This is a genomic window from Paracoccus sp. PAR01, from assembly GCF_014851995.1.
GTDB classification, from domain to species: Bacteria; Pseudomonadota; Alphaproteobacteria; order Rhodobacterales; family Rhodobacteraceae; genus Paracoccus; species Paracoccus litorisediminis.
The window spans coordinates 115,344-228,906 of sequence record NZ_JACVAW010000005.1 but is presented as its reverse complement, the minus strand read 5'-3'; the positions used below and the strand labels follow the sequence as shown (position 1 = coordinate 228,906).

The following is a 113,563-nucleotide window of genomic DNA, read 5'->3' as shown; positions in this document are numbered from 1 at the left end:
AGGCCAGAAGCAGATCCTTTTGGCGCTCCGCGATGTCGCCGGAGGGCTTGAGCACCTCCATCTTACAAGCGGAGAGCGCGAGAATAGCGGGGGCAAGCGCGAGAAAGCGCGCCAGTCGGGGGAGTATACGCATGAAAGCCGTAACCTCAGCTGAAGAGGGGGCGTAGGGAGGGGTAGATCGGGCCACCCCCTAATGGTTCGGGTCCGCGACAGACATAGGACAATTTGCCACACCCTGCGCATCTTGAACATCTGCGTTGACCAGAGGAAGAACGCCCCCACTATTGCCTTAAAGTCCCCTCGCCCCCCACGCTGTCGGGTGCCCCTGATAGGTCAGCTAGACATGTGCGCAGCTACGCCCTCCTCTTCCAACCTTCCTCGTGAGGCCGCCGGACATGATGTCCGCCCGTCCGACATCGCGGTCGGCGTGATCATCGGACGTTCGTCCGAGTTCTTCGACTTCTTCGTTTTCGCGATCGCCTCGGTCATCATCTTTCCGCATCGGTATTTTTCCTTTGCGGATCCGTTGACTGCGACGCTTTGGTCCTTCGCGGTCTTCGCGCTGGCCTTCCTTGCCCGCCCGCTGGGCACGGCACTTTTCACCGTGATCGACCGCCGCTACGGCAAAGGCACCAAGCTGACGCTGTCGCTGATGATTCTTGGTACCTCGACCGTCGGCATGGGTCTGATCCCGTCCTACGACCAGATCGGCGCGGCCTCGATCGCGGTGCTCTGCCTGTTGCGAATCGGTCAGGGCATCGCCCTTGGCGGCGCATGGGACGGTCTGCCCTCGCTTCTGAACATGAACGCGCCGGAAGATCGTCGCGGTCTTTATGTCATGGCGCCGCAGCTTGGCGCGCCGGTCGGTCTGATCGTCGCCAGCCTGCTTTTTGCCTATCTCCTGTCGAACATGTCGCAGGAAGACTTCCTGAGCTGGGGCTGGCGCTACCCGTTCTTTGTGGCCTTCGCGATCAACGTCGTGGCGCTGTTCGCCCGTCTGCGCATCGTGGTCACCCCGGAATACGCGCAAGCCTTCGAGGATCATGAGCTTGAGCCGACCAGCTTCCGCGCGGCCATCGCCAATGACGGCCACACGATCCTTGTCGGGGCCTTCGTGCCGCTGGCCAGCTTTGCGCTGTTCCACATGGTCACGGTTTTCCCGCTGTCCTGGATCTATCTCTACACCAACGAGACCCTGTCCAACTTCCTGGTGATCGAGGCGCTTGCCGCGGCCTGCGGCTTCCTTGCCATCATCCTGTCGGGCGTGGTCGCCGACCATATCGGTCACCGCAAGCTGCTGTTCCGCTGCGCGGTCGCCATCGCGATCTTCAGCCTGTTCGCGCCGCTGCTGCTTTCGGGCAACCAGATCGGCGAGGCGGTCTACATGATCATCGGCTTCATCATCCTTGGCCTCAGCTTCGGTCAAAGCTCGGGTGCGGTCGCTTCGCTGTTCGAGCCGCGCCGCCGCTATACCGGCTCGGCCATCGTCTCGGATCTGGCATGGCTGTTCGGCGCGGGCTTCGCTCCGCTGGCGGCACTGGCGCTGTCCTCGTGGCTGGGCCTGCCGGCCGCCGGGCTTTACCTGCTGTCGGGTGCGCTTTGCACCATGGCGGCGCTATGGTTCGCCCGTCAGCTGCGCCTGCGCTAAGCCGGTCCAATCGCAAAAATCAGAACGCCCGGTTCCGCACCGGGCGTTTTTCATTGAAATCACCGCGTCCACGCCCTATCTATCTATCTAGCTAGATAGCTAGCCAGTTGAGGTCGCCATGTGGACGCTTCAGGACGCCAAGAACCGTTTCTCGGCCGTGGTCGAGGCCGCCATGTCCGGCCAGCCGCAACAGGTCACCCGTCGCGGCAAGCCAGCGGTCGTCGTGCTGTCTGCGGCGGAATATGACCGGATGCGGGCGGCAGCGGCGGAAAATCGCGGCTCGTTCATCGCGCATCTGCTGGATTTTCCGGGTGTTGCCCCCGACACCCCGCGCCAGCCCGTCCGGCCGCGCGATGTCCAGTTCTGATTCATGCTGATTCTTGACACCAATGTCCTGTCGGCGTTGCGCCGCCCCGAGCGCAGCCCCGATGTCGCCGCATGGCTGACCCGTCAGGACGAATCGCAGCTTTACCTGTCAGTGGTGACGCTGGGAGAGATCGAGCGCGGCATTGCCCGGCAAGAAGAGGTGAACCCGCCCTTTGCCCGCGACCTGCGGGACTGGCTGACGCGAACGGTGACGCTGTTTGCCGACCGCCTGCTGCCCTTCACCGCGACCGAGGCACAAATCTGGGGCAGGCTTTCCGCCCGGATCGGTCATGATGGTGCCGATCTGCTGATCGCGGCCACCGCCCTGGCCCATGACGCGACGGTGGTGACGGGGAATGTGGCAGATTTCCGCCCCTCGGGTTGCCGGATTTTGGACCCTTTCGTTCCGCATGCGGTCTGAATCGCCGCAATTCGGGCGATCATTTCCCGAAACCCCTGCGGCTTTCGGAACATTGTCATGGCTATCCGCGCCGCAGGGATATGCATATGCTTATTTTCCCGGCCCCCTTAATTCCGCTGGCCGATATGAATACTCCTATGGTCCCGTCCACTGCCGGAGAAGCGTCATGGCGCTCGTATTCATCAACCTGATCGTATTCATCGCCCTGTTATTCGCGATCCATCAGTTGCAGACGCGCGATCTGTCGCTGTCGGTCAGGGTCTTCATCGCCCTTGTCATCGGGACGCTGTTCGGCGTCGCGCTGCAGATGCTGTATGGCTCGGGCTCCCAAACGATCAAGCAGACGATCAGCTGGATCAACATCGTCGGCAACGGCTATGTGCAACTGCTGCAGATGATCGTCATGCCGCTGGTCTTTGTCGCCATCCTGAATGCGGTGTCGAAGTTGCATGACGCATCGGCGCTGGGACGTATCTCGGTGCTGACGCTGGGCACGCTTCTGTTGACCACGGCGATTGCCGCGCTGGTCGGCGTGATCATGGTTCTCAGCTTTGGCCTGACCGCCGAGGGGCTGGCCCATGGCGTGGCGGAAAGCGCCCGGCTTGAGACGCTGAACACCACCTATGCACCCAAGGTCGCCGACCTGACGGTGCCGCAGCTGATCCTGTCCTTCATCCCGAAAAACCCCTTCGCCGATCTGACCGGTGCCAATCCGACCTCGATCATTTCGGTCGTGGTCTTTGCCGCCTTCCTTGGCGCAGCGGCCATCCGGCTGGTCAATCGCGACCCCGAAAAAGGCCATCGCCTGATCGCCTTCATCGACCTGATGCAAAGCTGGATCACCCAGCTGGTGCGGCTGATCATGGCGCTGACCCCCTTCGGCGTCATGGCGCTGATGACCAAGATGGCGGCAACCTCGAATGCGGGGGACATCTTCAACCTCGGCAAGTTCGTGATCGCGTCCTATGTCGGGCTGGGCATCATGTTCGGGGTCCACGCGATCCTGCTGACCCTGACCGGCGTCAACCCGGTGACCTTCTTCAAGAAGGTTCTGCCCGCGCTGACCTTTGCCTTTTCCAGCCGTTCCAGCGCCGCATCGATCCCGCTGAACGTCGAGATCCAGACCCGCCGTCTGGGCGTGCCGCAGACCATCGCGTCTTTTGCCGCGTCCTTCGGGGCGACGATCGGGCAGAATGGCTGTGCCGGGCTTTACCCGGCGATGCTGGCCGTCATGGTCGCGCCGACCGTGGGCATCAACCCGCTGGACCCGACATGGATCGCCACGCTGGTCGCCATCGTCACGCTGAGTTCCGCCGGGGTCGCTGGCGTCGGCGGCGGTGCGACGATGGCCGCGCTGATCGTCCTGCCCGCCATGGGTCTGCCCGTCACGCTGGTCGCGCTGCTGATCTCGGTCGAGCCGCTGATCGACATGGGACGCACCGCGCTGAACGTGAACGGCTCGATGACTGCCGGCACCATCACCTCGCAGATCCTTGGCCAGACCGACCGCGAGATCATGGCAAGCGAGGACCACGGCGAGCTGCAGAACGCCTGATCACGCCTTGCGGCAGGGGATCATCCCCTGCCGTAAAGCGGCATCGTCCGCGGCATGATGGTCAGGAACGGCACCATCACCTCCAGCGGCATCACCGCCAGATCCGCCACCTGACGGGCCAGCAGCCCGACATCCATGCGCGACTCGATCGCCGTCGTGCCATTGGCCTGCGGCACACCCTGAGACATGCGGTCGGTGCGCGCGGTCGCGGCATTGCCGATATCGATCTGGCTGACCGCAATTCCGAAATCCCGGCAATCGAGGATCAGGCTTTTCGTCAGCCCGGTGATCCCGTGTTTCGAGGCGGTATAGGCCAGGCTGTGTGGACGCGGACCGTAGGCCGAGACCGAACCGTTATTGATGATGCGCCCGCCCTGCGGGTCCTGCGCCTTCATCATCGCCACGGCGGCCTGCGCGCAGAAGATCGGCCCAGTCAGGTTGGTGGCGATGACCGTGGCCAGATCCTCGGGTGGCAGGGTCTCGAACGGAACGGCGGGGGTGTTGGTGCCGGCATTGTTGAACAGCAGATCGACCCGACCATATTCGTCCTTGGCGGCGGCAAACAGCGCCGCGACCGAGGCCGGATCGGCCACGTCGGTCGGAACCGCCAGCCCACTCCCGGCCAGACGCGCGGTTTCCTCAAGTGCATCCTGACGGCGACCGGCCAGGACCAAAGACCAGCCGCGCCCTGCCAATTCGACAGCAACTGCCCGCCCGATGCCGCTACCGGCACCGGTGATGACTGCAACTTGCATTCGGATTCTCCTAGTTGACCGGTGTCAGCAAAGGCTGCCCGGCGTAATGCGCGGCCAGATTGTCGACGACCAGCTGGGACATCTTGTCCCGGGTCTCGACCGTGCCGCTGGCATGGTGCGGATACAGAACGACGTTCGAAAGTTTCCCGAAACGCGGATCGGGATTCGGCTCATTCAGGAATACATCCAACCCGGCCGAGCCCAGCCGCCCGCTTTCCAGCGCATCAAGCAGCGCGGGTTCGTCCACCACCGAGCCGCGCGAGATATTGATGAAGCTGCCCTCCGGCCCCAGCGCGTACAGCGCAGCAGCCGAGACCAGATGCGCCGTTTCCGGACCGCCCGAGGCGGCGGCGATAAGCACATCAGACCAGCCCGCCATTTCGACCACGTCACCGAAATACTGGTAGGGCACGCCGGGTTTCGGCGCGCGGCCATAATAGCCGATCTCCATCCCCAGTGCCACGCAGCGCTTGGCGATGGCGGCGCCGATCCGGCCCAGACCGACGATACCGACCTTGCGCCCCGAGGTGGTGCGGGTCAGCGGCAGCATCCCCTTGCGGCCCCAATCGCCCGAGCGAACATAGGCATCGCCCACCACCAGATTGCGGCGCACGGCCAGCATCAGAAGGATCGCGATATCGGCCACGTCATCGGTTAGCACGTCGGGCGTATTGGTGAAGCGAATGCCACGGCGGGTCATCGCGTCCACGTCCAGCGTCTCATACCCAACCGAGGAGCAGGCGGCGATCTGCAGATGCGGCAGCCGCGTCAGGAAGGCGTCATCGGCGGGGAAATGGCCATTGCTGACCATCGCCGTGCAGGTTTCGCCAGCCCTGTCGATCAGGGCCTCGCGCTCGACGCTGTCGGTCAACTTATACAGCGGAAAGACGTTGTAGGTATCTTCGAGGATCGCCAGTTTCTCTGGCCGGATCGGGGTGCAGACAAGAACATTCTGTTTCATGCGGGAACAAGTCCTTCTGACAGGCGGATCGCGCGTCGCGCCGCCTGAACTTCGGGGTCGGGATCAAGCGAGGCGGCCAGCAGCGCCCGCGTATAGGGCTGAAGCGGATGGTCGAAGATCTGGCCGGTCGGGCCTTCCTCGACGATCTCGCCGGATTTCATGACGATGACCCGGTCGGCAAAGTCACGAACCACCGGCAGATCATGGGCAATGAACAGATAGGACAGGCCCAGATCACGGCGCAGCCCGTCCAGCAGCTCGATCACCTGCGCTTGGATCGACACGTCCAACGCGGACACGGCCTCATCACAGATGATCAGCTTGGGTTCCAAGGCCAGTGCACGGGCGATGGCGATGCGCTGCCGCTGCCCGCCCGAGAACTGGTGCGGATACCGCCGCGCCATGTCGGGTTGCAGGCCTACCTGCACCAGCAGTTCCGCGACGCGTTCCTTCCAGCGGGCTTTTGGCAGGATTTCGGGATGGACGACCCATGCTTCCGAGATGATCTGATAGACGGTCATCCGCGGGTTCAAGGATTGCGTCGGGTCCTGAAACACCATCTGGATGTCGCGGCGGATCGCGAAGATTTCCTTCGGCGACATCTGCAACAGGTCGCGGCCCTTCCAGATCACCTTGCCGCCGCTGGGCTCATCCAGCCGCAGGATGGCCCGCGCCATGGTCGACTTGCCCGAGCCGGATTCGCCCACGATCGCCACGGTTTCACCGGGCATGATGGTGAAGCTTGCGCCCTTCAGCGCTTGGAAGCCGCCGTAATGCTGCTGCAGGCGTTCGACGCGCAACAGAGGCTCGCCCTTGCGGTCGCCCTCCTCCCGCGTTTCACCCTTGCCGGGGGCGGCGTCGATCAGGCGCTTGGTGTAAGGATGCTTGGGGTTGCGATAGACCTCGGCGGCATCGCCGCTTTCAACGACCTCACCACGGTTCATCACCACGACGCGGTCGGCGATCTCGGCCACGACGCCCAGATCATGGGTGATCAGCAGCAGGCCCATGCCAGTTTCTTGCTGAAGTTCTTCCAGCAAGGCCAGCACCTGCGCCTGCACCGTCACGTCCAGCGCGGTGGTCGGCTCATCCGCGATCAGAATGTCGGGCTTCAACGCCAGCGCCATCGCGATCATCAGACGTTGCCGCTGCCCGCCCGAGAACTCATGCGGGTATTTGCCCATCGCGGCTTCGGGATCGGTGATGCCGACGCGCTTGAGCAGTTCCAGCGTGCGCGCCCGCGCCTTGTCGGCGGGCACATCATGGACGCGCATGATCTCGCAGATCTGCCAGCCGACGGTATAGACCGGGTTCAGATGGCTCAGCGGGTCCTGAAAGATCATCGCGATGCGCTTGCCGTTCAGGGTGCGGCGCTGCTCATCCGTCATCTTCAGCAGGTCGCGGCCCTCGAACAGGACCTCGCCCGATTTGATCTCGCCCGGCGGCATGTCGATCAGGTTCATGATCGTCGAGGCCGAGACGGATTTGCCCGAACCCGATTCGCCCAAGATTGCCAGCGTCTCGCCCCGGTCCAGATGCCAGCTGACATTGCGGACAGCGCTGACGGTTCCGGCGGCGGTGTGGAAATCGACCGAGAGGTTGCGGACCTCCAGCAGGTGATCAGCCATTCTTGCGGCCTCCCATTTCAAGGCGCCAGCGCTGCACCGGATCAAGCGCGATCCGCATCCAAGCCGACAGAAGGTTCAGCGAAAGCGTGGTCAGGATGATTGCCAGACCCGGCCAGAAGGACAGCCACCATGCGTTCGTCAGGTAAGGACGGCCCTGGCTGACCATCAGGCCCCAGGTGATCTCGGGCGGCTGGATGCCGATACCCAGGAAGGACAGCGAGCTTTCCGCCAGCATGACAAAGGCGAAATCCAGCGTGGCGATGGTGATCAGCGTCGGCAGCACCACGGGCAGGATATGGCGGAAGACGATGCGCATATCCGAGGTGCCCATGACGCGGGCGGCCGAGATGAACATGCGCTCGCGTACTTCCAGCACCTCGGCGCGGGTGGTGCGCAGATAGATCGGGATGCGGGTAATCGCCAGAACCAGCACGATATTCGCGACCGAGGGTTCCAGCATATACAGCACGATCACCGCCAGCAGCAGCGAGGGGAAGGACATGATCACGTCGCCAAGGCGCATGATCGCCTGGCTCCAGCGGCTGCGCGAATAGCCCGCGACCAGCCCCAGCGCCGAGCCGATGATCATCGAGCAGATCACCGCGCCTGCGGCGACCGCCATGGTGTTTTGCGCGGCGACAATGATGCGGGGTAGCAGCGGGCGGCCCAGCTGGTCCGCGCCGAGGATGTAAAGGAAGCCGCGCGCCAGCTCGAACGGGGGCGCATTGCGGCCGCGCAGGTTCTGGCGTGTCGCCTCATCCGACAGCCAGATCGGGCCGAAGATCGCGCAAAGCACGACAACCAGCAGGAACAGCGCGGCGAAGAAGGCGAATTTATCGGCCCAGAGCAGTCGGATGAAGGTTCCGAAGCGTCCGCGCTCTTTCTGGGTGGTCGTTGTGTTGGTTTGGCTCATGGTCATGACTCAATACCGGATGCGAGGATCAAGCATCGCATAGGCGAGGTCGATCAAGAGATTCATGATGAAGATGGCCACGGCCGAGACCATTATCGCGGCAAGGATCACCGCGAAATCGCGTTGCAGGATGGCGTCGATCATCAGCTTGCCGATGCCGGGGAAGCCAAAGATGGTTTCCACGACCACCGCACCGTTCAGGATGCCCGCCGCCTGATCGCCGATCACGGTGATGACCGGCAGCATGGCATTGCGCAACCCGTGGACAAAGATGATCGGGCGCGGCGGCACGCCCTTGGCCTTGGCAGTCTTCACATAGGCCGAGGACAGCGCCGTGATCATCGAGCCGCGCACGACTTGCAGGATCAGCCCGAAGGGGCGGATGAACAGCACCGCGATCGGCAGCACCCAATGCCAGACCGTCCCCGTCCCCGAGGTCGGCAGCCAGCGCAATTGCACCGCAAAGATCACGATGCCGACGATGGCGATCCAGAAATCCGGTGCCGAGGCACCGATCAGAGAAAAGAAGCTGCTGATCCGGTCGAAGACCCCGCCGACCTTGAAGGCGGCAAGCGAGCCAATGACGATGGCCGCGACCGTGACCAGCGTCATGGTGATGACGGCAAGGGTCAGCGTCCAGCGGAAGCCTTCCAGAACGACCTCCATCGCCGGGCGGGCCTGTCGGATCGAGTCGCCGAAATCAAAATGCAGCAGGTCCCAGACATAGCGCCCGAATTGGACGATCAGCGGATCGTTCAGCCCGTGCAGCTCGCGGAATTTGTCACGCATTTCCTGCGTGGCGTCGATCGGCAGATACAGATCGGTGGGATCGCCCGTCAGACGGGACAGAAAGAAGACAAGGATGACAAGGCCAACGAGGGAAATCGCACTCGCGATGGCCCGCTTGCCGATGAAGCTTTTCATATCGGGTTCCTCGACCGGGGGCCTTGCGGCCAGTCGCGTGAGGCAATGGGGGACAGCACCGCCGCCCCCCGTAGTCAGATCACTTGAAGCCGATTTCCGACAGGCGAAGTTCGCTGTTCGTCGAAATCGTCGGCGTGTAGTCCAGACGCGGATTGACGCGGCTGAAGCCAACCATGTGGAACATCTCGACATCGCCGATGAGGTTCTCGTGGATGTCCTTCATCACATCCGACCACAGGGCGGCGCGGTTGTCACCGCTGGCCTCGGTCGCCTTCGAGATCTCGGCGTCGAGTTCCGGATAGACCAGACCCGATTGCAGCCCCTCGGTGCCGTATTTGAAATACATCGAGAAGACCGGGTCGCCCTTGGCATTGTCATGCTGGGCGGCGACCAGTTGCGGACCACGACCTTCGCCGAAGGGGCGGTTGTAGTAGGTATTGTATTCCGCGACTTCGGTCATCTGCAGCTTGGTGTTGAAGCCCACGTCGTTCAGCATCTGCGACATGGCCTCAAGGATCTCGGTGATGTTGGGGAACATCCCCAGACGACCGACAATCAGGATTTCCTGATCCACCGGGACACCGGCGGCCTTGGCTTCCTCCAGCAGTTGCTTGGCGCGCTCGGGATCGAAGGGATAGGGCTTCAGATCCTTGTTGTAGCCCAGCGTCGTCGGCGGGACCACGGCGGTGGCCTTTTGCGCATCCTTGGCGACCAACGTGCCGATGAAGGCGTCGCGGTCAATGGCCAGGTTCATCGCCTCGCGGACGCGGCGGTCGTTCAGCGGCGCGGTGGCGTGATCGACGCGCAGATAGGTGGTTTCCGAGTTCGGATAGGCGAAATCGGTCGCGGCATTGGTCGCGTCGAGTTCGCTGATGACCGGGGCGATATCGGCCTCACCGACTTCGACCATGGCGGCGCGGACGGCGCTGTCATCGCGGAAGACGTAAGTGGCCTTGGTCACGGTCGGTTTGTCGCCCCAATAGCCGTCGCGCTGGGTCAGGATGATGTTCGTTCCGATATTGCGCTCGGACATCTCATAGGGGCCGGTGCCGATCGGCTTTTGCTGCATCTCCAGCGGGGTTTCCTCGGGGACGATGGTCAGCGAGGACATCAGCAGCGGCAGGATCGGCTGGGCCGGATCGGTGGTGATGTCGACGGTCAGGTCGTCGACCTTGGTGGCGGTGATCTTGAAACCGCCGAAATACTTGCCGCCGATCTCGCAGGTCATCTTGTCGCTGATCGTGCGCTCCAGCGAGTGGATCACGTCCTGCGCCTTGAAGTCGGTCCCGTCCGAGAAGGTGACGCCGGGACGCAGCTTGAAGCGCCAGGTGCCGGGCTGGGTTTCTTCCCAGCTTTCGGCCAGAAGCGGCTTCAGCGTGGCGGTCGCGGGTTCATAGACGGTCAGCGTCTCGCTGATATTGCCCAGCAGGACACGGCCGATATTCGACTGCGACGACATGCAGGGATCGATCAGCTCCAGCTCTTCGCTGAGCACGATGGTGACGTCGTGATTGGCTTGCGCATAGGCTGCCCCGCTCGCGATGGTACTCGCCAGCAGCGCGCCGATAAGGGTCGCTTTCATGTTTCCTCCCATGTTCAAGTCGCTTCGTTCAGCGCCCTCCTCGGCGCTTGTCCTTCCGAATCAACTCCTAAGTAATATATTAGTGCATCTTAGAAGTTTTAGAACCCTTTATGTTCGCCCCCGCGCCACGGTGCCGGTCACGATGGCGGCGATGATGACCGCCGCTCCGATCCAGGTCGACACACCGGCGACCTCGTGGAAAAAAGCGAATGCGAGCAAGGCGATAACCGGCAGGCGCAGGAAATCCAGCGGTGCCAGGAACGAGGCATCGGCCATCGAAAACGCCCGCGTGATCAGCCCCTGACTGGCCGCCCCAAGCACGCCTTGCAGGGCAAGCAGCATCAGCTGGCCCGAAGTCGGCGTTTTCCAGACGGTCAACGCCAGCAGCAGCGCCAGCGGCACCATGGCAATCAGGTTCCATGCCACCAGCCGGTCGGGACGGTCGTGCCCGGACATGCCCTTCAGGATCAGCTGAATTGCGGCAGTCAGAACCGCCCCGGCCAAGGCAAACAGCAGCGCCGGATCGAAGCCACCCGCGCCCGGCCGGATGATGATCAGCATGCCCAGAAACCCAACGCCGACCGACACCGCACGGGCGGGCGTCATCCGCTCCCCCAGCAGCAGGCAGGCACCGATCAACAGGAAGATCGGGGTCGAGAAGCTGATCGCCGTCACGTCCGAAAGGGGCGCATTGGCAAAGGCCACGAACAGCGCCAGCAGCGAGGCCAGTTTCAGCCCCGCCCGCAGCACATGCAGCCAGCGATAGGGCGATCCCATCAGATCGCCGCTTTTGACGATCCAGGGCAGCAGGAAGATCAGTCCGAAGGCTGCCCTGAAGAAGCCGATGATGAAGGGATGCACGCCGCCGGCCAGCAGCCGCACGATCACCCCGTCGCAGGCACCCAGCACGGTTGCCGCCACCATCATGCCGGCGGCGGCCAGCAGATTGTTCGGGCGGTCGTGCAGAGACTGGACCATGTCTTAGCCCCGCACTGTCGGCAAGGGGACGCCAAGCGCCAGTGCGCGATCAGCGATCCGCGGCCACAGGGCGTCATCGACGGGAACCCCCTCGGCCAAGGCAGCGCGACGGTGGCGGGCGGCGGAATCGCCGGGAACGCGGACAGCTCCCCGCGTCGCGGGTCCCGGCGGATTGCTGCGGCAGGCATCGGCCAGCCAGTCGGATTGTTCGCGGAAGGCGTCGATCCCGGCGAATGCCTCGGGGTCGATCACCTGAATGAAGGCGCTTTGCGCCAAGGGTCCCGGCGCGGTATTGGCGCGGCCCTTGCCGGAAAGCCCCTGCCCCAGCAGCTCGACCATCAACCCAAGGCCATAGCCCTTGTGCCCCTTCAACGCGCCGCCCAAAGGCAGCAGGGAACCGCCATGTTCGGTGACCTCGCGCGGATCGTCGGTCGGCTCGCCTGCGGCAGTCAGCGCCCAAGCCTCGGGGAATTTCTGACCGGCCTTGGCCAAGGTCTGGGTCATCGTGGTCGTGGTGATCGAGGTCGACACGTCGATCAGTACCGGGTCGCCCGAGGTCGGGAAGGCCGCCGCAATAGGGTTCGGGGTCAGCAATGGCTTCGTCCCGCCATAAGGCGCGACGCGCGAAGCCGCCGGGTTGGAGCAGGAAATCTGCACGATCAGCCCGCGATCGGTCAGCTCGCGCATATAGGCCGACAGCGCGCAGGTATGATGGGTGTTGCGGATGGCCGCCGTCACCACGCCATATTGGCTGACTCGCTCTGCCGCCTGCTCCAGCGCGCGGGTCAGCAGCCATGCGCCGGGCAGCAGGTGCCCGTCCCAGACGAAGCTGGCCCCCCGGTCGGAAACCACTTCGTAATCCCCCGCCTTGCGCAGCGAGCCATCGGCCAGCGCGTCCAGATACCAAGGCAGCAGGCCGACGCCATGGGTCTCATGGCCGATCATGTCGCCCTCGACCAGCACGCGGGCGGTGGCTTCGGCCTTGTCGGTTTCCATTCCGGCGGCGGACAGAAGCGCTTGCGCGAAATCGGTCAGCGCCTCGCTATCGATGAGGGGCATGGTCTCTCCGTCATTGGGCAGAGGGGGGCGGGGTGCCGCCCCCGGCAGGTTCTCAGCGGCCGTTGGCCTTGCGCCATTCGGCGAAGATCTCGAGGTTCTTTTCATCCGTCGCCGGGTAAAGCCCGATGATCGTGGCGCCAGCCTTGACGCGTTCGGTGACGAAATCTTCGTAAGCCGTCATCTCGACGGCCTCATCGGCGATCTCATCGGCGATTTCCGCCGGGATGATGATGACGCTGTCATCATCGCCGACCACGATATCGCCGGGGAAGACCGCGACATCGCCGCAGCCAATCGGCACGTTGATGTCGATGGCCTCATGCAGGGTCAGGTTGGTCGGCGAGGATGCGCGGTGGTGATAGGCCGGGATTTCCAGCGCGCCGATGGACATCGAGTCGCGGAAACCACCATCGGTGACGACGCCCGCGCCGCCCCGGACCATCAGTCGCGTGATCAGGATATCGCCAGCCGAGGCCGCGCGGGCATCCTTGCGGCTGTCCATGACCATGACATGGCCTTCCGGGCATTGCTCGATGGCGGCGCGCTGCGGGTGGTCGGGGTTACGAAAGACCGACATCGGATTGCGATCCTCGCGCGCGGGCATATAGCGCAGCGTGAATGCCGGGCCCACCATATTGCGGCCCTTGCGCTGCACGGGATGCACGTCCTGAATGGTCTGGTTACGCAGGCCACGTTTGTAGAGCGCCGAACACAAGGTGGCGACCGAGACGCCCATCAGTTTTTCACGGGTAGCGGGATTCACGGACTCAGCCTCCGAAAGTCATAGTTTCAACGGTCCAGTCGCGGGCCTTGCCGGTCAGCGAGCAACCCAGCCCCGGACGCGCGGGCACGATCATGCGACCGTCGCGGATTTCCAGTTCTTCGTTGAACAGAGGCGCCAGCCAGTCGAAATGCTCGACCCAAGGCTCATGCGGATAAGCGGCGGCCAGATGCAGGTGGATCTCCATCGCGAAATGCGGGGCAAGACGCATGCGCTTGACCTCGGCCTGCGCGCAGATTTTCAGGAACTGGGTGATGCCGCCAACGCGCGGTGCGTCGGGCTGGATGAAATCGACCGCATCGGCGCGGATCAGCGCCATATGCTCATCGCTGGAGGCCAGCATCTCGCCCGTCGCAATCGGGGTCGCCAATTCGCGGGCCAGAAGGGCATGGCCCTCGGCGTCATAGGCATCCAGCGGTTCCTCGATCCATTCGAGGTTCAGGGGCTCGACCAGACGTCCGAAGCGCAAAGCCGTCACGCGGTCCCATTGCTGGTTCGCGTCCACCATCAGCGGCGCGCGGCCATTCAGATGCTGGGTCACGGCGTCGATGCGGCGCAGGTCCTCCATCGGGTCGGGCTGGCCGACCTTGATCTTGATGCCGCCAATGCCCGCATCCAGCGACTTGTCGATGGCTGCCTTGATCTCGTCGATAGACGAGGACAGGAACCCGCCCGAGGTGTTGTAGCAGGCCACGCCGTCGCGATACGCGCCCAGCAGTTTCGCCAGCGGCAGGCCCGCGCGCTTGGCTTTCAGGTCCCACAGGCAGATGTCGATGGCGGCAATCGCCTGCGTCGCCACGCCCGAGCGCCCGACCGAGGCGCCCGCCCAGCACAGCTTGTCCCAAAGCCGGGCGATGTCATTGGGGTCCTCGCCCAGCAGATTGTCCGCGATCTCGCAGGCATGGGCGTAAAGGGCGCGGCCGCCCGCACGCTTGGAATAGCTGAAGCCAAGTCCGGAATGGCCGGATTCGGTTTCGATCTCGCAGAAAAGGAAGGCGACCTCGGTCAGCGGTTTCTGGCGTCCAGTCAGCACCTTGGCATCGCTGATCGGGCGGGCCAGCGGCAGATAGGCCAGCGACAGCTTGACGGTCTTGATCGCATCCTGCGTCGCGGGACCGGCGGCAAAACCGGCTTTCGGGGGCTGCGCCGGGATCAGGCGCTGTGAGATATCCAGCATGACATTACCCTCAGTTGATGGCGGGTTCCGGCGTCTTGCCGCCGAACTCGGTTTTCAGGAAGTCGAAGTCGCAGCCCTTGTCGGCCTGCTCGATATGCTTCGAGAACATCAGCCCATAGCCGCGCTGATAGCGGGGCTCGGGCGCGGCCCATGCCTCGCGGCGGGTGGCCAGTTCGGCCTCATCGACCAGCATGTTCAGCGAGCGCGCCGGGATATCCAGCTCGACCATGTCGCCGGTCTTCAGCAGCGCCAGCGGCCCGCCGACGAAAGCCTCGGGCGAGACATGCAGCACGCAGGCCCCGAAACTGGTCCCCGACATGCGCGCGTCGGAAATCCTCACCATGTCGCGCAGGCCCAGCTTCAGCAGCGCCTTGGGCATCGGGATCATCCCCCATTCCGGCATCCCCGGCCCGCCCTGCGGCCCGGCATTGCGCAGGACCAGCACGGTTTCGGGCGTCAGCGGATAGTCGGGATCGTCGATGATCGCCTTCATCTCGGCATAGCTGTCGGCGACCAGCGCCGGGCCGGTATGGCGATGGAATTTCGCGTCACAGGCGGCGGGCTTGATGACCGCGCCATCGGGGCACAGGTTGCCCTTGAGGACCGCAAGCGAGCCCTCGTGATACACCGGGTTCGACAGCGGGCGAATGACATCCTCGTTCCAGATCTTGACCTCATCCAGCCCGTCGGTCAGCGGCTTGCCGGTCACGGTGATGGCGGAGGAGTCCAGCTTGTCGCCCAGCTGCTTCATCAGCGCGCGCAACCCGCCGGCGTAATAGAAATCCTCCATCAGGTAGGTCGAGCCCGAAGGGCGGATATTGGCGATAACGGGCGTGGTGCGGCCGATGCGGTCCAGATCGTCCAGTTCCAGCGGCACGCCCGCGCGGCGCGCCATGGCAATCAGGTGGATGATCGCATTGGTCGAACAGCCCGTGGCCATGGCGACCGTCACCGCATTGTTGACGGCGGCAGGCGTCACGATCTGATCCGGGGTCAGATCCTCCCAGATCATCTCGACGATGCGCCGCCCGCAGGATGCCGACATGCGCTGGTGATTGGCATCCGCCGCCGGGATCGAGGATGCGCCGGGCAGCGTCAGCCCCATCGCATCGGCAATCGCCGTCATGGTCGAGGCCGTGCCCATGGTCATGCAATGGCCGTAGGAACGCGCGATGCCGCCCTCGATCCCCTGCCATTCCTCCTTGGAAATCGTGCCGGCGCGGCGCTCATCCCAGTATTTGAAGCCGTCGGTGCCCGAGCCCAGATACTTGCCCGCATAGTTCCCGCGCAGCATCGGACCGGCGGGCAGGTAGATGAAGGGCACACCCATGCTGAGCGCGCCCATGACCAGACCCGGCGTGGTCTTGTCGCAACCGCCCATCAGCACCGCGCCGTCGATCGGGTGCGAGCGCAGCAGTTCCTCGGTCTCCATCGCCAGCATATTGCGGTAGAGCATGGTGGTCGGCTTGACGAAATTCTCGGACAGCGACAGCGCAGGTAGCTCCATCGGGAAGCCGCCCGCCTGCAGGATACCGCGTTTGACCCAATCCACCCGGTCCTTGAAATGCATGTGGCAAGGCTGGGCGTCCGACCACGTATTGATGATCGCGACGATGGGTTTGCCCTCCCAATCCTCGGGGGCGTAGCCCATCTGCATGGTCCGCGAGCGGTGGCCAAAGGACCGCTGGTCATCGGGCACCATCCAGCGCGCCGAGCGCAGATCCGCATATTCTTTTTTCTTTTGCATCCAGTCCTCCCTCGTCCGCTCGGATGCATGCGCGACCGCTGGCCGTGACGCCATGAAACGCTTGAGCGGGATGAAGAACTGATATATTAGTCAGATAAGAATATCAATCATGAATCGCGGGATCGCAAAAACCCGCCATTCCATGCAGGATCGCGCCATGACAAAGACCCTATTCGCGGCGTTCAGCCCTTCGGAAACCGCGGCCTCGGCGGGCGGCACGGTCCAGCGCGTCTATGAGGATCTGCGGCAGCGAATCATCTCGTTCGACCTGCCACCGGACATGACGCTGGCCCGCAATGAACTGACCGAGACCTATGGCGTCAGCCTGACCCCCCTGCGTGAGGCGCTGCAAAAGCTGCATCTGGAGGGGTTGGTCCGCATCTACCCGCAGTCCAAGACCGTGGTGACGCGCATCGACATCCCCCAGATCTACGAGGCGCATTTCCTGCGCACGGCGCTGGAATGCGAGGTGGCGCGCAATCTGGCGCTGTCGCCCGACCGCGACCTGCTGACCCGCGCGCGCTCGATCATCCGCATGCAGGAGGCCGTGGCGCAGGACCCCAATCAGGTCACCATGTTCCAGGAACTGGACGAGGTCTTTCACAACACGCTGTTCGCGGCGGTTGGGCGCAGCCCGCTGCATCGCCTGATCCGCGAAAGGTCGGGCCATCTTGAGCGCGCCCGGCGGCTGCACAACGCGCAGGGGCGGGTATCCTCGATCATCGCCGGGCATATGGAGGTCATCGACGCCATCGAGGCTGGCGATCCCGACGCTGCGGTACGCGCGATGCGCGAGCATCTGGGCGGAACGATCTCGCAGATCGAACAGCTGCGCACGATGCATCCCGATTATTTTTCATGACCTTGCACCGGCCTGCCAAGGGCAGACCGCACCATCACGACAGCAGGAGGGACAAGATGTCCGACAACACCACTCTGGAACGCCCGGCGGGCAAGGACTGGGCGAATGGCGCGGGATCGCCCGTGATCCGCAGCATCCGGGTCGTGCCGGTGGCGGGACAGGACAGCATGCTGCTGAACCTGTCGGGCGCGCATGCGCCGTGGTTCACCCGCAATATCGTCCTGATCACCGATTCACGCGGCGCGACCGGGATTGGCGAGGTTCCGGGCGGCACGGCGATTCGTCAGACACTTGAAGATGCGGCCCCTCTGCTGATCGGCCAGCCCATCGGGAATTACCGCGCCCTCATGCGGCAGGTCGGAACGACCTTTGCGGCACGCGACAGCGGTGGACGCGGGCAGCAGACCTTTGACCTGCGCACCACGATCCACGTCGTCGCGGCGCTGGAATGCGCGCTGCTGGACCTGCTGGGCCAGTTCCTTGAGCTGCCGGTCTGCGCCCTTCTGGCCGAAGGCCAGCAGCGAACCGAAGTCGAGATGCTTGGCTATCTGTTCTTTATCGGCGACCGGACCCGCACCCCGCTGGGCTACCGTTCGGGCGGCAAGGGCGATGACTGGCTGCGCCTGCGCGACGAAGTGGCCTTGGACGCCGCTTCCGTCCGCCGTCTGGCCGAGGCTGCAGAGGCCCGCTACGGCTTCAAGGATTTCAAGCTGAAGGGCGGCGTGCTGCATGGCGAGGACGAGGCCGCCATCGTCGCGGATCTGGCCGCCAACTTCCCCGAGGCGCGGGTGACACTGGACCCGAACGGCGCATGGCTGCTCAAGGACGCGATCCGCTTCCTTTCGCCGCTGAAAGGCGTCCTTGCCTATGCCGAGGACCCCTGCGGCCCCGAGCCGGGCTATTCCGGGCGCGAGACCATGGCCGAATTCCGCCGCGCCACCGGCCTGCCCACCGCCACCAACATGATCGCCACCGACTGGCGCGAGATGGGTCATGCCATCCGCGCGGGCGCGGTCGACATCCCTCTGGCCGATCCGCATTTTTGGACGATGCAGGGCTCGGTCGAGGTGGCGCAGCTATGCGACCGCTGGGGGATGACTTGGGGCTCGCATTCGAACAACCATTTCGACGTGTCGTTGATGATGTTCACGCAGGTTGCGGCGGCGGCTCCGGGCAACATCACCGCGCTGGACACGCATTGGATATGGCAGGACGGCCAACGCATCACCAAGGAACCGCCGCTGATCCAAGGCGGCAAGGTGCAGGTTCCCGACCGTCCCGGCCTTGGCGTCGAGATCGACGAAGCGGCATTGGCCGAGGCGCATCGCCTGCACGAAACCCTGCCCCAGACGGCAAGGAACGATGCGGCGGCGATGCAATACCTGATTCCCGGCTGGAGCTTCCATTCCAAGACCCCGGCGCTGGCCCGCGAGGGCTGGCAGGGTTAACCCCATCACAGGTGCGGGGGCTTCAGCGCGGAAGTCCCGCCCGCGACAGCGCGGCCAGCTCGGCCGCGACGATCACGGGATTGCGGTGGCAACTGGTGTCCCGCCAGCCGTCCTGTGTCATCATGGGTCGATGGCGGGCGGCCTTGGCAGTCCATTCCCGTGCCTCCGCCGGCCTGCCCAGTTGCATCAGCGAAATCGCCGCGCTCAGGTTCATGCGCGGCGACAGGTCGGGAACCTGCTGGAATTCGATCACGGCCTGCGCATCACGACCCATCAGGCGATAGGCATTCCCCCTAGATGCATGCGCCGCTGGCTTCAGGTCGGGCTCCCACGCGACGGCCTGATCGATCCAGCCAAGCGCATTGCGATAGTCGCCTGCGCAGATCAGCACCTCGGCCAGACTGCTCAGCATCCGCGCATCAAAGGGCGACAATTCGACCGCCATCCGGGCCTCGGCCACCGCGCCGTCGAAATCGCGGCGCTGTGTCCGCAGAAAGGCATTCAGCCAATGCAGCTGACGCCGGATTTCGGGCGTCAGGTCCTTGCTGCCCGTGACCTGATTGGCCAGCCGCTCGGCCTCGGCAATATGGGCGGCACCTTGGGCGCTGCGATAGGTCCAATGCGCGGCCCAGTGATACCAACCCAGCTTCACCTTGAGCAGCGCCGAATCCGGGTAATGCCCCAGACCCTGCGCCCAGATCCGGCCCGCGCGGTCATTATCCTCGGGGCTGTTCGCACCGCTAAACAGGTCAAGACCGCGCAGGTAATATCCGTATTCGCCCAATCGCGAGGGCGCGCTTTCCCATGCCTGCCGATACAGAACCCGCTTCATCGCGTTCTCCTCGCCGGTCAGGCTGGAGATGATCTGCGCGGTCACCTCATCCTGCGGCGCGACCGCATCCGGACCCGATCGGTCGAAGCGCTCGGACCACAGGCTTTGGCCGGTCGCGACATCGCTCAATTGCGCCACGATCCGTAGCCCATCGCCGCTGCGCCGGACGCTGCCGTCCAGCACGAAATCCGCCCCCAATTCACGACCGATGCGGCGCACATCCACCGGCTCGGCACCATAGCGGAACGAAGAATTGCGCGCGATGACGGTCACATCCGGGGACTTCGCCAGAATCGAGACAATATCCTCAGCCACGCCCCTGCCGACCGGATCAAGCGCCGGATCAGGGCCCAGATTGGCAAAGGGCAGCACGGCGATGCGTGGCGGCCCGGGCAGGACCTGACCGGGCCTGTGCCACAACGCAACGATCAGCAGCAGCGCCAGCAGACCCAATACCAGCAGTCCCCGCGCCGGCTGCGGACGCAACGCGTCAAGACGCACATCCTCGGACAGGTCCAGCCGGTAGCCGCGCCGCGGCACGGTCTTGAGCAGACTGCGATCCGTGTCGCCAAGCGCGCGCCGGATCTCGCTGATGCACTGAACCAGACTGTCATCGGTGACGGCGACGCCCTTCCAGACCGCGTCGATCAGGGCGTCCTTTTCGACCACATCGCCACGATGGCGGACCAACTCGCGCAGCACCGCGAAGCTTTGCGCGCGCAGCGGCACATCCAGCCCCTTCGCGGTCCGCAGCGTGCCGGCCGAGAAGTTCACGATGACATCGTTCAAAACCAATCGCGGGGTCGCAATGCCGTCCATCCGCTACTCCCAGCAGAAAGAACCAAGCCTTTCCCTGAAAGATACCTCAGCCGCGCCCCCCGGCTGCCATGACCTTTCGTCCAAATTTCGTGAAGTTTCGGCGCGGTTTCAGGACAGGCAAAGATCAGTCCTGCTGACCTGTTCTTGTGCAACGCATGATCGCTGACAGGAGTAACCCATGATCGCCTTGGTCATTGCCGCCTGCCTGAACACGACTCAGGAGTGCCGTAACTTTCAACTGCTCTACGACCCTTACGAGGTCTCGATGATGACCTGCATGGTCGCGGGCCAGCCGCAGGTCGCCCGCTGGCAGGTGCAGAACCCCAAATGGCAGATCTCGCGCTGGCATTGCGAGATGCAGGACACCCGCAGCTCCAGCCTGTGACCGCCGCAGATTTGGGCTGCAGCAGACCTATCCAAATGTTCAGGTGCGGGCGTAGACAAATTCAATTGGCGGTTGCCCATTCGTGCTATGGTCAAAGTGTGAGGTTTCGTTCGGTTTGCCTTTTGTGAGGCCGTGTTTATGAGTAGCTCCCCTGTTTTCGTAACCCGACCCGTTCTGCCTTCCCTCACTGACATAATGCCTTTCCTTGAAAGGATATGGACCAGCCGGGTTCTGTCTAACAACGGACCGCTCTTGCAGCAGTTCGAGGCAGATCTGGCGCGGTATCTGGGGGTAGAGTTCCTGAGCATCGTCTGCAACGCCTCGCTGGGGTTGGTGCTGGCGTTGCGCCATTACGGCATTACCGGCGAAGTGATCACCTCGCCGTTTTCCTTTGTCGCCACCAGTCATGCCATCCGCTGGGCCGGGGCCGAACCGGTCTTTGCCGATATCGACCCGCACACGCTGAATCTTGATCCGGCGGCGGTCGAGGCAAGTATCACCCCGCGAACGCAGGCAATCATGGCCGTGCATTGTTACGGCATCCCCTGCGATACCGAGGGGCTGGCCGCCGTCGCGCGCCGTCACGGGCTGAGGCTGATCTACGACGCCGCCCATGCCTTTGGTGTGCGCAAGAACGGACATCCTCTGGTGGCCGAGGGCGATCTTTCGGTTCTGAGTTTCCACGCAACCAAGGTCTTCAACAGTTTCGAGGGCGGGGCGATCGTTTCCCCGGACCGGGAAACCAAGCTGGCGCTGGATCGGCTGGCGAATTACGGGATCGTCGATGAGGTTACGGTCTCGGAAATCGGGCTGAACACCAAGATGAGCGAGCTGCATGCCGCCGTCGGGCTGGCCCTGCTGCCCCGCATCGACGAAATCATCGACGCTCGCGATCATCTGGCCAACCGCTACTGGCAGGCGTTGTCGCAGGTGCCGGGGCTGCATTGCCTGTGCCCGCCCGGCCAGCCGGGTCAGAACTCCTACATGTTCCCGATCCGGGTCGGCCCCGAATACCCGATGAGTCGTGACGCGCTGCACGCCAGGTTGAAAGAGGACGGGATCTTTGCCCGGCGCTACTTCCACCCGCTGATCTCGGATCTGCCGATGTATCGCGACCTGCCCTCGGCCGCGCCCGAGAACCTGCCCAATGCGCGCCCCGCCGGTGAACAAATCCTGTGTCTGCCCCTGTATCCGGACCTGCCGGAAGCAGATCAGGACCGCGTGATCGGGATCGTCAGTCAGCCATGCTGAATTCAGCCCTGATTTCGCGTAATCTCGCGCGGCTATTGCGACGGGGGCCGACAGACCTGTCCAGCTTCGCCATTGAGCGTCGCGAACTTTGCCCAGCCGAAGAGGTGACCCGCCCCCCGGCCCTTCACCCTGATGGCGCGATGGACCGGATCATCGCCCTGTCCCCCTGGCGCGACTGGGAGGTTGAGCGCGGGTTGATCGCCGGAACCCCGATCCTGCACGCCCCAACCGAGGCCCTGATCCTGCCGGATGTGGTTCTGGCCGGGGCTTATCTGTATCGCGGCGGTGCCAAGGAACGCATCGGCCATGGCGAGGCCCGGATGCTGGACCCCGACCTGCCGCCCAGTCAGACCATCCCCGAAGCGTGTCTGGTCTCGGGCTGGACGGGGGCGGATTTCTTTGGAAACTTCATGCAGGACAGCCTGCCGCTTGAAATGATCCCCGGCGACGACGCGCCCCGGATCGCAGCACCGACCAAGCCCTATTCCCATGCATCCGGCTACCGCGTGCTGCTGGACCTGCCCGAGCCGCCAATGCCGCGCCATGCCAGAATCGGACGGCTGACGATCTATCGCGACTTCTCACAGAACAGCTTCAAGCTGGCGCGCTACCGGCAGTTACGCGCCCGCTTGCGCAGCGCAATCGGCACGTTTCCATCGCCGAAGGGCATCTTCATCCGCCGCGGCAGCACGCAGGGCGAGCCACGCTGGCTGAAGAACGAAGAACAGCTTGAGGAAATGCTGGGCAAACTGCGGTTTGACATCATCGACCCGGACCAGATGCAGGCCGATACGATTGCCCGGATCGCGCTGGATGCACCCGTTGTCGTCTCGGTCGAGGGCAGCCATTTGGGCCACGCTCTCTATGCCTTGGCCGATGGCGGGGCCTTCCTTGTCATTCAACCCCCCAACCGTTTCGCCATGCCCTACAAAGAGGTCGCGGACTGTCTGGGCATGCGTTTCGGATTTGTGGTCGGTCATCCCGATCACGGCGGATTTAACGTTGATTTAAAGGAAATCCATTACATGCTGGAGCGTCTTGCATGAGAGGTGACAATATCGAAGGTCCGAACGAACTGATCCTGCTGCCATCGCTTTCCGCGTATCGTGGACCGCGAGGCGGGCTGGTCCTGACTAGGAAATACATGGAAGGCGCGGCACAATATGCCCGGAACTGGCCCGGCCCGGTGACCAGCCTTGTCCGTTTGGACCCGCAGCCGACCACCGACATGGACCATCAGGAATACCTGCCGGGCGAGGATGAGACCGGGCTGGAACTGCGCCCCGAGGTCGGCCCCGAATTGGCCCAACGACTGTCGAGTGCCGCGCAAGTCGTGGGCTTCCTGTCCCGCGACGACGCTCCGATGCTAGAGCTTTGCCAAAGCATCGGGCTGCCGATGGTCTTTGTTTCCGAATACTCCCCCCGCACCGAGAGGCAAATTCTTGCTTCGGAGCAGCTGCACCCGTTGAGGCGCCTGCGTCGCCACGTCTGGCTGTGGCGAAGCGAGCGTATCCGCCGCGACATGCTGCGCCGCGCCGCCGGTCTGCAATGCAGCGGCACGCCAACCTTTGAAAATTATAAGGGTCTGTGCGCTGACACCCACCTGTTCTTCGACAACCGTGTGCGGGCCGCCGAAGTGATCTCGGATGCGGCCATGCAGGCCAAGCTGACGCGCCTGCAGGCGGGTGAACCGCTGCGACTGGTCTTTGGCGGGCGCTTCGTGCCGATGAAGGGGGTAATGGAACTGCCCCGCGTCGCGTCAGAACTGCGCCGCATGAACGTGCCCTTCATTTTTGACATCTGCGGCTCGGGTCCGCAGGAGGCCGAGCTTCGGGCCAGTATCCAGGCCAATGGCCTGCAGGACGTCATGATCCTGCGTGGGGTGTTGGATTTCCAGACCGGCTGGGTTCCCTTCCTGCGCGACACCTCGGACATATTCGTTTGCTGCCACACGCAGGGCGACCCATCCTGCACCTATCCCGAGGTGATGTCCTGTGGCGTCCCCATCGCGGGCTATGCCAATGACGCCTTCCGGGGCATTGTCGAAACCTCGGGTTCGGGCTGGCAGGTGCCAATCTTTGACGCGCCCGCGCTGGCGCGACGCATTGCCGAATTGCACCGCAATCGCGCGCAGATCGCCGAGGCCGCCCTGCGCGCCCGCGATTTCGCCCGCCAGCATGTGTTCGAAACGACATTCGCCGCCCGTACCGCACATTTCATCCGCACCAGCCGTCTGCCCGAGGGCCTGAAGCCCGGCCCGCATGCGGCGCATGTCCATGACCGGACCTGACCGTCCGGCATGATCCCGGCGGACACGGGTGAAAGGCATTACACAGTGGCTGGAGAAGGTCACGGATCGGGAATATCTCGGCTAAGCCGGTGTCGGGGCCTTGACGCCTGCGGCGATACCGGACGCAATGCCGCATCCGCAGGGGCCTTGCCCCCGCGAGGCAAAGCAGGACGGAACCGACGTGACCCAGACATTCGCCTTTGATCCGGCCCCGGTGCCGACCCTTCCCATTGCGGGCAGTGACCAGCTGTTTCCCGTCCGCCGCATCTATTGCGTCGGACGCAATTTCGCCGAACACGCGATCGAGATGGGCCACGATCCCGACAAGGAGCCGCCCTTCTTCTTTCAGAAGAACCCGGATGCCATCGTCCCGCCGGGCGGGGATTTCCCCTACCCCAGCCAATCCTCGGACGTGCATCACGAGGTCGAGCTGGTCGTCGCGCTGAAATCCGGCGGCACCGATATCGCACTGGAACAGGCGCTGGATTGCGTCTTTGGCTACGGCGTCGGTCTGGACATGACCCGGCGCGACCTGCAGGCCGTCGCCAAGAAGATGGGCCGCCCCTGGGAAATCGCCAAATCCTTCGAGGCCTCGGCCCCCTGCGGCGCCATCCAACCGGTCGAGCAGGTCGGCCACCCGGTGAAAGGCACGCTTGTCGCCAAGGTGAACGGCGAATTGCGCCAGCAGGGCTACCTTGAGCAGATGATCTGGAAAGTGCCCGAGATGATCGCCTATCTGTCGCGATTCTTCGAGCTTCGTGCGGGCGACCTGATCATGGCCGGAACTCCTGCCGGGGTCGGCGCGGTGATTCCCGGCGACCGTATCACCGCCGCAATCGAGGGCGTTGGCGAAATCACCGTGAATGTGGTTGCCCAACGCTAATACCCGGCGAAACCCTTGACGAAAGGGGATTCCTCCCCTTTCGAAACCCGGAATGGTTGCATGCAAGTTTTATCACGATTTATCCGATAGACTATTTGTATCGACTGTGGGATAACATTCTCCAGCCCTGCAAGTTTCGAGGTTTGAGCAGATGTTGGACCTGGACCTGATTGACCGAAAAATCGTCGCCGAGTTGATGCGCGACGCCAGCATGCCGATCTCGCAGATCGCAGAGAAGGTCGGCCTGTCCCAGACCCCATGCTGGAAACGCATCCAGAAGCTGGAAACGAATGGCGTGCTGACCGGACGCGTCGCCATGGCCAATCCCGCCCATCTGGGTTTCGACACCATCGTCTTCATCGAAATCGAGGCCCCCGATCACAGCGCCGAATGGCGCGAGCAGTTCGGCCGTGTGGTGCAGACCATGCCCGAGATCATGGAGGCGCATCGCATGGCGGGTGAAATGGACTACCTGCTGCGGGTGGCGGTGCCGAACATGGCGGCGTTTGATTCCTTCTACAAACGCCTGACCGAGGCGCTGCCGATCAAAAGCGTGACCTCGCATTTCTCGTTGGAACGCATCCGCTTCACCACGGCCTATCCGGTGGACACCCGGCATCGGTAGGGGTGGTCAGATCATCGGCATCCCGCCGGTGACGGCAATGGTCGCGCCCGAGACATAGCTGGACATCGGCTCGGCCAGCATCACATAGGCCGAGGCCAGTTCAACCGGCTGTGCCGGGCGCTGCATCGGGTAGTTCTCGCCAAAGCGCGCCACGTCCCTGTGCGACATGCTGGCCGGGATCAGCGGCGTCCAGACCGGTCCGGACGCAACCACATTGGCACGGATACCCTTGTCGGCAAGCATCTGCGCCAGTCCGATGGTGAAATTCTGGATCGCGCCCTTGGTCGCCGCATAGGCAAGCAGCGTCGGATTGGGCTTGTCGGCGTTGATCGAAGCCGTGTTGATGATCGCACTGCCCGGCGGCATATGGGGGATGGCCGCCTTGACCAGATGGAATACGGCGTCGATGTTCACGGCAAAGGTTTTCCGCCATTCCGCGTCGGGAATATCCTCGATCCGGTCGAATTTCATCTGATGAGCGGCGTTGTTGACCAGAATGTCGATCCGTCCAAAGCGCGCGACGGTGCGCGCCACCACGTCGCGGCAATGATCGGCATCGGCAAGGTCTCCGGGCAACAGCGCGCAATCGCGGCCCGCCTTTTCAACAAGGCGCGCTGTATCGCGGGCATCCCATGATTCATTGAGGAAGGACAGCGCGACGTCCGCCCCTTCGCGAGCATAGGCGATGGCGACGGCACGTCCGATGCCGCTGTCTCCGCCGGTGATCAGGGCCACCTTGCCTCGCAATCGGCCATTACCCTGCCACGTCGTTTCACCATGATCCGGGCGCGGTTCCATCACCCGAAATGTTCCGGGCAGGTCCTGAGTCTGTTCGGGAAACGGAGGCTTGGGATAATCCATCATCCTGATTTTCCTCATGTCTCTGGCGGGCTGCGCGCCGCTGTCATGACTTGTATGGAATGGCGTAAACGAAACTTGCTTTCCGCGTCGATGTTCCCGATCCGGCGGACAATCGGCGAAACCCTGCGAATTCTGCGGGCTGCGAAGGGCCAGGAACCGCGCATTCGCGGCCTTGTCCGGACCGCTATTTGCGGACGTGGTCGGGCTTGCCCTTGTGTTTTGTCGCGGCAAATTCCTCCAGCTGTGCCTCGGTCATCGACTCGAACATTTCCTTCGAGGCGCCGCGAAGCGACGTTTTCGTTGTCTCGCCGCGTTTCGCCGACAGGGCCGCGCCTGCGGCCTTTTGCTGCGCCTTGGATTTGGCCGGCATGTTGCGTCCTCCTAGTATCGTGCGGCGGCGCGGGTGGCCCCGCGCCGCGCCGCATCCGATCAGTGACGGTACACGGGCATCTCTTTCAGTTCGCGTTTGTTGTAGCGCGTCACGGCATGGACGTGGCCATCATCGTCGCGCATGAAGTCCAGATCCCGCATCGAAACCGCAACCGGCCTTGTGCCAAAGCCAAGGATGCCACCGACATCCACGATGGCCAGCGCATCGGCCCCGCTGCCATGCAGATGCGACACGATGCCGACCCTTTCCTCTTCTGGACCAAGGACTGTGGCCCCGCCCAGAATTGCTTCGGTCAATTCATCCACCTTCAGCCGCTCGTGCATCGCGTGGTCCATTTTCAGGTCCTCCTGACTGGTTTCACCTGTCTTCCCAACGTCCCCCGGCAGGTCATGTTCCGACAGTTCAAGGCCACGTGAACAGCGGCCCAAAGGAACGAACGTCGGTGCTGCGGCCTTTCCCTGAGGTCCAAGCAGGAGATTGAGCGATGACCGAAGAGCCCGCCTTTACCCTTGGCATCGAGGAGGAATACCTGCTGGTCGATGCCGAATCCGGCCAGTTGACCGACGCGCCTGACGCGCTGATGGCCGCCTGCAAGGCCGAACTGCACGATCAGGTCAGCCCCGAATTCCTGCGCTGCCAGATCGAGGTCGGAACGCCGGTCGCCGCCGATATCACCGAGGCACGTGCGCATCTTGGCCGACTGCGCAGCACCATCGCGCGACAGGCACGGGAATTCGGATTGGCCCCGATTTCGGCCGCCTGTCACCCGCAGGCTGATTGGCGTGATCAGGACCATACCGACAAGGAACGCTACAACCGCCTGTCGCAGGAAATGCGCGGCATGGCGCGGCGGATGCTGATCTGCGGCATGCATGTCCATGTGGGTATCGAGGACCGGGCGCAGCGCATCGACCTGATGAACCAGTTCAAGTATTTCCTGCCGCATCTGTTGGCACTGTCGGCCTCCAGCCCGTTCTGGCAGGGCGACGATACCGGGCTTGCCTCTTATCGGACGACGGTTTTTTCAGGATATCCGCGCACCGGACTGCCGCCCGATATCTTGGATTGGAACGCCTTTGAACGCGCGACCGCGGTGTTGGAAGATCTGGGCATCATCAGGGACAGCAGCGAGATCTGGTGGGACCTGCGCCCTTCGGCCCGTTTCCCGACGCTGGAGACGCGGGTCTGCGACGCATGTCCGCGCCTGTCGGACACGATCACGCTTGCCGCACTGATCCAATCGACGCTGCGCATGCTGTGGCGACTGTCACAGCGCAACATGCGCTGGCGGCAATATGACAATTTCCTGATCGGCGAAAACCGCTGGCGGGCATTGCGCCACGGGCTGGGGCAAGGGCTGATCGACTTTGGCGGCGGCGACATCAAGTCACACGCCCAAATCGCCGAGGAATGGTTGGCGCTCATCGCCGAAGATGCCGACCATCTTGGCAGCCAACCCAGCGTCGCTCGCTTGCGTGATATCAATGCGCAGGGCAATTCCGCCGACCGCCAGCGTGCCGTCTTTGCTGCTGCCACCTCCGCCGGGGCCAGTCGCGACGAGGCCCATCGCGCCGTGGTCATGCACCTGATCCGCGAGTTCAGCGAGGGGCTGGACTAGCGCGCGATCAGCAGCTCAATCCCGCGCGCCTCGAATTCCTTGGCATCGGCATCCGAAATCCCGTCATCCGTGATGAACGAGTGGATCACCTCAAGCGAGCCAAGCCGGGTGAACGAGCTTTTGTTGATCTTGGTGCTGTCGGCCACCAGATACACGCGCGAAGCGGCACGGATCATGGCCTCTTTCAATTGCAGATCGGCAAAGCTGGGATAGGTCAGCCCCGCATCCAATGCGACCCCGGCTGTGGCCAGAAACAGCTTACCGGCGAAAATGTTGCGGAAATATTCGACCGACTTGTCGCCCGACAGCGACAGGGTCGGGGCCTTGAATTGCCCGCCCGGCATATGCACCTCAAAGCCCGGAACCGCCCCCATGATCAGCGCGATGTTCAGCGCATTGGTAATGACGGTCAGGTTGCGGCGATGAACCAGCCGGGTCGCCACCTCGGTCGTGGTCGTGCCCGCATCAAGGATCAGCGTCTCACCATCCTCGACCAGACTGGCCGCCAGCGCGCCGATGCGGCGCTTCTTGTCCATGTTTTCCTGATGGTGCAGGACCAGACTTTCGACCTGCTTCGGGGCCGAGTTCAGATAGGCGCCGCCATGTTCGCGGGTAATATGGCCTTCCGATTCCAGCCGTTCCAGATCCTGCCGAATGGTCGCCTCGGACACCTGGAACGCGGCAGCCAGTTCGCGCACGCGGGCCGCGCCCTCCTCCTGTATCCATTCAAGAATACGGCGGCGGCGTGGTTCGGACAGAAGCCCGATCATGGACTCGTCACGCGTGGGCTCGGGGTTTTGCGGCACGAGAGGCTCCGGCAGAAGGATGGTCGGGCGGGTCTTAGGCGATCCCCGCCCGATTGGCAAAGCAGTCAACTCACATGGGCTGCGGCGGCTTCCTGTTGCAGCGCCACACGCGCCTGCAGGCGGCTTTGTGCCTGATCGATGACCACGGCGGCAATGATGACAAGGCCCTTGATGACCGTCTGCCAGAATGAGGAGACGCCCATCATGATCAGCCCATCCGACAGGATGCCGATGACGAAGGCACCAACAATGGTGCCGCCGATCCGCCCGCGCCCGCCCGACATCGAAGTACCACCCAGCACGGCGGCCGCGATGGCGTTCAGCTCGAAGGTCTCGCCCGTCGCCGGATGGCTGGCCTGCAACTGGCTGGCGATGATCAGCCCGACCAGCGCCGCGCAGAAGCCCGAAAAAACATAGACGAACAGCTTCACCCGGTTGACCTTGACGCCGGACAGCGCCGCGCCACGTTCATTGCCCCCGACCGCATAGATGTGACGACCCAGCGGCGTGCGTCCCGCGACATAGGCGGCAATCGCCGCCACCGCGATCAGCATCCAGATCATGAAGGGCAGGCCCAGCAGATTGCCCGTGCCGATGAACGGAAAGCTGGCCGAGCCATATTCCGGGTTCCCCGACAGGTTCGGGAACGTCCGCCCCCCCGAGGCCAGCAGCGCCGCCCCCCGCGCCACGTAAAGCGTGCCCAAGGTGGCGATGAACGGCGCGACATTCAGCTTGGTGATCAACAGCCCGTTGATAAGGCCGACAAACATGCCGACCAGCACGGTAATCAGTGCGATCTCAACGGTATTGAACTGGATGGAATAGGCGATGCCGATGGCGTTCAGGTCGATCCCGTAAAGCACCAGCCAGCCCGCAACCATGCCGCAAAGACCGACGATCGAGCCGACGGACAGGTCGATGCCGCCGGTGATGATGACAAATGTCATGCCGATGGCCAGAAACGCGTTCAGCGCCACGTGCTTCGAGATGATGACGGCATTGGCAGTGGTCAGGAAGTTCGGCGCGTTGATCGCGAAGAAGGCAAAGACAAGGATCAGCGCGACAAAGGTGCGCATCTTCAGCAGCAAAAGCAGCGCGCTGGTCCCCGAGGAAACCGAGGGGCTGGCGGCGGTTCGGGTGGTGGCGCTCATGCGGCACTCTCCTTGACGGGGGCGGTGGCGGCGATCACCTCGGCGGCATCGGTGCCGCTGGGGAATGTCCCGGTGATGCGGCCATTGGCCATGACGATGATGCGGTCTGACAGGGCAAGCACCTCGTCCAGATCCGAAGTAACGAAGAGGATGCCCAGCCCTTCGGCGGCAAGGCGGCGCATGGTGCGAAACACCTCGGCCTTGGCGCCGATGTCGATCCCGCGCGAGGGTTCATCCATCAGCAGGATCTTGGGGTCGGTCATAAGCGCCTTGCCGATGACAACCTTTTGCTGGTTGCCCCCCGACAGGCTGGAGACCGGGTTTTCGGGGCTGGCGACCTTGATGGTCAGCCGCTTGACGAATTCGGCGGCGGTGCGCGCCTCGGCCTTGAGATCCAGATGGAAAAGGCGGGTGAACCGCCCCAGTGCCGAAAGCGTCAGGTTCTCGCGGATGGCCATGATCTGGACCAAGCCGTCGCGCTTGCGATCCTCGGGGATCAGGGCGATGCCGCGGGCGATCCGCCCGGCCACGTCACGCTCGGTCAGGGGTTTCCCCTCGACAAAGAAGCGCCCGCCTGAATGCGGGTGCTGGGCCATGATGCATTCCAGAAACTCGGTCCGCCCTGCCCCCATCAGCCCGTAAAGCCCGACGATCTCGCCCGAACGGACCGACAGCGAGACATGATCCACCGCATTGCCGCCGCCGGGGCGGGGCAGGACGACTTCTTCGGCGCGAAAGACCTCATCGCCGAAATTCGGCGGTTCGGTGCGCCCGAATTCCTTGGAACTGTCGCCAATCATGGCGCGCACGATCCAGGGGATGTCGACGCCCTGCATCGGGCGCGAGCCGGTGATCGTGCCGTCGCGCAGCACGGTGATGTAGTCACCGATGCGGATCAGTTCCTCCAGCCGGTGGCTGATATAGACGATGCCGACACCATGCGCCTTCAGATCGGCGATGACCCGGAACAGCACCTCGACCTCGGCCGCGGACAGGGCCGAGGTGGGTTCGTCGAGGATCAGGATTTCCGCGTTCTGGGCCAAGGCCTTGGCGATCTCGACGATCTGCTGCTGTCCGATGCGCAGGTTGCCCAAAGGGGTATCGGGATCGATGGGCTGTTCCAGCCGCTTCATCAGCCGGGCGGTTTCGGCCCGCTGATGCTCGCGGTCGATATCGACGCCCGCACGGGTCGGCTCGCGACCGATGAAGATGTTTTCCGCCACCGTGAGGTTGGGGAAAAGGTTCAGTTCCTGAAAGACGATGCCGATGCCCTGCGCCACCGCATCCGCCTTGGAACGGAAATGCACCACCTGTCCATTGCGGGAGGTATCTCCCTCTGTCAGGGATTCAACCCCGGCGATGACCTTCATCAGCGTGGATTTTCCGGCGCCGTTTTCGCCCACCAGCACATTGACCGCACCCATGCGCAGGTCGAAATCGACGCCCTTCAGCGCCACGGTGCCGGGATAGACCTTGACGCCCCTGCGAATGGTCAGACCGATCGGATGGTCCTCGGTCATGGTGCGACCTCGACGCTGATCGGGGTGACCAGCCAGTCTTCGGTGGCCGAGCGGATGGCAAACACCCCGGTAAAGCTGGCTGTCTTGCCGGTCGGGTCGCCCTCAATAGTCAGCCCCGCCGTGGCCTTGTCATTCAGCGCCCGGCCAAGCTTGGCGAATTCGATCTGGTCGCGGAAATTGGTGAAGTCGTAGAAGGGCGAGTAATCGCGCAGGGCCGAGCCCTTGACCACTGGCCCCAGTTGCAGCGTCACATCCGCCGCGCCGTCATTGTCGGTGTCGATCCCCATGGTGCGGGCGCGGCTGTCCAGTTTCGCCTCGATCACCTTGCCCTGTCCCTTGACGGCAAAGTTCCATGCCGCACCGGCACCTGACCCGGCTTTGCCATGTGCCTTGCCCGCCGCGTCCAGCCCACCGGCGATGGCCGCGCGCAGATCGGCGACCGGCACTGCCTTGTCGCGGATGGTCGGCAGCAGCTTCGGTTCCCATGTGTCGGTCAGCAGGTTCTGGATGCGGGCATCATCGCCGCTGGCATCCGCAGCCGGGGCTTTGCCTTCGACGCTGTCGGTCTTGACGATCTTGCAGGCGCTTGGCCCAAAGCCCGCAGCCAGACAGGCCACGGTCAGGAGAATGCGTTTCATCGGGATCTCGCAACTTCTAAAGGCCCGGTGCGGGCTTACCGCACCGGGCGAAGGCGTCAGTTCAGCGCAAAGGTTTCCAGTTTCGACGCGTTGTCCGCGTTGATCAGGATGCAATCCATCAGCTGTTTTTCCTCAAGCCCGGTCGAACCGGTCTTCAGGAACTTGTCGGCCTGCTCGACCGCCATCTGTGCCTGGCTATAGGCCGGCTGCAGCACCGTCGCCTTGATCCCGCCCTTGGCGATCGAGTCGCGCACGTCGTTCGAGCCGTCAAAGCCCACCACGATCACATCGGTGCGGCCCGCAGCCTCAAGCGCGGCCCAGGCGCCCATCGCCATGGTGTCGTTGCCCGAGATCACGCCCTTGATCCCCGGATTGGCCTGCAGCATCGATTCCATGACCGTATAGGCCTCGGTCTGGGACCAGTTGGCGGTCTGCTGCGCGACCATCTTCATGTCGGGATATTGGTCGATCACGTCGTGATAACCCTGCGAGCGGATGCCGGCATTGGTGTCGGATTCCTTGCCCAGCAGCTCGGCATATTCGCCTTTTTCACCCAGCAGCTTGACGAATTCCTCGGCCCCAAGCTGCGCGCCTTGGTAGTTGTTCGAGACGATCTGCGACACGGCCACGCCCGAGGCAGTGATCTCGCGGTCGATCAGGAAGCTGGGGATGCCCGCATCCTTGGCCTTCTGGACCGCTGCGACCGAGGCATCGGCGCCGGCATTGTCCAGAACGATCGCCTTGACCTTGGCGGCGATGGCGCTGTCGAACAGTTGCGATTGCTTGTTGGCGTCATCGTCATGGACCAGCACCATGGTCTCATAGCCCAGTTCCTTGGCCTTTGCGGCAGCACCGTCGGCCTCGGCCTTGAAGAACGGGTTGTCATGGCTGGGGGTAATGATGGCGATGGTGTCGGCAGCAGCAGCCAGCGACGGCAGCGCGCCCGCCATGGCCAAGGCCATGGCCGACACCAGAATGCGGCGTTTGAAGTTCATGGTCTTCCTCCCTTTGTGCCGCCTTTCCGGCAGCGACTCCTCCGCACCATTCCTGCGACTTGTTGGCATTTCCAGTCAAGTGTTTTCGTTTTCTGCGATTTGATTTCGGATACTCCGATCAGTTACCGCAGCCCACATCGTGCAGCCGCAGCACAAAATTTCGCAATTGCAGCAATAATTACAGGATATATACGCCGCGTTGCGAGTGACAGTTGGGCTTGCGTCACGGCCCCGACTCGGATTAAAAGCGCAGTAATCGAAAGCAATCGAAACGCTTTCGCAGGGCCGCATGAGGGGTGCGGCCCCGACCGGAGGAACACATGACGCTAACCATCCGCCGCAAGGTCACTCTCGGCGTGGTCATTGGCAGCCGGGCATTCTTCAGCCCCGCGCCGTGCAAGGCCGCGCGCGACGAGGTTCTGGCCCAGCTTGAGCGACTGGGCATCGACGCCATCATCCTGCCCTATGAGGCAACCGCCAATGGCGCGGTGCAATCCATCGCGGATGCCGAGCTTTATGCCGCGCATTTCAAGGCGAACCGCGACCGCATCGACGGTCTGGTGATCTGCCTGCCGAATTTCGGCGACGAGATCGCGATAGCCGAGTTGGTCAACCGCGCAAAACTGAACGTGCCGATCCTACTGCAGGCCTCGAATGACGAGGTCGATAAGGTATCCGTGGCCGAGCGCCGCGATGCCTTCTGCGGCAAGCTGTCGGTGTCAAACAACTTCTGGCAATACGGCATCCCCTTCACCGAGACGACCAACCACACCAGCGACACCTGGGGCGAGGAATTCGGCCGCGATCTGGACCGTTTCGCGCGCACCTGCCGCACGGTGAAGGGGCTGACCAATGCCCGCATCGGCTCGATCGGGGCGCGCACTGGCGCGTTCCAGACCATGCGCTATTCGGAAAAGCTGCTGCAGGCCTCGGGCCTGACGGTGGTGACGGTGGACCTGTCCGAGATGATGGGCGCGGCAGCGGCCATTCCTGACGGCGACCCGGATCTGCTGGCCAAGATGGACAAGATCCGCGCATATGGCACGATCCCCGCCCATATCCAGCCCGCCCAGATCCAGAAGCAGGCGAAATGGACCCTCGCCGTCAACCGCTGGATCGAGGAAAACGGCTGCGACGCCTCGGCCATTCAGTGCTGGCGCTCGCTTCAGGATAATTTCGGCTGCGCCACCTGCGTCACCATGTCGATGATGGGCGAAGAGCTGATGCCCTCGGCCTGCGAGGTCGATGTGATCGGCGCGGTGTCGATGTATGCCTTGGCCTTGGCCTCGGGCGCGCCGCCGGCGCTGCTTGATTGGAACAACAACTACGGCCATGAGCAGGACCTGTGCGTCTGCACCCATTGCGGCAATTATCCCAAAAGCTTCATCGGCGACACGCCCGAGATCAGCGAGCTGGACGTTCTGGGCGAGGTCATCGGCAAGTCGAAATGCTTCGGCGCGGTCAAGGGCAAGGTGAAGCCCGGCCCGATGACCTATTTCCGCCTGTCCACCGATGACCGACTGGGCCGGATGAAATGCTATCTGGGCGAGGGCGAGTTCACCGACCACCCCTTCCCGATGGATGGCGGCATTGCCGTTACCCGCGTGCCGAACCTGCGCAAGTTGATGCGCTTCGTCAGCCAGAACGGGTTTGAACATCACGTCGCCATGGTGCGCGGCAATCATGCCGATGTCGTCCATGAGGCGGTGACCCGCTATCTTGGCTGGCCGATCTATCACCACGAGGCCGAGCCGGAACCCCAGCTGACCTTCCCCAACCGCTTCTGATCCGGGACATGACATGACACTGGAAAACGATCCCACCGCCCTGATCCGCGAAAAGGCGCTTTGGATGCGCCGCACCGCCTTCCGCATGGTGCATGAGGCGCAGCTGGGCCATCCCGGCGGCGATTTCTCGGCCATCGACGTGATGGCGACGCTGTATTTCGGTGTCATGAATTACGATCCCGCCCGCCCCGACTGGGACGGACGTGACCGCTTCATCATGTCCAAGGGCCATGCCACCGGGGCGCTTTACACCGCACTGTGCGCAGCAGGATATTTCCCGGAAGACTGGCTGAAAACCTATATGCAGCCGAAATCGCTGCTGAACGGCCACCCGAACCGCAACTACCTGCCGGGGATCGAGACCAATACCGGGCCTTTGGGCCACGGCTTCCCCGTCGCTTTGGGCATCGCGATTGCCGGGCAGATCTCGGGCGCGGATTACCGGACCTTCGTGCTGACCGGCGACGGCGAACAGCAAGAGGGCTCGAACTGGGAGGCCGCGATGACCGCCGGTCACCGCAAGCTGGAAAACCTGACCCTGATCATCGACCGCAACCGCTTGCAGCAGGGTCAGGGCACGGAACAGACGGCGGGCCTCGATCCGCTGGACGACAAGTATCGCGCCTTTGGTTTCCATGTCGAAATGGTCGATGGCCATGATGTAGATGCGCTGCTGAGCCTACTGTCGGCCTCGCCCAAGGGTCGCGGCAAGCCGCTTTGCATCATCGCCAATACCGTCAAGGGCAAGGGTGTCTCTTTCATGGAGAACCAGGCCAGCTGGCATCACGGCGTGCCGAACACCGAACAATTCGCAAAAGCCATGGAGGAACTGGTCTGATGGCTGCTCCCGCTGCAACCAAGGAAGGGCTGCGCGATTGCCGCGATGCCTGGGCCGCGACCATCGTCGATCTGGCCGCGAATGATCCGCGCATCGTCGCCGTGGTGAACGATTCCATCGGCTCGTCCAAACTGGGCGGCTTCCAGAAGCAGTTCCCGGACCGGCTGGTCAATGTCGGTATCGCCGAACAATGTATGGTCGGCGTCGGCGCGGGTCTGGCCAATGGCGGCAAGATCCCCTTCGTCTCGGCGGCGTCCTGCTTCCTGACCGGCCGCTCGCTGGAGCAGGTCAAGGCTGATGTCGCCTATGCCGGTTTCAACGTGAAGCTGGTCGGCCAGTCCTCGGGCGTGGCCTATGGCGAGTTGGGTGCGACACACCATTCGATTGAGGATTTCGCCTGGCTGCGCCCGCTGACCCAGATCACCGTCATCGTTCCTGCCGATGCCTGGGAAACCGCCGAGGCGGTGAAATGGGCCGCCGGCCATGATGGCCCGGTCTATCTGCGCCTGTCGCGGATGCCGGTTCCGGATCTTGCCGTGGAAAACCGCACCTTCCGTCCCGGCAAGGCCGAGACCTTGCGCGCGGGCAGCGACGTGACGCTGATCGCCAATGGCACCATCTCGCATATCGCGCTTGCTGCCTCGGACCTGTTGGCGGCCGAAGGGATCAATGCCCGCGTGCTGAACATGGCGACGCTGAACCCGCTGGACGAGGAAGCCGTTCTGGCCGCCGCCGAGGAAACCGGCGCCATCGTCACTGCCGAGGAAGCCTCGGTCCGGGGCGGTCTGGGCGGTGCGGTGGCGGAACTCACCTCGGCCCATCGCCCGGTCCCGGTCGAGCGCGTGGGCTTCCCCGGCTTCCTGCCCACCGGTTCGGTCGAATGGCTGTTCAACGAATATGGCCTGACGCCCGAGGGTATCGCCGCCCGCGCGAAGCTGGCCCTGCAAAGGTCCGGTAAGTGAGCGAGGCTTCCCTTGTCCTTGCCATTGACCAAGGCACGACCAACACCAAGGCGGTGCTGGTCGATGCCTCGGGCAAGATCCATGCCCGCGCCAGTGCACCCCTGGCCACCAGCTACCCGCAGCCTGGCTGGGCCGAGCAATCGGCCACGGCAATCTGGGACAGCGTGCGGGATGTGGTGGCGCAGCTGTCGGGGACCTCGGATCAGATCGCGGCCATCGCTCTGGCCAACCAGCGCGAAACGCTGGTGCTGTGGGACGCGGAGACCGGCGAGCCCATCGCCCCCGCGATCATCTGGCAATGCCGCCGCACCGCCGAGACTTGCGCCCGGCTGATCGCCCAAGGTCATGACGCCCGCGTGGTCGAACTGACCGGGCTGGGCATCAATCCCTTGTTTCCTGCATCGAAACTGGGTTGGGCGATGGAGAACATCCCCGCCGCGCGCGATCTGGCCGCGCAAAGTCGGCTGCGGGCGGGCACGGTGGACGCGTGGCTGTTGTGGAAGCTGACCGGCGGCGCAAGCTTCCTGACCGACCATTCCAACGCGTCGCGCACCCAGCTTTTCGACACTCAGCGGCTGGAATTCAGCCCCGAGCTTTGCGCCCTGTTCGGCGCGCCGATCGAGGCCCTGCCCCGCCCGGTTCCGTCAGATTCCGAATTCGGCCTGACCGCCCCGCGGGCCACCGACCTGCCCGCCGGCATCCCGATCCGGGCAATGATGGGCGACAGCCATGCCGCGCTTTACGGACATGGCGTGCGCGCACCCGGCCCGGTCAAGGCGACCTTCGGCACCGGCTCATCGCTGATGACGCTGACGCCGGGGCGGGTGGCCTCAAGCCACGGGCTGTCGGGCACAATTGCCTGGAGCGACCGAAACGGCACCGCCCATGCGCTGGAAGGCAACATCACTGTCTCGGCGCAGGCGGCAGGTTTCATGGCCGCGTTGTTGGGGATACAGGATGCCCGCGCCCTGTCCGATCTGGCGCAAAGCGTGCCGGATGCCGGCGGCGTGGTTTTTGTCCCGGCGCTGGCTGGTCTTGGCGCGCCACATTGGGATGACCGAGCGACTGGTCTGGTCACCGGCATGACCCACGCCACCCGGCCTGCGCATCTGGCCCGCGCCACGTTCGAGGCCATCGCCCATCAGATCGCCGATGTCCTGACCGCAATGGAGCGTGACATCGGCCACCCACTGGCGGATCTGCGCGCCGATGGCGGGGCGTCGGGGAACCCCTTCCTGATGCAGCTTCAGGCCGATCTTCTGGACCGCCCCGTGCTGCGCGCCGAGGTTGAAGAGGTCGGCGCATTGGGGGCCGCTGCCATGGCCTTTGCCGCTTTGGGATATTCCGCGCCGCCGGGTGAAAGCACCACCCGTTTCGCGCCCGGCATGGACTTCACGCAGCGCGCGCATCTGCGCGAAATCTGGGCAAACGCGGTCGCGCGGGCGCGGCACTGAATCGCCGCGGCGCGAATTTCGTTCATGCCGCGGCGCGGCGCATTGAAGTCCTCGAACTGCGTTGCTATGTCGCAGTTATTCTCAGGGCGGGGTGCGATTCCCCACCGGCGGTGATAGCCCGCGAGCGCCCTTGCCTTGGCTAGGGGTCAGCAGATCCGGTGAAATTCCGGGGCCGACGGTATAGTCCGGATGAAAGAGAACCGACAGGGATTCCGGCCAGCCCGGCATCCTTCAAGGCATGCCTTGGGACCTGACGCAACCGACCGCAGGGGTCCTGAATTATGACGACCAAGACGAAATCCCCCCGTATCGCCTTTATCAAGGCTCGTTGGCACGCCGATGTGGTGGACCGCGCGCATGAAGGCTTTCTGGCCGAGGCCGCGACGCTGATCCCCGGTGCCGTGACCGACGCCTTCGACGTGCCCGGCGCGTTCGAGATGCCGTTGCTGGCCAAGAAACTGGCACAGACCGGCCGTTATGACGCAGTCGTCGCCGCCGCGCTGGTGGTCGATGGCGGTATCTATCGCCACGATTTCGTGGCCGCCGCCGTGGTCAACGGGCTGATGCAAGCCGGGCTGGAAACCGGCGTGCCGTGCTTCTCGGTCTCGCTGACGCCGCACAACTATCAGGAAACCGAGCTGCACACCGGCTTCTTCCGCGAGCATTTCGTCAAGAAGGGCGCGGAAGCCGCCAATGCCGTCGCCCAGATGCTGACGCTGGAAGCCGAGCTTTCCGCATCCGCTCAAAGCGCCGCGGCCTGACGCGACCCAACGTGACGCCGGGCCATTCCGGCGTCACGACAAGATCAAGAATTTCCTTGCCAAATTGCCGGACCGCGCCCATCACACGGTCATGCAACCCAGCATCCGCCACCTTCGAATGTTCCTTGCGCTGGTGCGCAGCCATTCGGTGACGCGGGCCGCCGAATTGTGCCATGTCTCGCAGCCAGCGGTGACGCAGGCGATGGGCAAGCTGGCGCAGGAAACGGGACAGACCCTGTTCCACCGCAGCCCGCAGGGGATTTTTCTGACGGATCCGGGCCAGACCTTGGCCCGTCGTGCCACACGCGCCTTGCAGATTTTGGATACCGCGATGGCCGACATGGCCCGACCCGTCAGGGTACAGGCGACATGGGCGCAGCTTTCGGCGCTGATCGCCGTCAGCGAGCTGCAGAATTTCACCCTTGCCGCGCGACATCTGGGACTGGCCCAGCCGACCGTGCATCGCTCGACCACGACGCTGGAGCAGGCGGCGGGGGTGCTGTTCTTTCAACGCACCGCGCATGGGCTGATCACCACCCGCGCGGGCGAGCAACTGGCGCAGGCCGCGCGTCTGGCCATGGCGGAACTGGCGCAGGCCGAGTCCGAGCTGGCCGCATTGGCCGGGCGCGAGGTCGGACGCATCGTCATCGGGGCGCTGCCGCTGTCACGCTCGGGCTGGTTGCCCTCGGCCATCCTCGAATTTCGCAAGCTGCGGCCCAGCTTTCCCTTTCAGATCATCGACGGGCGCTATGATGAATTGCTGCTGGGCCTGCGCCGGGGCGAGATCGACATGGTGCTGGGGGCGCTGCGCCTGCCCAGCCCGATCGAGGACATCACGCAGGAACGGCTGTTTGACGATGAGGTTGTGGCCGTCGCCCGCAAGGATCATCCGCTGCTGGGCAAACCCGTGCTGACCGTCGACGACCTGACGACCCATCCTTGGGTCATGCCGCGCAAATCGACACCTATCCGCGCCATTCTGGACGGTTTTCTGGCCGATGGTCCACCCAGCGTCATCGAAACCTCATCGGTGATCATGCTGCGCGAACTGTTGCTGGGCAGCGACCATCTGGGCGGCGTATCGCGCAGGCAGGCCGAGGTCGAGGCCGCCGCATTGGCCATCCTGCCCCTGCACCTGCCCGGCGCGATGCGGCCCATCGGCATCACCACCCGCAGCGGATGGGAGCCGACCGGCGTCCAGCGCGACTTCCTTGAGATATTGCGCAAAGGCGCGGGCGGCTAAAGTCTGCCCAGCACGGCGTCCGCACGTTGCGGAAAACTGTCATCGCCGGGCGCAAGCTGCATGTCGCCCAGACGCTGCTGCCAGTCGGCGCTGGCGCTGGACAGCGCATTGGGCAGGTTCAGCTCGGCCAGCGTGGCGGCGACCTCACGCATCTCGGCGGCGCGGCGATGGCCATGGACCATCATCCGCTCAAGGTTGTAGGCGGCCTGCGCGGGCCAGTCGATGCCGGGATTTGAAGCCGCAAGCGAGGCAAGGACCGCCCCCTCGACCCCGGCGCGGCGCGCGGCCAGCAGGCATTCGGCGGTCAGCGCCTCCATCCCCTTGATCAGGACCGAGCGGATCATCTTGATCGACGAGGCATCGCCCACCGTCGCGCCCGCGATCCGGGCCTGCATGCCAAGCGTCTCAAGCAACCGCGCAGCGAATTCGGCATGGGGTCCCGCGATCAGCAAGGGCGTGCGGTGCAGCTTGGGATGGACCGGGGCCATGATCGCGACATCGACATAACGCCCGCCCACTGCCGAGATCAGCTCTGCGGCACGGCGTTTCGCGCCGGGGGAGCAGCTGTTGCCGTCCAGCCAGAATGCGCCCGTGGGCAGATAGGGCGCTGCCTGTTCAGCGGCCTCGACCGCGCGATCGGCGGTGACAAGGCAGAAAACAGCCTCGGCCCCGTCCAAGGCCCCCGCGCGATCCGCCAACAAAGTGACGCCTGTGCGCGCCGCCCGAGCAGCAGGGGTGTCGCTTTTCACATCATAGGCCCGCGCGTGGCTGGCCGCGTCCGGTCCCCAGCCGGTGGCAAATGCCTCGGCCGCCTCGCCAAAGCCGATAAAGGCAAGCTGCGGGTGGGTTTGGGTCATGGCAGTCTCCGTGTGGAAAAGGCGGCCCATCGCGCGGGCCGCCACAGTTTCAACCAAACATGGAATCGGGAATGAACAGCGCGATCTGCGGGATCAGGATGACAAGGATCAGCCCGACCACCATCGCCAGCAGAAACGGCATCACGCCTCGGAAGACCGTCGCCAGCGGCACATCCCCCGCCACACCCCGCACGACAAACACGTTCAGCCCGACCGGGGGCGTGATCATCCCCATCTCGATCACGATCACCGCGACGACACCGAACCAGATCGGATCGAAGCCAAGGCCCGTGATGACCGGAAACACGATCGGGATCGAGATCACCAACATCGACAGCCCGTCCATGAACATCCCCATGACGACATAGGCCAGGATGATGACGATCAGCGTGCCGTAAGCGCCAAGGCCCAGACCCTGCAGCCCCTGCCCCAGCAGCGCCGGTATCTGGGTCACGGCAAAGAACGGATTCAGCACATTCGCGCCGATCACGATCATGTAGAGCATGGCCGATGTCTTGAGCGTATCCATCACCGCGGCCCCGAACCCCGTCCAACTGAGCCTGCGCGCCGCCATTGCCAGCAGGATCACCAGAGCCGCGCCGATCCCCGACGCCTCGACCGGAGTGAAGGCGCCGACATAGATGCCGCCGATGGTCAGGACCATCACCGCCAGCAGCGGTGCGGCGCGGCCAAGGATGCGGAAGCGCTCGGCCATCGGCACGTTCGGTCCTGCCGGGGCCAGCGCCGGGTTGCGTCTTGCCACCAGCCAGACTGTCGCGATGAACAGACCCGTCAGCATCAGACCGGGCAGGATGCCCGCCATGAACAGCCGACCGATCGATTGCTCGGTCAGAATGGCGTAAAGCACGAAACCGGTTGAGGGAGGGATCAGGAAGCCCAGCGTGCCGCCCGCCGCGACCGATCCGGTCGCCAGACCATCGGCATAGCCCAGCCGTCGCATCTCGGGCAGGGCATCCTTGCCGATGGTGACCGCGGTCGCCACTGACGAACCCGACACCGCCGAAAACGCCGCACAGCCCAGAACCGAGGCCGAGGCAAGGCCGCCCCGAAAATGCCCGACCCATGCGAAGGCCGCGTCATATAGCCCGCGCGAGAACCCCGCCGCTGATGCGATGTTCCCCAGCAGCACGAACATCGGCACGACGATCAGGGTTTCGCTGGCGACGGCCGAGTAGCTCTCGGTCAGGATCAGCGCGCCGGCGGTGCGAAAGCCCTCCAGTGCCCACATGCCGAAGAAGCCCGACAGCAACATGGCAAAGGCCACGGGCGTGCGGAAGATCATCAGGAAGAACAGAAGGAAGATGCCCAGAAGGCCGATCGTGGTCGGTGCCATCAGCGGGCTCCTTCGCGCAGGATGGCAAGGATCTGCACCGCAAAGACCAGAACGCACAGCCCCATGCCAACAGCAAGGATGCCGTAGAATGGCCAGATCGGCAGGCCAAGCATATTGGTGGTGTCCCCGAACTCATGCGCGTCCAGCGCCTTGATGATGGCGCGGCGGACCAGCACCGACAGCACGAAGCCCGACAGCAGCCTTGAGCCGACATCACCGATAAACCGCCCCCAGCGGCCAATGGCATTGTCAAAGACATCGACCCCGACATGGCCGCCCCGCGCCGTGCAATAGGGCATCGCTGCCATGACCAGTACCACGGCAGTCATCTGGTTGATCTCGTTCAGACCCAGAACCGGGGTGCCAAAGACATAGCGCAGCACGACACCTGCCGAGATCACCACCACCATGAAGATCAGCGCCCCTGCGGCCAGCATGGCCAGCCACAGGGTTGCCCGGTCCAGACTGTCGGACCGGGCGAGGTCCAAAAACCTGCGCATCGGCTTACCGGACCTTCAGCGCATCGGCCACGGCCTGCGCGCCATCGGTCCCGGCCAGCACCGTTTCCGTGACCTTGGCGGCGGCAGCATCGAATTCGGCGGCCGCAGCGGCGTCCAGCGTGATCACCTCTTTGCCCGGGGTTTTGGCGAAGGCGGAAAGCCCCTTTTCGGCCACGGTCAGCTGTACCTTTTGCCCGTCCAGCGAGGCTTGCTTGCCTGCTGCTTTCACCGCCTCTTGCTGTGCGGGGCTTAGCGCGTCAAAGGCGTCGCGGTTCATGATGATGAAGAAGGGCGAGTTCGTCGTCTTCATCCCTTTGGTGATGTAATTCGCCACCTCGGACAGCTTGAAGGCACTGACCGCCGTGCCGTCGATCATCGCCGCGTCGATCACGCCGGTCTGCATGGCGTTGTAGATTTCCGACACCGGCATCGAGACCGGTGTGCCGCCCCATGCCTCGACCAGCAGGCCGGTATTGCGCGAGGGCACGCGGACCTTCAGCCCCTTTACATCGGCCAGATTGCGGACCGGCTTGTCGCGGGTGAACAGCAGGTTTTCGGCGCTGGACCACAATGCGACCAGTTGCACACGGCGATAGTCGTGGTCGAAATCGCCCAGATGCTTCCACAAGGTCTCGGTCCCGGTCGCCTCGTCCAGCATCCCCGGCAGCTCGGCTGTCAGCGTCAGCGGAAATTGCGAGGCTGTATAACCGGGCAGCGAGACCGCGAGTTCGGCCACGCCATCGACGACGCGGGAATATTGCTCGACCGGGCCAGCGCCCAGCTCGCCGCCATTGTACAGCTTGACGGTGACTTCGCCCTTGGTGGCCTCATCGACGGCTTTGGCGAAAGGATCGAATGCGCCCGTGACATAGGGATGGGTTGGCGGCATGAAGTTGGCGAACTTCAGCTCCTCGGCCAGCGTGGTGGTAGTGCCTAGCGCCAGCGCAAGAGCAGCCAGCTTGAAAGCGGATCTCATGTCTTTCCTCCCGTTGGCGGGTCGTTTTTCGCCCGCATATGGGGGATGGTTACGGCGGCCAGCTGGCCCGCGACCAATTCAAAGCCGTCATCGCGCCATAATTTTGCGCTATAGCTGTTATGATTTGACCGACATGGCGTCGGATAATCAAATGCATCTATAGCACAAACTTATCGCTCGCCCCGCCCTTCCAATTTGCGCATCCGGAGCAGGAAGGACAGTTTGCGGGCAACCGATCCGGAGGAAAGAATGACCACTAAGAAAACCGCCCTTGTCATCTCGGCCCATGCCGCGGATTTCGTCTGGCGCTGCGGGGGCGCCATCGCGCTGCATGCCGAGATGGGCTATGACGTCACCGTGGTCTGCCTGTCCTTTGGTGAGCGGGGCGAAAGCGCGAAGCTGTGGAAAGACCCCGGCATGACGCTGGAACAGGTCAAATCCGCCCGCCGCGCGGAATCCGAGGGTGCCGCGCGTGCTTTGGGCGTGCATGACCTGATAGAGTTCGATCTGGGCGACTATCCCTTGCACCTGTCGCAGGATGACAAGTTCCGGCTGGTCGACGTGATCCGCAAGGTCCAGCCCAGTTTCATGCTGAGCCACAGCCAGTATGACCCCTATAATACCGACCACATGTATGCGACGCAGGTGGCGCTGGAATGCCGCATGATCGCCCAGGCCTGGGGCCATAACCCGGGCGAGAAGGTGTTGGGCGCGCCCCAGCTATACCTGTTCGAGCCGCATCAGACCGAGCAGATGGGCTGGAAGCCTGACACCTTCCTCGACATCACACCCGTCTGGGACAAAAAGCGCGCCGCCATCGAATGCATGGAGGGGCAGGAGCATCTGTGGGAATACTACACCCGCGTGGCCGAGAACCGCGCCAACCACTTCATGCGCAATTCGGGCGGCCAGTCGGGCGGGCGCAAGGCGCTATATGCCGAAGGGTTCCAGTCGGTCTTCCCGCGCACCGTGGATGAACTGTGATGGATGCCTGCCATGACATCGCGCATCTCGGCCATGTCGAGATGCTGACCGACCGCTTCGACGAAAGTCTTGATTTCTTTACCCGTGTCTATGGGTTGAAGCTGTCGGGACAGGACGGAAGCAGCGCCTATCTGCGGGCCTGGGACGATTACGAACATGCCTCGCTGAAACTGACGCGGGCGGATCGGACCGGCATCGGCCATGTTGCCTATCGGGCGGCCTCACCCGAGGCCTTGGCACGTCGCGTCGCCGCGATCGAGGCTTCGGGCTACAAGGTCCACGGCTGGGTGGATGGCGATCAATCGCATGGCCGCGCTTTTCGCTTCGAAGATCCTTTCGGTCATGTCTTCGAAATCTATTATGACACTGTCTGGTATCAGGCCCCAGAAGCTGAACGCGCCGCGCTGAAGAACACCGCCAGCGCTTTTACCGGGGCCGCTCCGCGCAGGCTCGATCACCTGAACCTGCTGGCCTCGGATGTGGCCGAGTTCCGGCGCTTCATGGAAACCTGTCTTGGCGCGCGCGTGACCGAGATGATCCAGCTGGACAATGGCCGGATCGGCGGCTGCTGGTTCACCGTCAACAACAAGACCTATGATCTGGCCTGCACCGAGGAACATGGCGGCGGTCAGGGACGCTTGCACCATGTCACCTATGCCACCGACCAGCGCGAGGACATCCTGCGCGCCGCCGACATCTTTCTGCAGAACGGCGTCCATATCGAGACCGGCCCGCATAAGCACGCCATTCAGGGGACGTTCTTTCTTTACGTCTGGGAGCCAGCTGGCAACCGGGTGGAACTGGCCAATTCCGGCGCGCGGCTGATCCTTGCCCCCGACTGGCAGCCGATCATCTGGACCGAGGCCGACCGCAGGAAGGGTCAGGCATGGGGGCTGAAAACCATCGAGACATTCCACACCCACGGCACGCCGCCGGTGCAGAAAGGCTGAGCCATGGCCAAGGTAGTTCAGAACATCACCCGTGCCGATGACGCGGTCATCGCTGGCCTCGCCGAAGCCGGAGTGGCGACAGTGCATGAGGCGCAGGGCCGGATCGGCTGTCTGGCAAGCCATCTGCGCCCGATCTGGTCGGGCGCGCGCATCGCGGGTTCGGCGGTCACGATCAGCGCACCGCCCGGCGACAATTGGATGCTGCATGTCGCCATCGAGCAATTGCGCGAGGGAGACATTCTGGTCCTCGCCCCGACCTCGCCTTGCGACAATGGCTATTTCGGCGACCTGCTGGCGACCAGTGCAATGGCACGGAGGTGCCGGGGTTTGGTGATCGACGCGGGTGTGCGCGATATCCGCGACCTGACCGCGATGGGCTTTCCGGTCTGGTCCAAAGCGATCAGCGCACAGGGCACGGTCAAGGAGACGCTCGGCTCGGTCAATGTGCCCATTGTCTGCGGCGGGCAGGCGATCGAGGCCGGCGATGTGATCGTCGCCGACGATGACGGGGTTTGTGTCGTCCGCCGTGTCGACGCCGCAGCCGTGCTGGAGGCGGCCCGCAAGCGCATGGACGCCGAAGAGGCCAAACGCCAAAGACTGGCGGCAGGGGAACTGGGGCTCGACATCTATCACATGCGCCCCCGACTTGAGGCCAAAGGGTTGAAATATGTCTGAGAAAGGCCGGGGGCGCTGCCCCCGGACCCCCGGGATATTTGTACAAGAAAGAATGAGGGGCGAATGAGCGAGGTTGGCATTCCCTGCCTGTGGATGCGGGGCGGGACCTCGAAAGGGGCGTATTTTCTGGCCTCGGATTTGCCGGAAGCCGCGACCGAGCGGGACGCGCTGCTGCTGCGGATCATGGGCAGTCCCGATCCGCGCCAGATCGACGGGATAGGCGGGGGCGATCCCTTGACCTCAAAGGTGGCGGTGCTGTCGCCTTCATCGCGTGCGGATACCGATGTCGATTACCTGTTCCTGCAGGTTTTCGTCGATCAAGCTTTGGTTTCGGATGCGCAGGGTTGCGGGAATATCCTAGCCGGGGTCGGGCCTGCCGCGATCGAGCGCGGCTTGGTTCCAGCCCAACCCGGTGAGACCCCGGTCCGCATCCATATGCTGAATACGGGTGAAGTCGCGATGGCGCTGGTGAAAACGCCGGGCGGTCGGGTCAACTATTCGGGCAACGCCGCGATTGACGGCGTCCCCGGTTCGGCTGCCGCGATCCCGCTGATGTTTCAGGATATTGCCGGATCGATGTGTGGCGCATTGTTGCCGACCGCTCATGCGGTGGATGTGATTGCCGGAGTGGAGTGCACGCTGATCGACAATGGTATGCCCTGCGTCATCATGCGGGCCAGCGATTTTGGCCTGACCGGGCAGGAAAGTCGCGAGGAACTGGAGGCTGATGCCGCGCTGCGGGCACGAGTCGAGGGCATACGCCTGCAGGCCGGACCCCTGATGGGGCTTGGCGATGTGGTGGATAAATCCGTGCCCAAGATGACACTGGTGTCGGCACCTGTGCAGGGTGGGACGATCAACACGCGCAGCTTCATTCCCCATCGTGCCCATGCCTCGATCGGGGTCTTTGCTGCGGTCAGCGTGGCGACCGCCTGTACGCTGCCCGGATCGCCCGCGGCGGATCTGGCAGTGCTGCCGACGGATGGCCGATATCTGATCGAGCATCCAACGGGGGCTGCCGAGGTGTTGATCACCCACGACCCCGAGGGACGGATCACCGGTGCGGGGACCTTGCGCACCGCCCGCAAATTGTTCGATGGTCATGTCTATCCCCGCGACGAGGCAGGATGATCATGGGCTGGAGCGCCGCGCAATATTCACGGTTTCTGGACGACCGGACGCGGCCTGCCCGCGACCTGCTGCATGCGGTGCCGCTGGAGGCTCCCGGTCAGGTGGTCGATCTGGGCTGCGGGCCCGGCAACTCGACCGCGCTGCTGGTCGAGCGCTTTCCGGAAGCACAGGTTATCGGTCTGGATTCCGACCCGGACATGATCGCGACGGCGCAGCGGAACCTGCCCGAATGCCTCTTCGAGATGATCCGGATCGAAGATTGGCAACCAGAAGTGCTGCCTGACCTGATCTTTGCCAATGCCTCGCTGCAATGGGTCGATGATCACGAGGCGCTGTTCCCACATCTGCTGGATCTGGTCGCGCCGGGTGGAGCATTGGCAGTGCAGATGCCCGACAATCTGGACGAGCCTTCGCATCGCGCGATGCGCGAAGTTGCATCGCACCCGCGTTGGTCGGCACGGCTGGTTCAGGCAAATGCCCGGCGTCAGCCGTTGATCCCTGCGCATCGGCTGCATGCCCTGCTGCGCCCGCTTTGCACCAAGGTGGATGTCTGGCGCACGATCTACCATTTCGAACTCGCAGGCGTGGATGCCATCGTCGAATGGTTCAAGGGTTCGGCTTTGCGGCCCTATCTTGAGGCGCTGACCGAGGAGGAAGGACGACAGTTCCTGCTGACCTATCGCGAAGAAATCGCGCCATTTTACCCGGAAAGCGATGGTCGCGCGTTACTGGCTTTTCCTCGGTTCTTCCTTGTCGCCAGTCGGGCTTGATCCGGCACCGAGCTTTTCCTAGTCAGGGGGCGAACCGCCAGGAGGGCAGGATGGGACCGTTTCGATGCATTGCCGATCTGCGGGGTACGCTGCTGGAAAGCCCGGTCTGGGACGCAAGGCGCGGCGCGATTTTCCTGTGCGACATCGAGGGCGCGCGCATCCATGAGGTCGGCCTGAAGGACGGGCCACGTCGGGTCTGGCAATTCGACGACAAGGTGGCGTCGCTGGGGCTATGCGACAGCGGACGGCTGGTCGTGGCACTGGCACGCGAGGTGGCGCTGTTCGACCCCGAAACCGGCGATCAGGAAACATTGTGGTCTGGGTTCGGCGAATCCAAAGCGTCGCGGCTGAATGACGGCAAGGTCGGCCCGGACGGAGCGTTCTGGGTTGGCAGCATGAATGGCGCGCCCGACCGCGCGCAAACCGCCCGGCTATATCGCATCGACATGACGGGACGTGCAGAGATCAAGGCCGAGGGGCTTCTGACCTCGAACGGGCTGGCTTGGAGCGCCGATGGCCGCACGCTGTTTCACAGCGACTCGCAATTGTCCTGGCTTGAGCGGCGGGATTTCGACCCCGAAACGGGGGAACTGGGCGTGCCCATCCGCCTGCGCGATCTGGACGATGCGCAGGGCCGCGCCGATGGCGGGGCGACGGATGCCGAGGGTGGCTATTGGAGCGCGGGTGTCTCGGCCGGGGTGCTGAACCGCTACGACCGGGACGGCGCAGTGCTGCAGCGCCTGCCCATGCCGGTTCCGGGGCCGACCATGCCCTGTTTTTGTGGCGACGGGCTGCGGCAGATTGCTGTCACCTCACATCGGCGCTGGCCCGACCAGACCCTTGCCGCCGCCCCGTGGTCGGGCGGATTGATATTGGCTGACAGTCCGGTCGCGGGCGTGCCCGTAAAGCGGATGAAGGGGTTGTGACGACCCCGCCTTGCCCGCCATCCGCCTTGCGCCTAGGGTCGCCCGCAGACCGCATTCCAGCCGGAGCCGCAGATGATCGCGCTTGAAACTGACCACTACCGCCTGACCGTCGCTCCCGATCTGGGAGCGACGATCCTGACTGCGGACTGGCGGGATGGCGACGATTGGCTGCCGATCCTTGAGCCGCTGGCCACACCCGAGGCCGGGTTGAAGGCGGGCTGCTTCGTGATGGCCCCATTCGCCAATCGCATCAATCACGGGCGTTTCGCCTTTGACGGGCAAAGCTTCCAGTTGCCGATCAACAATCCCGCCGAGGACATGGCGATCCACGGCTTTGCCCGCAATCGGAAATGGCTCGTGGCCGAACATCGCCCGGATTTTGCGCGGCTGGTTCTGGTATTGAACAAACCCGATCTGCCTTGGCGGTTTGAATTGGTGCAGGAGATCGCGATTGAGGCCGACGGCATCACCGTCACCCTGACGATGACCAATTTGGGCGACAGTGCCATGCCCTTTGGTTTCGGCCTGCATCCATGGTTTCCGAAGCCGCGACAGACCCTGCTGGCCTTTGAGGCGATTGGGGCGCATGTGAAAGATGCACGCGGCCTTCCCCTGCCCCAGACACGGCCTGTTGCGGGCATGTCGGCGGCGGACCAGCAACCGCTGGACCTGTTGCCGCGACTGGATGCCAGCTTTGCCGGTTGGCAAGACCGGCGGGCGGTGCTGCGCTGGCCGGGACATGAGGTCGAACTGACCGCCACCGGCGCGCTGCGCCACCTGCATGTCTTCAACCCGGACGACCGCGCGGTTTTCTGCGTCGAACCGGTCAGCCATCTGCCCGATGCCGTGAACCGTCCCGAACTGGGCGAGGATGCGCAGATGACCGTGCTGATGCCGGGCGAACATTTGCAGGGTGGGATGCATCTGACGGTGCGCAGGACCTAAGGCCAGGCGGCGTAGCTGGTCGATGCGCTGGGTCGCCGGGCCGGCGCGCCAAGGCGGTGCGCGCGGGGGGAACGCCCGGTCTCGCGCTTGAAGAAGCGGCTGAAATAGGCCGGATCGCTGAAGCCAAGCGTCTCGGCGATCTCACCGATCTGCAGCGGGCTTTGGTCCAGCAACCGCATCGCCTCGGCGGCAAGGCGCTGGTTGATGAATTCCATCGGGGAACGTCCGGTGGCGCGGCGGATTGCGGTGTTCAGCCGGTCGGGCGTCACCCCCAGAAGCTGTGCGTATTCCGCAACGGGCCAATGCTGGCGGGCATGAAGCTCGACCAGATGGGCAAAACCCCGGACCACGCTGCGCGGGGTGGCGCGCGACACTTCGGTCAGGGGCGAGGCCAGCCGCCATATCTCGATCAGCAGCAGGGCAAGGTGATGGCGCACGGCTTCATGCGCGCCGGGGGCATCATTGCGCAATTCGGTCTCAATCGCGCCAAGCATCGCGGCCAGTCGCCGCGCATCAGCCACGGTGATCGCCGCACCAAGGATCGGGCGACCAATGGCATCGCGGACCGGCACGAACAGCGCGCCACTGGGCATGGCCGAAGCCAGCAGCGAATCCTGCGCCGATACGGCCCCGCCCTCGGCCCCGGCGTCGAAAACGATCGCGCCGGTTTCGCCCGCCGGAAGAAAGACGATGGCGGGTCCGTCCAGCCTGACCTCGTGCTGGCCCAGCCGGATCGAACCGCTGCCCGAAACCAGCACAAAGATCCGATTTCGTCCGCCGCGAAAGGTCCATTCCGTGCGCAGCAGACTGCCCAGAAACAGCCGCGCCTCGACCGGCTCGGACATGGGCGGCGGTACGGGAGACGGGGTGGATGTAGGTGCAGTGGAGTGAGTCATGGTCCGTGAAAAATACAAATATCTCTTGTAGAAGTCTATTCTGGCGGCTGATGCGCGGGCCTATCCTTATCGACAGCAAGGAAGACGGAGGGGAGCCGGATTCCATGCGCCAAGGGTCCGCGCCATGCGGATCACAGGGGGAGGGGAAACAAGATGATCAGCATGAAACGCAGAGTTCTTCTGCGAACGGGTGCGGTTGCCGCGGTGACGGTTGCCACCGGCTTTGGCCGTGCGGCATGGGCCGAGGAGCGCAAATCCATCCGCATCGGCTATGCGATTTCCAAGACCGGTCCAAATGCAGGCGGGGCGGGCATCACGACATTGCCGAACTACCTGCTTTGGGCCAAGGACGTGCAGGATGCTGGCGGACTTGAGCTGCCCGATGGCAGCCGCCTGCCCCTGGAAATCGTCGAATATGACGACCGTTCCTCGGCCGAGGAAGTCGTGCGCGCGATCGAGCGGTTGGCCAATGAGGACAAGGTGGACTTCATCCTTGCCCCATGGGGCACGGGTTTCAACTTGGCCGCAGCGCCCCTGTTCGACCGCTACGGCTATCCGCACCTGGCAGTCTCGGCGGTGACGGACAAGGCCCCGGACTTTGTCAAGCGCTGGAAGAAAAGCTTCTGGATGCTGGGCGGTGGCCATGACTATGCGAAAGCGCTGGCCGCGATCATGGCCGATGCGGGCAAGGCCGGGACACTGAACGGCAAGGTCGCAATGGTTTCGGTTGCAGACGGGTTCGGGATCGATCTGGTCAGCGCCGCCCGCCCCGCCTTTGAAGAGGCCGGGATCGAGGTTGTCTATGACAAGACCTACCCGGTCGGGACCTCGGATTTCACGCCGATGATCAATGAGGCCAAGGCCAGCGGCGCCGACAGCTTCGTGGCCTTCTCGTATCCGCCGGACACGTTTGCCATCACCCAGCAGGCCCAAGTCGCGGACTTCAACCCCAAGCTGCTCTATCTGGGCGTCGGCACCGGCTTTCCGGTCTATGCCAAGAACAATGGCGAGAACGCGACCGGCATCCTCAGCCTGGGCGGCATCGATCCGGCCAATGCCGCCAATGCCGATTACCGCAAGCGCCATGAGGCCGTGACCGGCATCGCCCCCGATTACTGGGGCAGCGTCATCACCTATGCCAGCCTGCAGATGCTACAAGAAGCGATCCGCCGCAAGGGTCTGGACCGCGAGGCCGTGGCCGCCGAGATCGCGTCCGGCAGCTTCGAAACCGTGCTGGGCGAGACCAAGCTTGAGGACAACCAGCTGCGCAAGCTGTGGTGGACCGGGCAATGGCAGAACGGCCAGCTCGTCGGCATCGCGCCCGGCGACCGCGCCGGCGCAAGCCAGCTGGTCCTGCCGCGCCAGTCCTGGAAAAAGGCCTGACCGCATCCCTGACACGGCAGGGGCCGGACCATCCGGCCCTTGCAGGAAGTGAGCGAAGGAGAAGGTGTGATGCTCGTCACGGCCGTTCTGTCCGGGCTGGTGCTTGGCGGAACCTATGCGCTGCTCGCCATGGGGCTGACGCTACAATACGGAATCGCGCGGATCATGAACCTGGCCTATGGCGAGTTGATCATTGTCGCGGCCTTTCTGTCCTATGCGCTGTTCACCTATGCCGGGATCAGCCCGGTCTGGGCCCTGCTGATCGCCCTGCCCGGCGGATTTGCCCTTGGCTATGCGATTTATGGCTTGTTGATGGCCCCGCTGGTTCGCCGCGCAAGGAATGCCGCGAGTCTGGAGATCGACTCGATCCTTGCCACATTCGGGCTGCTTTTCGTCATTCAGGGCCTGCTGCTGGTGACGTTCGGCGCGAATTTCACCAGCTACAGCTATCTCAATGACGCCGTGGAGATCTTTGGCACAAGGCTGGCGGCGAACCGGCTGCTGGCGCTGGTTCTGGCCGTGGTGCTGGGTGCTGCGATCTATCTGGTCCTGACCCGCACCCTATGGGGGACGGCATTGCGCGCGGTCGCGGTCGCGCCCGGATCGGCCCCGCTGGTCGGCATCGATGTCGAGCGCGCCGCACGCATGGCCTTTGCGTTGGGGGGCGCGCTGGCGGCGGCGGGGGGCGTCGTGATCTCGATGTATCAGACCTTTACCGCGACCTCGGGCGTTGTCTTCACCATGAAGGCGCTGATCATCGTCATCATGGGCGGCGTCGGCAATATCCTTGGCGCGTTGTCCGCCGGGCTGCTGCTGGGACTGGCCGAGACCATGGTTGCGACCTATGTCGACCCCGGCCTGACTTTGGCCACCACCTATGGCCTGTTTCTGGCCGTGCTGCTGTGGCGACCCACCGGCCTGTTCGGGAGGGCGGTCCGATGACGCCGCGTTTGCTATTGGAAATCAGCGCGTTCATCGCGGTCATCGCCGCGCTGGCACTGCTGCCGCTTTTTGCCAGCCCCTACGGCATCACGCTGATGATCGGGATGCTGGGTTATGTCGCGCTGGCGATCGGCTGGGCTCTGTTCTCGGGCCCGACGCGCTTTGTGTCCTTGGCAACCGTCGCCTTCTTCGGGATCGGCGCCTATACCTGCGCCGTCTTCAGCGAGGCGCTGGCCTATCCGCTGCTGCTTCTGGTCGCGGGGCTGATCGGCCTTGGGGTGGCATTGGTCGTCGGGCTGGCGACGCTGCGGCTGGCAGGGGTCTATTTCGTGATCTTCACCTTTGGTTTGGCCGAACTGATCCGTCAGCTAGTCACCTGGTATGAGGTCAATATCACCGGCACGCTCGGCCGCTACATCTTCCTGCCGGTCACGCCCGAAGGCATCTACTGGCAGCTTCTGGCGCTGACCACCGCGGCATTCGCGCTGTCATGGGCCATTAGCCGTTCCCGCCTTGGGCTGGCCCTGAAGGTCATCGGTGAGGATGAGGTCGTGGCCAGCCACAGCGGTATCGACATCGCACGGGTCAAACTGGGGCTGTTCGCGCTGAGCGCGGTGATCATGACGCTGGTCGGCGCGATCCAGGCCCCGCGCTGGACCTATGTCGAGCCGTCGATCGCCTTCAACCCGACGGTATCCTTCCTGACGCTGATCATGGCGCTCTTGGGCGGCGCGAACCGGCTGATGGGGCCAATCCTTGGTGCTGTGCCACTGTTCCTGCTGTTCGAGTGGCTCTCGGCCAATTTCCCGAACCATTACTCGATCATCCTTGGGCTGATCTTTATCACCATCGTCTTTGTTCTGCCGAACGGCGTTCTGGATTTCATCGAGAAAGGCTGGGCGCGCCGCCTGCCTGTCGCCAAACCCGCCGAGGTCCATAAATGAGCCCGTTCCTTCATGTATCCGGGCTGACCCGGCGCTTTGGTGGGCTGGTTGCGGTCAACGACCTGTCCTTCTCGGTGGCTCAGGGCGAGATCGTGGGTTTGCTTGGCCCGAATGGCTCGGGCAAGACGACGGTGCTGAACATGATCTCGGGGCATCTGCCGCCATCGGACGGGCAGATCGCGCTGGCCGATACCCGTCTTTCGGGGCTGGGGCCACACAAGATCGCGCGGCAAGGGGTGGCGCGGACCTTCCAGCTGGTCCGTGCCCTGCCCTCGCTAAGCGTGACGGAAAACGTCATCGTGGCGCTGGCCTTTGGCCGCAAGCGTTTATGGGGCGAGGCGGCCCGGCTTGAAGCGCTGAAGCGACTTGAGCAGGTGGGTCTGGCCCATCGCGCGGGCCAACAAGCCGGCGATCTGACCTATATCGACCAGAAGCGCATGGAACTCGCGCGGGCGCTGGCTGCGGACCCACAACTTTTGCTGTTGGACGAATGGCTGGCCGGACTGAACCCGACCGAGCTGCAGACCGGGATCGAGCTGATCCGTGGGCTGAAATCCTCGGGCATCACCATTCTGATGGTCGAGCATGTCATGGAGGCGATCCGCGCATTGTGCGGGCGCTGCGTCATCATGAATGCCGGGATCAAGATCGCCGACGCGCCCACCGCCGAGGCTCTGTCCGATCCCGCCGTCGTCACCGCCTATCTGGGAGAGCAGCATGCTTGAGGTGAAGGGCCTGTCCCTGCATTACGGCCGCCATGTGGCGCTGGACAAGGTCTCGCTGAAGGTCGGCAAGGCCGAAACCGTGGTGATCCTGGGCGCGAACGGGGCGGGGAAATCCTCGTTGCTGAAAAGCATCGCCGGGTTGGTGCACGGTGATCCCGGCGCGCGCATCAGCTTCAACGGCGTGCCGATCCAGACTGCCTCGCCCCATCACGTGCTGGAAACCGGGATCGCGCTGGTTCCCGAAGGACGCGGGATTTTCGGCGATCTGACGGTGGCGGAAAATCTGGCGCTCGGGGCCTATGCCCGCCGCGCAAGGGACCAACGTGAGGCCGGGTTTGAGCTGGTCTTCAGCCTGTTCCCCCGTCTGGCCGAGCGTCGCCGCCAATTCGTCAACACCATGTCCGGGGGCGAACAGCAGATGGTTGCGATCGGCCGCGCCTTGATGTCGCGACCGGAACTGCTGATGCTGGACGAACCCAGCCTTGGCCTTGCGCCGGTGGTCGTGGGCGAGTTGTTTCGCAGCCTCGACCGGATCCGGCAGACCGGCTTGTCGCTGCTGATCGTCGAGCAGAATGTCGGCATGAGCCTGGCCATCGCCGATCGTGGCTATCTTGCCGAGGCCGGACGCATTACCGGCGAGGGGCCTGCCCCAGAATTGCTGAACGACCCCGCCGTCAAGCGCGCCTTCCTTGGCGCCACGGCCTGACAGAATCCCCGGAAGGAGACCGAGATGAACATGCTGGGACTGAAGATCGACAATGCCGAGGTCGAAGCCGCCGGAGGCCGCCGCTTTGAACGGCTGAACCCGATTTCGGGCGAATTGGCGACGACGGTTGCCGCGGCCTCGGTCGAGGATGCCCGCGCCGCCGCAAATTCGGCCGCCCGCGCCTTTCCGGCATGGTCGGCAACCGGACCGGGTGAGCGTCGCCGGTTGCTGAACGCTGCCGCCGACCGGCTACAGGAACGCGCCGGAGAGTTCGTTCTGGCCATGGCCGAGGAAACCGGCGCGACTGCAGGCTGGGCGATGTTCAACGTCAAGCTCGCCTCGGACATGCTGCGCGAGGCCGCGTCATTTACCACCCAGATCGCGGGCGAGGTCATCCCCTCGAACCGGCCCGGCAGCCTTGCGATGGCCGTGCGCCAACCCGCCGGGGTGGTGCTGTCCATGGCACCTTGGAATGCGCCGGTCATTCTGGGGGTCAGATCGCTGGCGACCCCACTGGCCTGCGGTAATACCGTGGTCATGAAAACATCCGAGATTTGCCCGCGCACCCATCGCCTGATCGTGGACGCGCTGCATGACGCGGGCTTCCCACCGGGCGTGATCAACGCGATCTCGAACGCACCCGAGGACGCGGGCGAGATCGTCGAGGCGCTGATCGCCCATCCCGCCGTGCGGCGGGTGAACTTCACCGGCTCGACCCGCGTGGGCCGGATCATCGCGGAAACCGCCGGTCGCCACCTGAAGCCCGCACTGCTGGAACTGGGTGGCAAGGCGCCCTTCATCGTGCTGGACGATGCCGATCTGGATCAGGCAGTCGCGGCGGCAGCCTTTGGTTCCTACATGAACCAAGGCCAGATCTGCATGTCAACGGAACGAATTGTGGTCGATCAGACCATTGCGGATGAGTTTGTCGGGAAACTTACCGCCAAGGTGGAAACCTTGAAGGCGGGCGATCCGCGCCGCAGCGATACGCCACTGGGTTCGGTCGTCGATGCCGCCGCCGCACAGCGGATCGACTCTCTGATCCGGGATGCAGTCTCAAAAGGCGCCCGGCTGGTCGCTGGCGGACGGATCGACGGCACCATCGTTGATGCAACCCTGATCGACCATGTCCGCCCCGCCATGCGGCTTTACGGCGAGGAGAGCTTTGGCCCCGTCGTTTCGGTGATCCGGGTCGGCTCGATCGACGAGGCGGTCAGGATCGCCAATGACACCGAATATGGCCTGTCGGCGGCGGTCTTTGGCCGCGACATCAACCGTGCCATGAGCGTGGCCCGGCGGATCGAATCCGGCATTTGCCATATCAATGGCCCGACCGTCCATGATGAGGCGCAGATGCCCTTTGGTGGGGTCAAGGCCTCGGGCTATGGGCGCTTTGGTGGCAAGGCAGGTATCGCCGAATTCACCGAGCTGCGCTGGATCACCATTCAGGACGGCCCGATCCATTACCCGATCTGACAGCTGGGGGATGCCATGGATGGCGGAAAGCCCGTGACGATCACCGCCGGAGGCGCGTTGCTGGCCCGGTTGAAGGCGGTTGGCGTCGATTACATCTTTGCCAATTCCGGCACGGACTTCCCGCCAATCATCGAGGGGCTGGCCGAGGCCGAGGCACAGGGCGTCCCCCTGCCCCGCGCCATCGTCATCCCGCATGAAAGCGCGGCCATGGGCATGGCGCATGGCTATGCGCTGGCGACGGGGCGACCGCAGGCGGTCATGGCGCATACGAATGTGGGATTGGCCAATTGCGCCATTGGCGCGATCAACGCCGCAACCGAGCATATTCCGGTCCTGCTGTTTTCCGGTCGAACGCCAGCGACCGAAAAGGGGCATTTCGGCTCTCGCACCGTGCCGATCGGCTGGGGGCAGGAAATGCGCGACCAGACGGCGCTGGTCCGCGAGGCAGTGAAATGGGACGATGAGCTGCGCGTGCCCGAACATGTCGGACCGACCGTTGACCGCGCTTTCGCCATTGCCAGCTCGACCCCACGTGGCCCGGTCTATGTCAGCCTGCCACGAGAGGTGTTGTGCCAGCCCTGCCCCGTCGAGGGACTGGATGCGCCGCCCTCGATGTCCCCTGCCCTGCATTTCCCCGACCCGTCGGCAATCCATGAGGCCGCGCGGCTACTGGCCGGTGCCAGCCGCCCGGTCATCTTTGCCCAACGCGGAGCGGGCTCGGCCGAGGGCTTTGCCGCGCTTGCTGAACTGGCCGGGGATTGGGGCATTCCGGTGTGCCAGTACTGGGCGGTCCAGCTCGCCATGGCGACAGATCATCCGATGGCGGCGGGACCAGATCCGTCACCGCTGCTGGCCCAAGCCGATGTCATTCTGGTGCTGGATGCGCTGGCGCCGTGGTCACCAGACATCCATCCCTTGCGACCGGGCTGCAAGGTCATCCAGATGGGTCAGGACCCGCTGTTTCAGCGATCACCGGTACGGCATTTCCGTTCGGATCTGACCATCGCCTGCGATCTGGACCGGGGACTGATCGCCTTGCGGGATACAATGGCGACGCTGCTCAGAACTGCCGGAACCGCAGAAAGGGTCGCGCAGGTCACCGCCCGTAACGCCGCAGCACGCAAGACGGTTCTGAAACGCGCCGAGGCCGGACGCGCCGCGCCGATGACCAAGGAATGGGTCAGCCTGTGCCTGTCGCGAGCGATTGACGGCCGCAAGGCCACCATCCTGTCAGAACTCGGCTGCCCCCTGCCCCCGATGAAACTGAGCGATCATCGCGCGTGGTATCAGGAGCCTCATTCCGGCGGGCTGGGCTGGTCATTCCCAGCTGCACTGGGGATGCAGCTGGCCGATCCCTCGCGACTGGTGGTCGCGACAATGGGCGACGGATCCTATATGTTTTCGAACCCGGTCGCCTGCCATCAGATAGCCGAGGCGCTGCGCCTGCCTATCCTGGTGATGATCCTGAACAACGGCGAATGGGGGGCAGTGCGGCAGTCCGTCACCGGACTTTACCCTGATGGCTTTGCCGCACGGGCGAACCGGATGCCACTGACCTCGCTGGCGCCCCTGCCCGACTTCACCATGATCGCACGCGCCAGCCGCGCTCATGCCGAGCGTGTCGAGGATGGCGATGCGTTGTCCGCCGCAATCGCTCGTGCACTCGACCAGATCGCCAGCGGTAGCCCTGCGCTGCTTGACATCCAGATACGCGCCTAAGTCCATTCCCGCCTACAGGAGAGCAAGATGCCGGAACGCGCCACCACGGAGTTCTGGAAAGACCTGAAGCCAATCACGCGGGTCTTTCAGCCAGACGCCCTTCCCGAAGTTTACATGGCCAATGCCCCAACCGAAGATGAGCGCTACTATGTGCCCTTCACCGACACGGTGTCGTCCCGTCCTCTGTCGATATCACCCACGCAGAACAAGTGGTGTGACATCCTGATGGCGAAAAGCGCGGGTCTGGTGAACCGCCACTATCACCCGCATGAGGTCTTTGCCTACACGATCTCGGGAAAATGGGGCTATCTGGAACATGACTGGACCGCGACGGCGGGAGATTTCGTTTACGAGACACCCGGCGAGGGCCACACGCTCATCGCCTATGAACATGACGAGCCGATGCGGGTCTTCTTTCAAGTCACCGGTCCGCTAATCTGGCTGGACGAGGCAGGCGAACCGAATGGATTTTTCGACGTGCACAACTACATCGAGCTTTGCCGCAACCATTACGACAAAGTTGGGTTGGGCCGTGGCTACATCGACAGCCTGTTCCGTTAGGGCCTGCTGCCGCAGCTTACCCGGCGGCCTCCCGGCCTGCGTAGCGAGTGTACTATCTGAAGCACGATTTTATCGGCACGGATGCTGCAATCAGGGGTGTCCATCAAGGCGTTGCATTGAAGTGGCGTTTTGGGGCTGCAACTACAGAGTTTATCGGATCGCCGATGATCGGGAAGGCTGCGCTGAAAGCCATCGCTTCGAGAGACGTGCACCAAGGGGAACAACCCGCCCCTTGACAGCTTCGGCGATGAGTTCAGGAATTGCGCCGTAGCCGTGAGATCGCCGCAGGCTCCTTATTGGTTTTGTCGATGACGTCGCGCTGGCGGATGCGAGACTTATCATTGAGTCAAAGCCTGATTTTCGTGAGTGTGATGCAATGAAGGCTGCGAGACACCCGCCCGCTTATGATAGCCGCTCTTTGAGCGCCTCATAAGGCGTTTTGCCTTTGAAAGCCCCGTGAGGTCTGGCGAGGTTATAGAAACGCTCCCACTCGCCCAACTTGGCTTCGAGATCCACGTCGTCCTTGTAGGTGAGGAGTTGGTAGAAATCTTCCTGGTCGGAGCGATGTGATCGCTCGACCTTTCCGTTCAGCTGGGGTGACGCTGGTTTGATGTAGGCATGGCGGATGCCCTTGTCCTCGACATGCCAATGGAATTTTGCTTGGAACTCGTGCCCGTTATCGGTCCGCACCTCGCTGATGCGGAAGGGAAACTTGTCGATGACATGGTCGATGAAGTCGATGGCGTTGGCCTGGGTATGCCGCGCATAGATCTTCAACGCCCTGATGCGTGTCGCATCATCAATCGCGGTATATTGAAAACGCCTGATTTTCTTTCTTTTTTCAGCGATGAAGGTCAGGAACTTCACATCGACTTGGATCTGGTGGCCCGGCACCTGCTGGTTGTAGCGCTTGGTGTGGATTTTCCGCATGCGCGTGCCGCGCGGCAACTGGTTCATCCCATTGCGGCGCAGAATGCGATAGACATTGGCATCCGATATCCGAATGTCGTGATAGCGATCGAGATACCAGACGATCCTCACCGGCCCCAAATGGTAGCTTCGGCGTAGGTGCAAGACCTTCTCCTCGATTTCTGGTGCAGTCCTGTTGGCCGGCCTCTTCGGGATCGGCTTTCGGTTGATCAAGCATTCGTCACCCAGTTTTCGATAAGCCGCCTGCCATCCTTAGAAACTAGCGCGGCCGACCCCCAAAATAGCGGCAGGTTTTCTGAACGTTCCCGCTTTCCGCCGCGTGTTGCAGAATGCGAAGCTTGCGCTGGATTTCTCGGCGATCCTCTTTCATGCCAAACACCCTTTCTCTTCTCCATTTTCAAGAAGGGTGTCTCGTAAGATCCTACATTTCTACAGAGTCAGCGCCAGGACAGCGGCACATCCACATACTAGGGTGTGGTTACGATGCTCTTCGGACACCTGCTCGGCGCTGGCGTGAGTGCATCAACTAGGTGGCATGAGAGACAAAGGCCACACGCTAGGGGCCCACCTAAACAGTTGCCAGAAGCTGCGATCGCGTGTCTCCGCGACCGCCGCGGATCATGGATCCGTTTTCGAATATGCGCAACCCAGGGTCGATAACGTTTCCTGGACCTTCAGTTCGAAAGACTTTAACCCGCAATATATTATCCAGATGCGGATAGATCAGAATGGAATGGTGAGTATCCTAGCACACCGAACATAAGCGCCGAAGGGTAACCCACGGGTTACCCTTCATAACCAGCGGCGGTAACCCGTGGGTTACTTGTCGTCCAGGACGGCTTGAAACGCTTCGATAGCGCGCTGCAGCTTACGTCGATCCACCGCCGAAAAATCCGCGTCTGACAAGATGCGGCATTCCCCACGACGCGCAGTGACCTTTGCCGCGCCGACATGAAACTCGTACTTCACGCTTTTCGGGCGGGTCTTCTCCTCCGCCTTCTCGCTCGGCCGCTCGGCGGGTTCTTCGAGAAAGCGGCGAAGGATGTCGTTCTGCTCGTCTGCGGTCTCAATCGCGGAAAGCATCTTGATCAATCTCGCAGCAATGCCGGGGCTGGCCTGAAGTTTGCGCGCGACGTCGACACCCAGATTGCGAGACACCGATTTAGGAAAGCGCAGAGCGTCCCCCAATTCAGAAACCAGATGCACAAAACTTCGAATGTAGGATCTCTTCATCTTGTGCAGAGAGGCGTAGAGCCGGCCGACAAGTTCATCCGCGCCCTGCTCATCCAAGCCAATATCTTTCGCGGCCAGGATCGCAACCTGCGCCATCTCGGCAAAGCTCAGGTCCTCACGGATCACGTTTTCTTCGACCATATCGATGTACAGATCGATGCGGCTTTCCGGCCCGTCAGACACGCGCGCCACCACTTTGGCAAAGCGACCGTCTCCGGTTTCCTGGCGAAGTTGCTGAAGCGCGTTCAGCCTCCGCCAACCTTTTTTCAGCTGATACCCGCCTGGCGTCTGATAGACCTCAATGGGTTCTTTCTGGCCGCGCTCACGGATCGACGCCTTGAGTTCCTCCATCTCATCCGACGCCGCTACCGAGGTCAGATCCAGCCGATCGCGCGGCAAATCATCCATCCGGACATCATCCAGCGGAATCGAGACAAGTACCCTGCCCTCATCCTGCGCCTGTCGGAACGCCTTGGCATCAGCAGCATTCTGGCGGCGCTGCTCGACGAGATTGTCGGTGCTTTCGTTCAAGCTGCTGGCAGCTTCGCGGACAGCGGCCCCCATTGGGCCAACATCTCTGCGGCGTGGCGCTACATCAGATGCGCTCAGCGGGCCGAAGCCGAACTTGTTCTTGCCACTCATGCCTCAACCTCTTCCTTGACGATGCTGCGCGCCTCCCAAGCGCGAAGCACGGTGTCCTTGAACTCGCCATAGGCCGCGTCGAAGCTTTGGCGCGCGCGCTTCCACGTCTCACGGGTCATCTGCCGGTAGTCCTGCTCATAGACCGATTGCTGGAAGCGGCCCGATTGCTCGACAGCCCGGGTCATCTCGATGGCATTGTGACAAACATCGGCACCAAAAACGTTTCGGAACGCGTCCATCATCGCCAGATGCAATGGGTTCGAAGTCTCGAACCGCGTCATCAACAGCCGGACATCATCGAAACGTTTCGGCAGTCGGATACCTGCATCCTCTGCAACCTTGCCAAACCCGTCCGAGATGTCCTCAAGCGCATCCCCCAACTGGCCAAGGAAGCTGGTGGTCGAGTCGTACTCCCAATATCCGGGGCCCGAGGGGATATAGAGGATATCCGCCGCAAAAGCCGCATTGAGCGACTGGTAACCAATAGCCGGCGGGCAGTCGAAGATGATCAGGTCATACTGATCCTCGGGCAGTTCTTCGAGATAGCGCGAGACACAGCCAAAGAAGCTCCAAGCCTTGTGCATGGAACGGTATTGGGCACTGGCGAACTCGACGAAGGCCGCATTGGCGCAACTGGGAATGATGTCGATCGTCGACCAGGCGGTTTTCTGGATGAAGTCCTGCGCGCGTTGCGAGCCAATCGACTGGACATCGTCCGGCAACTCATCGGCAGCGGGGTAGGGGCAGTCACCCGGATCGTCATAGGCGGCAACGATCCGGTCGGCCTCGCGGCACAGGTCGCGACACATGATGCCCCAGACAGTGTTCCACTCCTTGACCTCTACCAGCCCCATCGAATGGGTCAGGGTCGCTTGCGGATCGAAATCGATCACCAACACACGATAACCGTCCAGCGCAGCGGCGTTGGCCAGATGCTGGGCCACGACGGTCTTGCCGACGCCTCCCTTGAAGTTCGAGACAGCGACGCGCATGGCTCGACCTGCCGGGCGTTTTGGCAGCAGGTTCTTGCCCCGGAAACGCAGGCGACGGCGCAGTTCGTTGATCTCGGCCAGCGAGAACCAGCGTTGCCTCCCGTCATCCTCAACCGCGCCCTGCGGGAGCGAGGGATCGTCAGCCAGCTTCTTGCGCAACGTGTCCGCGGGCACGTCGAACATGAACTGGCTAATCTCCCAGATCGAGAACGGACGGAGGATCTTTTTCTCGGCAGGCGAAAAGGTCGCCTTTCTGACCGCAGCCTGCTGGGCAAGGCTGCGTTCGTTCATGGACTGTAGGTCGGAGTGATCGCGCATGACACTGCTCGTCTTTTTTGCTAATTCCACTTCAATAGCGCGAATTTTCAAATGTGCAAAACAGGAGTTCGCGTAATTCGGGATTTTCGCGACGTTTTCGGAATTACGCGATAATCCTGCCACAAGGCACCGAGTTCTGGTGACAGATCAGCAGGAATTCGGGACTTATGGTGACAAACCCCGGGCAATAAGGTGGCGGGCTAGTGTCACCCATAACCAACTAAACCAATTTTTCCTGTATTTTACGGAATTTGGCACTGATCCCGTTTTTACGTTCCCATTGACAAATCACGGGATCAGCGATCACTCTCATGTGAAAGCGGGAATCGGTCGAAGAAACCGAAAACCAGAGGAAGCAGGACAGATCAGGATGGACCTCAAAAGGTTTACCGGCCCACAGGCAGGGTCGCAGAAATACGACCTTCTGACCGCCATGGCGATTGCCGGGCTGAATGGGACACCCGGATTCCAGACCTCGATGCTGCGACTGATTGCCTTGGTCACGGCTCGCTACAATTGGAAGGCCGATGAGTTCACTGTCGGTCAGCGGGATCTGGGCAAAATGTGGTCCGTCGATGAACGTACCGTCAAGCGCGAGATCAAACGCCTGACCACTGCACAGATCCTGCTGCAGTTACGACCGGGTGTGCGGGGCAGGGTGGCGGCCTATCGTCTCAATTATGCCGAGCTCTATCGGCTGAGTGCACCGCATTGGCATGAGGTCGGCCCGGACTTCTCGGCACGGATGGAGAGCAGCCATCCGCAGGCAGAGCCACAGGAACAGAAGATCGTCCGCGTCGATTTTCGCAGCCGGGCCGAACAGCCTGCCGACCTGCCGCAAGAGCCATGGGCCCGCACATTGCTGCGCCTGTCCGAGACCGAACCGGGGCTGCATCGCAACTGGTTCTCGGCCCTGGCATTCGTCAGCTATGACGCGGGCGTTCTTTGCGTGAGGGCCCCGTCATCGTTTGTCGGCCAATATGTCATGGTTCATCATCTGCGGCCCCTGCAGGACATGGCCCAGATCGAATTTCCAGGTCTGCGTCGCCTGATCATTTCGGATTGATCAGTGAACCGCGAAACATGACTGGAATGCGGATAAAAATCTCTGTCTAGATGGAATCCCGCGCATCCTTTGGGCGCATCCCGAACATCTCGCGGAAGGCCAAGGAAAAGCGCCCGGCATGCATGTAGCCATAGTCCAGCGCGATTTCCCCGATCGACTGCTTGTCGGGATTGGTCCTCAAAGTCCGATAGACATCATTCATCCGCCATGCCGCCAGCAGATCGTCCAATCGGGTCTCGGTCAAAGCTAGGCAGGCTTTTCGCAATTCGGCCCGGCTCCGGTCCAGCCTTGCCGACAGGCCGGAAACCGTCAGATCTTCGGGCATCAGCCGTTCGCAAGCGGCGACGATCTCGTCGAAGATGGCGAAATCCCGCCGCGAGGAACCACGCTCTGAACTGCTGGCGGGCCCGAGCAGCGACAGATGATCGCGAATCAGGTCAGGTAGAATCCTCATCAGATCGTCGCGGGCATAGCCCTCGCGGGCGATGTCCAGAACGGTACAGAGCCACGACGTAAAGGTTGCGCCCCTATACTCAAGACCAATGCTGGCCGAGTGGATTTCGGGCTCGACCGGCAGCGACACGATCAGCAGGTCCATGCCCTCACGCAGATAGGCCCGGTTGTCGCGGCCAGCCGGGGGCATGATCGCGCCACCGGGATGGAGGGACCCGAATGACCCCGTCCCATGGCTGTTCGGACCTACGGGCAGGGCCACGCACATGACATTGTCAGGAAAGCGGAATTCGTTTTCCATCGCGCGGTTTGATCTTTCGCGTGACAGGCACAGGTCCCCGGCTATCAGGCTTTCGATGCGACCCGCAAAGGTTCCCTTGCTGATCTGTCGATAGCGCTGCTCGAACCCTTCCAGCCCGCGCTCCTGCACGGTGAAATCGCTGTAGCTGCGCGCGGTATAAGACCAGTATCCGGTCTGGACATTGATCGGCGCATGATTGGCTGTGTCCGCAAATTGCGGCATGGCTGTGTCTCCTCCCCCCGTCCCTTGCGGGCGCTGTCGGGTCTCTTGCCCGATATTGTAGCAGAAAAAAACTGAAAACCTGTATAAAGACTGACCGAGCGGTCAGTTTATGTTTCCTGAAAAATTCCAACAGGAGACGGCTCCGTGAAACTGACCACTGCTTTGACCCTGACCCTGGCAGGGCTTGCCGGGATGGCCCATGCCGCCGACGAGATCCAGCCCGAGACCCTGACCATCGAAAAGACGATCGCCCCAGGGCCGAACGTGCTGGTGATGGATTTCGGTATGGTCGGTTCGTCACCCGTTTACGTCTTCGGCAGCGAAGAGCTGAAGCTCAAGGGCAATATCGGCACCGGCTCGTTCGGCCAGATGGTGCTGAGCAAGGACGGCAAGACGCTGTATACCGTCTCGGCCTATCTTGAGCGCTACGTCTATGGCGACATCGACGCTGTGATCCACGAATGGGATCTGCAGACCATGACCGCCAAGCGCGAATTTGAGATCAACGACAAGTTCGGCCATGCCGAAAGCCAGCCGGGCCTGCTGACGCTGGCGGATGACGAAAAGTTCCTGCTGGTCCAGAACGCGACCCCCGCGACCTCGGTCACCGTTGTCGACCTTGCCAAAGGAGCGGACATCGCCGAAGTCCCGACGCCGGGATGCTGGACCGCGATCCCGGCTGTGGAAGGCCGCCGTTTCACCTCGATCTGCGGCGACGGCACGCTGGCCAGCTATGGCTTTGAGGCGGACGGCACCTTCACCAAGCCGGTGAAATCCGCCCAGATCTTTGACGCCGACAAGGATGCGCTGTTCGCCAATCCGCTGCGGGTCGGGTCGAAGCTGGTCTATCTGTCCTTCGGCGGAAATTTCCTTGTCGTCGATGACAGCGCCGAGACCGCGACGCTTGAAAAGACCGTCTCGATCGAGGGCGGCGAATGGGCTCCGGGTGGCTCCGAGGTGATGACCTATCACGCGCCCTCGAACACCATCTTCGTGATGATGCACAAGGGTGCGTTCGACGGTTCGCACAAGAACCCGGCCGAAGAAATCTGGGCTGTCGATGCCGAGACCTTCAAGGTCAAGGGCCGTTCGGCCGCCAATGGCGAAACCGGCATTCTGGCGACCAAGGGTGACGCGCCTGAACTGTTCGGCGTGACCCATACCGGTACGCTGGTGAAATACAGCGTGGCCCTTGGCGACGAGGTCACCCTGACCAAGTCGGCCGAACGTGAAGGCGCCGCCATCTTCCCGGCACTGATGGTTTCGGACTTCTAAGATGGAGACGGGTCTGTCGCTTGCCGCAAGCGGGCTCGCCTGGGTGCTGGCCTTGGTGCTGTGTCGGGCAAGCCTGCACAAGCTGACGGACTTCTACCGCACGGTCGGGGCGGCGCTGGATTACGGCGCCGCGCCCGAGGCCTGGGTTCCCCGTCTGGTCCGCCTGCTGGGCATCGTCGAGGCTGGCTGCGTGCTGGCCCTGATCGTGCCTGCCAGTCGTCCTTTTGCCGGAATGGTCGCGGCCATCCTGTTCGCGGTCTACGCGCTTTTGATGGCGCGGGTGCTGCGGCAGGGCAGGGTGCAGATCGACTGCGGCTGCGGTGGTGCACCACAACCCATCTCGGGGCTCAGCCTGCTGCGCAATGGCGTGCTGACCGGGGCAGGGGTCGCGGTGGCCTTGCTGCCGGTCGCGGCGACCGGTCCGCTTGGCGCGATCCTCGGCCTGCTGTGCGGGCTGACGCTGTTCGCCAGCTACGCGCTTTTGGAAAAATTCGCCTCGCATTTGCCGCAGATCCGGCAGGTGCGGCACGATCTGTCGAGAGGATCCATGCAATGGAATACATGATCTTTGCGCTGGTCGCGCTTTGGGTGGTCGTCCTGATCCAGTTCGGGGTCATCTACGTGCTGGCCCGCCAGATCGGCGTGCTGTTCGAGCGCGTGGCCCCGGTCGGAGCGATGATCTCTCATGCCGGGCCAGAGATCGGCGCGCGTGCGCCGGACTTGATGCTGCCGAACCTGAATGGCCCCGGCCTTTCGCTGGGCGCGGTTCAGGACAAGGCGCGGCTGGTGTTCTTCCTGTCCACGACCTGCCCGATCTGCAAGGCGCTGCTGCCGGCGCTGAAATCCATCCGCGCCGATGAATCGCGTTGGCTGGATGTCGTGCTGGCCTCGGATGGGCGCGAGACCCTGCACCGCCACCTGATCGAGGCCGAGGATCTGGGCAGCTTCCCCTATACGCTCTCGTCCGAGCTGGGGATGGCCTTCAAGGTCTCGAAACTGCCCTTCGGTGTGCTGATCGGGGCGGATGGCGTGGTGATCGCCAAGGGCCTCGTGAACAACCGCGAACAACTGGAAAGCCTGCTGACGGCCTCCGAAACCGGCGTGGCCTCGCTGCAGGCCGCCCACAGCCTGAACGCTGCATAAACAATATCACAGGGAAGATGGAACAATGACGAAATTCCTGGACCGCCTGCTTTCCGGCCTTGACCGGATGACCGAAGCCAAAGCCCGCGGCGCGGCCCGCCGCCACGGCCGCCGCAGCTTCCTCGCCCGTGCGGGCGGGGCGATTGTCGGCGGTGTCGCGCTGGCCCCGATCCTGCCCTTCGACCGTCGCGCCAATGCGGCTGGCGCTGCCGCCGCCGGGGATGAATGTGGCTACTGGCGCCATTGTGCCATCGACGGCTTCCTGTGTCAGGACGCTGGCGGCACGCTGACTTCCTGCCCGCCCGGCTCCAGTGTCTCGGCAGTGTCCTGGGTCGGCACCTGCACCAATCCGGATGACAACAAGGACTATCTGATCAGCTACAACGATTGCTGCGGCAAGCCGCTGATCCCGATGACCACCTTCTGCTACAACTCGAAGGGCGAGCGTCCGGGCTACCGCATGGGTCTGTATAACGACGTCAACTGGTGCATGGCCAACGAAGCCAAGGGCTACCACTGCACCGTGTCCGTCGTCGTCGGGCTGGCGGAGTAATCTGGAATGACGTCGTTCAAGATTGCCGCTTGTTTCACGGTTGCGACCCTCACAGGGCTGGCCCCGTCCTTCGCGGCCGACCCCGCACCGGGCGAGGCGCTGTTTTCCGAAAACTGCGCCGCCTGCCATAACGAGGGCGGGATCGGGACGCCGGGCCTTGCGCCCCCTCTGAACCGTCCGGGCTTCTGGGCGGGGCTGGGCGATCAGGCACCGGCCTATATCTCGGGCGTGACCCTGCACGGTCTGAATGGCACGATCACCGCGGCGGGCGAAAAGTATATCGGTCTTGCCATGCCGCCGATCGCCGATCTTGCCGATGAGGATCTTGCCGCGATCAACAGCTGGGTGTTGGGCACGCTTGGTGAAACCAAGCTGGCCGTTTCGGTTGAGGACATCGCCAAGGCCAAGGCCGAAAAGGTCAGCGCCGCCGATCTGCGGGCCATGCGCCCGAAGTCCGAGTGACGCCGGTGTCGCGCCGGGCCGCGACCGCGGCAGCACTGGCGCTGGTCCTTGCGACCGGCGCACAGGCGCAGGAGCGTTCGGCCCGCGCGAACTATGTCCTGCTCTGCTCGGGCTGTCACAATGTCTCGGGACTGGGCAGTGAGGAAGGCGGCATCCCCGCCTTCCCCGGCTCGGTCGGCAAGATCGCGGCTTTCGACCGGGGTCGCACCTACATGATGCATGTGCCGGGCGTTGTCTCGAACTCGATGAGCAATGCCGAGATCGCGGCGGTGATGAACTACATCCTCGACACCTGGGCCCCCGAGGCCGGGGCCGCGCCTTTCACCGCCGAGGAAGTCACCGCGCGCCGCAAGCTGCCGATCCCGGATATCGTGGTCGAACGCCGCGAAGTCACCGAGGAACTGGCCGCCAAGGGCATCGACATCGCCACATACCCTTGGCCCTGATCACGGCGCCTATGGCGTCATCGCAGAGCGCATCGTAAGGAAACACCGCGCGGGCCGCACTTTGGCCCGCGTCTTTGCATCTGCGGGGGGCAATGGCTGAAGACGGATTGATTGCCGGGATACTGGACGGGCTGTCGCTGCGCTCGGCTGCCTTCATCGTGACCATCTATGGCGATGTCGTTCTGCCGCGCGGCGGCGTCCTGTGGACCGGAACGCTGATCGAGATCTGCGAGCGCGTCGGCATCAACGAATCCCTTGTCCGCACCGCCGTCTCGCGTCTGGTCGCGGCGCGGCGTCTGAAGGGCGAAAGGGCAGGGCGGCGCAGCTATTACCGTCTGGATGCCTCGGCGCAGAAGGAATTCGCTGAGGCCGCGACCCTGCTCTACGCCCCCGACATTCCCGCACATGGCTGGCAGATCCTGCACGCCCCGGCCCTGTCCGAGGATGACGCCCACCGCCTGCGCATGGGCCATCTGGGCGGGCAGGTCTATATCCGCCCAGACCGTGGCCAGCCTGCGCCTCGTGGTGCTGTGCTGTTTCACGCCACCGACCCCGAAACCCTTCCGGCACTTGCCGGATATTGGGATCTGTCCGCATTGCAGACCCGCTATCTGGACATGCTCAGTCGTTTTGCCGGGCTGCGCGATGCGGGGCGCCTGCACGGGCTATCGGATGCCGATGCACTGGTCGCGCGGCTGCTGCTGGTGCATGTCTATCGCAACGTCCTTCTGCGCGACCCGCGCCTGCCTGCGACGGTCCTGCCGCCCGATTGGAAAGGCGCCGAGGCACGCGATCTGTTTCGTGCGCTTTACCGCGATCTGACCCCCAAGGCAGAGCGTCATATCGCCGCCCGATTCGAGGGGACTGACGGTTTGCTGACCGAGACCACCCCAGAAAGCACCACCCGACTGGCCGGGATCGCCTGAAAATACGCGAAAATTCATCCGGTTGTTCGCGCGGAAATAAACATCACAGAAGTTTTGCGATTTTCTATTCCTCTGTGATGTTTTGTCGCGTATAAGCTGACCAAGCGGTCGGTGAATTGGAGGTTTGCCGAGCTTTTCCGGAATTCAAGGGAGTGGGGCATGATTGACGCCTTCATCTGCGACGCGGTTCGGACGCCCATCGGGCGTTACGGCGGGGCTTTGGCCTCGGTCCGGGCGGACGATCTGGCGGCACTGCCGCTGAAAGCGCTGGTGGAGCGCAATCCGGGCGTGGACTGGTCCGCCGTCGATGACCTGATCTTCGGCTGCGCCAACCAAGCCGGTGAGGACAACCGCAACGTCGGTCGCATGGCCGTGCTGCTGGCGGGGATGCCGATCGGCGTTCCGGGCACCACGATCAACCGCCTTTGCGGCTCGGGCATGGATGCGGTCGGTATGGCTGCCCGCGCGATCCGCGCCGGAGATTGCGATTTTGTTCTGGCTGGCGGGGTCGAGTCGATGTCGCGCGCGCCGTTCGTCATGCCCAAGGCGGAATCGGCCTTCTCGCGTAACAATGCGGTCTATGACACCACCATCGGCTGGCGTTTCGTGAACCCGGCGATGAAGGCGCAATTCGGCGTCGACTCGATGCCGCAGACGGCTGACAACGTGGCGGGTGACTTTGGTATCTCGCGCGCCGATCAGGACGCCTTCGCTGCCCGCAGCCAAGCCCGTTGGGCCGCAGCGCAAGCTGCAGGCATCTTCGGTGCCGAAATCGTCCCGGTCACCATCCCGCAGAAAAAAGGCGAGGCGATCATCGTCTCGGCCGATGAGCATCCCCGTCCCGGCACCACGGCCGAGCAGCTGGCGAAGCTCAAGGGCGTGAACGGTCCCGATCTGACCGTGACCGCAGGCAATGCCTCGGGCGTGAACGATGGCGCGGCTGCGCTGGCGATCCTCTCGGGTGCCGCTGCCGAAAAACAGGGCCTTGTGCCGAAAGCCCGCATCGTCGCCATGGCCGCCGCTGGGGTTGAACCTCGCATCATGGGCATCGGCCCCGCTCCTGCCGCCCGCAAGGTGCTGGAGCGCGCCGGTCTGACCATCGACCAGATGGATGTGATCGAACTCAACGAGGCTTTCGCCAGCCAAGCACTTGCCACGCTGCGCGACCTTGGACTGCCCGATGACGCTCCCCATGTTAACCCGAACGGAGGGGCCATTGCGCTTGGCCATCCGCTGGGCATGTCGGGTGCCCGGCTTGTGACCACCGCAATGTATCAGCTTCACCGGACCGGGGGGCGCTACGCCCTTTGCACCATGTGCATCGGCGTGGGGCAGGGCATTGCCATGATCATCGAACGCGTCTGACAGGGAGGCCAGCCATGTATGCACAGCTCGTGAAATCCGAAGGGTCCAAGACCCGCGAAGAGATGACGCCGCAAGAAACCGCCTTCCAAGAGCGCATCGACCGCGGCGAGCGGATCGAGCCCAAGGAATGGATGCCGGAAGGCTATCGCAAGACGCTGATCCGCCAGATGGGCCAGCACGCGCATTCCGAAATCGTCGGCCAGCTTCCCGAGGGCAACTGGATCACCCGCGCCCCCACGCTGGACCGCAAGGCGATCCTGCTGGCCAAGGTGCAGGATGAGGCCGGTCACGGGCTGTATCTGTACTCGGCCGCCGAGACGCTGGGCATCTCGCGCGATGAGTTGCTGGAACAGCTTCACAACGGCAAGATGAAGTACTCCTCGATCTTCAACTATCCCACCCTGACCTGGGCCGATATCGGCGCGGTTGGCTGGCTGGTTGATGGCGCGGCGATCATGAACCAGGTGCCGCTGCAGCGCACGTCCTACGGGCCCTATGCCCGGGCGATGGTCCGCATCTGCAAAGAGGAATCCTTCCACCAGCGGCAGGGCTACGACATCATGATGAAGATGGCCTCGGGCACGCCCGAACAAAAGGCCATGGCGCAGGATGCTCTGAACCGCTTCTGGTACCCGGCGCTGATGATGTTTGGTCCCTCGGACAAGGACTCGGTCCATTCGGCCCAGTCGATGGCGTGGAAGATCAAGATCAACACCAATGACGAGCTGCGCCAGAAATTCGTCGACCAGACCGTGCCGCAGGCCAAATATCTGGGCCTGACCGTCCCCGACGAGAACTTGAAATGGAACGAGGAAAAGGGCGGCCACGATTTCAGCGAGCCGGACTGGAACGAATTCTTCGCGGTGATCGCCGGCAACGGCCCCTGCAACGAAGAGCGCCTTGGTGCCCGCGTCAAGGCTTGGGATGACGGCGCATGGTTCCGCGACGGGTTGATGGCCCATGCCGAGAAAGCGGCCTCGCGCCGTCAGGCGGCCGAGTGATCCGGGTCGCAGCATCATGGATGAAGTGAAATCCACCCAAGGTTATTCGACGGGAACCCCCGTCGAAAGCCGCCCATCGGCGACCGAGCTTCTGGCCGGGATCCGCGAGGGCCAAATCACCGCCGTCGCGGCGGTTGAGGAGACTTTGTCGCAGATCGCGGGTTGGCAGGATCTGAACGCGGTCGCGCATCTGAATGCCGACGCGGCCCTGCAAGCCGCCCGCGCCGTCGATGCGGGGAAGGTCGCGGGCCCTCTGGCCGGGCTGCCGATCGTGGTCAAGGACAATATACAGGTGGCGGGCCTTCCCGCCGCTGCCGGAACGCCGGGCCTGCAGGATGCCATCGCGGCAGCCAATGCCCCGGTCCTGCAAAAGCTGGTCGAGGCAGGCGCGGTCGTCGTCGCCACCACCAATATGCACGAGCTGGCCTTTGGCATCTCGGGCTATAATCCGACCTATCAGCCCGGTCCGGAAACGGGCGTGCGCAACCCCTATGACCTCAGCCGTTTTGCGGCAGGGTCTTCCAGCGGCACTGGCGCGCTGGTCGGTTCCGGCGCGGTAAGCGCGGGGCTGGGCACGGATACCGGCGGCTCGGTCCGCCTTCCGGCGGCGATCAACGGCGTGGCCGGTCTGCGCCCGACGCTGAACCGCTACCCGACGGGCGGGCTTGTTCCGATCTCGCGCACCCGGGACACTTCGGGCGTGATCGCCGCCAGCGTCGCGGATATCGAACTGTTGGACCGCGTCATTACCGGTGACGACTGTATTGCCGTCCGGGATCTTCGCGGCGTGAAGCTGGGCCTCGCCTCGGATTTCACCGAGGGGCTGGACGCGGATGTCGCCGTTGTCTGGGCCGGGGTCGTCACCCGCCTGCGTGGTGCCGGGGTCGATTTTGTTCAGATCGATGCCAGCGAGATCGTCGCCCTGAACCACGCCGTCAGCTTCCCGGTCGTGATGACCGAGGCGAATGCCCATCTGCGCGACTATCTGGCCGAACACGCGCCACATCTGACGCTTGAGGATGTGGTGGCCCGGATCGCCAGCCCGGATGTGAAGGCCACCTACGAGACCTTCATCCTGCCCGGCAAGCTGCCGAGCCCGACGGGCGATCTGATCGATGGCGCGCCCCTCTATCGTGCGGCAATCGAGATCCACCGCCCCGCGCTGATCGCAGCCTATGACGCGCTTTTCGCGGCAAGCGGCATCGATGCGCTGATCTTCCCGACCTCGCCTTGCGTTGCGGCGCTGGCAGGACCGGAATCGAGCGCCCCTGAGGTCTTCGGGACCTTTATCCGCAATGCCGATCCCGGCTCGAATGCGGGCATTCCGGGCCTGTCCATCGCCGCCGGTCGTGGCCCCGCCACCGGCCTTCCGGTCGGGATCGAACTGGACGGCCCCGTTGGTTCCGACCGTGCGCTGATCGCGCTTGGACTGGCAATCGAAACCCTTCTCGGGCGCATCCAACCGCCCGTTCGCAACTGAATGAACTCGCCTTATTGGCACTCGAGGGAGGACCCAACCATGTCCAAGAATGAATGGCCCCTGTGGGAGATCTTCATCCGTGGTCAGCATGGCCTGAACCACCGCCATGTCGGCAGCCTGCACGCGCCGGATGCTGAAATGGCGATCTGCAACGCCCGCGACGTCTATACCCGCCGCAATGAGGGTGTCTCGATCTGGGTGGTGCGCTCGAATGACATCACCGCCTCGTCGCCTTCGGAAAAGGGCCCGCTGTTCGAGCCTGCTAATTCCAAGGTCTATCGCCACCCGACCTTCTTCGACATCCCCGAAGAAGTGGGGCATATGTGATGGGCGCCGCGATCGAAGCGGTCGACCGCGCCGCATATGCCGATTGGCTGCAAAGGGTCGGGGACAATGCCCTGATCCTTGGCCACCGGGTCTCGGAATGGTGCGGGCATGGCCCGGCACTGGAAGAAGACATCGCGCTTTCCAACGTGGCGCTGGACCTGATCGGGCAATGCCAGCTGTGGCTGGGTCTTGCCGCCGAGGTCGAGGGCAAAGGCCGCAGCGCCGATAACCTCGCCTTCCTGCGCGACGCGGGTGCCTTTCGCAACGTGTTGCTGGTCGAACGTCCGAATGGCGATTTCGCCCAGACGCTGATGCGCCAGTTCCTGTTCGATGCCTTCCATATCGAACTGCTCCGCGCTTTGGGCAAATCGACCGACCCGCGCGTCGCCGAGATCGCCGCCAAGGCCGAAAAAGAGGTGGCCTATCACCTTGAACGTTCGGCCGATCTGGTGATCCGGCTGGGCGATGGCAGTGCGGAAAGCCACGCGCGGATGGAAAAGGCGCTGAAATCGCTTTGGGCCTATACCGGCGAGATGTTCCTTGACGACGCGACCGATCAGGCCTTGGCCGAGGCGGGCATAGCCCCCTTGCCGTCCAGCCTGAAAGCCGCTTGGGATAAGACCGTGACTGCGGTTCTGGCTGAGGCCACGCTGACCCATCCGGGTCAGGCATGGCAGCACAAGGGCGGCAAGCAGGGCATCCACTCCGAGCATCTGGGCTTCCTTCTGGCCGAGATGCAGTTCCTGCAACGCGCCTATCCCGGCGCAAGCTGGTAAGCGCCATGGCCGCCGCGATCCAACCCGGCACGGATCAGGTCTGGGACTGGCTGTCACAGGTCCCGGACCCTGAAATCCCGGTGATCAGCCTGACCGATCTGGGCATCATCCGCGATGTCGCTTGGGCTGATGACACGCTGGTCGTCACCGTCACGCCCACCTATTCGGGCTGTCCGGCGACCGGCATCATCAACCTTGATATCGAGACCGCGCTTCGTGGTCACGGGATCGACAAGCTGCGCCTTGAGCGCCAGCTGTCGCCCGCATGGACGACGGATTGGATCACCGAAGGTGGCCGCGAAAAGCTGCGCGCTTACGGCATTGCACCCCCGATCGACGGCACCGCCGCCGACGGGCGGCTGGCCGGGCGCATCGCGCGGCTGGCGGGGTCATCGAACCTGACCATCGCCTGCCCGCGCTGCAACTCGACCCAGACCGAAAAACTCAGCCAGTTCGGCTCGACGCCTTGCAAGGCCAGCTATCGCTGCAAGGACTGCCTCGAACCATTCGACTATTTCAAATGCATCTGAGGATGCATCCCGCTACTCAGGAAGGGACACCCCTATGGCACGCTTCCACACGCTGAAGGTCACCAATGTGCGCCGCGAGACCCGCGATGCCGTGGTGCTGACCCTTGCGCCGCGCGACGAGGATCGCGCCCTTTTCGACTTCACCCAAGGCCAGTATCTGACCTTCCGCCGCGATTTCGACGGCGAGGAACTGCGCCGCAGTTATTCGATCTGCGCCGGTCTCGATGAGGGTTGCCTCAAGGTCGGCATCAAGCGCGTGGATGGCGGCACCTTCTCGACCTGGGCGAATGAAAACCTTGCCCCAGGCGATGAAATCGACGCCATGCCGCCGATGGGCAAGTTCTACACCGCGATCGAGGCGGGTTCGGAAAAGCAGTATCTGGGCTTTGCCGGCGGCTCGGGCATCACGCCGGTCCTGTCGATCATCAAGACCGTTCTGGCACGCGAGCCTCATGCGCAATTCACGCTGGTCTATGCAAACCGCCAGATCAACTCGATCATGTTCCGCGAGGAACTCGAGGATCTGAAGAACCTGTATCTCGGCCGCTTCTCGGTCATCCATGTCCTTGAGCAGGAAGGTCAGGAGATCGACCTGTTCACTGGCCGGATCGACGCGGAAAAAATGACGGCGCTGTTCCAGCACTGGATCGACCCGAAATCCATCGACACTGCCTTCATCTGCGGTCCCGAGCCGATGATGCTGGCCATCGCGGGCTCGCTGAAGGAACACGGGCTGGAAGACGGACAGATCAAGTTCGAACTGTTCGCCAGCAGCCAGCATGGCCGCGCCAAGGCCCGCGCCGTCTCGCGCGAGGCGATTGCGCCGGGCGCCGGGACCGAGGCCACCGTCACTTTGGACGGCGCCACCCGCAGCTTCACCATGGCGCGGCAGGGCGAGACCATCCTTGAAGCCGCCATCGCCAACAATATGGACGCGCCCTATTCCTGCAAGGCGGGCGTCTGCTCGACCTGCCGCTGCAAGGTGGTCGAGGGCGAGGTCGAGATGGCGGTGAACCATGCGCTTGAGGATTACGAGGTCCGCGCGGGCTATGTCCTGAGCTGCCAGGCCTATCCGCTAAGCGAGCGTGTCGTCGTCACCTACGACGAATGAAATCGGAACGAACGGGGGGCCGACATGTCCGAGACGATGAATATCGAGGAATATCTGGCGCAAGGCGGCGTGCTGACCGCGCCGGAAAACGTGCCGGCCCGCTATCGCGGTGAACTTCTGCGCCTGATGTCGAGCTTTGTCGACAGCGAGCTGGCGGCCTCCGCCGGGTTCGCCGCGTCGATCAACTACGCGCCCGGCATCAAGGCGCGCATCGCGGCCAGCCGGATCACGCTGGAAAAGGCCGATCATGCCGAGCGTGTGCTGGGCGTGATGGCCGATTTCGGCACCGATACCGCCCGCTATGAAACCCAGCATGACTGGGCCGCGCGGGTTGGTCGCGATGAGGATCTGGGCGCGACGCGGCTTGGCGGCGACATGCGGCTGTCGGTCCTGCATTACCCGATCAACGGCTGGGTCGATGCGGTGGTGTTGAACGTGCTGCAGGGCCTCGCCACCGGCGTGCAGATGACCGAGCTGACCCGCGTGTCCTACGCCCCCTTGGCCGAGGTCTTTCGCGAGATCGCCCCGCGTGAGGCGCGCCATGCCGAACTGGGCCTAGAGGGGCTGGAACGCATTGTCGCCACCGATGAGGGCCGCGAGGCCACCCGCGCCTCGATCGCCTATTGGCAGGACCGGGTTGCGGCGGGCTTTGGCAGCCTTGCCTCGGCGCGCTACCAGACGCTGGCCAAATTCGGCCTGCGCCACACCCCGAATGAAACGCTGCTTGCCCGCTGGCAGGCGCTTGTGACCCAACGTCTGGCCGCTTTCGGCCTTTGACAGGGGGCGCTGCCCCCGCAGAATTGATCGAGGATAAGACCCATGACCACTCCGCGCCGGCTTGAAAGCTATGTCTGCGGCCGCTGGACCCCCGGCGCGAAGGACGGACAGACGCTTCTGGACGCAGCGACGGGCGAAGCCGTCGCGCTGATCGACTCGACCGGGCTCGATTTCGCGGGCTCGCTGGCCTATGGCCGCGAGGTTGCGGGGCCGAAGCTGCGCGCCATGTCCTTCCATGACCGCGCCGCCATGCTCAAGGCGCTGGGTCAGGCCCTGATGGGCATGAAGGAAGAATTCTACACCGAAAGCCTGAAAACCGGCGCGACCCGCACCGATGGTTGGATCGATATCGAGGGCGGCATCGGCACGATGCTGACCTTTGCATCGAAGGGCCGCCGCGAGCTTCCCAACACCCGCGTGCTGACCGATGGCGATGTCGAGGTTCTGTCCAAGGATCAGACCTTCAGCGCCCAGCATATCCTGACGCCGCTGCAAGGCGTCGCGGTTCATATCAACGCCTATAACTTCCCGATCTGGGGGATGCTGGAAAAGATCGCGCCGACGCTGCTGGCCGGTGTGCCCTGCTTGGTGAAACCCGCCTCGCAGACTGCCTATCTGACCGAGCTGATGGTGCGCCGCATCATCGAGACCGGCATCCTGCCCGAAGGCGCGCTGCAACTGATCTGCGGCTCGGTCGGCGATCTGCTGGACCATGTCACCGGTCAGGACGCGGTGACCTTCACCGGTTCCGCTTGGACCGGTCGCAAGCTGAAATCGCACCCGGCGATCGTCGCGAATTCGGTGCGCTTCACCATGGAGGCCGACAGCCTCAACGCCTCGATCCTTGGCCCCGATGCAGTCGCGGGCACGCCCGAGTTCGACCTGTTCGTCAAGGAAGTCGCGCGTGAGATGACGGTGAAGGCCGGGCAGAAATGCACCGCCATCCGCCGCGTCATCGCACCCCGCGAGCAGGTTCAGGCGCTGGTCGCCGCCCTGCGCGAGCGTCTGGAAAAGACCCCGCTGGGTCTGCCGGGCGCGGAAGGCACGCGCATGGGTCCGCTGGCCAGCTTCGATCAGCGCGTCGAGGTCCGCGAGCGTATCCGCGAGTTGCAAGCCGACGCCGAGATCGTCGCCGGCAATCCCGACGAGGTCCGTCTGGCCTCGGGTGATGCCGAGCGCGGGGCTTTCCTGAACCCGGTCCTGCTTTACGCCGACAAGCCTTTTGCCGCGACGAAGATCCATGAGGTCGAGGCATTCGGCCCGGTCTCGACCGTCATGCCCTATGATGATCTGGACGAGGCGGTCAGCCTTGCGCAGATGGGCAAGGGCTCGCTGGTGTCCTCGGTCTTCACCAATGACGCGAAGGTCGCCGAGGAGGTCGTGATCGGCGCGGCTCCGTTCCATGGCCGTATCCTGATCGGCAACCGCGCCTCGGCCAAGACCTCGACCGGGCATGGCTCGCCGCTTGCGGCGCTGGTCCATGGCGGTCCGGGCCGTGCTGGCGGCGGCGAGGAAATGGGCGGCATCCGCGGCGTCAAGCATTACATGCAGCGCACGGCAGTGCAGGGCGCGCCGCGCCTGTTGTCCGCAGTCACCGGTCGCTGGATCGAGGGTGCCGAGGCGCAGCAGGGCGTCCATCCGTTCCGCAAGTCGCTGGCCGAACTGAACATCGGCGACCAACTGGTCACCGCGACCCGCACCATCACCCTTGAGGATGTCGAGCATTTCGCCAATTTCACCGGCGACACCTTCTACGCCCATATGGATGAGGTCGCGGCCAAGGCGAACCCGTTCTTCGACGACCGCGTGGCGCATGGCTACCTGATCGCGTCCTTCGCGGCGGGTCTGTTCGTCGAGCCGAACCCCGGCCCGGTTCTGGCCAATTACGGCGTCGACAATATGCGCTTCCTGACGCCGGTCTATTTCGGCGACACCCTGCAAGTCCGCCTGACCTGCAAAGAGATCAATCCCCGTGCCAATGCCGAGCATGGCGAGGTCCGCTGGGATTGTCAGGTGACCAACCAGCATGGGGCGGTTGTCGCGCAATATGACGTGCTGACCATGGTGGCCAAGACCTGGCCCGCCATCGCTCAGGCGGCTGAATGAGCCGCATCTACGCCTGGGACGGTATCGTCCCGGTGATTGATCCCACCGCCTTCGTTCATCCCGAGGCGGTGGTCATCGGTGACGTGATCATCGGCCCGGCAGTCTATGTCGGGCCGGGGGCCGTTCTGCGCGGTGATTTCGGGCGGATCATCCTGCAGGCGGGCTGCAATGTGCAGGAGACCTGCGTGATCCATGCCTTTCCCGGCAAGGATGTCGTGGTCGAGGAATTGGGCCATATCGGCCATGGCGCGGTTCTGCACGGCTGCCATGTCGGCCGCAACGCCATGGTCGGCATGAACGCCGTGGTGATGGATGAAGCCGTGATCGGTGAAAACACCATAGTCGCCGCCATGGCCTTTGTGAAGGCCGGGGCGCAGGTACCAGCTAACAGCCTTGCCGTCGGCTCACCCGCCAAGGTGATCCGCGAGTTGTCGGCGGAAGAAATTGAATGGAAACGCCGTGGCACCGGCGTTTATCAGCAGCTTGCGCTGGAAGCACGCGACAAGTTGGTCGCGGCGACGCCTTTGACCGCGCCCGAGCTGGACCGCCGCCGGGCTGAAGCCCCGCGTTACGATCCCTTGGTGCTGGAACGCCGGGGCTTCAGCGAACGGCCTTGATCCCTTCAAGGATCAGGGTCGTCGCCACATCGGCATAATCCTCGCGCGAGATGCGGCCACCGTCGCGAAACCACATATAGACCCAGTTCATCATGCCAAACAGCGACATGGTGACGGGGGTCAACAGGGGGCGTTCGGGATTGTCCAGATCGGGATTGATCTGGCGCAGGACGACGGCGAAATGGCGCACGATCTGCTTTTCGATGGCGAGGATCTCGGCCTTTTGTTCATCAGTCAGGGCCGAGGTCGCGTTCAACTGCACCTTGTGCTGATTGTCCGCGCCCTTATAGGCGTCCAGAACCGTGCCGACCAGCTTGCGCAATTGGGCTTGCGGGTCGAGCGGCTCGACCGAGGCCGCCTCGATCGCCTCAAGGACTTCCTCCAGATGGGTGATGATGATCTCGAAGATCAGCTCGCCCTTGCTGGGATAGTAGTGATAAAGCAGCGCCTTGGACACCTGCCCATGTGCCGCGATCTGCGCCATCGAGGCCTTTTCCATGCCCTGTTCGGCAAAGACGGCGGCCGCGCTGTCCAGAAGCCCGCGCCGTTTTTCATCGAAATCGACTGCCCGTGTCCGAGCCATGAAATCCCTTTCGACCGCCCCATTCAGCGTCCGGTAATTGGACGGGGGTAAAATCCCCCGTCCTTCTAGCTTTATCGTCGCGGCATGTCATGTCCATGCCACGATGCGGCGTCACTCTTTGGGACGGTTGTCCACGACGCGCTTGGCCTTGCCTTCCGAACGGGCGATGCCGTTCGGATCGGCGACGTTGATCTTGGTCGAAACTCCAACCACGCTCTTGATGTGATGCGCGAGTTCCTTGGCCGAATGGGCGCGGGCACTTTCGTCACACATGTCCGGCGTGCATTCGACATGGACGGTCATATTGTCCATGCGGCCCGCGCGCGAAAGCTCGATCTGGAAATGCGGCGCAAGGCCTTTGCATTTCAGGATCTGCTCTTCGATCTGGGTCGGGAAGACATTGACGCCACGCAGGATGATCATGTCGTCGCTGCGGCCGGTGATCTTTTCGATCCGGCGCATCGAGCGTGCGGTGCCGGGCAGAAGGCGCGTCAGATCACGGGTGCGGTAGCGCACCATCGGCAGACCTTCCTTGGTCAGCGTGGTGAAGACGAGTTCACCCAGTTGGCCGTCGGGCAGGACTTCACCGGTCACCGGGTCGATGATCTCGGGGTAGAAGTGGTCTTCCCAGACATGCAGCCCGTCCTTGGTCTCGACGCATTCCTGCGCGACGCCGGGGCCCATGATTTCCGACAGGCCGTAGATATCCACGGCATGCATGTTGAAGGCTTCCTCGATTTCCTGACGCATCGCGTTGGTCCAGGGCTCGGCCCCGAAGATGCCGATCTCGAGCGAGCTTTCGCGCGGGTCCAGTCCCTGGCGGCGGAATTCGTCAAGGATCGACAGCATGTAGCTGGGCGTCACCATGATGATGCGCGGCTTGAAATCGTTGATCAGCGTGACCTGACGCTCGGTCATGCCGCCCGACATCGGGACTACGGTGCAGCCCAGACGCTCGGCGCCGTAATGCGCGCCCAGACCGCCGGTGAACAGCCCGTAGCCATACGAGTTGTGCAGCATGTCGCCCGGACGCCCACCCGCCGCGCGGATCGAGCGCGCGATCAGGTTTGCCCAAGTGTCGATATCGCGCTGGGTATAGCCCACCACCGTCGGCTTGCCAGTCGTGCCGGACGAGCCGTGGATGCGCACCAGCTTTTCGCGCGGCGTGGCGAACATCCCAAAGGGATACGTCTCGCGCAGGTCCTGCTTGTAGGTGAAGGGGAATTTCGCGATATCCGCGAGGGTTTTCAGATCCTCGGGATGGGCGCCATTCTCATCGAAGCGTTTGCGATAGAAGGGCGAATTGTCATAGGCATGCTTCAGCGACCATTGCATGCGGTGAAATTGAAGCTCGGCGATTTCATCGCGCGAAGCGGTTTCGATCGGCTCAAGGCCGGGTGCCATCGGGGACAGGTCTTGCATGGTTTCCTCCCTGCAAACAAGCGGTCCGGTCAGTGTCAGACCGGAAGGTGGGTTCCCTTGACGGTGCGAGAATGGCCGCGGAATTCGGCCACATGTTCACCGTTCTGGTTGGTGATGCGAATGTCATAGATCCCCGAGCGGCCCCGGCGCGAGACTTCGCGCGCGTGGGCCGTCAGCCGGTCTCCGATCCGGCCGGGGACAAGATAGGTGATCGAACAATGCTGCGCCACGGTCAGCTGGTTGTAGCTGTTGCAGGCGAATGCAAAGGCGCTGTCGGCCAGCGTGAACATGTAGCCGCCATGGCAATTGCCGTGGCCGTTCGACATGTCGGCGGTGATCGTCATGGTCAGGTCGGCCTCGCCGGGAGCGATATGGTCAAGGCTCATGTTCAGGCGCTGGCTGGCGGAATCGTCGTTCCACATCGCCTTGGCCGAGGCTTCGGCCAGTTCCTGCGGGGTCATGTCCGAGACGGGTTTCATTGGCCGGTGAACTCCGGCTTGCGCTTTTCAAGGAAGGCAGTGACGCCCTCGGCATAATCCTTGCTGCGCCCGGCTTGACGCTGAAGGTCGCGCTCAAGGTCAAGCTGCTGGTCAAGGCTGTTGGTTGCCGCATCCTGAATCAGTCGCTTGGTCAGGCCCAGACCCAGCGTCGGGCCAGCAGCCAGCGAAGTCGCCAGCGCGACGGCTTCGCTCATCAGCGCCTCGTCATCGACGGCCTTCCAGATCATGCCCCATTCGGCGGCCTTTTCGGCCATTAGCGGCTCGGCGGTCAGGGCCAGAGCCTTGGCGCGCGGCTCACCCAGAATACGGGCAAGGCTCCAGCTGCCGCCGGCATCCGGGATCAGGCCGATTTTCGAAAACGCCTGAATGAATTTTGCGGATTTAGCGGCCAGAACGATGTCGCAGGCCAGCGCGATATTCGCACCCGCACCTGCCGCCACACCGTTCACTGCGCAGATCACCGGCTTTTCCAGCGCGCGGATCAGCCGCAGCGTCGGATTGTAGAACGTGTCCAGCGTCTGGCCCAGATCGGGTGCGGGGCCACCCTTGCGCGGATCGCGGTCGCCCAGATCCTGTCCGGCACAGAAACCGCGTCCCGAGCCGGTCAGCAGCACCGCGCGCACTTCCGGATCGGCATGGGCGCGCTCGATCCCTGCACGCAGGGCCAGATGCATGTCCTCGTTGAAGGAATTGAGCTTTTCCGGACGGTTGAGCGTCAGCGTCAGTACACCGTCGACCAGCGTGGTCAGGACCGTTTCTGTCATTTGGAACTCCCCAGCCCCACTCTCCCCGAGGCTATTGAAGATTTTTGTTGCATAAACCGACCGGTCGGTCAATGATAATGTTCAGTCTTGGGAGGGATGTCATGTCAGAGTTCTTCGACCGCCATCGGCCGATGCTTGACGCTGCGGTGGAAACACTGCGCGCGCGTGAATTCTGGACGCCATTCCCCGAAGTTCCCAGCGGCAAGATCTATGGTGAAACCGCCAAGGAGGACGGCGCGACGGCTTTCGCGGCGCTTTGCGGTCAGCCCTTCTCGATCCCCGGCCACCCCGAGGAAAGCCGCTTGGGTCGCGAAGAATCGCCCTTTGGCCCGCAATTGGGAATCACCTATCCGACGGCATCGGCCCCGGCGCTGATCGCGGCCTCGCAGGGTGCTGCCGATGCCTTGGCCGCTGCCAGAATCGAAGACCGTGTAGGCGTCTGTCTTGAGGCGCTTGCGCGTCTGAACCGCATCAGTTTCCTGATCGGCAATGCGACCATGCACACGACCGGACAGGCTTTCGCCATGGCCTTTCAGGCGGGCGGGCCGCATGCGCAGGATCGCGGCCTCGAGGCCGTGGCCATGGCCTATGCCGAGATGACCCGTTTCGCGGGAACCGCGCGCTGGGAAAAGCCGCAGGGCAAGGCCCAGCCGATCGTGCTGGAAAAGCACTGGTCGGTCATTCCGGTGGGAATATCGCTGGCGATCGGCTGCAACACCTTCCCGACGTGGAACTCCTATTCCGGCCTGTTTGCCAGCCTGGCAGCCGGAAACCCCGTCATCGTCAAGCCGCATCCCGCTGCCATCCTGCCTTTGGCGCTGACCGTGCGCGTGCTACGCGAGGTCTTGGCCGAGGCTGGCCTGCCCGCAAATGCCGTGCTGCTGGCCGTGGACCAGCCGGGGGCCGAGATCACCAAGACCTTGGCAACCGATCCTGCCGTGCGGCTGATCGACTATACCGGCTCGGGCGCGTTCGGGGATTGGCTGCGCAGCAATGCCACGGCGACGATCTTCAGCGAGGAAGCCGGGGTCAATACCGTCACCCTCGCCGCGACGGATGATTTCGACGGCATATGCGCCAATCTGGCCTTCTCGCTGGCGCTTTACTCGGGGCAGATGTGCACCGCGCCGCAGAACATCTATATCCCGAAGGGCGGGATTCCGACCGATCAGGGCCACAAGACATTCGATCAGGTGGCACAAGCATTGGCCGGGGCGATTGACGCGCTGCTGTCCGATCCGGCCCGCGCGGCGGGCATTTGCGGTGCCATCGCCAATCCCGCGACACTGGAGCGGGTCGCAGCGGCCCGCACCACCGGGCGGATCATCCGCGATTCTGCGCCCTCGGGCGAAGGGCGCACTGCCACGCCTCTGCTGCTGGCGCTAAACGATGGGGATGCGGCCTGCCAGCAGGAATGCTTCGGTCCCATCGCCTATCTGATCGCGGTTGAGGATGCCGATACCGGGATTGCCCGCGCCTCTGATCTGGCCCGCCAGAAGGGCGCAATCACCGCCGCGCTTTACGATACCGACGAAGCCCGCATTTCCCGCGCCGTCGCGGCTTTCGCGCGGGCAGGGGTGAACCTGTCGATCAACCTGACCGGCAATATCTTCGTCAACCAGTCGGCTGCCTTCAGCGATTTCCACGTCACCGGGGCCAACCCGGCGGGAAATGCCAGCCTGACCGATACCGCATTCGTCGCCAGCCGCTTCCGGCGGGCGATGTGGCGCCGCCCCGCGGCCGCCTGAACCGATAACTTTGGGAGGAGGAACCCATGATCAAGACCCTGACCACGACCGTTCCCGCCGCGCTGATCGCGCTTGGACTGGCATCGACCGCCCAAGCCGAGATCAAGATCGGTGCCTCGATCTCGGCTACCGGCCCGGCGGCATTTCTGGGCGACCCCGAGGCCAAGACGCTGGAAATGCTGGTCGAGGAACTGAACGCCAAGGGCGGCATCAATGGTGAGCAGGTCGAACTGGTGCTGTATGACGATGGCGGCGACGCCAACAAGGCACGCACCTTTGCCACCCGCCTGATCGAGGACGATGAGGTGCAGGCGATCATCGGCGGCACCACCACCGGGGCCTCGATGTCGATTTTGGCCGTCGCCGAGGATGCGGAAGTGCCGTTCATCTCGCTGGCGGGTGCCATCGACATCATCCAGCCGGTCAAGCCCAACACCTTCAAGACCCCGCATACCGACCGTATGGCCTGCCAGAAGATCTTCGAGGACATGAAGAAGCAGGGCATCACCAAGATCGGCCTGATCTCGGGGACGGACGGCTTTGGTGCCTCGATGCAGGCGCAATGCAAGGACGTGGTCGGTGAATACGGCATCGAGATCGTCGCTGACGAGACCTATGACCCGAAAGACGCCGACATGACGGCGCAGCTGACCAAGATCCGCAATGCGGCGGGCGTGCAGGCGGTGCTGAACCCGGGCTTCGGTCAGGGCCCCTCGATCGTCACGCGTAACTACAAGCAGTTGGCGATCGACCTGCCGCTGTACCAGTCGCATGGCGTGGCCTCGGACGGGTTCATCGAACTTGCGGGCAAGGACGCGGCCGAAGGCGTGCGCCTGCCCGGCACGGCGCTGCTGGTCGCGGAACTTCTGGCGGATACTGATGCGCAAAAGCCGGTCGTCTCGGCCTACAAGGCCGCTTATGAGGCGAAATACAAGACACCGGTCAGCACCTTCGGCGGCTATGCCCATGACGGTTTTGCGCTGCTGGTCGACGCGATCACCCGTGCAGGCAGCAGCGAGCCCGCGGCGATCCGCGAAGCGCTGGAAGGGGTCAAGGGTTTGGCTGGAACGACGGGCATCTACACCATGACCGCCGAGGACCATCTGGGTCTCGACCTGACGGCCTTCCGGATGCTTGAGATCAAGGACGGCGACTGGACCATCGTCGAGTGAGCCCCGCGGCCCCTTAACGGGGGCCGCTCCGCCCGGAGCCCTTAGCCAAAGGACCCCAGCATGTCCGAATTCCTGCAATTCCTGTTCTCGGGACTGACCGTTGGTGCGGTCTATGCGCTTGTCGCGCTTGGCTTCACCATCATCTACAACGCCTCGGGCGTGGTGAACTTCGCGCAGGGCGAATTCGTCATGCTGGGCGGCATGATCACCGTTTTCGCCCATGCCGCCGGGCTGCCGCTGCCCTTGGCCGCGCTGATCGCGATTGCGGCCACCGCAGCCATCGGCGTCGCGCTGAACAAGCTGGCGATCGAGCCCGCGCGCGGCGCGCCGGTGGTCACGCTGATCATCATCACCATCGGGGCCTCGATCTTTATCCGAGGCGCGGCGCAGCTGATCTTTGGCAAGCAGATCCACACCTTCCCGGCATTCTCGGGCGATGATCCGATCCATGTCATGGGCGCGACGATCCTGACGCAAAGCCTGTGGGCGATTGGCGGGGCGGCGGCGGTTTTCGTGGCGCTGTGGCTGTTCTTCACCCGCACGATCCTTGGCCGCGCGGTGCTGGCCACCTCGAACAATCGCCTCGCGGCGCAACTGGTGGGGATCAACACCGATTTCATCATGACGCTGTCCTTCGCGCTGTCGGCGGGGATCGGGGCCTTTGCGGGCGTGCTGATCACGCCAATTACCATGACCTCTTATGACGTGGGTTTGGGTCTGGCGCTCAAGGGCTTTGCGGGCGCGATGCTGGGCGGCATGGGCAATCCCAAGGGCGCCTTCGCGGGTGGGCTGCTGCTGGGCCTCTTCGAGGCGATGACCGCGGGATACCTGTCCTCGCAATACAAAGAGGCCGCGGCCTTTGTCGTCATCCTTGCCGTGCTGTTCTTCATGCCGCAGGGGCTTTTCGGTCAAAAATCCACGGATCGGGTGTGACATGCGACTTTCCAGCAAACACCTGACCCTGATCGTCATGGCCGCCTTGATCGCGGCGGCCCCGTTCTTTTTCCCCTCGGGCTATTACTTCCGCGTTGGCGCGCTGATCTTTGTCAATGCGCTGGCGGTTACGGGCATCGTCATCCTGACCGGCTATGCCGGGCAGATCAGCCTTGGCCATGCCGGTTTCGCCGGGATCGGCGGCTATGCCTGCGCGCTGGCCCCGGTGCATCTGGGCCTGCATCCCGCACTGGCCGTGGTGCTGGGGGCGGTGATCTCCGCTGTTCTGGCCTTTCTGGTCGGCAGGCCGATCCTGCGGCTCAAGGGCTATTATCTTGGCGTTGCCTCGCTGGGTTTTGGCATCCTTGTCGCGATGGTGCTGAACAACGAACGCGGGCTGACCAAGGGCCCCGACGGGATCGAGGTCCCGGATCTGGGCCTGCGCGCCGTGCTGAAGGACTGGGGCCTGAACCTGTCGAATGGCGAGTTCTGGTATGCCTTCACCGGCATTTGTCTGGTCATCGGGGCATGGATCGCGCTGAACCTGTTCAACAGCCCGACGGGCCGGGCGCTGCGCGCTTTGCACGGCTCCGAGGTCGCTGCCGGAACCGTCGGCATCGACGTGGCGCGGGTCAAGTTGCAGGCTTTCGTGATCTCGGCGGTCTATGCCTCGGTCGCGGGCTCGCTGACGGCGCTGCAAAACAAGTTCATCACCCCCGACATTGCCGGTTTCATGCATTCGGTGGAAATGGTCACGATGGCGGTGCTGGGTGGCGTCGGTTCAGTCCCCGGCGCGATCCTTGGCGCGGGTATCCTGACGCTGCTGCCGCAGGTGCTGACGGTCTTCGCCGAATATGAACAGCTGATCCTTGGCCTTGTGATGATGCTGGTGATGATCTTCCTGCGCGAGGGGTTGGTGCCGTCCATCCTGCGCAAATTCCGGGGGAGGGGCGAATGAGCCTGTTGCAGATCGAGCGTCTGGGAATTGCCTTTGGCGGCCTGCGCGCCGTCCATGATGTCAGCTTTTCCGTCGAGCCGGGCGAGATCGTCTCGGTCATCGGGCCGAATGGCGCGGGCAAGACGACGCTGTTCAACATGATCTCGGGCGTCTATCGCCCCGGTTCGGGCCGGGTGCGGCTCAAGGGCGAGGACGTGACCGGGATGGAGCCGTTCCGCTTGGCCGCGCGCGGCATGTCCCGCACCTTTCAGAACCTGCAGATCTTTCAGAACATGACCGTGCTGGAAAACGCCATGGCCGGGTTCCACTTGCAGGAACGCGGCCCGGTTCTGGCAGACCTTCTGAACCTGCCCTCGTCGCGCCGCCGCACGCGCATGGCCGAGGAGGGTGCGCGCGAATTGCTGACCCGCGTTGGCCTTGAACGGGCTGCGGATCGCGAGGCGGGGAACCTCTCCTATGGCTCGCTCAAGCGGTTGGAAATTGCCCGCGCGCTGGCGATGAAGCCTGCCGTGCTGCTGCTCGATGAACCCGCCGCCGGCTGCAATGCCGTCGAGACCGAGGAAATCGACCACCTGATCGCCGAGGTTGCCAAGTCCGGCGTGGCGATCCTGCTGGTCGAGCATGACATGAAGATGGTCATGCGGATCTCAAACCATGTCGTGGTGCTGGACCATGGCGAGAAGATCGCCGAAGGCCCGCCCGAGGCGGTCAGCCGCAACCCGGCGGTGATCGCCGCCTATCTGGGAACGGAGGCAGCCCATGCTGACAGTTGAGGGGCTGCGCTCGCGCTATGGCCGCATCGAGGTGCTGCATGGCCTAGACCTGACGGTCGAAAGCGGCGAGATCGTCACCGTGGTCGGCGCAAACGGCGCGGGCAAGACGACGCTCTTGCGTTGCCTGTCGGGCGTGCAGCCGGTCTCGAGCGGCAAGATCACCTTCCGGGGTGAGGCGCTGACCACCGTTCCGGCCTATAAACGCCTGTCGCGGGGCCTGTCGCAATCCCCCGAGGGGCGGCAGATTTTCACCAACCTGTCGGTTGAGGAAAACCTGCGGCTGGGGGCGTTTCTGTTCAGTGACGACCGGGTCGGCAAGGACATGGAAGACGCCTTCCAGATGTTCCCGATCCTGCGCGAGAAACGCAATCTTGCCGCAGGTGGCCTGTCCGGTGGCCAGCAGCAGATGCTCGCGATGGCGCGGGCACTGATGGGGCGGCCCTCGTGCCTGCTGCTGGATGAGCCGTCGATGGGGCTTGCCCCGATCATCGTGCAGCAGATTTTCGATGTGGTCAGCGGCCTCAAGGCGCTTGGCGTCACCGTGCTGCTGGTCGAACAAAACGCCTTCGGGGCGCTCAAGATTGCCGACCGGGGCTATGTCATGGAAACCGGCACCATCACCATGCAGGGACCGGCGGCCGAACTCATCGCCGATCCCCGCATCCGCGAAGCCTATCTGGGAATTTGAACATGTCTGTCGTCACCATCGCCCGCCAAGGGGATATCGCCACCGTCACCGTGGACAACCCGCCCGTCAACGCGCTGGGTCTGGCGCTGCGGCAAGGGCTTTGGGATGCCGTGGCCGAATTGGACGCCGATCCGTCGGTGCGGGCGGTGGTGCTGATCTGTGCCGGGCGCACCTTTATCGCCGGGGCGGATGTGACCGAATTCGGCAAACCTCCGGTCGAGCCGCATCTGCCCGATCTGGTCGCCCGGATCGAAGCGGCGACGCCCCCTTGGGTCGCGGCCATCCATGGTTCGGCCCTTGGCGGCGGCTTCGAGGTAGCGCTTGGCTGCCGTTTCCGCGTGGCGCAGCCCGATGCCTCGGTCGGTTTGCCCGAAGTGACATTGGGCATCATTCCCGGCGCGGGCGGCACGGTCCGCACGCCGCGCCTGTGCGGTGTTGAAACGTCGGTCGACATGGCGACCTCCGGCAAGCCCCTGCGTGCGCCGAAAGCGCTGGCCGCCGGTCTGATCGACGCGGTGATCCAAGGCGACCTGCTGGACGGCGCTGTCGCCTTTGCCCGCGAGGCGATCGAGAAACCCCTGCCGCTGCCCGTCTCGGCCCGCGAGGTCGTGGCCCCCGACGCGGGCTTCTGGACCGATTCTGAGAAAGCCGTGGCCAAGGCAGCCAAAGGTGCCGCCGCGCCCGCCCGCGCCCTTGCCGCGATCCGTAAGGCTGCCGAGGCCTCCTTCACCGAAGCCATGGATTTCGAGCGCGAGACCTTTATCGAGCTGCGCGGCACCGAGCAGGCCGCCGCTTTGCGCGCGGTTTTCTTCGCTGAACGTGCTGCCCCACGTCCGGTGGCACTGCGCGAGGTCGAGCCCGCACCGCTACGCAAGGTGGCTGTCATCGGCGGTGGCACGATGGGCGCGGGGATCATCGCCGCACTTCGCGATGCCGGACTGCCTGTCACTCTGATCGAACAGGACGATGCTGCGGTCGAACGTGGTCTGGCCAATGTCGCCAAGGTTTTCGACGGCGGCGTCAAGCGCGGCAAACTGTCCGAGGCACAGGCGCAAGCGCTGAAGGACGGCGTGACTGGCACAACCGATTACGCGGCGCTGGCCGATGCGGATATGGTCATCGAGGCGGTATTCGAGGAAATCAGCGTCAAGCGCGCGGTCTTTGCCCGTCTGGGAGAGGTTTGCCGCTCCGATGCGGTTCTGGCCACGAACACCTCCTATCTGGACCCGCGCGCCATTGCCGAAGACCTGCCGAACCCCGACCGTTTCATCGGGCTGCATTTCTTCAGCCCGGCCAATGTGATGAAACTGCTGGAAATCGTGCCGACCCCCGAAACCTCGGCCCGGACGCTGGCTACCGGTTTTGCCCTTGGCCGCCTGCTGAAGAAGATCCCGGTGCAGTCCGGCATCTGCGAAGGCTTCATCGGCAACCGCATCCTGAAACGCTATCGTGCCGCCGCCGAAGGGCTGGTGCGCCGTGGCGTGCCGATCGCCGATATTGACGCGGCGATGCGCGGCTATGGCCTGGCGATGGGGCCGTTCGAGGCACAGGATCTGGGCGGGCTCGACATTGCCTATCTGCAACGCGAAGGCGCGCGCGCCTTGGGGCAGGACGTGCCGGAAACGCTGGGCGATATCCTTGTCCGCGCCGGTCGCAAGGGGCAGAAAACTGGCGGCGGCTGGTATGATTATGTCGCGGGTGACCGCAAGCCGCAGGTCTCGACCGCCGTTGCGGAACTGTTGGCCGCGCAGATCCGCCCGGATGCCGCAATGACCGCCGCCGAAATCGCGCAGACGCTGGTCGCCGAGATGGCCGCCGAGGGGCAGGCAATTCTTGACGAGGGCATTGCCGCCAGCCCCGCCGATATCGATCTGGTCAAGATCCACGGCTATGGATTCCCGCGCTGGCGCGGCGGGCCGATGTTCGCAAACCGCGCACGCGGTTAGGCAAGCAGCCGGGCGGGGAACGTCACGCCCGGCTTGCGACCCCAGGGGGGGATCGGGTATTTCGCAGAAGCAGGGTTTCCGTTCGGGCGGACTGGCATCGGAAAAGGAGGAGTCCAATGCTGTATCAAACCGTCACGGCGGCGCAGACGCTTGGCATACCCGGCGACAGCGTCAGCAGCGTCGAGGAATATGCCAGCCGCATCCAGCAGGTCTGCGGCGCGTTTCGCGTCCATGCTCAGGCCGGACGTGCGGATCGGATCTGTGGTTTGGTCGAAAGCCGCAGGCTGGCACGGTTCGAAGCGGCGGTGGTGTCGCTGGATGCCTCGCGCGTTGAGCGGGATCAGGCGATGATCCGCCGCGATCCGGGTGAGCATCTGTTCCTGCTGTTCCAGCATGCCGGGTCCAGCCGGATCATCCAGCGCGATTGCCAGACGGTGCTGAGGGCGGGCGATGTCTATATCGCGGATTCCGGGCTGCCCTCGGAATTCATCTATGAGGGTACGCAATCGCGCCAGATCTCGCTGCATCTGCCGCGGGACGAGGCCGTTCGCCGTCTGGGGTCGCTTTGCACCGGCGGCATGGCGGTCGACCGGACCGATCCTCTGGTCCCGGCGATGCAGGGGATCGTGACGCGGCTGATGCTTGACGATGCCGGGGGCGCGGCTCTGTCCGAAGCGCTGCTCAACATCCTCTCGGCCTATTGCCATTCGCGCGCGACCGGAGAGACCGACCGCGCCGCCCAGTTGCATCGCCGCGCGATCGAGAGGATCGCGACCCGCGCCGGGGATGGCGGGCTTGATCTGGATACGCTGGCGGGCGATCTGGGTGTTTCGCGCCGGACGCTGCAGCGCGCCTTCACCCGGCAGGGCGAATCCGTGACGGGTGCGCTGCTGGCAGCCAGACTTGATCTGGCGCGCTCGCGTCTGGGCGGGGCCTGCAAAAGCGATCGCGGTGACATTGCTGCCATTGCGTTTGATTGCGGCTTCAATGACCTGTCCCATTTCTATCGCGCCTTCCGCATGCGTTTCGGGATGTCTCCGGGGCAGGCGCGGCACTGATACGTGGCGCGCTGCGCCAATCGCCGTGGCGCAACTTGCCAAGACCCGGCGCGCCGAAACTGGCATTCTGGCGTGAAACGCTCTGCAACAGAGCGCACGGGAGGATGAAGCATGAGCGAACTTAACCTGACCATCGGCGGCAAGACCCACGCGGTCGCGGCCCGCTTTGACGTGATCAACCCCGCGACCGGCGAAGTCGCCGGGACCGCGCCCAATGCCACGCTGGCCGATCTGGATCTGGCGGTCGCGGCCGCCAAGGCGGCTTTCGTCGACTGGTCGCAGAAATCCGATGCCGAATTGCAGGCCGCCTGCGAGGCGGTGACCGCCAAGATTGGCGAACATGCCGAGGAGCTGGCACGTCTGGTGACGCTGGAGCAGGGCAAGCCGCTGAACGGCCTTGGCTCGCGCTGGGAAATCGGCGGAGCGCAGGCTTGGGCGGGCTACACTGCCGGGCTGTCGCTGCCGGTCAAGGTGCTGCAGGACGACAATGCCGGTCGGGTCGAGCTGCACCGCAAGCCGCTGGGCGTCATCGGCTCGATCACGCCGTGGAACTTCCCGGTGATGATCGCGATCTGGCACATCATGCCCGCTTTGCGCACCGGCAATACGGTCGTGATCAAGCCCTCGCCCTACACCCCCCTTGCGACGCTGCGGCTGGTCGAGCTGATGAACGAGGTTCTGCCCGCAGGCGTCGTCAACATCGTCTCGGGCGAGGACCGCGAGGTCAATCTGGGTGCGGCGATGTCCAGCCATCCCGATATCCGCAAGATCGTCTTCACCGGCTCCAGCGCGACCGGCAAACGGGTGATGCAATCGGCCTCGGCCACGATGAAGCGCCTGACGCTGGAACTGGGCGGCAATGACGCGGGCATCGTCCTGCCCGATGCCGATCCCAAGGCCATTGCCGAGGGCCTGTTCTGGGGTGCCTTTATCAATAACGGCCAGACCTGCGCCGCGATGAAGCGCCTGTATGTCCATGACAGCATCCATGACGAGGTCTGCAAGGAACTGGTCGCCTATGCCGCGCAGATCCCGGTCGGCAATGGGTTGGAGGAAGGCTCGGTCCTGGGTCCGATCCAGAACCGCATGCAGTTCGAGAAGGTCGCTGGTCTCGTCGAGGACGCCAAGACCCGCGGTCAGGTCCTGCTGGGAGGCAAGCCGGGCGAGGGGCTGTTCTTCAACCCGACGATCATTGCCGGCCTGAAGAATGGCGATCCGCTGGTTGATGAGGAACAGTTCGGCCCGGTCCTGCCGGTCATCCGCTACACCGATCTGGACGAAGTCATCGCCGCGGCGAATGACAGCGAGAACGGTCTGGGCGGCTCGATCTGGACCAAGGACATCGAGGCCGGGCGCAAGCTGGCCGCGCGGATGGAATGCGGTTCGGTATGGCTGAACAAGCACGGCATGATCCAGCCCAACGCGCCCTTTGGTGGGGTGAAGTCTTCGGGTCTGGGCGTCGAATTCGGTGAGGAAGGCCTAGCGGAATACACAGACATTCAAGTCGTCTTCAGCTAAGCGATTGGCCGCCCTGCCGGGATATCCGGCGGGGCGGCACCCTTGCTGCGGGTTACGCTGTCGCCTGCCTTTGCCGCGATACGCTGACGCCAAGGAACAGCAGCACCACCAGCCCCTGCAGGATCAGCGGCTCGGCCACCGGGAACAGCCCGAACCACAATTGCAGCCAGTCGCGGTCCGGGAACCAGTTGACCGGAGTCGCGCTGATCAGCGCAGCGGTCTGCAACCCGCGTACGCCTGCTCCGACCAGCACTACCGACAGCAGCGCCAGCAGCGCCGAAGTTGCGCGGAAGAAAAGCCGCAGCGGCAGTTTCCGCCCCGAGGCAAGGATCATCCAGCCAGCCGCCAGCGCAGCACCCGCCCCGGCAACCAGTCCCAGCAGGACCGGAATGGGTGCGGCATCGACCAGCAGCGCCTCGTAGAACAGGACCGTCTCGAACCCCTCGCGGAAGACCACAAGGAAGGCCAGAAACGCGACGGTGCGGACCGTTGCTGTTCCGGCCAGCTTGCGCCGCATCGCCGCGACATGCCCGCCCTTGGCGGTCAGTCCCAGCACCAGCCAGATCAGCACCGCGGCGGCCAGCAGCGCCGTGGCCCCCTCCAATGCTTCGCGCGAAAGGGTCGAGATGGAAAACAGCCAGCGCGTCGCCGCCCATAGCGCAAAGCTGCAGACCACTGCCAGACCGACACCCAGGGCGACCGGGCGGCGGAAGCGGGCGGGATCGGCCCCTTCGGCACGAAGTGCGGCCAGCAGTGCCGCAAGGATCAACACACCCTCCAGCCCCTCGCGGAAGATGATGCCCGCCGATTGCAGCACGGCGCCCGTAGCGGAAATCGGGGCTTCGATCCGCTCGCGCGCATCGGCCAGGTCCGCCTTGATCCCCTCAACCTCGGCGGCCAGGACGTCTTTGGGCACCTGAGCGGCGATGAGGCGGGCCAGGCCAGGGCGCTCGGTGTTACCCTCCCAGAAACGCGCCTCCATCCGCAGCGCCATTGACGGTGCGCGGGGCTTCAGACGTTGTTCGATATCGGGATCGAACCAGGAATAGGCCTCGAGCCGCTTCAACTCGGCTTCGGTCCAGTCGCCATTCGCAGCGACCAGCACCATTTCGTCCAGCGCGGCGGGCAGCGCGTCGACGGCGGCGGCATAGCCACCCTGCGCGACCTCGGCCCCGAAGGTCGCGTCGATCAGTGATACAGCCTCGGTTATCAACGGTTCGACGCCATCCTTGCGCTGCAATATCAGCGTTTTGCTGTCGTCGAGCAACTGCATCAGCCGTTCGGCATCCGCAGGATTGGTCATCTGAGGGGTCAGATCACCAAGGATCAGTACCGCACGGTCGCGAAACATCAGCGACTCGTTATATTCCAGATGCTGGGTGATCTGGCCGTCGCGGACGCCGTTGGCATATTCCTCCCAGACCATGACGGTGAAACGGCGCAGCAGACGGGCGCGGCGCAAGGTTTCCTCGGGCGAGAGCACGACCGGGGCATAGCCAGCGATGCGCTGGCTGATGGCGGCGATCGCCGAAGGATCCTGTTCGGCCCGGGCCAGATCCTGACGCAGCGCGGCCACGCTTTCCGCACCAAGCCGGGCATCCAGATTGTCGCCCAGATAGGCGACCAGCCCCTCGGCCCGGCCCAGATCGCCCGCATATTGCACCATGCGACCCGCGCCTGCATCCTCGGTCGCGCGGGACAAGGCCAGCCGCAATTCGGAAGCGGCGACGGTCAGCAGTTCGGATTGGACAATGTCATGGGCGGCCTGTGGTTCAAGCTGGTCCGCCGCCAGCGCCTTGACCGCCAGCGCGGCCCCGGTATCGCGGGAGGCGCGGGCATAGTCGCGGATATTCAGCCAGTCGCGCGCGTGATCGGGCTGTCCGGCAAGGATCGCTGCCAGCCCATGATCCCGCGCCGCAGCCATCACCGCGGTCCACAGCCGTTGGCGGTCGCGCGCCACCTGCGCCGGGTCGCCGCTGCCGACACTGGCCGCATAATCGGCCATCGCCGCATCGGCCTCGGCCGCGCCAAACTGGCCCTTGGTCGCGGACCATGCGGCCTGCATGGATTGCAGCCGCTGGGCGATGTCGGCATCGCGTTCGGGAGAGGCCGCGCGATACATCAGCCGCTCGATACGGCCTGCTTCGCTGCGCAGGGTTTCGGCGGCGCTCCAAGGAGTTTCCTCGGCATGGATCGGCAGCGCCATGGCAAGCAGCAGCGCAATTGCGGTCAGGAATTTCAAGGCTGGTTATCCGTCAGATCGGTCGAAAGCTCGGCCAGGGTGAAGGGGGGAACGGCCATTTCGCGCCGAAGATTGCGATACAGAAGGTCGGGCAGCGCGACCCGGTATTGCAGCCGCGCGGTCAGGTGCAGAGGGCCTTGCGCCGCGCCGTCCAGAGGAATGTCATAGGTCGCGACATCCTCGCCCTTGGCGGGGATCGGGCGGCGGACCCAATTGACCTCGGCGGTCGAGAAGGTCAGGTGATCGGTGATGCGGCGGCCCTTGCTGTCCTGGAAATGTTCGATCCAGGCCACGGTCTCGGTCTCGGTCTCGGTCTCGGTCTCGGTCTCGGCCTCATCCGGGCCGCCCGAGCGGTACAGGGTCCGGCCCTGCGCGTCGGTCAGGGTCAGTTCCAGCCACATGTGTTTCTGGTCATTGACGCCGGTCGGCAGGTTGTGCCCCGCGCCAAGGTTCTGCACCGCCACCGCCAGATGCAAGGTGTCGCCGCGCCGTTGCTGGTCGCGCAGTTCCAGCCCGGCGGCGGCGCGCAGCAGTGCTTCGGTCTGGCGGGCCTGCTCGGTCAGGGTGTCGCGGTTCAGGTCGCGGCTGACGCCCGGCAGCGCGCCGCCGCGCAGCACGTCCAGCGTGTCGCCCATACCGGTATCGGTCAGCAGGTGGTTCGCGCCGACGAAGCGATGCGAAAACCGCTTGGGCCCGGACAGGTCGCCGTTGCGGATGGCAATGACCTGCGCGGCGGGGTCGTCGGCCATATGGCAGGCTTGGCAGGTCACGCCCTGCTGCCCGTACCAGCTGTCGCGCCATTCCAGAAAGGTCGATTGCGCCACCTGCGGGCTGCGCGCCTTGGACATGGAATGGTCGTAGATCTCGACATGGCAGGCGCCGCACAGATCCGAGCTTTTCATCAGCGCGGTGGTATCGGGCGCGCCATAGGCGGCCAGATGGTCGCGCGGATTGGCCAGCAGCGCCGCATTGGTCAAGCCGTCCTGATCGTATTCGGCGCGGTTATAGGCCAGGGTGATCGCGCCATTGCCTGTCTCCGGCTGGGCATGGATGGCGGTGTGGCAGGTGATGCAGGTCACGCCCTCGGTCAGCGCATCGGCGGGCTGGACCGAGACGAAGCGATTGACGCGGCCGGTCAGCATTTCATTGGGGGCGTGGCAGCCCTCGCAGAAGCGGCCCTGTTCGGGGTTGCGGACGCTGTCGACATTGGCGTCCACCGTCGCCTCATAGATCAGGTCCCGGTCGGCAATCGCATGCAGCGACCCGGCCCATTCGTGGAATTCCTGTTGGTGACACGAGGCGCAATCCGCAGCGGATGGCAACCGTGCCGGGTCACTGAACGCGCCCGAGGCCGAGCGGATGCGCGAGGGCCAGAACAGCCGCTCCTGTCCTGTGTCATCGGGACCAAAGGGCAGGCGGTAGAAGGGCACATCCGTTGCCGCAACGCCAACGGGCGCGGGCCGTGGGGCCAGCGCCGCATAGGCGGCAAGGGCCGTCACCGCGACCAGAAGCGCGGCCAGCAGAGGCCGGGCGTGGTAGCGCAGCTGGGTCTTGATCCTCATGACCGCACCCATCCCCAATGTCGCATCGCCAGATGCAGGATCAGCACCGGCAGGATCGGCCATGCGCCCCAGAAATGCAGCAGCGACAGGGTTTCGGTCAGTTCGCGTGCGGGTAGCCACAGCTTGCCCGCCAGCCATAGAAGGCCCGGCAGGCTCATGGTCAGGCCGGTCAGGACGACCAGCGCCATGTCGGCCAGCAAAGCCCATGACAGCACGGTGAACCCCGTCCGGCTGCTCATCCGCAGTCCGGTCGGGACATGCCGCAGCAGCCACGGCACCAGCGTCGCGACCAGCGCCAACCCAAGGCCGACATGCGTCCAAAGGACGATGGGACTGGAGGGCGCCAGCCACAGGTAGATCCCCGAGGCGAACAGCCCGGCGATGATCGCACTGTGCAGGCCCGAGCGCAGGCTTCCCCCGCGCCCGTATTCATGCCGGGCGGTATGTGTCGTTGTGCCTTGACGGGCCTGGCTTGCGGCTTGTCCCATCTTTGCCTCGCAGATTTCAGCCCTTGATTTCGACCCCATGCTTGGCTGCGGCCTGCAGGACTTGCGCCACGATCCGTTCGGCGATGTCCTGTGCTTCGCTGCCAAGCGCGTCGGCCTCTTCCGACGTGAACTTGTCGCCCTTTGCTTCGCGTTCGCGGGTCTCGGTGACCAGCGCGATCAGCTCATCGAAGCCTTTGGTGATCGAGCCGTCCAGCGCTGCATCGTCTGTCGAAACCACCGGCGAGATCGCCTGATTGTACATCCGCTGGCAACCGCCCATGATCCCCAGAACGTCGATCAGACGGCTGCGCGCGATAAAGGCCGCGCCCTCGCCGCCAAGGAATTGCGATTCCTTCCATTCGCCGAAGTAGTCACCGACGGTCGGCGTCATGGTGACAACGGCGGTAAAGGCGTCGTCGCGGTTGGGTTCCCACGCCGCCATGTCGGTTTCCAGCGCCTTGGACCATTCAACCATGCCCTGGGCCGCACCAAGCGCCAGATTGGCGTCGAACAGCAGCTCTCCCGGCCCGATCTGGCCGTCGCCATTCAGGTCGGCGTCCAGCTTGACATGTTCCTTGTCGGTCCCCCACAGCAGCGGCTCGGTGATCGAATGGAACAGGCTGCCCGGCCGTTTCAGCACGGTGCCGTCGGGCAGGGTCAGGTCGTATTCGGCCACGTCCTCTTCCTCGGTCCCCGGATTGCCGGCATCAAGGATCAGGTCGTATTTCGCGGTCGAGGGGATACCCGCGACAATGCCTTCGATGGTCTCGTATTCATTCGAGGCCGCCAGCCACTGGTCGCGCATCGCCGTCACGGCCTCGGCCAGTTTCGGGCCTTCGGCTTCCCATGCGGCCTTGTAGTCTCCGCCATGCGCGGCGATCAGCGCGGCATAGGCCTCGGCCGAGCCCTGCATCTTCTGCGCATTGGCGACCAGCGCCGCGTTATGTTCCAGCGTGAAGGCCTTGACCTGTGCCAACCCCTCGCTTTCGGTTGCGGCAAAGCTAGGCTGGGCTGCCAGCAAAAGGACGGGGGTCAGGCAAAGCAAGGTGTGGCGCATGGTCGAGGGCTCCTGTCTCGAACGTCTCCGCGGAGCATTGTCCGCGGAAAGGACTCACTGGGACTCTCTTATAACCCGACCATTTTTGTTGCAATTGGAATGCGCAGTCGCGGAATGCAGATCGGCCGGGCATCGCTGCCCGGCCGTTTTTTCGGTTCAGACCGAGAGGCACATGTACTTGATCTCAAGATAGTCATCGAGACCGTAATGGCTGCCTTCGCGGCCAAGGCCGGATTGCTTGACGCCGCCGAAAGGCGCGACCTCGGTCGAGATCAGGCCGGTATTGACGCCGACCATGCCGGTTTCCAAGGCCTCGGCCACGCGCCAGACGCGCGACAGATCACGGGCGTAGAAATAGCCCGCAAGGCCGAACTCGCTGGCATTGGCCAGCGCGATCGCCTCTTCCTCGGTCTCGAAACGATAGATCGGGGCGACGGGACCGAAGGTCTCTTCGCGCGAGATCTTCATCTCGGGCTTCATGCCGGTCAGCACGGTCGGGTGGAAGAAGGTTCCGCCCAATTCGTGACGCACGCCACCCGTCGCCACCGTTGCGCCATTGGCCACGGCGTCGGCGATGTGATCCTCGACCTTGGCAAGCGCCGCCGTGTTGATCAGCGGGCCGACCTGAACCGGATCGGTCAAGCCATTGCCAACTGCCATTGCCGCCACACGAGCCGCCAGTTTTTCCGCGAATGCATCATAAACGCCCGACTGGACATAGATGCGGTTCGCGCAGACGCAGGTCTGGCCGTTATTGCGGAACTTGGCGATCATCGCGCCCTCGACCGCCGCGTCGATATCGGCGTCGTCGAACACGATGAAGGGGGCGTTGCCGCCCAGTTCCAGCGACAGTTTCTTGATTGTGTCGGCACCCTGACGCATCAGGATCTTGCCCACGCGGGTCGAGCCGGTGAACGAGATCTTGGCGACCTTGGGGTTCGCGCAAAGCTCCGCGCCCATGCCCGCCGCATCAAGGCCCGGAACGATGTTCAAGACGCCCGCCGGGATGCCCGCACGCTCGGCCAGAACGCCCAGAGCCAGCGCCGAAAGCGGCGTCAGTTCCGAGGGGCGCGCGACCATGGTGCAGCCCGCCGCCAGTGCCGGCGCGATCTTGCGCGCCAGCATGGCATTGGGGAAGTTCCACGGCGTGATCGCGCCGACCACGCCCACCGGCTGTTTCAGCACGATGATGCGCTTGTCGGGCATGTGACCCGGAATGGTGTCGCCATAGACGCGCTTGGCCTCTTCGGCGAACCATTCGACATAGGCGGCGCCATAGGCGATCTCGCCTTTGGCCTCGGCCAGCGGCTTGCCCATCTCGGCGGTCAGGATCACGGCCAGATCCTCGACATTGGCAAGGATCAGGTCATGCCAGCGGCGCAGGACCCCTGCACGATCCTTGCCGGTGCGCGCGGCCCAGGGTTTCTGCGCGGCATGGGCCGCGTCGATGGCAACTGAGAGCTCGGCCACCCCCATATCCGCGACCTGCGCCAGTTCCTCGCCCGTTGCCGGGTTCGTCACGGCAAAGACCTTGTCGCCCTTGAAGCGCGCGCCGTTGATATAGGCGCTGCCCGTCAGAAGGCTGGGGTCCTTGAGGTTCAGCATGTGCTTGTTGTCCAGCATCATGCCGCCTTTGCCGCTGCGATGGATTCTTCGAGGATGTCCAGCGCCTCGGCGAAGTGGGCCTCGTCGATGGTCAGCGGCGCAAGGAAGCGGATGACGTTGCCGTTCACGCCGCAGGTCAGCAGGATCAGCTTGCGCGACAGTGCCTCGGTGCGGATGCGGTTGACCAGATCGGCATTCGGGGCCTTGCCGTCGGCAGTGGTGAACTCGGCTGCGACCATGAAGCCCGGGCCGCGCACTTCGGCCAGTTCCGGCGTGGTGGCGCGGATCGATTCCAGACGCTGACGCAGGCGCGAGCCCAGTTCATTGGCGCGGTCGCAAAGGTTTTCTTCCTCGATCACGTCCAGAACGGCATGCGCTGCTGCGATGCCCAGCGGGTTGCCGCCATAGGTGCCGCCCAGACCGCCGGGATTTGCCGCATCCATGATCTCGGCGCGGCCGGTGACGGCTGCCAGCGGCAGACCGCCTGCCAGACCTTTGGCCATGGTGACCAGATCGGCATAGATGCCGTGCTGCTCCATCGCGAACAGGGTGCCGGTGCGGGCGAAACCGGTCTGGATTTCGTCGGCGATCATCACGATGCCGTGCTTGTCGCACAGCTCGCGGACGGCGCGGACAAACTCGGTCGGTGCCGGGTTGAAGCCGCCTTCGCCTTGGACCGGTTCAAAGATGATCGCGGCGACGCGCGCGGGATCGAGGTCGGCCTTGAACAGTTTCTCGATGCCAGCCATCGCGTCCTCGGTGGTCTGGCCATACAGCGCGATCGGGAAGGGCACGTGGAAGACGTCGGGCATCATCGCGCCGAAGCCGGCTTTATAGGGCTGGACCTTGCCGGTCAGCGACATGCCCATGAAGGTACGGCCGTGGAAGCCGCCGCCAAAGGCGATGACCGCATTGCGGCCGGTATGGGCGCGGGCGATCTTGATCGCGTTTTCAACGGCTTCGGCACCGGTGGTGACGAAAGTCGTGCGCTTGTCGAAGTCACCCGGAACCAGCGCGTTCAGGCGCTCGCCAAGGGCGATGTAATTTTCGTAAGGCAGGACCTGATGGCAGGTATGGGTGAAGGATTCCAGCTGGGTCTTGACCGCTTCCATGACCTTCGGGTGGCAATGGCCGGTGTTCACGACCGCGATGCCAGCGGCGAAGTCGATATAGCGGGTGCCTTCGACATCCCAGACCTCGGCGTTGCGGGCCTTGGCCGCATAGATTTGGGTCTGCATGCCCACGCCACGGGCGATGGTGGTCTGGCGGCGGGCGGCGATTTCGGCGTTAAGCATGTGATGCCTCCTGAAAGGTCCGGGGCACTGAATCTCGCCCGGTTGTCATCGCAGATGCCCTGTTCAAAATGGTTTTTACAGTCTAATTCTTTCTGAACGCAAAGCGTTGAAATCCATAGCGTCAATGTCAGAATGTTAACGATCATGAACGACCTAAACACCGAACTGGGCGACCTGCGTCTGGGCGAGCGTTTGCGAATCCTGCGCGAACGCGCGGGCCTGTCGCAGCGCGCGCTGGCCAAGCGCGCCAATGTCACCAACGCGACCATCTCATTGGTCGAGGCGGACAAGATGAACCCCTCGGTCGGCGCGCTACGCCGCATCCTTGACGGCATCCCGGTCAGCCTGTCCGAGTTCTTTGCCTTTCAGCCCGAACCCGAGCAGGCGATCTTCTATCAGGCATCCGATCTGCCCGAAATCGGCAAGGGCAAGCTGTCCCTGAAGCGCATCGGCAACAGCCAGTTCGGCCGCGCCATGACCATCCTGCATGAACGCTACGAGCCGGGCGCGGATACCGGTCGGGTAATGTATCGGCATGAGGGAGAAGAGGGCGGCATCGTCATCTCGGGCCGGATCGAGATCACCGTAGGCGAGGAGCGCCGTATTCTTGGTCCCGGCGACGGCTATTACTTCGACAGCCGCAAGCCGCACCGATTCCGGCAGGTCGGGGCGGACCCCTGCGTTATCGTCAGCGCCTGCACGCCGCCCACCTTCTGAGAAAGACCTTCTTAAATGAAAAAGGCCGCCTCGCGGCGGCCATTTCATGGTCAGGACAGGGGGAAGCCCAGCTTGCCGCACATGGCCAGCCACGGCTTGCGCCAGCCGCCCTTGGCATCGGCCCCATCCAGCGCGACCATGGTGATCTTGGCGCCGATGGCGCGGAAGGGCTCGGGCGGGATCCAGTTCGGCTCGGTCGCGGCGAATTCCATCCGGGTTTCCGGCAGATCGAGACCCGCCAGTTTCGCCAGACCGACCCGCGCGCCGAAGCGGCTGGCCGAAACGCCAAAGCCGGAATAGCCGCCAGCGTAGATCGCCTTGCCGCCGTAATAGCTTTGGAAATGCACTGCCATCCGGGTGGTCAGCGCGATCGGGCCGCTCCACGCATGCGAGAAGCGGATGCCTTCAAGCTGCGGGAAGGTGGTGAAGAAGGCCTCGGCCAGACGACCGTAAGGCGCGGGGGTGCGGTCCAGCCGCGGATCACGCGGGCTGTTCGCGAAATAGCCAAGACGGCCGCCGAACAGGATGCGGTCATCGGGCGTCAGGCGCATGTAGTTCAGCTGGGTGCGGGTGTCATAGACGCCCTGACGATTGATCCAGCCAATGGCAGCCTTTTGTTCGGCATTCAGCGGCTCGGTCGTCAGGATGCGGTCGCGAACCATGGCGACGCGGGTCTTGATGCGCTTGTGACCTTCGGCGAATGCGTTGGTGCACAGCATCACGCGCGGGGCGCGGACCTCACCGTCGCGGGTGCGCACGACCAGCGTGCTGCCCTGATCGTCGATGCCCAGCATCGGCGACAACTCGTGCAGGCGCACGCCTAGCGCGATGGCCGCGCGACGCAGCCCCCATGCCAGGCGCGCCGGATGCACGATGCCGCTGTTCTTGCGCGACCAGATCGCGCCCTCGAACAGCGGAGAGTTCAGCTGGGCGCGGGTTCCCGCCGCGTCCAGCAGTTCGACGTCATGACCATGTTCACGGTGCAGGTCGTATTCTTCCTGCACGATCGGCACGGCGTCTTTCGACACCGCCACGGTCATTTCGCCGGTCCATTCCAGATTGGCATCGATGCCGTGCTGATCGATGGTGCGGGTGAAGCCGGCCATGTTGTCATGGCCAAGCGCTTCCAGCGCATCCAGATCCTTGGGGAAGATGCGCTGCGCATTGCCCAGACCATGCATCACCGAGGTCGAGACGATCCCACCCGGCCGACCCGATGCGCCGTGCGCAATACGGTCGGACTCGATCAGGACCACGTCGCAGGACGGGTCGGTTTCCTTGGCCTGAATGGCAGCCCAAAGGCCGGTGAAGCCACCGCCCACGATCAGCAGATCGGCTTTGGTCGCGCCGATCAGTGGTGCCGCAGGTGCAGGCGCATCCGGGCGGTCCAGCCAGAACGGGAAGAAGGTCGTATCGGCCAGGGCCTTGTCAGCGCGGTTCTGCATCTGCGGGTCTCGGTGCTGTTCTGGGATGGGGCTTTGGATCAGTCCTCGATCAGGACATAGATCTTGCGCAGGGTTTCCAGCACTTCGAAACGGCCTTCGAAGCCGCTTTTCAGCACGTAGTTGTCGCCGGGGCCGAATTCCTGAACGGTGCCGTCGGCATCGGTGATCGCAACGCGGCCCGACAGGACGGTCGTGTATTCGGTCATGTTCGGATAGGCGAGGATTTCAGCATAGGGGGTGCATTCCCAGGTGCCGATGGTCACTTTGCCTTCGGTCAGGTGCAGCGCGCCCTTTTCGATGGCTTCGCCGGACAGCACGGCTTCTGCCGGGACGACCGAGCAGGATTCCAGAGCTTCGTTCGAAACGCCTTCGCGGTTGATGCGGATAATGTGCGACATGTCTTCCTCTACGTCTTGAAAGTTGCGAGGCGGATAATGGCTAGACAAACGCAGACAAATCCCCGAGTGCCAATCGAAACATTTGACTGGGTGAATGCACCATGAAAATCTCGGGCTCGGACCTGCATCTGTTTCGCGTCTTTGACAGCGTCGTGCGCAACAACGGCCTGTCTGCGGCACAGGTTGAGCTTTCATTGAGCCAGCCGACGATCTCGAACCACCTGACCGCGCTGGAGCAGCGGTTGGGCGTCAAGCTGTGCGAGCGTGGCAGGCGCGGATTTGCCCTGACCGACAAGGGGCGTGTGGTCCATGAAATCGGGCTGGAGGTGCTGGCCGGGCTGGAAATGCAGTCCCGCCGTTTAAGCCAGTTGCGCGGGGCGCTGACCGGGATCGTGCGCATCGGCATCGTCGATTGCGTGGCCTCGGACCCGAACTGCCATTTGTCTGAGGTTCTGGCGCGCATTGCCCGCGATGCACCGATGATCGAGGTCGAGCTGGGCATCATGCGTCCCGGTGACATCAGCGCGGCTTTGGCCAAGAACGAACTGGATATCGGCATCGGCGGTTTCGATTCCCGGTTGGGCGTCCTCAGCTATGCCTCGCTCTATCAAGAGCAGCACCTACTGTATTGCGCCCAGGGCAATCCGCTGTTCAGCGTGCCGGATGTGACGATCGACCGCGACTTGTGCTATGCCCAGCCTTGGGTGCATCGGGGCTATTGGGGCGGGCGCAGGCAGCTGAGCTTCCAACGCATCGACGCCGACCGCATCGTCTATGACATCGAGGCGCAGCTGATGATGATCCTGTCGGGGGCCTATGTCGGGCTTTTGCCGGTGCATCTGTCGGAAAGCATGCCCTATGCCGCTCGCCTACGCCGCCTGCCGGTCGAGAATGACGATTACCTTGCCGCGATCGAGCTTGCGACGCGTGGTGGCAGGCTGGCGAAAAGCGTGTCCTATGTCCGCGATCTGTTGGTCGAGGAGCATGGCCAACATTTGCAGCAATCAATCTGAGCGTTGTCGCCAGAATATGTGACGGTCGTATACCGTCGAATACAGTCCCTCAGCTTTAAGTCCAACAAATGGGGGAAATCATGTATCGGCTAAGCACGGGGATCTCAAACCCTGGCACGCGGAACCTTACGACCGCGCTGATCCATTGCAACCGACAGGTCCGACAGGGGCAATCATGATCGGACGGCTGGATTCAGTTTTCGGGCACGCGGCCCATGCCAATCAATCCGCGAAGAAGAATGGCCTTGGCGGGTTGAACCCCGACGGGTGGCTTGCCCAGACGATGGCCGGCTTCGTCGGCTCGATCGCCTTGTCGCCGCTGATGCTGCTGCCGGTGCTGGTCTATGCCTATGACGAGCATCTGGGCTTTGGCCCCGATATGGCGGGCCGGATCTCCTCGGCGGCGCTGATCGGTCTGGCGCTGGCGACGGTCCTTGTCTCGCTGCGCACCAAGCATTGGTCGATGACGCGGGTTTCGGTCGTGGGCATGATCATCATGCTGGTCTTCACCGCGCTGACGCTGGTGATGCATGACGCCAAGACCTTCTTTGTCCTGACGCTTCTGGCCGGTTTCGGTGGCGGTCTGACGCAGGCGGCCGTTGCCGCTGCGCTGTCGCGCACCAAGAATGCCGAACGTGCCTTTGCCATCTTCACCTGTTTCCAGTTCGTTTATCCGGGTCTTGGCGCCTATTTCTTCCCGCGGATTCTGGACAGCTCGGACATGGGCTTCAACCTGATGCAGTCGGGTCAGCTGGTGCTGATCGCCGCCGCACTGGTGCTGGCCCCGGTCATGGGCGCGTTCCGGCTGCGCTCGGATCTGCGCGATGCGGATGACGTGGGTGCCAACAAGGACCAGATGGAATGGGCCTTGCTGCTGCGCGGTCCCGCCATCCTGTCGATCATCGGCATCATGATCTACGGCGCCTCGAACGGCGCGATCTGGGCCTATTCCGAGGGCATCGGTCGCCTGTCCGGCCTTGATGTGCTGGCCATCGGCGACATCATTGCCTATGCCAATATCGTCGCGGGGCTTGCTGCGCTTGGCGTGGCGTGGCTGGGCAATCGGCTGGGCCATTTCATCCCGCTGATCGGCGGCATTCTGGGCCAGCTTCTGTCGATGTATGTCTACATGGCCTTCCCGACCGAGGCTGGATACATCGCGGGCACGCTGATATTCTGCGTCTCCTGGGCGATTGTTTTCCCCTATTTCCTCAGCATCCAGTCGGATCTGGACCATTCCGGTACGGTCGTGGCCTTTGGCCAGTTCACCAATCTGGTCGGCACGGCCTTTGGCCCGGCGCTGGCCGCCGCCTATGTCGGGCAAGAGGGTGACTTCGCCGCCGCGATCTGGATTTCCGAAGTGATGACTGTGATGGCGTTGGTGCCGATGGTGCTGATCCCGATCCTGTATCGCAAGAAACTGGCCTTGCACTGAATCGATCGGGCCGCAGGAAGCTGCGGCCCTTTTTCCTATCGGCGTCGCCGTCCCGCGCGCCACAGTGCCAGCCCTGCGACCAGCGCCACGCCCCCAATCATCACGTGGCGCGAGGTCAACCCCAGCCGGGCCTGCGCGCTGCGCCTGTAGCGCGGGTCAAAGAACCGCGTATCGGCCAGCCAACCCCCGATCAGGCTTTCCCGCCGCAACGGCATCGGGCGCAGGCCTCGCCCCTCGGGCCGGTTCAGCCGCTCGATGGCCGCGATGATGCCACCACCTTCGCCAATGGCTTGGCCGACCTGATCCGGGCTGCGGTCCAGATGTTCGGCCAGCAGGCGTTCGCGGACGGTGGTGATATGGTCGCGGGTCTTGGGATCATTTCCGATCAGCGCCACATCGCATTCGGTATCGAAACCCATCGAGCGGCGGTCGATATTGCTTGAACCCACGCGCAGCAGCTGATCGTCGATTATACTGATCTTGGCATGGACATAGATCGGCTCTCCCGCGTTGTTCACCGGGTGGAACATGCGGAAGCGGCCATGAGGATCGTTCTGCCGCAGCAGCCGCACCATGCGTGAGCGGGTCACATGCATCGCCTGATCCTCAAGCATGTTTTGGGCCGCCAAGGGATTGATGACGATGACCTCGGGTCCGTCAGGTTCGGCCAGACGCCGCAGCAGAGCACGGGTGATGCTGTCGGCGCAGAAATATTGCGATTCCAGATAGATGCAGCGCCGTGCGCGGGCAATGCTGTCCAGATAAAGCTGTTCGATCTCGGCAATGGCGGGGCGGTCGTGACCGGGTGGTTCGGTGCGGGCAAGGGCCAGATCGACATCCTGCAGCGTGGGGGCGATGCTTTCAGGCCAAAATGCATCGCCTGGGCGGAAATCTTCGGGCAGATCGGCGTCATTGGCCCGTGCCCAGCGGGCGCGGGCAAGCTCGCTCAGCGCCGCTGCTGCCGGGCCGCTGAACACCGCCGAAGCGTCGTGCCATGGTTGGCCGGGCTCGCCCGTCCGCAGCATCCGCCGGGGATCGTCGCTGCGATGTTCCGGTCGGTCCCAACGGCCATCGGTCATGTCGATGCCACCGCAAAACGCCAGTGAATCGTCGATGACCACGATCTTCTGATGATGGCAGGCGCCGATCGGGTGGCGACCGTCAAAGGCCAGATGCACCTGCTTAGGCGCCAACAGCTTGATCTGCGCGGCTGGGATCATCCCTCCCGGAGCGATCAGTGCCCCGCCGCTCCATTTCAGCAGGTAGATGTCCAGATCCGGACGCCGGTCGACAAGCGCCTCAAGAAAGGGACCGACACGGTTGGGAAATCCATCGGGACCAAGGCCATCCGCATCGCTTTCGCCGGGCAGCATCTCGATCTCGAAATCGAAATCCCAGCCGACCATGATGGCGCAGCGCCGGGCCAGCAGCAGCGATTCCCGCAAGGCGCGGAAATAGTCCTGGCCATCGATGATGAAGGAAAACCGGCTGGCGCGTTCGACACGCCAGCAGTTGCGATCGGGCTCAAGACCCGGATCTTTGGTAGTGGACATTCCGGGCATCGCGCGACCTTTCATGGCCTGACGAAACCCGGAACAAGCCGCTGCGGTTCCGGTCCGCGTGCCTCAGTTCGCGGTGGGCGCGGTGGCTTCGACCACGCCTGCATCCGGGCGAATGCGGTCGAACTGGGCCGGATGGACCTGACCCAGCCACGTCTCGGTCAGGGGCTGGCCGTCGCGCGCCAGATAGGCGCGGATATCGGCAGTGTCGATCCCCTCGGCGGCGATGTCGAAGATCAGCCGCCAGCGCTTGGTGCCGACCACTGGCAGGGCATAGGACTGCACGATGGTCACACCCTCGGGGACCGAAACCATCGGCGAGACCCCATCCTGCTGGCCCAGTTCACCGATATTGCCGCCCTCGAAATCGATCGCGACTTTCAGATGGCCCTTGGGACGGGGATGGCCGGGGATGCCCCCCGCGCCGATCCGGGTCGAGACGGTCCGGGCCAACGGCTGGCTGACGGGCGCGTCCTCTTTCCAGGTCAGGTTGTAGTCGAAATCCATCTCCTGTCCGGCCTGCGGCTTTTCGGCGGGGTTCCAGAAGGTGACGACGTTATCGTAGATCTCATCATCGGTGGGGATCTCGACCAGCTGGACCTGACCCTTGCCCCAATCGCCCTTGGGCTCGATCCAGACCGAGGCGCGCTTGTCGTAGAAGACGCCGTCGTCCTCGTAATTCTCGAAGCGGCGGTCGCGCTGCAGCAGGCCAAAGCCCTTGGGGTTCTCGGTCATGAAACTGGAGGTGACGACGCGCGGCGGGTTCATCAGCGGCCGCCAGACCACTTCGCCATTGCCCATGACCATCATCAGCCCGTCGGCGTCATGCACCTCGGGGCGCCAGTCAAAGGCCAGAACACGGTTGGTTTCCGAATACCAGAACATCGAGGTCAGCGGGCCGATCCCCAGCCGCTCGACGGCATTGCGGAAGAATAGCCGGGACGAGATCTCCATCTTCTGGCCTTCGCCCGGCGCGCCATTGGTGATGTCCATGCGATAGGCGCCCGCCACCGAGGGGCTGTCCAGCAATGCGTAGATGGTCACATCCGCATCACCGGATTTCGGCTTTTCAAGGTAGAATTCCTTGAAGATCGGGAATTCCTCGGGCTCGGACATGCCGGAATTGATCGCGAGGCCGCGCGCCGACATCCCGTACTGACCGCTTGGTCCCGAGGTGCGGAAATAGGACGCGCCAAGGAAGCTGATCCAGTCGGTCTGCATGTCACGGTTCATCAGACGGAAACCGGCAAAGCCGGTGCCTTGGGTCAGCGCCTTGGCCGGGCTGTCGGCGGGAATGTCGAAGAAGCGGGGATCATAGGTAATCTCGCGCGATTTGCCGTTCTCGACGATGCCGATCTTGACCGGATTGCGGAAATAGGTCCCCAGATGGAAGAACTGCAGCGGCACATCGCCGACCTTCACGGTGGTCTCGGGCCGGAAGCGGATCTTCCAATGGGCGTCATAGTCGATCTTTTCCAGCACGTCGGGCTGGGCGACCACTGGCGGCTGATAGGGGCTGGCAGCCATATCCTTGGCGCGCTGGGTCAGCGAGGCAAAATCGAAGGGCTGCGACTGGCCCAATTCGGCGCTGAATGAGGGTTCATCGGCCAGAACCGTTCCGCCCGCGACAGGAAGCAGGGGTTGGCACAGCAGCAGGCCAAGGGCCGCAGCGCAGGTCAGGGCGGGTCTGCGAATTCGCAAGGTCGAAACTCCGTTCAGCGTAACGCGGCGCATATTGCCGTGTCAGGGCTTCTCGCGCCATCTTTATGTTGAGTCATCGAAATCATTGATGGATTCGGGAAATCCACTAGGCTGGCCGCCATGAACGATCCGATTCCGACGCCCGCCTATTTTGTTGATTCCGACTCCGGCGATGGTCCCGCCGCCCCGATCCTGCGTCCCGAGGATTGGCTGGCCGCGCAGCGTGACCAGTCCGGCCTGTTGGCGCGCGCCGCCGCCGCGACCGGACGGCTGGACGCGATGCTGGCCGAGATGTCCCCCGACGCGTGCAAGGGCGCGATCCGCCGTCTGGCCCTGATCGAGGTCGAATCGATGCTATGGGCGCAGGGCACGCCCCTGCAGCGCGAGGAAATCGGGCGCGAGCTGATGGATGCGCGTGCCGGGACCGATCTGGACGCGATGCGTCTGGCGCGCTGGGGCCTGCGCCGCCTTGAGGGGCAGGGAGCGCTGCCGGATCTGCGCGGGTTTCTGGGGCTGCACCGGCAGGAAGGCTCGGCCCTGGCCGAGCCATTGGCCCAGCGTCCGGTCGGCACCGCATTCGACGAAGGCGCGGCGGAATATCTGGCGGGTCACGCGGCGATGGCCGAAGTCGAACCTGTCGCCCGCGCACCGGGGCTGCGCGCGGCGTGGCGCATTGCCGAACTTTCCGCCCCCGAATGCCTGACCGAGCCCGCCTGCTGGACCGGGCGCGACATGGCCGAGGGCTGCGAGGTGCTGAAATTCGTCCCACTCGGGCGCGGTGGTCGCCGGGTCTGGGTCGATGGCGGCCCCCCGGTCGAGCGGATGCGCCGCCATCTGGAAGCCGTCCTGCAAGGCACGACCGAGGCGCGTCGCGAACTCAGGCGGATCCTTGACTGGGCCGTGCGCGCACGCGACGCCACCGCCCCGATCAAGGGCGACAACCCGGCGCGGGTGATCGATGTCCTTGCCGCCCATCCGCTGATGACGACCGCGATGGTCGAGACTTCGACCGGCATCAGCCGCGATACTGCCGAACGGCTGCTGGCGCGGATGCATGCCATGGGCCTTGTCCGAGAGATTACCGGCGCGCGGCGCTATCGCCTTTGGGCCGCAGGCGGCTAGGCCGCGTCGCGGATCACGTCCAGAAACAGTGAGCGGATGGTATAATCGCGGCAATCCAGCGCGACCTCGGTGCGGCTGTCGCCCGCAGCGCGCAGGGTCTGGCCAAGCTGCTCGCCTTCGGTCACGCAGGCAAGGGCGGTGCGCTCGACCGTGAACCATTCGGGATGCAGGCAGGCGATCACGGCCATCGGGTCATGCAGCGCACAGCCCTCTTTGCCGACCGAGCGGTAGAAATCCAGATACAGACCCGCCATCCCGTCCAGCAGCCCGCCATCATGCGGCGCGGCCTCGGCCAGCGCGCGGAAATCCTTGGCCTCCAGCGTGACCTGCATGGTCACATCCAGCCCGATCATCAGGATCTCGGCCCCCGAGTTCAGCACGATCTCCAGCGCGTGTGGGTCGTGGAAGGTGTTGGCCTCGGCATAGGGGGTGATATTGCCCGGCGCATCCAGCGCGCCGCCCATAACGACGATG

109 protein-coding genes, 1 pseudogene and 1 riboswitch (2 of these 111 only partly in view) are annotated in these 113,563 nt (G+C 63.7%); of the genes and pseudogenes, 65 read left to right on the top strand and 45 right to left on the bottom strand.

Translation table 11 applies throughout. The annotated features are described in order from the left end of the window. On the bottom strand, positions 1-61 hold the 5' portion of the coding sequence (gene cyoA, locus IB235_RS11335) for a ubiquinol oxidase subunit II (protein WP_246195184.1). The gene continues 1,079 nt to the left of window position 1, outside the view; 61 of the gene's 1,140 nt are visible here — the first part of the coding sequence; its start codon is at positions 59-61; the stop codon falls past the left edge of the window. Between the two features lie 282 nt (positions 62-343). On the opposite strand from cyoA, the gene IB235_RS11330 reads away from it, so the two are divergent. The 4 genes from IB235_RS11330 to IB235_RS11315 all read left to right on the top strand — a co-directional run bounded on the left by IB235_RS11330 (position 344) and on the right by IB235_RS11315 (position 3,990). Further along, a complete protein-coding gene (locus IB235_RS11330; protein ID WP_155040128.1) occupies positions 344-1,648 on the top strand; it encodes an MFS transporter in 1,305 nt (434 codons plus the stop codon). A gap of 118 nt (positions 1,649-1,766) precedes the next feature. After that, positions 1,767-2,015 carry a type II toxin-antitoxin system Phd/YefM family antitoxin gene (locus IB235_RS11325; protein ID WP_192336808.1) on the top strand — a complete coding sequence of 83 codons (249 nt, stop codon included), beginning with the start codon at positions 1,767-1,769 and terminating at the stop codon, positions 2,013-2,015. Positions 2,016-2,018: 3 nt separating this feature from the next. After that, on the top strand, positions 2,019-2,435 hold the full coding sequence (locus IB235_RS11320; RefSeq protein WP_155040130.1) for a type II toxin-antitoxin system VapC family toxin: 417 nt from the start codon (positions 2,019-2,021) through the stop codon (positions 2,433-2,435). A 166-nt stretch (positions 2,436-2,601) separates the two neighbouring features. Beyond that, positions 2,602-3,990 carry an L-cystine transporter gene (locus IB235_RS11315; RefSeq protein WP_192336807.1) on the top strand — a complete coding sequence of 463 codons (1,389 nt, stop codon included), beginning with the start codon at positions 2,602-2,604 and terminating at the stop codon, positions 3,988-3,990. 20 nt (positions 3,991-4,010) lie between these two features. Here the strand turns inward: IB235_RS11315 and IB235_RS11310 are convergent, their stop codons facing one another. From IB235_RS11310 to araD, 11 genes are all read right to left on the bottom strand, one after another. Next, positions 4,011-4,745 carry an SDR family oxidoreductase gene (locus tag IB235_RS11310; RefSeq protein ID WP_192336806.1) on the bottom strand — a complete coding sequence of 245 codons (735 nt, stop codon included), beginning with the start codon at positions 4,743-4,745 and terminating at the stop codon, positions 4,011-4,013. Positions 4,746-4,755: 10 nt separating this feature from the next. Continuing rightward, the gene (locus IB235_RS11305) at positions 4,756-5,706 is read right to left on the bottom strand and encodes a 2-hydroxyacid dehydrogenase (RefSeq protein ID WP_192336805.1); all 951 of its coding nucleotides are present in this window, start codon (positions 5,704-5,706) and stop codon (positions 4,756-4,758) included. Further along, on the bottom strand, positions 5,703-7,334 hold the full coding sequence (locus IB235_RS11300; protein ID WP_192336804.1) for an ABC transporter ATP-binding protein: 1,632 nt from the start codon (positions 7,332-7,334) through the stop codon (positions 5,703-5,705). Before IB235_RS11300 ends, IB235_RS11305 begins: the two co-directional genes overlap by 4 nt. Then, complete coding sequence (locus tag IB235_RS11295; protein ID WP_225612221.1) at positions 7,327-8,247, bottom strand: ABC transporter permease; 921 nt, start codon at positions 8,245-8,247, stop codon at positions 7,327-7,329. The genes IB235_RS11300 and IB235_RS11295 overlap by 8 nt, the downstream gene beginning before the upstream one ends. Before the next feature lie 9 nt (positions 8,248-8,256). Next, positions 8,257-9,171: an ABC transporter permease gene (locus tag IB235_RS11290; protein WP_192336802.1), complete on the bottom strand. Its 915-nt coding sequence runs from the start codon at positions 9,169-9,171 to the stop codon at positions 8,257-8,259. 79 nt (positions 9,172-9,250) lie between these two features. Further along, complete coding sequence (locus IB235_RS11285) at positions 9,251-10,753, bottom strand: ABC transporter substrate-binding protein (protein ID WP_155040137.1); 1,503 nt, start codon at positions 10,751-10,753, stop codon at positions 9,251-9,253. A gap of 108 nt (positions 10,754-10,861) precedes the next feature. Then, entirely contained in the window at positions 10,862-11,731 is an 870-nt protein-coding gene (locus IB235_RS11280) for a DMT family transporter (RefSeq protein ID WP_225612219.1), read from the bottom strand. A gap of 3 nt (positions 11,732-11,734) precedes the next feature. Continuing rightward, positions 11,735-12,790: an Ldh family oxidoreductase gene (locus tag IB235_RS11275; RefSeq protein WP_192336801.1), complete on the bottom strand. Its 1,056-nt coding sequence runs from the start codon at positions 12,788-12,790 to the stop codon at positions 11,735-11,737. A gap of 52 nt (positions 12,791-12,842) precedes the next feature. Then, positions 12,843-13,553 carry a ribonuclease activity regulator RraA gene (locus tag IB235_RS11270; RefSeq protein ID WP_192336800.1) on the bottom strand — a complete coding sequence of 237 codons (711 nt, stop codon included), beginning with the start codon at positions 13,551-13,553 and terminating at the stop codon, positions 12,843-12,845. Positions 13,554-13,557: 4 nt separating this feature from the next. Continuing rightward, the gene (locus IB235_RS11265; RefSeq protein ID WP_192336799.1) at positions 13,558-14,748 is read right to left on the bottom strand and encodes a mandelate racemase/muconate lactonizing enzyme family protein; all 1,191 of its coding nucleotides are present in this window, start codon (positions 14,746-14,748) and stop codon (positions 13,558-13,560) included. 10 nt (positions 14,749-14,758) lie between these two features. After that, positions 14,759-16,495 (bottom strand): L-arabinonate dehydratase, encoded by a 1,737-nt coding sequence (araD, locus tag IB235_RS11260; RefSeq protein ID WP_192336798.1) that lies wholly within the window; start codon positions 16,493-16,495, stop codon positions 14,759-14,761. Between the two features lie 157 nt (positions 16,496-16,652). Here araD and IB235_RS11255 point away from each other — a divergent pair, with 157 nt between their 5' ends. Then, positions 16,653-17,357 (top strand): GntR family transcriptional regulator, encoded by a 705-nt coding sequence (locus IB235_RS11255; RefSeq protein ID WP_192336797.1) that lies wholly within the window; start codon positions 16,653-16,655, stop codon positions 17,355-17,357. A 56-nt stretch (positions 17,358-17,413) separates the two neighbouring features. Further along, entirely contained in the window at positions 17,414-18,805 is a 1,392-nt protein-coding gene (locus IB235_RS11250; protein ID WP_192336796.1) for an enolase C-terminal domain-like protein, read from the top strand. Positions 18,806-18,827: 22 nt separating this feature from the next. Here IB235_RS11250 and IB235_RS11245 read toward each other — a convergent pair whose 3' ends face one another. Continuing rightward, positions 18,828-20,456 carry a winged helix-turn-helix domain-containing protein gene (locus IB235_RS11245; RefSeq protein WP_192336795.1) on the bottom strand — a complete coding sequence of 543 codons (1,629 nt, stop codon included), beginning with the start codon at positions 20,454-20,456 and terminating at the stop codon, positions 18,828-18,830. 178 nt (positions 20,457-20,634) lie between these two features. On the opposite strand from IB235_RS11245, the gene IB235_RS11240 reads away from it, so the two are divergent. The 6 genes from IB235_RS11240 (at position 20,635) to IB235_RS11215 (ending at position 25,890) form a co-directional block, all read left to right on the top strand. Further along, complete coding sequence (locus IB235_RS11240) at positions 20,635-20,841, top strand: hypothetical protein (RefSeq protein WP_155040144.1); 207 nt, start codon at positions 20,635-20,637, stop codon at positions 20,839-20,841. A 138-nt stretch (positions 20,842-20,979) separates the two neighbouring features. Beyond that, on the top strand, positions 20,980-22,092 hold the full coding sequence (locus IB235_RS11235) for a DegT/DnrJ/EryC1/StrS family aminotransferase (RefSeq protein WP_155040145.1): 1,113 nt from the start codon (positions 20,980-20,982) through the stop codon (positions 22,090-22,092). Between the two features lie 140 nt (positions 22,093-22,232). Next, positions 22,233-23,138, top strand: coding sequence for a glycosyltransferase 61 family protein (locus tag IB235_RS11230; RefSeq protein WP_192336794.1), 906 nt, complete (start codon positions 22,233-22,235; stop codon positions 23,136-23,138). Continuing rightward, on the top strand, positions 23,135-24,382 hold the full coding sequence (locus tag IB235_RS11225) for a glycosyltransferase (RefSeq protein ID WP_192336793.1): 1,248 nt from the start codon (positions 23,135-23,137) through the stop codon (positions 24,380-24,382). The genes IB235_RS11230 and IB235_RS11225 overlap by 4 nt, the downstream gene beginning before the upstream one ends. 181 nt (positions 24,383-24,563) lie before the next feature. Then, on the top strand, positions 24,564-25,265 hold the full coding sequence (locus IB235_RS11220) for a fumarylacetoacetate hydrolase family protein (protein ID WP_370576876.1): 702 nt from the start codon (positions 24,564-24,566) through the stop codon (positions 25,263-25,265). Between the two features lie 151 nt (positions 25,266-25,416). Then, entirely contained in the window at positions 25,417-25,890 is a 474-nt protein-coding gene (locus tag IB235_RS11215; RefSeq protein ID WP_155040149.1) for an Lrp/AsnC family transcriptional regulator, read from the top strand. A 6-nt stretch (positions 25,891-25,896) separates the two neighbouring features. On the opposite strand, the gene IB235_RS11210 is transcribed toward IB235_RS11215, so the two are convergent. From IB235_RS11210 to IB235_RS11200, 3 genes are all read right to left on the bottom strand, one after another. Then, entirely contained in the window at positions 25,897-26,754 is an 858-nt protein-coding gene (locus tag IB235_RS11210; protein ID WP_192336791.1) for an SDR family oxidoreductase, read from the bottom strand. Between the two features lie 181 nt (positions 26,755-26,935). Beyond that, positions 26,936-27,121 (bottom strand): DUF3008 family protein, encoded by a 186-nt coding sequence (locus IB235_RS11205; RefSeq protein WP_192336790.1) that lies wholly within the window; start codon positions 27,119-27,121, stop codon positions 26,936-26,938. A gap of 59 nt (positions 27,122-27,180) precedes the next feature. Then, positions 27,181-27,477, bottom strand: a complete 297-nt coding sequence (locus tag IB235_RS11200; RefSeq protein WP_155040152.1) for a PRC-barrel domain containing protein — start codon at positions 27,475-27,477, stop codon at positions 27,181-27,183. 149 nt (positions 27,478-27,626) lie between these two features. Here IB235_RS11200 and IB235_RS11195 point away from each other — a divergent pair, with 149 nt between their 5' ends. Next, positions 27,627-28,760: a carboxylate-amine ligase gene (locus tag IB235_RS11195; RefSeq protein WP_192336789.1), complete on the top strand. Its 1,134-nt coding sequence runs from the start codon at positions 27,627-27,629 to the stop codon at positions 28,758-28,760. Here IB235_RS11195 and IB235_RS11190 read toward each other — a convergent pair. The 5 genes from IB235_RS11190 to IB235_RS11170 form a co-directional block, all read right to left on the bottom strand. After that, complete coding sequence (locus tag IB235_RS11190; protein WP_192336788.1) at positions 28,757-29,530, bottom strand: DeoR/GlpR family DNA-binding transcription regulator; 774 nt, start codon at positions 29,528-29,530, stop codon at positions 28,757-28,759. The genes IB235_RS11195 and IB235_RS11190 overlap by 4 nt on opposite strands. A gap of 101 nt (positions 29,531-29,631) precedes the next feature. Continuing rightward, entirely contained in the window at positions 29,632-30,717 is a 1,086-nt protein-coding gene (locus tag IB235_RS11185) for an ABC transporter permease (protein ID WP_155040154.1), read from the bottom strand. Beyond that, positions 30,714-32,237 (bottom strand): sugar ABC transporter ATP-binding protein, encoded by a 1,524-nt coding sequence (locus IB235_RS11180; RefSeq protein ID WP_192336787.1) that lies wholly within the window; start codon positions 32,235-32,237, stop codon positions 30,714-30,716. Before IB235_RS11180 ends, IB235_RS11185 begins: the two co-directional genes overlap by 4 nt. Beyond that, positions 32,234-32,875, bottom strand: a complete 642-nt coding sequence (locus tag IB235_RS11175; RefSeq protein WP_192336786.1) for a DUF2291 family protein — start codon at positions 32,873-32,875, stop codon at positions 32,234-32,236. Before IB235_RS11175 ends, IB235_RS11180 begins: the two co-directional genes overlap by 4 nt. 56 nt (positions 32,876-32,931) lie before the next feature. Continuing rightward, positions 32,932-33,870 carry a D-ribose ABC transporter substrate-binding protein gene (locus IB235_RS11170; RefSeq protein WP_155040157.1) on the bottom strand — a complete coding sequence of 313 codons (939 nt, stop codon included), beginning with the start codon at positions 33,868-33,870 and terminating at the stop codon, positions 32,932-32,934. A gap of 320 nt (positions 33,871-34,190) precedes the next feature. On the opposite strand from IB235_RS11170, the gene IB235_RS11165 reads away from it, so the two are divergent. The 6 genes from IB235_RS11165 (at position 34,191) to IB235_RS11140 (ending at position 40,915) form a co-directional block, all read left to right on the top strand. Next, on the top strand, positions 34,191-35,657 hold the full coding sequence (locus tag IB235_RS11165) for an L-fucose/L-arabinose isomerase family protein (protein WP_192336785.1): 1,467 nt from the start codon (positions 34,191-34,193) through the stop codon (positions 35,655-35,657). A 13-nt stretch (positions 35,658-35,670) separates the two neighbouring features. Then, complete coding sequence (locus tag IB235_RS11160; RefSeq protein ID WP_192336784.1) at positions 35,671-36,495, top strand: transketolase; 825 nt, start codon at positions 35,671-35,673, stop codon at positions 36,493-36,495. Then, positions 36,495-37,457 (top strand): transketolase family protein, encoded by a 963-nt coding sequence (locus IB235_RS11155; RefSeq protein ID WP_192336783.1) that lies wholly within the window; start codon positions 36,495-36,497, stop codon positions 37,455-37,457. Before IB235_RS11160 ends, IB235_RS11155 begins: the two co-directional genes overlap by 1 nt. After that, on the top strand, positions 37,454-38,911 hold the full coding sequence (locus IB235_RS25850; RefSeq protein WP_192336782.1) for an FGGY family carbohydrate kinase: 1,458 nt from the start codon (positions 37,454-37,456) through the stop codon (positions 38,909-38,911). The genes IB235_RS11155 and IB235_RS25850 overlap by 4 nt, the downstream gene beginning before the upstream one ends. A gap of 73 nt (positions 38,912-38,984) precedes the next feature. Further along, a riboswitch (FMN riboswitch) is annotated at positions 38,985-39,116 on the top strand. 76 nt (positions 39,117-39,192) lie between these two features. Then, positions 39,193-39,672 carry a 6,7-dimethyl-8-ribityllumazine synthase gene (locus tag IB235_RS11145; protein ID WP_155040161.1) on the top strand — a complete coding sequence of 160 codons (480 nt, stop codon included), beginning with the start codon at positions 39,193-39,195 and terminating at the stop codon, positions 39,670-39,672. 91 nt (positions 39,673-39,763) lie between these two features. Beyond that, a complete protein-coding gene (locus IB235_RS11140; RefSeq protein WP_192336781.1) occupies positions 39,764-40,915 on the top strand; it encodes a LysR family transcriptional regulator in 1,152 nt (383 codons plus the stop codon). Here the strand turns inward: IB235_RS11140 and IB235_RS11135 are convergent. From IB235_RS11135 to IB235_RS11120, 4 genes are read right to left on the bottom strand one after another with little or no spacing between them, the layout of a single operon-like run. After that, complete coding sequence (locus IB235_RS11135; RefSeq protein WP_192336780.1) at positions 40,912-41,772, bottom strand: NAD(P)-dependent oxidoreductase; 861 nt, start codon at positions 41,770-41,772, stop codon at positions 40,912-40,914. The genes IB235_RS11140 and IB235_RS11135 overlap by 4 nt on opposite strands. Before the next feature lie 49 nt (positions 41,773-41,821). Then, positions 41,822-43,126: a TRAP transporter large permease gene (locus IB235_RS11130; RefSeq protein ID WP_192336779.1), complete on the bottom strand. Its 1,305-nt coding sequence runs from the start codon at positions 43,124-43,126 to the stop codon at positions 41,822-41,824. Continuing rightward, entirely contained in the window at positions 43,126-43,626 is a 501-nt protein-coding gene (locus tag IB235_RS11125) for a TRAP transporter small permease (protein ID WP_192336778.1), read from the bottom strand. The genes IB235_RS11130 and IB235_RS11125 overlap by 1 nt, the downstream gene beginning before the upstream one ends. A 4-nt stretch (positions 43,627-43,630) precedes the next feature. Then, on the bottom strand, positions 43,631-44,602 hold the full coding sequence (locus IB235_RS11120) for a TRAP transporter substrate-binding protein (protein WP_192336777.1): 972 nt from the start codon (positions 44,600-44,602) through the stop codon (positions 43,631-43,633). Positions 44,603-44,851: 249 nt separating this feature from the next. On the opposite strand from IB235_RS11120, the gene IB235_RS11115 reads away from it, so the two are divergent. The 7 genes from IB235_RS11115 to IB235_RS11085 all read left to right on the top strand — a co-directional run bounded on the left by IB235_RS11115 (position 44,852) and on the right by IB235_RS11085 (position 50,983). Beyond that, positions 44,852-45,586, top strand: coding sequence for a PIG-L deacetylase family protein (locus IB235_RS11115; protein ID WP_192336776.1), 735 nt, complete (start codon positions 44,852-44,854; stop codon positions 45,584-45,586). Further along, positions 45,586-46,536 (top strand): VOC family protein, encoded by a 951-nt coding sequence (locus tag IB235_RS11110; protein WP_192336775.1) that lies wholly within the window; start codon positions 45,586-45,588, stop codon positions 46,534-46,536. The genes IB235_RS11115 and IB235_RS11110 overlap by 1 nt, the downstream gene beginning before the upstream one ends. A gap of 3 nt (positions 46,537-46,539) precedes the next feature. Beyond that, entirely contained in the window at positions 46,540-47,211 is a 672-nt protein-coding gene (locus tag IB235_RS11105; protein ID WP_192336774.1) for a 4-carboxy-4-hydroxy-2-oxoadipate aldolase/oxaloacetate decarboxylase, read from the top strand. A 63-nt stretch (positions 47,212-47,274) separates the two neighbouring features. Continuing rightward, positions 47,275-48,342, top strand: a complete 1,068-nt coding sequence (locus IB235_RS11100; protein ID WP_192336773.1) for a 4-oxalomesaconate tautomerase — start codon at positions 47,275-47,277, stop codon at positions 48,340-48,342. Continuing rightward, positions 48,339-49,112, top strand: coding sequence for a trans-aconitate 2-methyltransferase (gene tam, locus IB235_RS11095; RefSeq protein ID WP_225612215.1), 774 nt, complete (start codon positions 48,339-48,341; stop codon positions 49,110-49,112). The genes IB235_RS11100 and tam overlap by 4 nt, the downstream gene beginning before the upstream one ends. Before the next feature lie 50 nt (positions 49,113-49,162). Further along, entirely contained in the window at positions 49,163-50,038 is an 876-nt protein-coding gene (locus IB235_RS11090; protein ID WP_192336772.1) for an SMP-30/gluconolactonase/LRE family protein, read from the top strand. A 72-nt stretch (positions 50,039-50,110) separates the two neighbouring features. Further along, complete coding sequence (locus IB235_RS11085) at positions 50,111-50,983, top strand: hypothetical protein (protein WP_192336771.1); 873 nt, start codon at positions 50,111-50,113, stop codon at positions 50,981-50,983. Here IB235_RS11085 and IB235_RS11080 read toward each other — a convergent pair. Then, positions 50,980-51,828, bottom strand: a complete 849-nt coding sequence (locus tag IB235_RS11080; RefSeq protein ID WP_192336770.1) for a helix-turn-helix domain-containing protein — start codon at positions 51,826-51,828, stop codon at positions 50,980-50,982. The genes IB235_RS11085 and IB235_RS11080 overlap by 4 nt on opposite strands. Before the next feature lie 213 nt (positions 51,829-52,041). Here IB235_RS11080 and IB235_RS11075 point away from each other — a divergent pair, with 213 nt between their 5' ends. The 8 genes from IB235_RS11075 (at position 52,042) to IB235_RS11040 (ending at position 60,335) form a co-directional block, all read left to right on the top strand. Then, positions 52,042-53,262: an amino acid ABC transporter substrate-binding protein gene (locus tag IB235_RS11075; protein WP_225612213.1), complete on the top strand. Its 1,221-nt coding sequence runs from the start codon at positions 52,042-52,044 to the stop codon at positions 53,260-53,262. A 69-nt stretch (positions 53,263-53,331) separates the two neighbouring features. Further along, entirely contained in the window at positions 53,332-54,204 is an 873-nt protein-coding gene (locus IB235_RS11070) for a branched-chain amino acid ABC transporter permease (protein WP_192336768.1), read from the top strand. Continuing rightward, positions 54,201-55,148 (top strand): branched-chain amino acid ABC transporter permease, encoded by a 948-nt coding sequence (locus IB235_RS11065; protein ID WP_192336767.1) that lies wholly within the window; start codon positions 54,201-54,203, stop codon positions 55,146-55,148. Before IB235_RS11070 ends, IB235_RS11065 begins: the two co-directional genes overlap by 4 nt. After that, positions 55,145-55,873 carry an ABC transporter ATP-binding protein gene (locus IB235_RS11060; protein ID WP_192336766.1) on the top strand — a complete coding sequence of 243 codons (729 nt, stop codon included), beginning with the start codon at positions 55,145-55,147 and terminating at the stop codon, positions 55,871-55,873. The genes IB235_RS11065 and IB235_RS11060 overlap by 4 nt, the downstream gene beginning before the upstream one ends. Beyond that, on the top strand, positions 55,866-56,579 hold the full coding sequence (locus IB235_RS11055) for an ABC transporter ATP-binding protein (RefSeq protein ID WP_155040178.1): 714 nt from the start codon (positions 55,866-55,868) through the stop codon (positions 56,577-56,579). Before IB235_RS11060 ends, IB235_RS11055 begins: the two co-directional genes overlap by 8 nt. A 24-nt stretch (positions 56,580-56,603) precedes the next feature. After that, a complete protein-coding gene (locus tag IB235_RS11050; protein WP_192336765.1) occupies positions 56,604-58,055 on the top strand; it encodes an aldehyde dehydrogenase in 1,452 nt (483 codons plus the stop codon). Positions 58,056-58,070: 15 nt separating this feature from the next. Beyond that, positions 58,071-59,774 (top strand): thiamine pyrophosphate-requiring protein, encoded by a 1,704-nt coding sequence (locus IB235_RS11045; RefSeq protein ID WP_192336764.1) that lies wholly within the window; start codon positions 58,071-58,073, stop codon positions 59,772-59,774. A gap of 27 nt (positions 59,775-59,801) precedes the next feature. After that, complete coding sequence (locus IB235_RS11040) at positions 59,802-60,335, top strand: 2,4'-dihydroxyacetophenone dioxygenase family protein (RefSeq protein WP_192336763.1); 534 nt, start codon at positions 59,802-59,804, stop codon at positions 60,333-60,335. Positions 60,336-60,737: 402 nt separating this feature from the next. On the opposite strand, the pseudogene IB235_RS11035 reads toward IB235_RS11040, so the two are convergent. The 3 genes and pseudogenes from IB235_RS11035 to IB235_RS11025 all read right to left on the bottom strand — a co-directional run bounded on the left by IB235_RS11035 (position 60,738) and on the right by IB235_RS11025 (position 64,450). Then, positions 60,738-61,635, bottom strand: a pseudogene (locus tag IB235_RS11035) (IS481 family transposase). 449 nt (positions 61,636-62,084) lie between these two features. Then, positions 62,085-63,140 carry a ParB N-terminal domain-containing protein gene (locus IB235_RS11030; RefSeq protein WP_155040376.1) on the bottom strand — a complete coding sequence of 352 codons (1,056 nt, stop codon included), beginning with the start codon at positions 63,138-63,140 and terminating at the stop codon, positions 62,085-62,087. Beyond that, positions 63,137-64,450, bottom strand: a complete 1,314-nt coding sequence (locus IB235_RS11025; RefSeq protein ID WP_192336762.1) for an AAA family ATPase — start codon at positions 64,448-64,450, stop codon at positions 63,137-63,139. The genes IB235_RS11030 and IB235_RS11025 overlap by 4 nt, the downstream gene beginning before the upstream one ends. Positions 64,451-64,820: 370 nt before the next feature. Here IB235_RS11025 and IB235_RS11020 point away from each other — a divergent pair, with 370 nt between their 5' ends. Continuing rightward, positions 64,821-65,516, top strand: a complete 696-nt coding sequence (locus tag IB235_RS11020; RefSeq protein ID WP_192336761.1) for a hypothetical protein — start codon at positions 64,821-64,823, stop codon at positions 65,514-65,516. Positions 65,517-65,562: 46 nt separating this feature from the next. Here IB235_RS11020 and IB235_RS11015 read toward each other — a convergent pair whose 3' ends face one another. Continuing rightward, positions 65,563-66,492 (bottom strand): helix-turn-helix domain-containing protein, encoded by a 930-nt coding sequence (locus tag IB235_RS11015; RefSeq protein ID WP_192336760.1) that lies wholly within the window; start codon positions 66,490-66,492, stop codon positions 65,563-65,565. A 144-nt stretch (positions 66,493-66,636) separates the two neighbouring features. Between IB235_RS11015 and IB235_RS11010 the strand changes: the two genes are divergently transcribed. The 17 genes from IB235_RS11010 (at position 66,637) to IB235_RS10930 (ending at position 81,387) form a co-directional block, all read left to right on the top strand. Beyond that, positions 66,637-67,767, top strand: coding sequence for an amine dehydrogenase large subunit (locus IB235_RS11010; protein ID WP_192336759.1), 1,131 nt, complete (start codon positions 66,637-66,639; stop codon positions 67,765-67,767). Between the two features lies 1 nt (position 67,768). Beyond that, complete coding sequence (locus IB235_RS11005; RefSeq protein WP_192336758.1) at positions 67,769-68,332, top strand: MauE/DoxX family redox-associated membrane protein; 564 nt, start codon at positions 67,769-67,771, stop codon at positions 68,330-68,332. Continuing rightward, complete coding sequence (locus tag IB235_RS11000; RefSeq protein WP_155040382.1) at positions 68,320-68,910, top strand: redoxin domain-containing protein; 591 nt, start codon at positions 68,320-68,322, stop codon at positions 68,908-68,910. Before IB235_RS11005 ends, IB235_RS11000 begins: the two co-directional genes overlap by 13 nt. Before the next feature lie 25 nt (positions 68,911-68,935). Then, complete coding sequence (locus tag IB235_RS10995; protein ID WP_192336757.1) at positions 68,936-69,463, top strand: methylamine dehydrogenase light chain; 528 nt, start codon at positions 68,936-68,938, stop codon at positions 69,461-69,463. A gap of 6 nt (positions 69,464-69,469) precedes the next feature. Continuing rightward, positions 69,470-69,925, top strand: a complete 456-nt coding sequence (locus IB235_RS10990; RefSeq protein ID WP_192336756.1) for a cytochrome c — start codon at positions 69,470-69,472, stop codon at positions 69,923-69,925. Then, entirely contained in the window at positions 69,922-70,371 is a 450-nt protein-coding gene (locus tag IB235_RS10985; RefSeq protein WP_155040385.1) for a cytochrome C, read from the top strand. Before IB235_RS10990 ends, IB235_RS10985 begins: the two co-directional genes overlap by 4 nt. A gap of 92 nt (positions 70,372-70,463) precedes the next feature. Continuing rightward, positions 70,464-71,297, top strand: a complete 834-nt coding sequence (locus IB235_RS10980) for a PaaX family transcriptional regulator C-terminal domain-containing protein (RefSeq protein ID WP_192336755.1) — start codon at positions 70,464-70,466, stop codon at positions 71,295-71,297. A gap of 162 nt (positions 71,298-71,459) precedes the next feature. Further along, complete coding sequence (gene pcaF, locus IB235_RS10975) at positions 71,460-72,662, top strand: 3-oxoadipyl-CoA thiolase (RefSeq protein WP_370576878.1); 1,203 nt, start codon at positions 71,460-71,462, stop codon at positions 72,660-72,662. 14 nt (positions 72,663-72,676) lie between these two features. After that, positions 72,677-73,663, top strand: coding sequence for a 1,2-phenylacetyl-CoA epoxidase subunit PaaA (paaA, locus tag IB235_RS10970; RefSeq protein ID WP_192336753.1), 987 nt, complete (start codon positions 72,677-72,679; stop codon positions 73,661-73,663). A gap of 16 nt (positions 73,664-73,679) precedes the next feature. Further along, positions 73,680-75,143, top strand: coding sequence for an amidase family protein (locus tag IB235_RS10965; RefSeq protein WP_192336752.1), 1,464 nt, complete (start codon positions 73,680-73,682; stop codon positions 75,141-75,143). 39 nt (positions 75,144-75,182) lie between these two features. After that, on the top strand, positions 75,183-75,470 hold the full coding sequence (paaB, locus tag IB235_RS10960; RefSeq protein ID WP_155040390.1) for a 1,2-phenylacetyl-CoA epoxidase subunit PaaB: 288 nt from the start codon (positions 75,183-75,185) through the stop codon (positions 75,468-75,470). Further along, a complete protein-coding gene (gene paaC, locus IB235_RS10955) occupies positions 75,470-76,246 on the top strand; it encodes a 1,2-phenylacetyl-CoA epoxidase subunit PaaC (protein ID WP_192336751.1) in 777 nt (258 codons plus the stop codon). The genes paaB and paaC overlap by 1 nt, the downstream gene beginning before the upstream one ends. A gap of 5 nt (positions 76,247-76,251) precedes the next feature. Beyond that, positions 76,252-76,776, top strand: coding sequence for a 1,2-phenylacetyl-CoA epoxidase subunit PaaD (gene paaD / locus IB235_RS10950; RefSeq protein WP_192336750.1), 525 nt, complete (start codon positions 76,252-76,254; stop codon positions 76,774-76,776). A gap of 34 nt (positions 76,777-76,810) precedes the next feature. Beyond that, a complete protein-coding gene (paaE, locus tag IB235_RS10945; protein ID WP_192336749.1) occupies positions 76,811-77,887 on the top strand; it encodes a 1,2-phenylacetyl-CoA epoxidase subunit PaaE in 1,077 nt (358 codons plus the stop codon). A 24-nt stretch (positions 77,888-77,911) separates the two neighbouring features. Next, positions 77,912-78,664 (top strand): Phenylacetic acid catabolic protein, encoded by a 753-nt coding sequence (locus IB235_RS10940; RefSeq protein ID WP_192336748.1) that lies wholly within the window; start codon positions 77,912-77,914, stop codon positions 78,662-78,664. A gap of 42 nt (positions 78,665-78,706) precedes the next feature. Further along, positions 78,707-80,770, top strand: a complete 2,064-nt coding sequence (paaZ, locus tag IB235_RS10935) for a phenylacetic acid degradation bifunctional protein PaaZ (RefSeq protein ID WP_192336747.1) — start codon at positions 78,707-78,709, stop codon at positions 80,768-80,770. Continuing rightward, entirely contained in the window at positions 80,767-81,387 is a 621-nt protein-coding gene (locus IB235_RS10930) for a transferase hexapeptide repeat family protein (RefSeq protein WP_192336746.1), read from the top strand. Before paaZ ends, IB235_RS10930 begins: the two co-directional genes overlap by 4 nt. Here the strand turns inward: IB235_RS10930 and IB235_RS10925 are convergent. From IB235_RS10925 to paaG, 4 genes are all read right to left on the bottom strand, one after another. Then, positions 81,371-81,970 (bottom strand): TetR/AcrR family transcriptional regulator, encoded by a 600-nt coding sequence (locus IB235_RS10925; RefSeq protein WP_155040397.1) that lies wholly within the window; start codon positions 81,968-81,970, stop codon positions 81,371-81,373. The genes IB235_RS10930 and IB235_RS10925 overlap by 17 nt on opposite strands. A gap of 111 nt (positions 81,971-82,081) precedes the next feature. After that, a complete protein-coding gene (gene paaK / locus IB235_RS10920; RefSeq protein ID WP_192336745.1) occupies positions 82,082-83,392 on the bottom strand; it encodes a phenylacetate--CoA ligase PaaK in 1,311 nt (436 codons plus the stop codon). A gap of 35 nt (positions 83,393-83,427) precedes the next feature. Next, entirely contained in the window at positions 83,428-83,853 is a 426-nt protein-coding gene (gene paaI / locus IB235_RS10915; protein ID WP_211595110.1) for a hydroxyphenylacetyl-CoA thioesterase PaaI, read from the bottom strand. A gap of 14 nt (positions 83,854-83,867) precedes the next feature. Continuing rightward, positions 83,868-84,656 carry a 2-(1,2-epoxy-1,2-dihydrophenyl)acetyl-CoA isomerase PaaG gene (gene paaG / locus IB235_RS10910; RefSeq protein ID WP_192336744.1) on the bottom strand — a complete coding sequence of 263 codons (789 nt, stop codon included), beginning with the start codon at positions 84,654-84,656 and terminating at the stop codon, positions 83,868-83,870. Positions 84,657-84,757: 101 nt separating this feature from the next. Between paaG and paaN the strand changes: the two genes are divergently transcribed. The 9 genes from paaN to IB235_RS10865 all read left to right on the top strand — a co-directional run bounded on the left by paaN (position 84,758) and on the right by IB235_RS10865 (position 95,450). Further along, positions 84,758-86,404, top strand: coding sequence for a phenylacetic acid degradation protein PaaN (paaN, locus tag IB235_RS10905; RefSeq protein WP_192336743.1), 1,647 nt, complete (start codon positions 84,758-84,760; stop codon positions 86,402-86,404). A 26-nt stretch (positions 86,405-86,430) separates the two neighbouring features. Continuing rightward, positions 86,431-87,576, top strand: a complete 1,146-nt coding sequence (locus tag IB235_RS10900) for an ABC transporter substrate-binding protein (RefSeq protein WP_192336742.1) — start codon at positions 86,431-86,433, stop codon at positions 87,574-87,576. Positions 87,577-87,636: 60 nt separating this feature from the next. Continuing rightward, a complete protein-coding gene (locus tag IB235_RS10895) occupies positions 87,637-88,509 on the top strand; it encodes a branched-chain amino acid ABC transporter permease (RefSeq protein WP_155040403.1) in 873 nt (290 codons plus the stop codon). A gap of 1 nt (position 88,510) precedes the next feature. Then, positions 88,511-89,467: a branched-chain amino acid ABC transporter permease gene (locus IB235_RS10890; protein ID WP_192336741.1), complete on the top strand. Its 957-nt coding sequence runs from the start codon at positions 88,511-88,513 to the stop codon at positions 89,465-89,467. Further along, positions 89,464-90,240, top strand: a complete 777-nt coding sequence (locus tag IB235_RS10885) for an ABC transporter ATP-binding protein (protein ID WP_192336740.1) — start codon at positions 89,464-89,466, stop codon at positions 90,238-90,240. Before IB235_RS10890 ends, IB235_RS10885 begins: the two co-directional genes overlap by 4 nt. Then, a complete protein-coding gene (locus IB235_RS10880) occupies positions 90,227-90,928 on the top strand; it encodes an ABC transporter ATP-binding protein (RefSeq protein ID WP_192336739.1) in 702 nt (233 codons plus the stop codon). Before IB235_RS10885 ends, IB235_RS10880 begins: the two co-directional genes overlap by 14 nt. A 2-nt stretch (positions 90,929-90,930) precedes the next feature. Further along, positions 90,931-92,874, top strand: coding sequence for a 3-hydroxyacyl-CoA dehydrogenase NAD-binding domain-containing protein (locus IB235_RS10875; RefSeq protein WP_192336738.1), 1,944 nt, complete (start codon positions 90,931-90,933; stop codon positions 92,872-92,874). Positions 92,875-92,990: 116 nt separating this feature from the next. Then, the gene (locus IB235_RS10870) at positions 92,991-93,932 is read left to right on the top strand and encodes a helix-turn-helix domain-containing protein (protein ID WP_192336737.1); all 942 of its coding nucleotides are present in this window, start codon (positions 92,991-92,993) and stop codon (positions 93,930-93,932) included. 111 nt (positions 93,933-94,043) lie between these two features. After that, a complete protein-coding gene (locus IB235_RS10865; protein ID WP_155040409.1) occupies positions 94,044-95,450 on the top strand; it encodes an aldehyde dehydrogenase family protein in 1,407 nt (468 codons plus the stop codon). A gap of 52 nt (positions 95,451-95,502) precedes the next feature. Here IB235_RS10865 and IB235_RS10860 read toward each other — a convergent pair whose 3' ends face one another. The 6 genes from IB235_RS10860 to IB235_RS10835 all read right to left on the bottom strand — a co-directional run bounded on the left by IB235_RS10860 (position 95,503) and on the right by IB235_RS10835 (position 103,699). Then, positions 95,503-97,692 carry an FTR1 family protein gene (locus IB235_RS10860; RefSeq protein WP_192336736.1) on the bottom strand — a complete coding sequence of 730 codons (2,190 nt, stop codon included), beginning with the start codon at positions 97,690-97,692 and terminating at the stop codon, positions 95,503-95,505. Next, positions 97,689-99,254, bottom strand: a complete 1,566-nt coding sequence (locus tag IB235_RS10855) for a multiheme c-type cytochrome (RefSeq protein WP_192336735.1) — start codon at positions 99,252-99,254, stop codon at positions 97,689-97,691. The genes IB235_RS10860 and IB235_RS10855 overlap by 4 nt, the downstream gene beginning before the upstream one ends. Next, positions 99,251-99,742: a hypothetical protein gene (locus IB235_RS10850; protein WP_192336734.1), complete on the bottom strand. Its 492-nt coding sequence runs from the start codon at positions 99,740-99,742 to the stop codon at positions 99,251-99,253. Before IB235_RS10850 ends, IB235_RS10855 begins: the two co-directional genes overlap by 4 nt. A 16-nt stretch (positions 99,743-99,758) precedes the next feature. Next, positions 99,759-100,799 carry an imelysin family protein gene (locus IB235_RS10845; RefSeq protein ID WP_192336733.1) on the bottom strand — a complete coding sequence of 347 codons (1,041 nt, stop codon included), beginning with the start codon at positions 100,797-100,799 and terminating at the stop codon, positions 99,759-99,761. Positions 100,800-100,955: 156 nt separating this feature from the next. Then, the gene (locus tag IB235_RS10840) at positions 100,956-102,422 is read right to left on the bottom strand and encodes an NAD-dependent succinate-semialdehyde dehydrogenase (RefSeq protein WP_225612211.1); all 1,467 of its coding nucleotides are present in this window, start codon (positions 102,420-102,422) and stop codon (positions 100,956-100,958) included. Further along, complete coding sequence (locus tag IB235_RS10835) at positions 102,422-103,699, bottom strand: 4-aminobutyrate--2-oxoglutarate transaminase (RefSeq protein WP_192336732.1); 1,278 nt, start codon at positions 103,697-103,699, stop codon at positions 102,422-102,424. Before IB235_RS10835 ends, IB235_RS10840 begins: the two co-directional genes overlap by 1 nt. Positions 103,700-103,843: 144 nt before the next feature. Between IB235_RS10835 and IB235_RS10830 the strand changes: the two genes are divergently transcribed. After that, positions 103,844-104,416: a cupin domain-containing protein gene (locus IB235_RS10830; RefSeq protein ID WP_192336731.1), complete on the top strand. Its 573-nt coding sequence runs from the start codon at positions 103,844-103,846 to the stop codon at positions 104,414-104,416. Positions 104,417-104,466: 50 nt separating this feature from the next. Here the strand turns inward: IB235_RS10830 and IB235_RS10825 are convergent, their stop codons facing one another. Then, positions 104,467-105,861, bottom strand: coding sequence for an FAD-binding oxidoreductase (locus IB235_RS10825; protein WP_192336730.1), 1,395 nt, complete (start codon positions 105,859-105,861; stop codon positions 104,467-104,469). Between the two features lie 38 nt (positions 105,862-105,899). Next, complete coding sequence (locus tag IB235_RS10820; protein ID WP_170297680.1) at positions 105,900-106,259, bottom strand: cupin domain-containing protein; 360 nt, start codon at positions 106,257-106,259, stop codon at positions 105,900-105,902. A 101-nt stretch (positions 106,260-106,360) separates the two neighbouring features. Between IB235_RS10820 and IB235_RS10815 the strand changes: the two genes are divergently transcribed. Both IB235_RS10815 and IB235_RS10810 read left to right on the top strand, forming a co-directional pair. Then, a complete protein-coding gene (locus IB235_RS10815) occupies positions 106,361-107,272 on the top strand; it encodes a LysR family transcriptional regulator (protein ID WP_192336729.1) in 912 nt (303 codons plus the stop codon). A gap of 175 nt (positions 107,273-107,447) precedes the next feature. After that, positions 107,448-108,707, top strand: coding sequence for an MFS transporter (locus IB235_RS10810; protein ID WP_155040418.1), 1,260 nt, complete (start codon positions 107,448-107,450; stop codon positions 108,705-108,707). Between the two features lie 35 nt (positions 108,708-108,742). Here the strand turns inward: IB235_RS10810 and IB235_RS10805 are convergent, their stop codons facing one another. Together IB235_RS10805 and IB235_RS10800 are read right to left on the bottom strand one after the other, a co-directional pair. Next, complete coding sequence (locus IB235_RS10805) at positions 108,743-110,260, bottom strand: phospholipase D-like domain-containing protein (RefSeq protein ID WP_225612209.1); 1,518 nt, start codon at positions 110,258-110,260, stop codon at positions 108,743-108,745. A 72-nt stretch (positions 110,261-110,332) separates the two neighbouring features. Continuing rightward, complete coding sequence (locus tag IB235_RS10800) at positions 110,333-111,967, bottom strand: glucan biosynthesis protein (protein ID WP_225612207.1); 1,635 nt, start codon at positions 111,965-111,967, stop codon at positions 110,333-110,335. A 120-nt stretch (positions 111,968-112,087) separates the two neighbouring features. Here IB235_RS10800 and IB235_RS10795 point away from each other — a divergent pair, with 120 nt between their 5' ends. Beyond that, positions 112,088-113,089 carry a helix-turn-helix domain-containing protein gene (locus tag IB235_RS10795; protein WP_155040421.1) on the top strand — a complete coding sequence of 334 codons (1,002 nt, stop codon included), beginning with the start codon at positions 112,088-112,090 and terminating at the stop codon, positions 113,087-113,089. On the opposite strand, the gene IB235_RS10790 is transcribed toward IB235_RS10795, so the two are convergent. Continuing rightward, positions 113,086-113,563: the 3' portion of a nucleoside hydrolase gene (locus IB235_RS10790; RefSeq protein WP_192336726.1), read on the bottom strand. It continues 431 nt past the right edge of the window; the window shows 478 of its 909 coding nt (coding positions 432-909); the start codon falls outside the window, past its right edge; the stop codon is at positions 113,086-113,088. The two genes, IB235_RS10795 and IB235_RS10790, sit on opposite strands and share 4 nt — an antisense overlap.

Bases quoted from the DNA above. Each gene is read 5' to 3' on its own strand.
- paaE (WP_192336749.1), top strand. From the start codon at position 76,811: ATGGCACGCTTCCACACGCTGAAGGTCACCAATGTGCGCCGCGAGACC.
- IB235_RS11180 (WP_192336787.1), bottom strand. From the start codon at position 32,237: ATGACCGAGGACCATCCGATCGGTCTGACCATTCGCAGGGGCGTCAAG.
- IB235_RS10845 (WP_192336733.1), bottom strand. From the start codon at position 100,799: ATGCGCCACACCTTGCTTTGCCTGACCCCCGTCCTTTTGCTGGCAGCC.
- IB235_RS10855 (WP_192336735.1), bottom strand. From the start codon at position 99,254: ATGAGGATCAAGACCCAGCTGCGCTACCACGCCCGGCCTCTGCTGGCC.
- IB235_RS10940 (WP_192336748.1), top strand. From the start codon at position 77,912: ATGTCCGAGACGATGAATATCGAGGAATATCTGGCGCAAGGCGGCGTG.
- IB235_RS10995 (WP_192336757.1), top strand. From the start codon at position 68,936: ATGACGAAATTCCTGGACCGCCTGCTTTCCGGCCTTGACCGGATGACC.
- IB235_RS11060 (WP_192336766.1), top strand. From the start codon at position 55,145: ATGAGCCCGTTCCTTCATGTATCCGGGCTGACCCGGCGCTTTGGTGGG.
- IB235_RS10980 (WP_192336755.1), top strand. From the start codon at position 70,464: ATGGCTGAAGACGGATTGATTGCCGGGATACTGGACGGGCTGTCGCTG.
- IB235_RS11085 (WP_192336771.1), top strand. From the start codon at position 50,111: ATGATCGCGCTTGAAACTGACCACTACCGCCTGACCGTCGCTCCCGAT.
- IB235_RS11175 (WP_192336786.1), bottom strand. From the start codon at position 32,875: ATGAAACGCATTCTCCTGACCGTGGCCTGTCTGGCTGCGGGCTTTGGG.
- IB235_RS11040 (WP_192336763.1), top strand. From the start codon at position 59,802: ATGCCGGAACGCGCCACCACGGAGTTCTGGAAAGACCTGAAGCCAATC.
- IB235_RS11025 (WP_192336762.1), bottom strand. From the start codon at position 64,450: ATGCGCGATCACTCCGACCTACAGTCCATGAACGAACGCAGCCTTGCC.
- IB235_RS11305 (WP_192336805.1), bottom strand. From the start codon at position 5,706: ATGAAACAGAATGTTCTTGTCTGCACCCCGATCCGGCCAGAGAAACTG.
- IB235_RS11090 (WP_192336772.1), top strand. From the start codon at position 49,163: ATGGGACCGTTTCGATGCATTGCCGATCTGCGGGGTACGCTGCTGGAA.
- IB235_RS11225 (WP_192336793.1), top strand. From the start codon at position 23,135: ATGAGAGGTGACAATATCGAAGGTCCGAACGAACTGATCCTGCTGCCA.
- IB235_RS10875 (WP_192336738.1), top strand. From the start codon at position 90,931: ATGTCTGTCGTCACCATCGCCCGCCAAGGGGATATCGCCACCGTCACC.
- IB235_RS11245 (WP_192336795.1), bottom strand. From the start codon at position 20,456: ATGGACGGCATTGCGACCCCGCGATTGGTTTTGAACGATGTCATCGTG.
- IB235_RS10810 (WP_155040418.1), top strand. From the start codon at position 107,448: ATGATCGGACGGCTGGATTCAGTTTTCGGGCACGCGGCCCATGCCAAT.
- IB235_RS11330 (WP_155040128.1), top strand. From the start codon at position 344: ATGTGCGCAGCTACGCCCTCCTCTTCCAACCTTCCTCGTGAGGCCGCC.
- IB235_RS11215 (WP_155040149.1), top strand. From the start codon at position 25,417: ATGTTGGACCTGGACCTGATTGACCGAAAAATCGTCGCCGAGTTGATG.
- IB235_RS10805 (WP_225612209.1), bottom strand. From the start codon at position 110,260: ATGTCCACTACCAAAGATCCGGGTCTTGAGCCCGATCGCAACTGCTGG.
- IB235_RS10930 (WP_192336746.1), top strand. From the start codon at position 80,767: ATGAGCCGCATCTACGCCTGGGACGGTATCGTCCCGGTGATTGATCCC.
- paaZ (WP_192336747.1), top strand. From the start codon at position 78,707: ATGACCACTCCGCGCCGGCTTGAAAGCTATGTCTGCGGCCGCTGGACC.
- IB235_RS11200 (WP_155040152.1), bottom strand. From the start codon at position 27,477: ATGGACCACGCGATGCACGAGCGGCTGAAGGTGGATGAATTGACCGAA.
- IB235_RS10820 (WP_170297680.1), bottom strand. From the start codon at position 106,259: ATGTCGCACATTATCCGCATCAACCGCGAAGGCGTTTCGAACGAAGCT.
- tam (WP_225612215.1), top strand. From the start codon at position 48,339: ATGATCATGGGCTGGAGCGCCGCGCAATATTCACGGTTTCTGGACGAC.
- paaI (WP_211595110.1), bottom strand. From the start codon at position 83,853: ATGACCCCGCAGGAACTGGCCGAAGCCTCGGCCAAGGCGATGTGGAAC.
- IB235_RS11185 (WP_155040154.1), bottom strand. From the start codon at position 30,717: ATGAGCGCCACCACCCGAACCGCCGCCAGCCCCTCGGTTTCCTCGGGG.
- IB235_RS10840 (WP_225612211.1), bottom strand. From the start codon at position 102,422: ATGCTGGACAACAAGCACATGCTGAACCTCAAGGACCCCAGCCTTCTG.
- paaG (WP_192336744.1), bottom strand. From the start codon at position 84,656: ATGACAGAAACGGTCCTGACCACGCTGGTCGACGGTGTACTGACGCTG.
- IB235_RS11130 (WP_192336779.1), bottom strand. From the start codon at position 43,126: ATGGCACCGACCACGATCGGCCTTCTGGGCATCTTCCTTCTGTTCTTC.
- araD (WP_192336798.1), bottom strand. From the start codon at position 16,495: ATGCAAAAGAAAAAAGAATATGCGGATCTGCGCTCGGCGCGCTGGATG.
- IB235_RS11320 (WP_155040130.1), top strand. From the start codon at position 2,019: ATGCTGATTCTTGACACCAATGTCCTGTCGGCGTTGCGCCGCCCCGAG.
- IB235_RS11020 (WP_192336761.1), top strand. From the start codon at position 64,821: ATGGACCTCAAAAGGTTTACCGGCCCACAGGCAGGGTCGCAGAAATAC.
- IB235_RS11030 (WP_155040376.1), bottom strand. From the start codon at position 63,140: ATGAGTGGCAAGAACAAGTTCGGCTTCGGCCCGCTGAGCGCATCTGAT.
- IB235_RS11210 (WP_192336791.1), bottom strand. From the start codon at position 26,754: ATGATGGATTATCCCAAGCCTCCGTTTCCCGAACAGACTCAGGACCTG.
- IB235_RS11205 (WP_192336790.1), bottom strand. From the start codon at position 27,121: ATGCCGGCCAAATCCAAGGCGCAGCAAAAGGCCGCAGGCGCGGCCCTG.
- IB235_RS11155 (WP_192336783.1), top strand. From the start codon at position 36,495: ATGGCTGCTCCCGCTGCAACCAAGGAAGGGCTGCGCGATTGCCGCGAT.
- IB235_RS11080 (WP_192336770.1), bottom strand. From the start codon at position 51,828: ATGTCCGAGCCGGTCGAGGCGCGGCTGTTTCTGGGCAGTCTGCTGCGC.
- IB235_RS11005 (WP_192336758.1), top strand. From the start codon at position 67,769: ATGGAGACGGGTCTGTCGCTTGCCGCAAGCGGGCTCGCCTGGGTGCTG.
- IB235_RS10900 (WP_192336742.1), top strand. From the start codon at position 86,431: ATGATCAAGACCCTGACCACGACCGTTCCCGCCGCGCTGATCGCGCTT.
- IB235_RS11125 (WP_192336778.1), bottom strand. From the start codon at position 43,626: ATGCGCAGGTTTTTGGACCTCGCCCGGTCCGACAGTCTGGACCGGGCA.
- IB235_RS10825 (WP_192336730.1), bottom strand. From the start codon at position 105,861: ATGCAGAACCGCGCTGACAAGGCCCTGGCCGATACGACCTTCTTCCCG.
- IB235_RS11115 (WP_192336776.1), top strand. From the start codon at position 44,852: ATGACCACTAAGAAAACCGCCCTTGTCATCTCGGCCCATGCCGCGGAT.
- IB235_RS11000 (WP_155040382.1), top strand. From the start codon at position 68,320: ATGGAATACATGATCTTTGCGCTGGTCGCGCTTTGGGTGGTCGTCCTG.
- IB235_RS10925 (WP_155040397.1), bottom strand. From the start codon at position 81,970: ATGGCTCGGACACGGGCAGTCGATTTCGATGAAAAACGGCGCGGGCTT.
- IB235_RS11075 (WP_225612213.1), top strand. From the start codon at position 52,042: ATGAAACGCAGAGTTCTTCTGCGAACGGGTGCGGTTGCCGCGGTGACG.
- IB235_RS11165 (WP_192336785.1), top strand. From the start codon at position 34,191: ATGACGCTAACCATCCGCCGCAAGGTCACTCTCGGCGTGGTCATTGGC.
- IB235_RS11160 (WP_192336784.1), top strand. From the start codon at position 35,671: ATGACACTGGAAAACGATCCCACCGCCCTGATCCGCGAAAAGGCGCTT.
- IB235_RS10880 (WP_192336739.1), top strand. From the start codon at position 90,227: ATGCTGACAGTTGAGGGGCTGCGCTCGCGCTATGGCCGCATCGAGGTG.
- IB235_RS10895 (WP_155040403.1), top strand. From the start codon at position 87,637: ATGTCCGAATTCCTGCAATTCCTGTTCTCGGGACTGACCGTTGGTGCG.
- IB235_RS11015 (WP_192336760.1), bottom strand. From the start codon at position 66,492: ATGCCGCAATTTGCGGACACAGCCAATCATGCGCCGATCAATGTCCAG.
- IB235_RS11195 (WP_192336789.1), top strand. From the start codon at position 27,627: ATGACCGAAGAGCCCGCCTTTACCCTTGGCATCGAGGAGGAATACCTG.
- IB235_RS11255 (WP_192336797.1), top strand. From the start codon at position 16,653: ATGACAAAGACCCTATTCGCGGCGTTCAGCCCTTCGGAAACCGCGGCC.
- IB235_RS11120 (WP_192336777.1), bottom strand. From the start codon at position 44,602: ATGAGATCCGCTTTCAAGCTGGCTGCTCTTGCGCTGGCGCTAGGCACT.
- IB235_RS10965 (WP_192336752.1), top strand. From the start codon at position 73,680: ATGGATGAAGTGAAATCCACCCAAGGTTATTCGACGGGAACCCCCGTC.
- IB235_RS11070 (WP_192336768.1), top strand. From the start codon at position 53,332: ATGCTCGTCACGGCCGTTCTGTCCGGGCTGGTGCTTGGCGGAACCTAT.
- IB235_RS10850 (WP_192336734.1), bottom strand. From the start codon at position 99,742: ATGGGACAAGCCGCAAGCCAGGCCCGTCAAGGCACAACGACACATACC.
- IB235_RS10865 (WP_155040409.1), top strand. From the start codon at position 94,044: ATGAGCGAACTTAACCTGACCATCGGCGGCAAGACCCACGCGGTCGCG.
- IB235_RS10815 (WP_192336729.1), top strand. From the start codon at position 106,361: ATGAAAATCTCGGGCTCGGACCTGCATCTGTTTCGCGTCTTTGACAGC.
- IB235_RS11055 (WP_155040178.1), top strand. From the start codon at position 55,866: ATGCTTGAGGTGAAGGGCCTGTCCCTGCATTACGGCCGCCATGTGGCG.
- paaD (WP_192336750.1), top strand. From the start codon at position 76,252: ATGGCCGCCGCGATCCAACCCGGCACGGATCAGGTCTGGGACTGGCTG.
- IB235_RS10870 (WP_192336737.1), top strand. From the start codon at position 92,991: ATGCTGTATCAAACCGTCACGGCGGCGCAGACGCTTGGCATACCCGGC.
- IB235_RS11235 (WP_155040145.1), top strand. From the start codon at position 20,980: ATGAGTAGCTCCCCTGTTTTCGTAACCCGACCCGTTCTGCCTTCCCTC.
- IB235_RS11050 (WP_192336765.1), top strand. From the start codon at position 56,604: ATGAACATGCTGGGACTGAAGATCGACAATGCCGAGGTCGAAGCCGCC.
- IB235_RS11290 (WP_192336802.1), bottom strand. From the start codon at position 9,171: ATGAAAAGCTTCATCGGCAAGCGGGCCATCGCGAGTGCGATTTCCCTC.
- IB235_RS11295 (WP_225612221.1), bottom strand. From the start codon at position 8,247: ATGAGCCAAACCAACACAACGACCACCCAGAAAGAGCGCGGACGCTTC.
- IB235_RS11110 (WP_192336775.1), top strand. From the start codon at position 45,586: ATGGATGCCTGCCATGACATCGCGCATCTCGGCCATGTCGAGATGCTG.
- IB235_RS10990 (WP_192336756.1), top strand. From the start codon at position 69,470: ATGACGTCGTTCAAGATTGCCGCTTGTTTCACGGTTGCGACCCTCACA.
- IB235_RS10795 (WP_155040421.1), top strand. From the start codon at position 112,088: ATGAACGATCCGATTCCGACGCCCGCCTATTTTGTTGATTCCGACTCC.
- IB235_RS10835 (WP_192336732.1), bottom strand. From the start codon at position 103,699: ATGCTTAACGCCGAAATCGCCGCCCGCCGCCAGACCACCATCGCCCGT.
- IB235_RS11100 (WP_192336773.1), top strand. From the start codon at position 47,275: ATGAGCGAGGTTGGCATTCCCTGCCTGTGGATGCGGGGCGGGACCTCG.
- IB235_RS10830 (WP_192336731.1), top strand. From the start codon at position 103,844: ATGAACGACCTAAACACCGAACTGGGCGACCTGCGTCTGGGCGAGCGT.
- IB235_RS11265 (WP_192336799.1), bottom strand. From the start codon at position 14,748: ATGCTGGATATCTCACAGCGCCTGATCCCGGCGCAGCCCCCGAAAGCC.
- IB235_RS10890 (WP_192336741.1), top strand. From the start codon at position 88,511: ATGCGACTTTCCAGCAAACACCTGACCCTGATCGTCATGGCCGCCTTG.
- IB235_RS11250 (WP_192336796.1), top strand. From the start codon at position 17,414: ATGTCCGACAACACCACTCTGGAACGCCCGGCGGGCAAGGACTGGGCG.
- paaC (WP_192336751.1), top strand. From the start codon at position 75,470: ATGGGCGCCGCGATCGAAGCGGTCGACCGCGCCGCATATGCCGATTGG.
- paaN (WP_192336743.1), top strand. From the start codon at position 84,758: ATGTCAGAGTTCTTCGACCGCCATCGGCCGATGCTTGACGCTGCGGTG.
- IB235_RS11300 (WP_192336804.1), bottom strand. From the start codon at position 7,334: ATGGCTGATCACCTGCTGGAGGTCCGCAACCTCTCGGTCGATTTCCAC.
- IB235_RS11315 (WP_192336807.1), top strand. From the start codon at position 2,602: ATGGCGCTCGTATTCATCAACCTGATCGTATTCATCGCCCTGTTATTC.
- IB235_RS11045 (WP_192336764.1), top strand. From the start codon at position 58,071: ATGGATGGCGGAAAGCCCGTGACGATCACCGCCGGAGGCGCGTTGCTG.
- IB235_RS11240 (WP_155040144.1), top strand. From the start codon at position 20,635: ATGATCGCCTTGGTCATTGCCGCCTGCCTGAACACGACTCAGGAGTGC.
- paaB (WP_155040390.1), top strand. From the start codon at position 75,183: ATGTCCAAGAATGAATGGCCCCTGTGGGAGATCTTCATCCGTGGTCAG.
- IB235_RS11145 (WP_155040161.1), top strand. From the start codon at position 39,193: ATGACGACCAAGACGAAATCCCCCCGTATCGCCTTTATCAAGGCTCGT.
- IB235_RS11170 (WP_155040157.1), bottom strand. From the start codon at position 33,870: ATGAACTTCAAACGCCGCATTCTGGTGTCGGCCATGGCCTTGGCCATG.
- IB235_RS10885 (WP_192336740.1), top strand. From the start codon at position 89,464: ATGAGCCTGTTGCAGATCGAGCGTCTGGGAATTGCCTTTGGCGGCCTG.
- IB235_RS11275 (WP_192336801.1), bottom strand. From the start codon at position 12,790: ATGCCCCTCATCGATAGCGAGGCGCTGACCGATTTCGCGCAAGCGCTT.
- IB235_RS11310 (WP_192336806.1), bottom strand. From the start codon at position 4,745: ATGCAAGTTGCAGTCATCACCGGTGCCGGTAGCGGCATCGGGCGGGCA.
- paaA (WP_192336753.1), top strand. From the start codon at position 72,677: ATGTATGCACAGCTCGTGAAATCCGAAGGGTCCAAGACCCGCGAAGAG.
- IB235_RS11190 (WP_192336788.1), bottom strand. From the start codon at position 29,530: ATGATCGGGCTTCTGTCCGAACCACGCCGCCGCCGTATTCTTGAATGG.
- paaK (WP_192336745.1), bottom strand. From the start codon at position 83,392: ATGCAAGACCTGTCCCCGATGGCACCCGGCCTTGAGCCGATCGAAACC.
- IB235_RS11135 (WP_192336780.1), bottom strand. From the start codon at position 41,772: ATGACCCAAACCCACCCGCAGCTTGCCTTTATCGGCTTTGGCGAGGCG.
- IB235_RS11105 (WP_192336774.1), top strand. From the start codon at position 46,540: ATGGCCAAGGTAGTTCAGAACATCACCCGTGCCGATGACGCGGTCATC.
- IB235_RS11285 (WP_155040137.1), bottom strand. From the start codon at position 10,753: ATGAAAGCGACCCTTATCGGCGCGCTGCTGGCGAGTACCATCGCGAGC.
- IB235_RS11140 (WP_192336781.1), top strand. From the start codon at position 39,764: ATGCAACCCAGCATCCGCCACCTTCGAATGTTCCTTGCGCTGGTGCGC.
- IB235_RS11065 (WP_192336767.1), top strand. From the start codon at position 54,201: ATGACGCCGCGTTTGCTATTGGAAATCAGCGCGTTCATCGCGGTCATC.
- IB235_RS11280 (WP_225612219.1), bottom strand. From the start codon at position 11,731: ATGGTCCAGTCTCTGCACGACCGCCCGAACAATCTGCTGGCCGCCGCC.
- IB235_RS11325 (WP_192336808.1), top strand. From the start codon at position 1,767: ATGTGGACGCTTCAGGACGCCAAGAACCGTTTCTCGGCCGTGGTCGAG.
- IB235_RS11230 (WP_192336794.1), top strand. From the start codon at position 22,233: ATGGACCGGATCATCGCCCTGTCCCCCTGGCGCGACTGGGAGGTTGAG.